103 protein-coding genes, 5 pseudogenes and 1 riboswitch (1 of these 109 running past the window's edge) are annotated in these 114,125 nt (G+C 60.2%); of the genes and pseudogenes, 74 read left to right on the top strand and 34 right to left on the bottom strand.

What is annotated here, in order from left to right; all coding sequences use genetic code 11:
- Window positions 1–1,000, top strand: the 3' portion of a protein-coding gene (locus CIW50_RS06820; RefSeq protein WP_149530541.1) for a histone deacetylase family protein. It extends 47 nt beyond the left edge of the window; 1,000 of the gene's 1,047 nt are visible here — the last part of the coding sequence; its start codon lies off the left edge, out of view; its stop codon occupies window positions 998–1,000.
- Window positions 1,001–1,059: 59 nt separating this feature from the next.
- On the opposite strand, the gene CIW50_RS06815 is transcribed toward CIW50_RS06820, so the two are convergent.
- Complete coding sequence (locus tag CIW50_RS06815; RefSeq protein WP_149530540.1) at window positions 1,060–3,768, bottom strand: CHAT domain-containing protein; 2,709 nt, start codon at window positions 3,766–3,768, stop codon at window positions 1,060–1,062.
- Between the two features lie 12 nt (window positions 3,769–3,780).
- Window positions 3,781–4,095, bottom strand: a complete 315-nt coding sequence (locus tag CIW50_RS06810) for a PAAR domain-containing protein (RefSeq protein WP_149530539.1) — start codon at window positions 4,093–4,095, stop codon at window positions 3,781–3,783.
- Window positions 4,096–4,226: 131 nt separating this feature from the next.
- Between CIW50_RS06810 and CIW50_RS06805 the strand changes: the two genes are divergently transcribed.
- From CIW50_RS06805 to CIW50_RS06795, 3 genes are all read left to right on the top strand, one after another.
- Window positions 4,227–4,553 carry an NIPSNAP family protein gene (locus CIW50_RS06805; protein ID WP_149530538.1) on the top strand — a complete coding sequence of 109 codons (327 nt, stop codon included), beginning with the start codon at window positions 4,227–4,229 and terminating at the stop codon, window positions 4,551–4,553.
- Window positions 4,554–4,694: 141 nt separating this feature from the next.
- Window positions 4,695–5,576 carry a 3-deoxy-8-phosphooctulonate synthase gene (kdsA, locus tag CIW50_RS06800; RefSeq protein WP_172980249.1) on the top strand — a complete coding sequence of 294 codons (882 nt, stop codon included), beginning with the start codon at window positions 4,695–4,697 and terminating at the stop codon, window positions 5,574–5,576.
- 31 nt (window positions 5,577–5,607) lie between these two features.
- Window positions 5,608–6,792, top strand: coding sequence for an MFS transporter (locus CIW50_RS06795; protein WP_149530536.1), 1,185 nt, complete (start codon window positions 5,608–5,610; stop codon window positions 6,790–6,792).
- Between the two features lie 16 nt (window positions 6,793–6,808).
- Here CIW50_RS06795 and CIW50_RS06790 read toward each other — a convergent pair whose 3' ends face one another.
- Entirely contained in the window at window positions 6,809–7,255 is a 447-nt protein-coding gene (locus CIW50_RS06790) for an NUDIX hydrolase (RefSeq protein ID WP_149530535.1), read from the bottom strand.
- 29 nt (window positions 7,256–7,284) lie between these two features.
- Window positions 7,285–7,764 carry a preQ(1) synthase gene (gene queF, locus CIW50_RS06785; protein ID WP_149530534.1) on the bottom strand — a complete coding sequence of 160 codons (480 nt, stop codon included), beginning with the start codon at window positions 7,762–7,764 and terminating at the stop codon, window positions 7,285–7,287.
- A gap of 129 nt (window positions 7,765–7,893) precedes the next feature.
- Between queF and eno the strand changes: the two genes are divergently transcribed.
- Complete coding sequence (eno, locus tag CIW50_RS06780; RefSeq protein ID WP_149530533.1) at window positions 7,894–9,177, top strand: phosphopyruvate hydratase; 1,284 nt, start codon at window positions 7,894–7,896, stop codon at window positions 9,175–9,177.
- Between the two features lie 212 nt (window positions 9,178–9,389).
- On the top strand, window positions 9,390–11,477 hold the full coding sequence (locus CIW50_RS06775; protein ID WP_149530532.1) for a glycoside hydrolase family 113: 2,088 nt from the start codon (window positions 9,390–9,392) through the stop codon (window positions 11,475–11,477).
- A gap of 80 nt (window positions 11,478–11,557) precedes the next feature.
- Here the strand turns inward: CIW50_RS06775 and CIW50_RS06770 are convergent, their stop codons facing one another.
- Window positions 11,558–12,238: a hypothetical protein gene (locus CIW50_RS06770; protein WP_149530531.1), complete on the bottom strand. Its 681-nt coding sequence runs from the start codon at window positions 12,236–12,238 to the stop codon at window positions 11,558–11,560.
- 215 nt (window positions 12,239–12,453) lie between these two features.
- On the opposite strand from CIW50_RS06770, the gene CIW50_RS06765 reads away from it, so the two are divergent.
- The 4 genes from CIW50_RS06765 to CIW50_RS06750 are packed head-to-tail and all read left to right on the top strand — an operon-like array spanning window position 12,454 to window position 16,755.
- The gene (locus CIW50_RS06765) at window positions 12,454–13,734 is read left to right on the top strand and encodes an alpha/beta fold hydrolase (protein WP_246664185.1); all 1,281 of its coding nucleotides are present in this window, start codon (window positions 12,454–12,456) and stop codon (window positions 13,732–13,734) included.
- Between the two features lie 18 nt (window positions 13,735–13,752).
- Complete coding sequence (locus CIW50_RS06760; protein WP_149530530.1) at window positions 13,753–14,340, top strand: protein-S-isoprenylcysteine O-methyltransferase; 588 nt, start codon at window positions 13,753–13,755, stop codon at window positions 14,338–14,340.
- Between the two features lie 40 nt (window positions 14,341–14,380).
- Window positions 14,381–15,517 carry a zinc-binding dehydrogenase gene (locus tag CIW50_RS06755; protein ID WP_149530529.1) on the top strand — a complete coding sequence of 379 codons (1,137 nt, stop codon included), beginning with the start codon at window positions 14,381–14,383 and terminating at the stop codon, window positions 15,515–15,517.
- A complete protein-coding gene (locus CIW50_RS06750) occupies window positions 15,514–16,755 on the top strand; it encodes an MFS transporter (RefSeq protein ID WP_149530528.1) in 1,242 nt (413 codons plus the stop codon). Before CIW50_RS06755 ends, CIW50_RS06750 begins: the two co-directional genes overlap by 4 nt.
- 5 nt (window positions 16,756–16,760) lie before the next feature.
- On the opposite strand, the gene CIW50_RS06745 is transcribed toward CIW50_RS06750, so the two are convergent.
- Both CIW50_RS06745 and CIW50_RS06740 read right to left on the bottom strand, forming a co-directional pair.
- The gene (locus CIW50_RS06745) at window positions 16,761–17,372 is read right to left on the bottom strand and encodes a LysE family translocator (RefSeq protein WP_172980301.1); all 612 of its coding nucleotides are present in this window, start codon (window positions 17,370–17,372) and stop codon (window positions 16,761–16,763) included.
- A 70-nt stretch (window positions 17,373–17,442) separates the two neighbouring features.
- Window positions 17,443–19,194 (bottom strand): caspase family protein, encoded by a 1,752-nt coding sequence (locus tag CIW50_RS06740; protein ID WP_149530526.1) that lies wholly within the window; start codon window positions 19,192–19,194, stop codon window positions 17,443–17,445.
- 325 nt (window positions 19,195–19,519) lie between these two features.
- Between CIW50_RS06740 and CIW50_RS06735 the strand changes: the two genes are divergently transcribed.
- The 9 genes from CIW50_RS06735 to CIW50_RS06695 all read left to right on the top strand — a co-directional run bounded on the left by CIW50_RS06735 (window position 19,520) and on the right by CIW50_RS06695 (window position 28,154).
- On the top strand, window positions 19,520–20,074 hold the full coding sequence (locus CIW50_RS06735) for an NADPH-dependent FMN reductase (protein ID WP_149530525.1): 555 nt from the start codon (window positions 19,520–19,522) through the stop codon (window positions 20,072–20,074).
- A 67-nt stretch (window positions 20,075–20,141) separates the two neighbouring features.
- Window positions 20,142–20,459, top strand: coding sequence for an FtsB family cell division protein (locus tag CIW50_RS06730; protein ID WP_149530524.1), 318 nt, complete (start codon window positions 20,142–20,144; stop codon window positions 20,457–20,459).
- Window positions 20,460–20,732: 273 nt separating this feature from the next.
- Window positions 20,733–21,764, top strand: coding sequence for a pyruvate dehydrogenase (acetyl-transferring) E1 component subunit alpha (gene pdhA, locus CIW50_RS06725; RefSeq protein ID WP_149530523.1), 1,032 nt, complete (start codon window positions 20,733–20,735; stop codon window positions 21,762–21,764).
- Window positions 21,765–21,795: 31 nt separating this feature from the next.
- Complete coding sequence (locus CIW50_RS06720; RefSeq protein WP_149530522.1) at window positions 21,796–23,196, top strand: pyruvate dehydrogenase complex E1 component subunit beta; 1,401 nt, start codon at window positions 21,796–21,798, stop codon at window positions 23,194–23,196.
- Between the two features lie 3 nt (window positions 23,197–23,199).
- Entirely contained in the window at window positions 23,200–23,505 is a 306-nt protein-coding gene (locus tag CIW50_RS06715; protein ID WP_149530521.1) for a DUF5076 domain-containing protein, read from the top strand.
- Window positions 23,506–23,507: 2 nt separating this feature from the next.
- Window positions 23,508–24,872 carry a pyruvate dehydrogenase complex dihydrolipoamide acetyltransferase gene (locus CIW50_RS06710; protein ID WP_149530520.1) on the top strand — a complete coding sequence of 455 codons (1,365 nt, stop codon included), beginning with the start codon at window positions 23,508–23,510 and terminating at the stop codon, window positions 24,870–24,872.
- 61 nt (window positions 24,873–24,933) lie between these two features.
- Window positions 24,934–26,352 carry a dihydrolipoyl dehydrogenase gene (gene lpdA, locus CIW50_RS06705; protein ID WP_149530519.1) on the top strand — a complete coding sequence of 473 codons (1,419 nt, stop codon included), beginning with the start codon at window positions 24,934–24,936 and terminating at the stop codon, window positions 26,350–26,352.
- A 358-nt stretch (window positions 26,353–26,710) separates the two neighbouring features.
- The gene (locus tag CIW50_RS06700; protein WP_172980248.1) at window positions 26,711–27,355 is read left to right on the top strand and encodes a dihydroxy-acid dehydratase; all 645 of its coding nucleotides are present in this window, start codon (window positions 26,711–26,713) and stop codon (window positions 27,353–27,355) included.
- Window positions 27,342–28,154, top strand: a complete 813-nt coding sequence (locus tag CIW50_RS06695; protein WP_149530517.1) for a tetratricopeptide repeat protein — start codon at window positions 27,342–27,344, stop codon at window positions 28,152–28,154. The genes CIW50_RS06700 and CIW50_RS06695 overlap by 14 nt, the downstream gene beginning before the upstream one ends.
- A gap of 44 nt (window positions 28,155–28,198) precedes the next feature.
- On the opposite strand, the gene xth is transcribed toward CIW50_RS06695, so the two are convergent.
- On the bottom strand, window positions 28,199–28,990 hold the full coding sequence (gene xth, locus CIW50_RS06690) for an exodeoxyribonuclease III (RefSeq protein ID WP_149530516.1): 792 nt from the start codon (window positions 28,988–28,990) through the stop codon (window positions 28,199–28,201).
- A gap of 168 nt (window positions 28,991–29,158) precedes the next feature.
- On the opposite strand from xth, the gene CIW50_RS06685 reads away from it, so the two are divergent.
- From CIW50_RS06685 to CIW50_RS06675, 3 genes are read left to right on the top strand one after another with little or no spacing between them, the layout of a single operon-like run.
- Complete coding sequence (locus CIW50_RS06685) at window positions 29,159–30,289, top strand: efflux RND transporter periplasmic adaptor subunit (protein WP_149530515.1); 1,131 nt, start codon at window positions 29,159–29,161, stop codon at window positions 30,287–30,289.
- A gap of 3 nt (window positions 30,290–30,292) precedes the next feature.
- Window positions 30,293–33,421, top strand: a complete 3,129-nt coding sequence (locus CIW50_RS06680) for an efflux RND transporter permease subunit (RefSeq protein WP_149530514.1) — start codon at window positions 30,293–30,295, stop codon at window positions 33,419–33,421.
- Between the two features lie 2 nt (window positions 33,422–33,423).
- On the top strand, window positions 33,424–34,275 hold the full coding sequence (locus CIW50_RS06675; RefSeq protein ID WP_149530513.1) for an amidohydrolase family protein: 852 nt from the start codon (window positions 33,424–33,426) through the stop codon (window positions 34,273–34,275).
- Between the two features lie 22 nt (window positions 34,276–34,297).
- Here CIW50_RS06675 and erpA read toward each other — a convergent pair whose 3' ends face one another.
- Window positions 34,298–34,645 (bottom strand): iron-sulfur cluster insertion protein ErpA, encoded by a 348-nt coding sequence (gene erpA / locus CIW50_RS06670; protein WP_149530512.1) that lies wholly within the window; start codon window positions 34,643–34,645, stop codon window positions 34,298–34,300.
- Between the two features lie 112 nt (window positions 34,646–34,757).
- On the opposite strand from erpA, the gene CIW50_RS06665 reads away from it, so the two are divergent.
- The 10 genes from CIW50_RS06665 to serS all read left to right on the top strand — a co-directional run bounded on the left by CIW50_RS06665 (window position 34,758) and on the right by serS (window position 45,807).
- Complete coding sequence (locus tag CIW50_RS06665; RefSeq protein WP_149531537.1) at window positions 34,758–35,960, top strand: deoxyguanosinetriphosphate triphosphohydrolase; 1,203 nt, start codon at window positions 34,758–34,760, stop codon at window positions 35,958–35,960.
- 166 nt (window positions 35,961–36,126) lie between these two features.
- Window positions 36,127–37,920: an arginine--tRNA ligase gene (gene argS / locus CIW50_RS06660; protein WP_149530511.1), complete on the top strand. Its 1,794-nt coding sequence runs from the start codon at window positions 36,127–36,129 to the stop codon at window positions 37,918–37,920.
- A gap of 105 nt (window positions 37,921–38,025) precedes the next feature.
- A complete protein-coding gene (locus CIW50_RS06655) occupies window positions 38,026–39,507 on the top strand; it encodes an SPOR domain-containing protein (RefSeq protein WP_149530510.1) in 1,482 nt (493 codons plus the stop codon).
- Between the two features lie 46 nt (window positions 39,508–39,553).
- Window positions 39,554–40,579 (top strand): beta-N-acetylhexosaminidase, encoded by a 1,026-nt coding sequence (gene nagZ / locus CIW50_RS06650; protein WP_149530509.1) that lies wholly within the window; start codon window positions 39,554–39,556, stop codon window positions 40,577–40,579.
- Window positions 40,576–41,403, top strand: a complete 828-nt coding sequence (locus tag CIW50_RS06645) for a segregation and condensation protein A (RefSeq protein ID WP_116663576.1) — start codon at window positions 40,576–40,578, stop codon at window positions 41,401–41,403. Before nagZ ends, CIW50_RS06645 begins: the two co-directional genes overlap by 4 nt.
- A gap of 21 nt (window positions 41,404–41,424) precedes the next feature.
- The gene (gene scpB, locus CIW50_RS06640; protein ID WP_149530508.1) at window positions 41,425–42,555 is read left to right on the top strand and encodes an SMC-Scp complex subunit ScpB; all 1,131 of its coding nucleotides are present in this window, start codon (window positions 41,425–41,427) and stop codon (window positions 42,553–42,555) included.
- Window positions 42,556–42,696: 141 nt separating this feature from the next.
- Window positions 42,697–42,936 carry a twin-arginine translocase TatA/TatE family subunit gene (locus CIW50_RS06635; protein WP_092142544.1) on the top strand — a complete coding sequence of 80 codons (240 nt, stop codon included), beginning with the start codon at window positions 42,697–42,699 and terminating at the stop codon, window positions 42,934–42,936.
- 84 nt (window positions 42,937–43,020) lie between these two features.
- Entirely contained in the window at window positions 43,021–43,560 is a 540-nt protein-coding gene (gene tatB, locus CIW50_RS06630) for a Sec-independent protein translocase protein TatB (protein WP_149530507.1), read from the top strand.
- Window positions 43,557–44,369: a twin-arginine translocase subunit TatC gene (tatC, locus tag CIW50_RS06625; RefSeq protein ID WP_149530506.1), complete on the top strand. Its 813-nt coding sequence runs from the start codon at window positions 43,557–43,559 to the stop codon at window positions 44,367–44,369. Before tatB ends, tatC begins: the two co-directional genes overlap by 4 nt.
- Before the next feature lie 133 nt (window positions 44,370–44,502).
- Window positions 44,503–45,807 carry a serine--tRNA ligase gene (gene serS / locus CIW50_RS06620; RefSeq protein ID WP_149530505.1) on the top strand — a complete coding sequence of 435 codons (1,305 nt, stop codon included), beginning with the start codon at window positions 44,503–44,505 and terminating at the stop codon, window positions 45,805–45,807.
- 20 nt (window positions 45,808–45,827) lie between these two features.
- On the opposite strand, the gene CIW50_RS06615 is transcribed toward serS, so the two are convergent.
- Entirely contained in the window at window positions 45,828–46,328 is a 501-nt protein-coding gene (locus CIW50_RS06615) for a hypothetical protein (RefSeq protein WP_149530504.1), read from the bottom strand.
- Between the two features lie 252 nt (window positions 46,329–46,580).
- Here CIW50_RS06615 and surE point away from each other — a divergent pair, with 252 nt between their 5' ends.
- Complete coding sequence (gene surE, locus CIW50_RS06610; RefSeq protein WP_149530503.1) at window positions 46,581–47,348, top strand: 5'/3'-nucleotidase SurE; 768 nt, start codon at window positions 46,581–46,583, stop codon at window positions 47,346–47,348.
- A gap of 26 nt (window positions 47,349–47,374) precedes the next feature.
- On the opposite strand, the gene CIW50_RS06605 is transcribed toward surE, so the two are convergent.
- Window positions 47,375–47,752, bottom strand: coding sequence for a response regulator (locus tag CIW50_RS06605; protein WP_149530502.1), 378 nt, complete (start codon window positions 47,750–47,752; stop codon window positions 47,375–47,377).
- A 293-nt stretch (window positions 47,753–48,045) separates the two neighbouring features.
- Between CIW50_RS06605 and CIW50_RS06600 the strand changes: the two genes are divergently transcribed.
- The 3 genes from CIW50_RS06600 (at window position 48,046) to metE (ending at window position 53,072) form a co-directional block, all read left to right on the top strand.
- On the top strand, window positions 48,046–48,696 hold the full coding sequence (locus CIW50_RS06600; protein WP_246664184.1) for a protein-L-isoaspartate(D-aspartate) O-methyltransferase: 651 nt from the start codon (window positions 48,046–48,048) through the stop codon (window positions 48,694–48,696).
- 107 nt (window positions 48,697–48,803) lie between these two features.
- Complete coding sequence (locus tag CIW50_RS06595; RefSeq protein ID WP_149530501.1) at window positions 48,804–50,210, top strand: M23 family metallopeptidase; 1,407 nt, start codon at window positions 48,804–48,806, stop codon at window positions 50,208–50,210.
- 170 nt (window positions 50,211–50,380) lie between these two features.
- A riboswitch (cobalamin riboswitch) is annotated at window positions 50,381–50,592 on the top strand.
- Window positions 50,593–50,696: 104 nt separating this feature from the next.
- The gene (metE, locus tag CIW50_RS06590; protein WP_149530500.1) at window positions 50,697–53,072 is read left to right on the top strand and encodes a 5-methyltetrahydropteroyltriglutamate--homocysteine S-methyltransferase; all 2,376 of its coding nucleotides are present in this window, start codon (window positions 50,697–50,699) and stop codon (window positions 53,070–53,072) included.
- A 47-nt stretch (window positions 53,073–53,119) separates the two neighbouring features.
- Here metE and CIW50_RS06585 read toward each other — a convergent pair whose 3' ends face one another.
- Window positions 53,120–54,103, bottom strand: coding sequence for an ATP-binding protein (locus tag CIW50_RS06585; RefSeq protein ID WP_149530499.1), 984 nt, complete (start codon window positions 54,101–54,103; stop codon window positions 53,120–53,122).
- A 192-nt stretch (window positions 54,104–54,295) separates the two neighbouring features.
- On the opposite strand from CIW50_RS06585, the gene yajC reads away from it, so the two are divergent.
- Genes yajC through CIW50_RS06560 form a run of 5 tightly spaced genes read left to right on the top strand, consistent with a single transcriptional unit; the run spans window position 54,296 to window position 58,584 of the window.
- Window positions 54,296–54,667, top strand: a complete 372-nt coding sequence (gene yajC / locus CIW50_RS06580) for a preprotein translocase subunit YajC (protein WP_149530498.1) — start codon at window positions 54,296–54,298, stop codon at window positions 54,665–54,667.
- A gap of 46 nt (window positions 54,668–54,713) precedes the next feature.
- Window positions 54,714–56,312: a protein translocase subunit SecD gene (secD, locus tag CIW50_RS06575; RefSeq protein ID WP_149530497.1), complete on the top strand. Its 1,599-nt coding sequence runs from the start codon at window positions 54,714–54,716 to the stop codon at window positions 56,310–56,312.
- A 16-nt stretch (window positions 56,313–56,328) separates the two neighbouring features.
- On the top strand, window positions 56,329–57,357 hold the full coding sequence (gene secF / locus CIW50_RS06570) for a protein translocase subunit SecF (protein WP_149530496.1): 1,029 nt from the start codon (window positions 56,329–56,331) through the stop codon (window positions 57,355–57,357).
- 1 nt (window position 57,358) lies between these two features.
- A complete protein-coding gene (locus tag CIW50_RS06565) occupies window positions 57,359–57,742 on the top strand; it encodes an Mth938-like domain-containing protein (RefSeq protein ID WP_149530495.1) in 384 nt (127 codons plus the stop codon).
- Entirely contained in the window at window positions 57,739–58,584 is an 846-nt protein-coding gene (locus CIW50_RS06560; protein ID WP_149530494.1) for a phytoene/squalene synthase family protein, read from the top strand. The genes CIW50_RS06565 and CIW50_RS06560 overlap by 4 nt, the downstream gene beginning before the upstream one ends.
- Here the strand turns inward: CIW50_RS06560 and CIW50_RS06555 are convergent.
- From CIW50_RS06555 to CIW50_RS06545, 3 genes are all read right to left on the bottom strand, one after another.
- The gene (locus tag CIW50_RS06555; protein ID WP_149530493.1) at window positions 58,576–59,679 is read right to left on the bottom strand and encodes a serine/threonine protein kinase; all 1,104 of its coding nucleotides are present in this window, start codon (window positions 59,677–59,679) and stop codon (window positions 58,576–58,578) included. The two genes, CIW50_RS06560 and CIW50_RS06555, sit on opposite strands and share 9 nt — an antisense overlap.
- A gap of 30 nt (window positions 59,680–59,709) precedes the next feature.
- Window positions 59,710–61,143 (bottom strand): methylenetetrahydrofolate--tRNA-(uracil(54)-C(5))-methyltransferase (FADH(2)-oxidizing) TrmFO, encoded by a 1,434-nt coding sequence (gene trmFO, locus CIW50_RS06550; RefSeq protein ID WP_149530492.1) that lies wholly within the window; start codon window positions 61,141–61,143, stop codon window positions 59,710–59,712.
- Window positions 61,144–61,329: 186 nt separating this feature from the next.
- Window positions 61,330–61,482: a DUF1127 domain-containing protein gene (locus CIW50_RS06545; protein ID WP_081421766.1), complete on the bottom strand. Its 153-nt coding sequence runs from the start codon at window positions 61,480–61,482 to the stop codon at window positions 61,330–61,332.
- Window positions 61,483–62,350: 868 nt separating this feature from the next.
- Here CIW50_RS06545 and CIW50_RS06540 point away from each other — a divergent pair.
- Window positions 62,351–62,581, top strand: coding sequence for a hypothetical protein (locus CIW50_RS06540; RefSeq protein WP_349636738.1), 231 nt, complete (start codon window positions 62,351–62,353; stop codon window positions 62,579–62,581).
- Between the two features lie 61 nt (window positions 62,582–62,642).
- Here the strand turns inward: CIW50_RS06540 and CIW50_RS06535 are convergent, their stop codons facing one another.
- On the bottom strand, window positions 62,643–63,455 hold the full coding sequence (locus CIW50_RS06535) for a lytic murein transglycosylase (protein ID WP_149530490.1): 813 nt from the start codon (window positions 63,453–63,455) through the stop codon (window positions 62,643–62,645).
- A 178-nt stretch (window positions 63,456–63,633) separates the two neighbouring features.
- Window positions 63,634–64,536 (bottom strand): DUF2189 domain-containing protein, encoded by a 903-nt coding sequence (locus CIW50_RS06530; RefSeq protein WP_149530489.1) that lies wholly within the window; start codon window positions 64,534–64,536, stop codon window positions 63,634–63,636.
- Between the two features lie 432 nt (window positions 64,537–64,968).
- Between CIW50_RS06530 and CIW50_RS06525 the strand changes: the two genes are divergently transcribed.
- A complete protein-coding gene (locus CIW50_RS06525) occupies window positions 64,969–65,346 on the top strand; it encodes a DUF3597 domain-containing protein (RefSeq protein ID WP_149530488.1) in 378 nt (125 codons plus the stop codon).
- Between the two features lie 120 nt (window positions 65,347–65,466).
- Complete coding sequence (locus tag CIW50_RS06520; RefSeq protein WP_149530487.1) at window positions 65,467–66,258, top strand: fumarylacetoacetate hydrolase family protein; 792 nt, start codon at window positions 65,467–65,469, stop codon at window positions 66,256–66,258.
- Between the two features lie 872 nt (window positions 66,259–67,130).
- Here the strand turns inward: CIW50_RS06520 and CIW50_RS06515 are convergent.
- Entirely contained in the window at window positions 67,131–67,790 is a 660-nt protein-coding gene (locus CIW50_RS06515; protein ID WP_149530486.1) for a hypothetical protein, read from the bottom strand.
- A 149-nt stretch (window positions 67,791–67,939) separates the two neighbouring features.
- Between CIW50_RS06515 and CIW50_RS06510 the strand changes: the two are divergent.
- Window positions 67,940–68,323: pseudogene (locus CIW50_RS06510) on the top strand (IS5 family transposase); the annotation flags it as partial.
- On the opposite strand, the gene CIW50_RS06505 reads toward CIW50_RS06510, so the two are convergent.
- On the bottom strand, window positions 68,320–68,592 hold the full coding sequence (locus CIW50_RS06505) for a GNAT family N-acetyltransferase (RefSeq protein WP_149530485.1): 273 nt from the start codon (window positions 68,590–68,592) through the stop codon (window positions 68,320–68,322). The pseudogene CIW50_RS06510 and the gene CIW50_RS06505 sit on opposite strands and share 4 nt — an antisense overlap.
- Window positions 68,589–68,873 carry a GNAT family N-acetyltransferase gene (locus tag CIW50_RS06500; RefSeq protein WP_149530484.1) on the bottom strand — a complete coding sequence of 95 codons (285 nt, stop codon included), beginning with the start codon at window positions 68,871–68,873 and terminating at the stop codon, window positions 68,589–68,591. The genes CIW50_RS06505 and CIW50_RS06500 overlap by 4 nt, the downstream gene beginning before the upstream one ends.
- Before the next feature lie 285 nt (window positions 68,874–69,158).
- Here CIW50_RS06500 and CIW50_RS06495 point away from each other — a divergent pair, with 285 nt between their 5' ends.
- Window positions 69,159–69,563: an SPW repeat protein gene (locus tag CIW50_RS06495; RefSeq protein ID WP_149530483.1), complete on the top strand. Its 405-nt coding sequence runs from the start codon at window positions 69,159–69,161 to the stop codon at window positions 69,561–69,563.
- Between the two features lie 85 nt (window positions 69,564–69,648).
- On the opposite strand, the gene CIW50_RS06490 is transcribed toward CIW50_RS06495, so the two are convergent.
- Window positions 69,649–70,284 carry an HAD-IA family hydrolase gene (locus tag CIW50_RS06490; RefSeq protein ID WP_149530482.1) on the bottom strand — a complete coding sequence of 212 codons (636 nt, stop codon included), beginning with the start codon at window positions 70,282–70,284 and terminating at the stop codon, window positions 69,649–69,651.
- A gap of 233 nt (window positions 70,285–70,517) precedes the next feature.
- On the opposite strand from CIW50_RS06490, the gene CIW50_RS28945 reads away from it, so the two are divergent.
- The gene (locus tag CIW50_RS28945) at window positions 70,518–70,658 is read left to right on the top strand and encodes a hypothetical protein (RefSeq protein ID WP_165826921.1); all 141 of its coding nucleotides are present in this window, start codon (window positions 70,518–70,520) and stop codon (window positions 70,656–70,658) included.
- A gap of 94 nt (window positions 70,659–70,752) precedes the next feature.
- Here the strand turns inward: CIW50_RS28945 and CIW50_RS06485 are convergent, their stop codons facing one another.
- From CIW50_RS06485 to CIW50_RS06475, 3 genes are all read right to left on the bottom strand, one after another.
- Entirely contained in the window at window positions 70,753–71,577 is an 825-nt protein-coding gene (locus CIW50_RS06485) for a S1 family peptidase (RefSeq protein ID WP_172980247.1), read from the bottom strand.
- 31 nt (window positions 71,578–71,608) lie between these two features.
- Window positions 71,609–74,596: an excinuclease ABC subunit UvrA gene (gene uvrA, locus CIW50_RS06480; protein ID WP_149530480.1), complete on the bottom strand. Its 2,988-nt coding sequence runs from the start codon at window positions 74,594–74,596 to the stop codon at window positions 71,609–71,611.
- Between the two features lie 242 nt (window positions 74,597–74,838).
- Entirely contained in the window at window positions 74,839–75,567 is a 729-nt protein-coding gene (locus CIW50_RS06475; protein ID WP_149530479.1) for an outer membrane protein, read from the bottom strand.
- Between the two features lie 462 nt (window positions 75,568–76,029).
- On the opposite strand from CIW50_RS06475, the gene CIW50_RS06470 reads away from it, so the two are divergent.
- The 5 genes from CIW50_RS06470 to CIW50_RS28940 all read left to right on the top strand — a co-directional run bounded on the left by CIW50_RS06470 (window position 76,030) and on the right by CIW50_RS28940 (window position 83,092).
- A complete protein-coding gene (locus CIW50_RS06470; RefSeq protein ID WP_149530478.1) occupies window positions 76,030–76,536 on the top strand; it encodes a single-stranded DNA-binding protein in 507 nt (168 codons plus the stop codon).
- A gap of 1,515 nt (window positions 76,537–78,051) precedes the next feature.
- The gene (locus CIW50_RS06465) at window positions 78,052–79,062 is read left to right on the top strand and encodes a tyrosine-type recombinase/integrase (RefSeq protein WP_172980246.1); all 1,011 of its coding nucleotides are present in this window, start codon (window positions 78,052–78,054) and stop codon (window positions 79,060–79,062) included.
- The gene (locus CIW50_RS06460; RefSeq protein WP_283808826.1) at window positions 79,059–80,585 is read left to right on the top strand and encodes a site-specific integrase; all 1,527 of its coding nucleotides are present in this window, start codon (window positions 79,059–79,061) and stop codon (window positions 80,583–80,585) included. The genes CIW50_RS06465 and CIW50_RS06460 overlap by 4 nt, the downstream gene beginning before the upstream one ends.
- Entirely contained in the window at window positions 80,582–82,597 is a 2,016-nt protein-coding gene (locus CIW50_RS06455) for a hypothetical protein (RefSeq protein WP_149530475.1), read from the top strand. The genes CIW50_RS06460 and CIW50_RS06455 overlap by 4 nt, the downstream gene beginning before the upstream one ends.
- 147 nt (window positions 82,598–82,744) lie before the next feature.
- Window positions 82,745–83,092, top strand: coding sequence for a hypothetical protein (locus tag CIW50_RS28940; RefSeq protein WP_172980245.1), 348 nt, complete (start codon window positions 82,745–82,747; stop codon window positions 83,090–83,092).
- 420 nt (window positions 83,093–83,512) lie between these two features.
- Here CIW50_RS28940 and CIW50_RS06445 read toward each other — a convergent pair.
- The 5 genes and pseudogenes from CIW50_RS06445 to CIW50_RS06425 form a co-directional block, all read right to left on the bottom strand.
- Window positions 83,513–83,668, bottom strand: a pseudogene (locus tag CIW50_RS06445) (integrase core domain-containing protein); the annotation flags it as partial.
- Between the two features lie 47 nt (window positions 83,669–83,715).
- A complete protein-coding gene (locus CIW50_RS06440; RefSeq protein ID WP_149530474.1) occupies window positions 83,716–84,708 on the bottom strand; it encodes a LysR family transcriptional regulator in 993 nt (330 codons plus the stop codon).
- The gene (locus tag CIW50_RS06435; RefSeq protein WP_149530473.1) at window positions 84,695–85,315 is read right to left on the bottom strand and encodes a helix-turn-helix domain-containing protein; all 621 of its coding nucleotides are present in this window, start codon (window positions 85,313–85,315) and stop codon (window positions 84,695–84,697) included. The genes CIW50_RS06440 and CIW50_RS06435 overlap by 14 nt, the downstream gene beginning before the upstream one ends.
- Before the next feature lie 148 nt (window positions 85,316–85,463).
- Window positions 85,464–88,247: an ATP-binding protein gene (locus CIW50_RS06430; protein WP_149530472.1), complete on the bottom strand. Its 2,784-nt coding sequence runs from the start codon at window positions 88,245–88,247 to the stop codon at window positions 85,464–85,466.
- 196 nt (window positions 88,248–88,443) lie between these two features.
- The gene (locus tag CIW50_RS06425) at window positions 88,444–89,649 is read right to left on the bottom strand and encodes an ABC transporter substrate-binding protein (RefSeq protein WP_149530471.1); all 1,206 of its coding nucleotides are present in this window, start codon (window positions 89,647–89,649) and stop codon (window positions 88,444–88,446) included.
- 351 nt (window positions 89,650–90,000) lie between these two features.
- Here CIW50_RS06425 and CIW50_RS06420 point away from each other — a divergent pair, with 351 nt between their 5' ends.
- The 3 genes and pseudogenes from CIW50_RS06420 (at window position 90,001) to CIW50_RS06410 (ending at window position 91,789) form a co-directional block, all read left to right on the top strand.
- The gene (locus tag CIW50_RS06420; RefSeq protein ID WP_172980244.1) at window positions 90,001–90,663 is read left to right on the top strand and encodes a sensor histidine kinase; all 663 of its coding nucleotides are present in this window, start codon (window positions 90,001–90,003) and stop codon (window positions 90,661–90,663) included.
- A 163-nt stretch (window positions 90,664–90,826) separates the two neighbouring features.
- Window positions 90,827–91,339, top strand: a pseudogene (locus CIW50_RS06415) (aldo/keto reductase).
- A gap of 60 nt (window positions 91,340–91,399) precedes the next feature.
- Entirely contained in the window at window positions 91,400–91,789 is a 390-nt protein-coding gene (locus tag CIW50_RS06410) for a tautomerase family protein (protein WP_149530469.1), read from the top strand.
- A 7-nt stretch (window positions 91,790–91,796) separates the two neighbouring features.
- Here the strand turns inward: CIW50_RS06410 and CIW50_RS06405 are convergent, their stop codons facing one another.
- Window positions 91,797–92,690, bottom strand: a complete 894-nt coding sequence (locus tag CIW50_RS06405) for a LysR family transcriptional regulator (protein WP_149530468.1) — start codon at window positions 92,688–92,690, stop codon at window positions 91,797–91,799.
- A 372-nt stretch (window positions 92,691–93,062) separates the two neighbouring features.
- Between CIW50_RS06405 and CIW50_RS06400 the strand changes: the two are divergent.
- A pseudogene (locus tag CIW50_RS06400) lies at window positions 93,063–93,233 on the top strand (SDR family oxidoreductase); the annotation flags it as partial.
- 42 nt (window positions 93,234–93,275) lie between these two features.
- Here CIW50_RS06400 and CIW50_RS06395 read toward each other — a convergent pair.
- Window positions 93,276–94,478, bottom strand: coding sequence for an MFS transporter (locus CIW50_RS06395; RefSeq protein WP_149530466.1), 1,203 nt, complete (start codon window positions 94,476–94,478; stop codon window positions 93,276–93,278).
- A gap of 208 nt (window positions 94,479–94,686) precedes the next feature.
- Between CIW50_RS06395 and CIW50_RS06390 the strand changes: the two genes are divergently transcribed.
- Complete coding sequence (locus CIW50_RS06390; protein WP_149530465.1) at window positions 94,687–95,178, top strand: DUF3237 domain-containing protein; 492 nt, start codon at window positions 94,687–94,689, stop codon at window positions 95,176–95,178.
- A gap of 310 nt (window positions 95,179–95,488) precedes the next feature.
- Window positions 95,489–96,382 carry a LysR family transcriptional regulator gene (locus CIW50_RS06385; protein WP_149530464.1) on the top strand — a complete coding sequence of 298 codons (894 nt, stop codon included), beginning with the start codon at window positions 95,489–95,491 and terminating at the stop codon, window positions 96,380–96,382.
- Window positions 96,383–96,430: 48 nt separating this feature from the next.
- On the opposite strand, the gene CIW50_RS06380 is transcribed toward CIW50_RS06385, so the two are convergent.
- The gene (locus CIW50_RS06380; protein WP_149530463.1) at window positions 96,431–97,537 is read right to left on the bottom strand and encodes an alkene reductase; all 1,107 of its coding nucleotides are present in this window, start codon (window positions 97,535–97,537) and stop codon (window positions 96,431–96,433) included.
- A 258-nt stretch (window positions 97,538–97,795) separates the two neighbouring features.
- On the opposite strand from CIW50_RS06380, the gene CIW50_RS06375 reads away from it, so the two are divergent.
- The 16 genes and pseudogenes from CIW50_RS06375 to CIW50_RS06295 all read left to right on the top strand — a co-directional run bounded on the left by CIW50_RS06375 (window position 97,796) and on the right by CIW50_RS06295 (window position 111,757).
- Window positions 97,796–98,947, top strand: coding sequence for an alkene reductase (locus CIW50_RS06375; protein ID WP_149530462.1), 1,152 nt, complete (start codon window positions 97,796–97,798; stop codon window positions 98,945–98,947).
- Window positions 98,948–98,971: 24 nt separating this feature from the next.
- Complete coding sequence (locus CIW50_RS06370) at window positions 98,972–99,370, top strand: nuclear transport factor 2 family protein (RefSeq protein WP_149530461.1); 399 nt, start codon at window positions 98,972–98,974, stop codon at window positions 99,368–99,370.
- A 319-nt stretch (window positions 99,371–99,689) separates the two neighbouring features.
- Window positions 99,690–100,118 (top strand): tautomerase family protein, encoded by a 429-nt coding sequence (locus CIW50_RS06365; RefSeq protein ID WP_149530460.1) that lies wholly within the window; start codon window positions 99,690–99,692, stop codon window positions 100,116–100,118.
- A gap of 583 nt (window positions 100,119–100,701) precedes the next feature.
- A complete protein-coding gene (locus CIW50_RS06355) occupies window positions 100,702–101,871 on the top strand; it encodes a Gfo/Idh/MocA family oxidoreductase (RefSeq protein WP_197738352.1) in 1,170 nt (389 codons plus the stop codon).
- Between the two features lie 394 nt (window positions 101,872–102,265).
- Window positions 102,266–103,012, top strand: a complete 747-nt coding sequence (locus tag CIW50_RS06350) for an SDR family NAD(P)-dependent oxidoreductase (RefSeq protein ID WP_149530459.1) — start codon at window positions 102,266–102,268, stop codon at window positions 103,010–103,012.
- A 163-nt stretch (window positions 103,013–103,175) separates the two neighbouring features.
- Window positions 103,176–104,087: a helix-turn-helix domain-containing protein gene (locus CIW50_RS06345; protein WP_149530458.1), complete on the top strand. Its 912-nt coding sequence runs from the start codon at window positions 103,176–103,178 to the stop codon at window positions 104,085–104,087.
- A gap of 354 nt (window positions 104,088–104,441) precedes the next feature.
- Window positions 104,442–105,164, top strand: coding sequence for a hypothetical protein (locus tag CIW50_RS06340; RefSeq protein ID WP_149530457.1), 723 nt, complete (start codon window positions 104,442–104,444; stop codon window positions 105,162–105,164).
- 106 nt (window positions 105,165–105,270) lie between these two features.
- A complete protein-coding gene (locus CIW50_RS06335; protein ID WP_149530456.1) occupies window positions 105,271–106,026 on the top strand; it encodes an alpha/beta fold hydrolase in 756 nt (251 codons plus the stop codon).
- Between the two features lie 83 nt (window positions 106,027–106,109).
- Window positions 106,110–106,598: an ester cyclase gene (locus CIW50_RS06330; RefSeq protein WP_149530455.1), complete on the top strand. Its 489-nt coding sequence runs from the start codon at window positions 106,110–106,112 to the stop codon at window positions 106,596–106,598.
- Between the two features lie 60 nt (window positions 106,599–106,658).
- Window positions 106,659–107,054 (top strand): nuclear transport factor 2 family protein, encoded by a 396-nt coding sequence (locus CIW50_RS06325; protein WP_149530454.1) that lies wholly within the window; start codon window positions 106,659–106,661, stop codon window positions 107,052–107,054.
- A 29-nt stretch (window positions 107,055–107,083) separates the two neighbouring features.
- On the top strand, window positions 107,084–107,971 hold the full coding sequence (locus CIW50_RS06320) for a hypothetical protein (RefSeq protein WP_149530453.1): 888 nt from the start codon (window positions 107,084–107,086) through the stop codon (window positions 107,969–107,971).
- Window positions 107,972–108,163: 192 nt separating this feature from the next.
- Window positions 108,164–108,844, top strand: coding sequence for an alpha/beta fold hydrolase (locus CIW50_RS06315; protein WP_149530452.1), 681 nt, complete (start codon window positions 108,164–108,166; stop codon window positions 108,842–108,844).
- Between the two features lie 155 nt (window positions 108,845–108,999).
- Window positions 109,000–109,236, top strand: a pseudogene (locus CIW50_RS06310) (thiamine pyrophosphate-dependent enzyme); the annotation flags it as partial.
- 431 nt (window positions 109,237–109,667) lie between these two features.
- The gene (locus CIW50_RS06305) at window positions 109,668–110,015 is read left to right on the top strand and encodes an H-NS family nucleoid-associated regulatory protein (protein WP_172980242.1); all 348 of its coding nucleotides are present in this window, start codon (window positions 109,668–109,670) and stop codon (window positions 110,013–110,015) included.
- Window positions 110,015–110,800: a protein kinase domain-containing protein gene (locus CIW50_RS06300; protein WP_149530449.1), complete on the top strand. Its 786-nt coding sequence runs from the start codon at window positions 110,015–110,017 to the stop codon at window positions 110,798–110,800. The genes CIW50_RS06305 and CIW50_RS06300 overlap by 1 nt, the downstream gene beginning before the upstream one ends.
- Before the next feature lie 405 nt (window positions 110,801–111,205).
- The gene (locus CIW50_RS06295; RefSeq protein ID WP_149530448.1) at window positions 111,206–111,757 is read left to right on the top strand and encodes a hypothetical protein; all 552 of its coding nucleotides are present in this window, start codon (window positions 111,206–111,208) and stop codon (window positions 111,755–111,757) included.
- 376 nt (window positions 111,758–112,133) lie between these two features.
- Here CIW50_RS06295 and CIW50_RS06290 read toward each other — a convergent pair whose 3' ends face one another.
- Together CIW50_RS06290 and CIW50_RS06285 are read right to left on the bottom strand one after the other, a co-directional pair.
- Window positions 112,134–113,126 carry an SIR2 family protein gene (locus CIW50_RS06290; RefSeq protein WP_149530447.1) on the bottom strand — a complete coding sequence of 331 codons (993 nt, stop codon included), beginning with the start codon at window positions 113,124–113,126 and terminating at the stop codon, window positions 112,134–112,136.
- A partial coding sequence (locus tag CIW50_RS06285) for a type II restriction endonuclease (RefSeq protein WP_207105014.1) occupies window positions 113,123–114,125 on the bottom strand: 1,003 nt, incomplete at its 5' end. The genes CIW50_RS06290 and CIW50_RS06285, both read right to left, overlap by 4 nt.

Genomic DNA, 114,125 nt, shown 5'->3' with positions numbered 1-114,125 from the left:
GTTCATGCGCTATGGCCGCTTTGTGCCCGTGAAGGACACGCCGCTTCGCACCGAACGATTGATCGGGGCTTTGGCTCGTCACGGGATCGCACCCGAAGAACCTGCTGCCTACGGCACAGGGCCTGCACTCACGGTTCATACTCCGGCTTTCGTCCGCTTTCTGGAAACCGCGTGGGAGAACTGGGCCAAGTTGCCTGACCACGGACCGGAAGTGTGGCCGCAATACTTCCCTTACTGGAGCGGTCGGCCGGAAGATGCCGCGCGGCCGGATTGCCCGGCCACCGGCTTCATCGGCCAGGTGGGATGGTATCTCGGCGATCTGTCGGTGCCGATGGGACCGGATAGCTGGCTTTCCATTCTGCGCGCTTCGGAAACGGCGACAGCGGGCGCCGACGCCATCCTTGCCGGTGATCGATCTGCCTATGCGCTATGCCGCCCGTCCGGCCATCATGCCCGTGCTGATCGTGGCACCGGCTTCTGTTATCTTAACAACAGCGCGATCGCGGCGCAGCGACTGCGCAGCCGCTTCAGCAAGGTCGCGATCATCGATGTCGATGTTCACCACGGTGATGGCACACAGCAGATTTTCTACACGCGCCCGGATGTGCTGACGATCTCGGTGCACGGCGATCCCACCGACTTCGGGCCGTATTATACTGGCTATGCGAACGAGACCGGATATGGCGCGGGCGAGGGTTGCAATCTCAACCTGCCGCTTCAACCCGGTGCCGGCGGCGCCGAAATGAATGCCGCGCTCGACACCGCGATCGCACGCGTTCGCGCATTCGGCGCCGATGCGCTTGTCGTGGCGCTCGGCTTCGATGCTCATCGCGACGATCCGATCGGCATCCTGAAGCTCGAGGCAAAGGACTTCGGGAGCGTCGGGACCAAGATGCAATCGCTGGGTCTGCCGACGCTCGTCGTCCAGGAAGGCGGCTATGGCATCGACGCGATCCAGGACTGTCTCGATGCGTTCCTGACCGGATTCAAGCAAACGTAGCCTGAGTGGCGCATAGGGCGGATTACGCTTCGCTCATCCACCCTATGCGCAGCATCAGCCTAGCTCTCGAAAAACACGAACGCCGCCCAGACCGATGGATCCTTGGCGGCCGTAATCCTGCCCTGGATCGCCTCGATGCGGACCTTGCGCAGGGCACTGGCGTAATCGAGCCCGTCGTCGGCTAGCACCTGATAGAATCGCGCCATGAAATTGGCGGTGCCTTCATCGGCGACTTCCCAGAGCGTCAGCAGCGAGCGCCGCGCGCCGGCGATGGCCAGCGCAGTCGGCATGCCGCGCACGCTGCCGATCCTTGAGGGATCGCCAAGCGCAGTCTGGCAGGCGGACAGCACGACAAGATCGGCCGCTGACAGGTTCCAGTCCATCAGTTCGCGGGCATAGATCACGCCGTCGTTGCCGTCGCGCTGTGGGGGGCGGCCGAAATTGGGGCGCGAGGCGACGAGGCCGCTGCGCCACATCGCATCGGTGCGGTCTGACGCTGCTCTGTAGAAGCCGTGAGTGGCGAGATGTATCACGGCGGCGCCTTGGGCCTTCTCCTTGATCTCGGCTTCGCCGCTCTGTGGGCCGGACATCGTTACGCTGTCGAGCCCACGCTTTTTGAGATCGGCATCGACGAGATCGATCTCGATCTTCGTTGAAGGCAACTGACTCGCCGCGCCAGCATAATCAAGCCCGCCAACCAACAGCGCCTTGCTGCCTTTGATCAGCCTGGTGTCCTGATCGGTAAAGAAGATGGCATCGGCGCGGGTCAGGATGCGGGTGTCGTAGATCTCGTCGAGATAGCGGCCGGATGCATCCTGCAGCATCGCGAAGGGCAGGCTGTAGAGCTCGGCATCCGGGACAAGAAACAGCCGCTTCACGTCTGCGATCTGCGGCTTCAGCGAGCCGATGAGCGTGTCATGGAGGCGACGGAAGAGTTTGGCACGGTCAGGTGTTGTCGCGTCGATCTCCAGGAAACTGTCGAGCGGGCCGAGATCGACCAGCGCCGGCGCGGTGTTGTGGCGGCGGATCACCGCCTGCAGCCGCATCTCCGGTTTTGGCGCGATCGGATTGACGCGGTTGCGGCGACCGCTGACGAAGAAGTCGACCAGCGCGTCCGATCGTTCGAGCCTGTCTTCTATCGACGGAAGCTTGAGGTCGTCCGGCGCCTTGTTTCCCATCTTCGCGGATAACGCTAGCCGTGCGTCTTGCAATTGCCTGAGCACGTCGCGTGCGTCGTCGTCGATCTTGCCCGATGACAGTAATTCCTGCTGCTGGCCGGATAGCCGCAATACGTTCTGCGCGAGTGCCTTGGTGGCGTCATCAGGCAGCCGGTCGGCCGTCAGGCGCAGGAGTGTACGTTCACCGTCTTCCATCGTCTTCCAGCGCGACACTGCATCCGCATAGGCCATGGCCGCGGTTGGTTCGACCAGCGCGTAGCGGCCGAATTCATACAGGATGTCGTCGGCCAGCTTGCGCATGGTCTCGGCGACGTAGCGGTTACCGGCGGTGCCGACCTCGCGCAGCATCCAGCGGAACGCCTGCTGCTCGACATCCTTGAAGGTGGCCAGCGTGTCCTTGTCGCCGCGCTTCATCCGCGTCATCGCGACGCCGAGCAGGGCGTCGAACGTGATCGGGTGCTGACGCGCGATGGTCGCCTGCGAGCGTTGATAGGCGTCGACCCGCAGCGCCAATGCGCGGTCGGTGTCGCCGCGCATCTCATACTGGTCGGCGGCGAGCTGTGCCGCCTTGATGCGCAAAAGATCTGGTGCGCCGTTCCAATCCTTGACCCGAGCCATCGCCTCCAGATCGGTGCGGCTCATTTGCTGATCGGGATGGAAATAGGCTTTTGTATAGGCGATCCAGACATTGGCTTGCTGGACATGTTCAGAGGAGGGATCGGCGAGTTCGGTGGCGCACCGCTTCTGCAGTTCGAGCGCGCGTAGCGTTTCGGCTTCGTTGCCCATGGCCAGATGGTTGAGCGCGAGATTGCTGGCGCTCACCAGCGCCTGGATGCTGCCATAGCCGTAATGCGCGATGCGCTTGCGCAGCAGCGGCTCATCGATTCCCGCGGCGACGTCGGGATGCCCGACCATGCGTAGCGCTTCGGCATAGTTGTTCTCGGTCCGCCAGAATAGCGGTTCACGGTCGCCGAGCGCCTTTCGAGCATTCAGATAGGTTTCTTCGGAGAGATTGAGGCCTGATGCCACGGCGCCGTTATTGGTCAACAGCGTCGCGAGGATGTCGCCGCCGGCGATATCCTGCGCCGAATTCGGCCCATAGGCCGCGCGCATGCGTTTGCGTGCTTCAGTCGCGACTGGGATGCCGAGATCGTATTGATTGCTGCGTTCCAGAAAGCGCGCATATTCGAACCAGAACGTGATTGCATCGTTGCCGCCATCGCGTGCGGCACGGGTTCGGGCTCCATCGGCGAACAGCTCGGATGCCGTGGCATTGTCTCGCCGTCGCTCGAACGAACTGGCGGCATTGAGATAGGCCGAGATTGTGAGGCGGTGATAGCTGCTCTGCGTGACCTCGCGGAGCGCGTTCTTCAGCCGGTCGCGGCCGCTGTCGGTGTTGCCAGCGCGCAGCGCATTGAAGGCATCCTGAATCTTCGCCGCAAGCTCGCGCTCGCTTGGTGCGGGGCGATTCTGCGCTTTAGCGGCAGGGGTGAAGGCCGGCAGCACCATGACGCCGCCGGCAATGGCAACGGCCAGCCGGCCGGCGAAGCTTACGCTTGCGGCCCATCGTACCCGGGATGACAACGACATGTCCGGCAGGTCTCACTTGCAGCCCGACGTACTGTCTCCGGCACGGGCCATCGGCTTGCCATTGATGAACACGCCGGTGCTGCCCGAAATGGTCTTGCCGCCGCATTCGGTGCTACCGCCGACAACGGCTGCAGGCTTGCCATTGATGTAAACGCCTTTTGCGCCTTCGATGATCTTGCCATCGGTGGTGGTGTCACCGACGCGTGCCGCCGGCTTGCCATCGACCATCACGCCGGTGGCGCCCGACGTGATCTTGCCGGGCTGTTGAGCGGTGGCAGACACGGTCAGTGTCATCAGGATGAGTAGCGACAGAAGGGGCTTTTGCATCGTCGATCCAAGTCGGTTGCATCACGGGCGCCATGATGTAAGCCTGACGCTTCGCAGGCAAGGGACGATGCCGCAACGAGCCATGCGTTAGAGCCTTTCAAGGCTGACAAAATGGGAAGGAACCAAAGCCGATGATCTATGAACTACGCGTCTATCGCTGTTTGCCGGGACGTTTGCCGGCGCTGATGAAGCGATTTGAATCTGTCACATTGAAGCTGTGGGAAAAGCACGGCATCCGGCAGTCCGGATTCTTCACCACGGTGATCGGCGAATCCAATCAGGAACTGACTTATATCCTGAAATGGGAATCGCTCGCGGAGCGCGAGAAGGTCTGGACCGCATTCATGTCCGATCCCGAGTGGATGTCGGCGCGCGCGAAGTCCGAAGAGGACGGCCAGATCGTCGGCAATATCGTCAGCCAGCTGCTGGCGCCGACGGCCTTCTCGGCGCTGAAGTAAGCCTGGTCCCGGGGCAGAGGCTGGTCCGGCCCGGTGCCGAGGCCGCCCTGGCCGGGTCGGAGGCGGCTTCCGCCGCAACCCTGATATTCCGACCGGCGGGATGGGCCTGATCCGGCTTGCATCCCGCCCTGTCCTGCGGTCATGGTCTCGCGCGAAAAGGAGACCGTTTTGACCGCATCGTCCGCAGCCGCGCCCGTCGTCGCACTTGGCAATGTCCGCTTCGGCAACAACTTGCCGATCTCGGTAATCGCCGGGCCATGCCAGCTGGAAAGCCGGGCGCATGCGCTCGAAGTGGCATCGGCGCTGAAGGAGATCGCGACCCGGCTCAAGATCGGTCTCGTCTTCAAGACCTCGTTCGACAAGGCCAACCGGACCAGCGCCTCCGCCGCGCGCGGCATCGGTCTCGACGACGCGCTCCCCATCTTCGCCGAGATCCGCGAGACGCTCGGCCTGCCTGTGCTGACAGACGTGCACGAGAACGATCAATGTGCCCGCGCTGCCGAGGCGGTCGATGTGCTGCAGATCCCGGCCTTCCTGTGCCGGCAAACCGATCTGCTGCTGGCTGCGGCGGCGACCGGGAAGGTGGTCAATGTGAAGAAGGGCCAGTTTCTCGCGCCCTGGGACATGGCCAATGTGGTCAGCAAGTTGACCTCGTCGGGCAACGACAAGGTACTGGTCACCGAGCGCGGCGCGTCGTTCGGCTACAACACGCTGGTCTCTGACATGCGGGCGCTGCCGATCCTTGCGCGTACCACCGGCGCGCCTGTGATCTTCGACGCTACCCATTCGGTGCAGCAGCCGGGCGGCAAAGGGACATCATCGGGCGGCGAGCGCGAATTCGTGTCGGTGCTGGCCCGCGCGGCCGTGGCGGTTGGCGTCGCCGGTGTCTTCATCGAGACCCATCCCGATCCGGACAATGCGCCGTCCGACGGTCCTAACATGGTGCCGCTGCGTGACTTCGAGGCGCTGGTGAAGAACCTGATGGCTTTCGACGTGCTCGCCAAGCAGACAGCCACGGCGTGATAATGTCGCATCGGTTTGCGGTGGCGCGCTGATGCTGCCGCCGGTTCTCAACGTCATCGCGCTGGCGTCCTTCGCTGCCGCACTATCGCAGCGTGCGCTCGATCCGGTGCTGCCACATGTGGCAGACGATCTGTTGGTCACGGTCGCTGTCGCGGCGGGTCTGTCATCGGCGCTCGCTTTCACCTTTGCCATCGTGCAACCGGTCCTCGGCGCTGCCGCCGACGTGTTCGGCAAGGCGCGCCTGATGATCGTGTGCCTAGTGTTGCTCGGCATCGCCAGCATTCTTGGTGCGCTCACCACATCCTATCCGCTACTGCTGGCGACACGCGTGCTGGCCGGCATTGGGGCAGGTGGAGTGTTTCCGGTGACGCTCAGCCTGACCAGCGATCTGGTCGGACCGAAGCTGCGCCAAGTCGCGCTCAGCCGCGTGATGGCAGGTGCCATGACCGGCAATTTGCTGGGCTCGACTGCCTCGGGCGTGATCGGCGATTTCTTCGGCTGGCGCGGCGTGCTGGTGATCCTCGGCAGCCTCGCCATTGCTGCTTCGGTTGCCGTGGCGCTCGGCTTCAAAGGCGCTGCGCTCGTCAAGCCAGCCGCAAAGGCCGATCTGCGCATGCTGGCGAAGGGCTACAAGGTGATTTTTCGCAACCCGAACACGCTGATCGTCTACAGCGCGGTGTTCATCGAGGGCTGCTGCATCCTCGGCCTGTTTCCCTATATCTCATCGTTCCTTTTCGACCGCGGCGTCACAAGCCTGTCAATTGCTGGTCTCGTGCTCGCCTGTTTTGCCGTCGGCGGCCTGTTCTATACGGCGACCGTGTCGCGCATGCTGGCGCGGCTCGGTATCAATGGCATGATGATCTATGGCGGCATCCTGATCGCGATTCAGCTTGCCGCCACCGCCTTCAGTCCGAACTGGCAGATCCAGGCGCTGAGCCTGCTGCTGATGGGCTGGGGCTTCTACATGCTGCATGGCTCGCTGCAGATATTCTCGACGGAGCTGTCACAGGAAGCCCGCGCCAGCGCCATGTCGCTGCACGCGTTCTGCTTCTTCATGGGCCAATCCGTCGGCCCGATCGCCTATGGCTTCGGTCTCGCGCATGCCGGTAAGATGCCGACGCTGTTGGTTAGCGCCGCAGTCGTATTTGCGCTCGGCTTCGCGGCTGCGAAGCTGCTGAAACCGACCAAGCCGGCGGATGCGACGGCAGTACGGTAGAGCCTATAGGCTCAGCCTATTTGGTTATGGCTGCGAGCATGTCCAGCAAATTTTCCGGCCAAACGACATCCGTCGTCTGCCTCAGTTCGTCTCTCGACCACCAGCGGTGATCGGCAATCACTTCGGCTTCCTGCGGAGTCCATTCGAGACGGGATAGTGCGACTCCGTCCGATGTCACGAGATAATATTGCTCGAACGAACTGACATATTCGCCATCGGGCAATTGCAAACTGAACTCTCGGTTTGCCAAGGGCTCGCCGAGCGCTTCGCGTATCAATCCCGTTTCTTCGCGAAGTTCGCGAATTGCCGCGTCGTGAAATGTCTCGTCGTCCTCGACGCCTCCGCCCGGCGTCGCCCAGTAATCCTGGCCGGCGAGTGCGCCTGCTTTGTGAATAAACCGAAAAAGCAGAACGCGTCGGTCTTTGTCGATGACAAGCAGGCGTGCGGATTTACGCTGTCTCACGACTGCGTTCTCCTTCGTGGCTGAGGCGTTCACCCCCGCCCGCGATACGGCGCTACGCCCTGCTCGGGGACCCAGACGCCCTTGGGCAGCGTTCCGGTCTGCCAGAACACGTCGATAGGGATGCCGCCGCGCGGATACCAGTAACCGCCGATGCGCAGCCATTTCGGCTTGATGGCGGAGGCAACGCGCTTGCCGATCTCAACGGTGCAATCCTCATGGAAGGCGCCGTGATTGCGGAACGAGGCGAGATAGAGCTTCAACGATTTCGACTCGACCAGCCACTGGCCCGGTACATAGTCGATCATCAGATGGGCGAAATCCGGCTGGCCGGTGATCGGGCACAGCGAGGTGAATTCCGGCGCGGTGAAGCGCACCACGTAATTGGTGTCCTTCTGCGGGTTCGGCACCCGGTCAAGCTTCGCCTGTTCGGGGGAAGTCGGCCATTCCACGGCGCGGCCGAGCTGCAGGTCATTGGGCAATTTCGGGGATTTGCGGGGTGTTTTTGACATAAATATCTCCGTTACGGCGGTTCATAGCCAATCCCGGGGCCGCCGTCACGCCAGGCGGGGTTTTCCCGCCGGGAGGCTTGCTGTAGAAGCGGCGCCAACCACCCACCCCCCAGCACAAAGAGGGCATTCATGACCGCCATCGTCGACATCATCGGCCGCGAAATTCTCGATAGCCGCGGCAATCCCACGGTTGAAGTCGACGTCGTCCTCGAAGACGGGTCCATGGGGCGCGCCGCGGTTCCGTCGGGAGCTTCCACCGGCGCCCATGAGGCGGTCGAGCTGCGCGACGGCGACAAGAGCCGTTATCTCGGGAAGGGCGTGCAGAAGGCGGTCGACGCCGTTAATGGCGAAATCTTTGACGCCATCGGCGGCATGGATGTCGAGAACCAGGTCCAGCTCGACGAGATCATGATCGAACTCGACGGCACCCCGAACAAGTCGCGCCTCGGCGCCAATGCGATCCTCGGTGTCTCGCTGGCCGCCGCCAAGGCTGCAGCGGAATCCTTCGACATGCCGCTGTATCGCTATGTCGGCGGTACTTCGGCCCGCACGCTGCCGGTGCCGATGATGAACATCATCAATGGCGGCATGCATGCCGATAATCCGATCGACTTCCAGGAATTCATGATCATGCCGGTCGGCGCGGCGACCTTCGCCGAAGGCCTGCGTTGCGGCGCCGAGATTTTCCACACGCTGAAGAGCGAGCTGAAGAAGGCCGGCCACAACACCAATGTCGGCGACGAAGGCGGTTTCGCGCCCAATATCGGCTCGGCCGAAGCGGCACTGGATTTCGTGATGGCTGCGATCGGCAAGGCTGGCTACTCCGCTGGCAAGGACGTGATGCTGGCGATGGATTGCGCCGCCACCGAGTTCTTCAAGGACGGCGCCTATGTCTATGGCGGCGAGAACAAGACCCGCAACATCTCCGAGCAGGCGAAGTATCTCGCGCAGCTGGTGGCGAACTATCCGATCGTCTCGATCGAGGACGGCATGTCGGAAGACGACATGGATGGCTGGAAGCAGCTCACCGATCTGATCGGTTCGAAGTGCCAGCTGGTTGGCGACGATCTGTTCGTCACCAACGTCAAGCGTCTGGAAGACGGCATCAAGAATGGCCGCGCCAATTCGATTCTGATCAAGGTCAACCAGATCGGTTCGCTGACTGAAACGCTGAGCGCCGTCGAAATGGCCTACAAGGCCGGCTACACCGCTGTCATGTCGCACCGTTCGGGTGAGACTGAAGATTCCACGATCGCCGATCTCGCCGTCGCCACCAATTGCGGGCAGATCAAGACCGGCTCGCTGGCACGCGCGGATCGCACCGCCAAGTACAATCAGTTGCTGCGCATCGAGCAGCAGCTCGGCACCCAGGCGAAATATGCCGGCAAAGCTGCACTGAAGGCTCTCGCGTAAAGCGCAGTCGCGGCCTTCAGGGCCGAGCAAGGAACTACGTGATCAACGCCGTTCGCTGAAATAGCGAGCGGCGTTTTTCATTGAATATTCTTGACCGCGCAAGCCGACAACGCGATTCAATTTGTAGACGTCATCATGATACCCCATTGCGGTCGCGAAGGTATCACGTTGCGGGTTCAGCCTTCTCCAGGCAATGCTGATGGAGAGCGCGAATGCCCAACATCTTTAAGGTCCAAGGTTTCGGTGCACTGTCGGAGTGGAATGGACAGTTCTCCAGTGCGTCGGCCGATCAAGCGTTTCAGGCCATGGCGTCCTTGGGATCGAACTCGATCGCGCTGACGACGCGGATATGGACCGACAGCCGTACGGGCAATGACGTGCTCGCCGTGCCGGCCAAGACCGAAAGCGATGAGAGCCTGTTGGCTGGTTTTCAGAAGGCGCATGCCGCAGGGCTGGATGTTGTCTTCAAGCCGGGCATCACGGGTCTCGACGGCACGATCTCGCACAGTCTGGCGCCTTCGGATGTCGATGCGTTCTTTGCGTCGTACAAGGCGGAGATTGTGCATCTGGCCGAAATCGCGGAGCAGGGTGATGTCGCCAGTTTCGCCATCGGCAATGAGATGAGCAGCCTTTCGGGCGACGCCTATCGCAACTACTGGACCGATATCATCGGAGCTGTGCGCGGCGTCTATCATGGCGAAGTCACTTACGCGGCGGCAACCGACGAAGCATCCAAGGTCAGCTTCTGGGACCAGGTCGATACGATCGGGATCAACGCCTATCCACCCTTGACGGCTAGCACGACGCCGACGGTGGACGATCTCGTGCACGCGTGGAACGAGGTGCCGTACAATCCGTATTACGCCAAAGCATTCGACTATCAGTCGCCCGTCGATTTCTTTCATTCGCTGGCGCTGGAGTACGGCAAGCCGGTGCTGATGACGGAGGTCGGCTATCGCAGCATCGACGGCACGGCGATCAATCCGGGCGGAGGCTCATCCAAGGCGCCTGCGGATCTCGCCGAACAGGCTGATGCCTATAATGCCTTCTTCCAGGTCTGGAGCGCACATGGCGGCAGCTGGCTGAAAGGCGTCGAGTTCTGGCAGTGGGATCTCAACAACTTCTACTCCGAGACCGGTTATTCGGTCATGGACAAGCCGGCGCAGGATGTCGTTGACCAATACTTCCACGGCAATGGCACGATCCCTGGGCTTACGGTGACGGGATCATCGATCGGAGATACCATCGATCTGGGTAACGGCAATAACGTTATTTACAGTGGGCTCGGCCATGACGAAATTCGAACCGGCGCCGGCAACGACATCATTGTTGCAGGGCAAGCGACGGCGGAGAAACTGGCCAGCACGACGATTACGTTGACTGGCTATGGCTCCGTGGTCGACGGCGTTGGTGCGCAAGCGCAGATCATGGTGAACGGCCAGCCACTCTCTGGCACGCATGAGTTCACCTCGGCAACGGATCCATCCGGCTATCAAACCTGGACGGTGACGTTCGACAATCCAGCGCAGATCACTAGCATCGACATCAATCTGGCGAATTCTGCGCCGGGAAGGGCGCTGCACCTCAAGGACATTGCCATCAACGGCGTAGAACTCAATCCGAGCGACGGCACCAATGCCAGTTCGCCCGGCTCATTTGATCTCTATGTGCGCAGTATCCATTTTGATACTGCCCAACATCAGGACTGGTTCTTCGGCGCATCGAGTGACAACGACGTCGTCCGCGCCGGCGCTGGCGACGACATCATTACGGGTGGTATCGGCAACGATATTATCAACGGCGAGGCCGGTATCGATACTGCGGTGTACTCCGGCAATTTCGCCGACTACACGATCAGTCACAGCGGAAACCAGATCGTCGTCGCAGATGGGGTCGCAAGCCGTGACGGCACCGACTATCTTATGAATGTCGAATTGATGAAATTTGCCGATGGCACATATGCCACCGACACGCTGGCGAAACTGATCGAGGCATCGACAACGACCGTCGCGACGCCAATCGCACCGGCGGCGACGGGCGCCGCGGGGGAAGTCATCAGTCAAGCGGCCAGCGACAACTTCGCGTTCAAATCATCAGTGATGTCCGCCTCCTCCGCAAGAGGGGAAGCGGTTGAAGGGCATGCGATCGAGACAGCTACGCCGCTTTCGGACGTCGGAGTCAATGCAGCGCTTCACGTAGACGTCGCGGCTGCGCCGGATCATCTTGTTGATCACACGGCTTCGGCTTCTCCGAGCGAGACGGCAGCGTCAACGGCCCATCACGACGTCTTTCTCATATAGGACGGCTCGCAGCGGGGCTGGAATCATTCAGCCGAGGTGACGATCACCTCGGCTGAATGCGTTTCGATATTTGCCGCGTATTATTGCGGGGCAGCCGAGACCTGTGCAGGCTTCGGCGCCGCTGGCTTGCGGCGGATGCCACCGCCGGTCACGGCCATGACACGGGCAATGGCCTGACGCTGCAGGCTGTTGTCCTTGTCGATCGAGAAGTGGTTGGTGGTGGCGTTCTCGTTCACATTGGCGAGTTTGCCCTTGAAGCGGGGATCCGCAGACACCGCGCGTCCCCAGCCGGCGGGTACGTAATAGTTCACGATCTGCTTTACATTGTTGGGGACGGCATCGGGCGCCACCGGATCGAAGTTCACGATCAGCGCCACCGGGATGTTGTACTGCGCGAGCTTGCGGGCAATCGAGATGGTCACGTCGGCACCGGCCGAGTGGCCCATCAGGATGATCGGTTCGCGGTTACCGGCCTTGTACCGGGCGATCATGTCGTCCGCCTGGCCGCTCCACAGCGTGTGATTGCTAACCGAGGAGGCGACGCCGGCGGCTTCGAGCTTGTAGGCGATCTGATCCATGCCGAGCGAGAACACGTTCATGAGGCCACGATAGAGATAGACATGGCCCGGGCGACGGCCGGGCGCAGCATCGGCATCCCCGGAACTCGCGAGCGAGGCCACAAAGAGCGACGACAGAATCAGCAAAACGGCCGCCGGAGAGGTCCACGACGGCCGTTTGAAGCCCTTGAGAGCAATCGACATAGTGCTTTCTTTCTTCGAAAAAACCCGTGACATGTTCAGACATAAGGCCCTGCCGTCAATCACAGTCCTGCCTCGATTCCCGGAATTGTGATGAAGGGGGTTGCGAAAGGGCGGCTGTGTGACCTGCGGGCGACAAAATCCTGCCGGACGCTTCTGTTTTGGGCATAGGCAGGTTTGTCGGCGCAGGCGAATTTGCTATGCACCGGATCAGAACGGTGCGTGATGCACTCGGGAGCGAACGGACGATGATCGCGCGGCGACATGTCTTCCATATTGGCGGCTACGACCCGATTCTGCCGGACACGCAACTCGAGCGGTTCCGCCGTTCGCTGTCGAGTTTCGAGAAGACGTGGAGCGTGTCTGCGCATGCGTCCGGCGTGCTTGATGCTACGGATGTGAGCGCCTCCTGGCGGGCCGAGGCCTCGGGGCCTAACTGGAAGACCGAAACCACCTACGAGATGCTGCGCTGGGATGATCTGATCCTGCAGGATCACACCCGAAGCATGCTGTCGCGATTGAGCGCCGCCTTTGTCACGCTGGGCGACTGGCTGGTGACGGGAACCCTGTTCCGCTTCTTCCATGCAAGCTGGAAATATGCCGGCTTCTTCCTGTTCTCCTATCTGTGGATCGCGGGCTTTGCTGCATCTGGCGCATTGGTGGGCTATGGGCTGACTTGGCTGCTCGGCATGTCAGACGCGGCCGCTTGGATCGCCGGCGCGATTATCGCTGCTGCCGTCTTCACGGCGCTGTTGCACCATTACGGCTGGCGCAAGCCGATCAATCATGTGTTCGACGACTGGATTTTCTCGCGGCAATATGTCCATGGCCAGCGACCGAAGATGAAGGCGCGCGTCGATGAATTCGCCAAGATCATCGTAGCCCGCGCACAGAAAGCCGATGTCGACGAGGTCGTGATCGTCGGCCATTGCCTCGGCGCGGCACTGGTAATGGAGGCGGCGGCCCGCGCACTCGCGCTCGACCCGGATCTCACCAAACACGGCCCGACCATCTGCGTGATGACGGTCAGCGCGACCATCCCGAAATTCGCATTGCATCCCGCCGGCAAGAGCGTACGCGAGGCAACGCGCCTCATCGCCGATACACCGGCGATCCGCTGGACAGAATATCACGCCCGCGACGACGTCATCAGTTTCTACCGTTTCGATCCGGTGACCTTGAAACGCCGTAGCCGCGATCGCGACGAGGGCAGACCGAACATCCGGCGTGTCCAGATGCATGCCATGATGGGTATGGAGCAATTCAAGCGCTATCGCTTCAGCTTCATGCGCATCCACTATCAGATGGTGATGGGCAATCAGTGCCGCGCGCCCTACGACTATTGCATGGTGATCTGCGGTCCTCTGCCGTTCGACGAGATCACCGCGGGCGAAGGCGGCCTCAAACGCTTTGGTGCGGATGGCGCGCTGCTCGATATTCCGGCTTCGAAAACCACTTCCTCTCAATCGCAAGTCGGGGCATCCGTGAATGCCGCATGATGGCCTGATCGGACGACAATGACCGCGTCACTTCTTGGAACCTATGTCTGGGCGATCGGTCTGATCGCCTGGTTCATCATTCGCTACCCCTATGCGCGCAAGGCCCGCCGCACGGCGACATTGCGCGCGGTCGGCTGGAGCCGCGAACGCATCCTGCTGGCAATCGCCACGATCGGACTGTTCGTGGTACCGTTGATCTGGCTGCTGACAGGCTGGCCGGCCGCACTGAACTACCAGCTGAATTATGCGGCGGTCGTGGTCGGCGGCGCGCTCTATGTGCTGTCGCTCTGGCTGTTTCGCCGGTCGCACAAGGATCTCGGCCGGCAATGGTCGGCTAGCCTGGAAATCCGCGAGGCTCACCAGATCGTGCGTGCTGGCGTCTATCGCAGCATCCGCCATCCGATGTATGCCTCGTTCTGGTTGTGGGCACTGGCGCAGGCGTTCCTGCTGCCGAATGCCATGGCCGCGCTGGGCGGACTGGTCGCGATCGCGATCCTCTTTTTTACCCGCATTGATTATGAAGAGCGGATGCTAATCGAGGCATTCGGCGACGACTACCGGGCCTATATGCGTGAAACCAAGCGTATCATTCCGGGTATCTACTGACGCGGCACCAGACCGCCGGACAGATTGAGGGGAAACGACCATGACTGACATCACATCCGGACTTGAACTGCGCTCGCTCATCAAGAGCAGCGGCGAACTGGAAATCTCACTGCAGCAGGTGGCGATTCCGGCGCCTGGTCCGGACGAGGTTGTGGTGCGCATCGAGGCCGCGCCGATCAATCCATCGGATCTCGGTCTGCTGCTCGGCGCGGCCGATCCGGCGAGTGCGAAAATTTCCGGCTCTGGCGTGTCCTCGGTCGTCTCCGCAACCGTGCCGCAAGCCAATATGAAAGCGATGGGCGGCCGTCTCGACGAGTCGATGGCGGTCGGCAACGAGGGCGCCGGCACCGTGGTGAAGGCCGGATCGTCCGAAGCCGCGCAGGCGCTGCTTGGCAAGACCGTCGCAATAATCGGTGGCGCGATGTATGCGCAGTATCGCGTCATCAAGGCCAAGGAATGCCTGCCGTTGCCTGAGGGCACCACGGCCACCGAGGGCGCATCCTGTTTCGTTAATCCGCTGACTTCGCTCGGCATGGTCGAGACCATGAAGCGGGAAGGCCACACGGCACTGGTGCATACTGCCGCCGCGTCCAACCTTGGCCAAATGCTCAACAAGATCTGCCAGAAGGACGGCATCGATCTCGTCAACATCGTCCGTAGCGAGGAGCAGGAGAAACTGCTGCGCGGCATCGGCGCGAAATATGTCTGCAACTCGACGTCGCCGAGTTTCATGGAAGACCTGACCGCCGCATTGATCGCTACCAATGCCACGCTGGCCTTCGACGCCACCGGCGGCGGCAAGCTGCAGGGCCAGATCCTGCAGGCGATGGAAGTCGCGGCCGTCAAAGCCATGAAGGTCTACAGCCGCTATGGCTCAACGACGCATAAGCAGGTCTACGTCTATGGCCGGCTGGATCTACGCCCGATCGAATTCGTCCCTGCCGGCATGGCCTGGGGCATGGGCGGCTGGCTGCTGTTTCCGTTTCTGCAGAAGATCGGCGCCGCCGATGCCGCGAGGCTCCGCGCCCGCGTGGTCGCCGAACTCAAGACCACCTTCGCCAGCCACTACACCAAGGTGATTTCGCTCGAAGGCGTGTTGCAGCTCGACAATCTGCGGGCCTATGCAAAGCGCGCCACCGGCGAGAAGTATCTGATCAATCCGAACATGCCGGGATGACACTCGCCGATCAGTCTGCTGGCATGGTCACGAATGGAGCGCGGCTTTTGCTGCGCCATCCGCCGTATCTTTACTACATGGTGTCGCGCAGCTTCTCGCGCTTTGCCTCGCAGATTGCCGCTGTCGCGGTCGGCTGGCAGATCTATGATCTGACCGGCAGCGCGTTTCAGCTCGGCATGGTCGGCCTCGCGCAATTCGTGCCGATGCTGGCGCTGGTCTTCGTCGCCGGCCATATCGCGGACCGCTACGACCGCCGCCGCGTGGTGCAGATCTGTCAGATGCTGCAGGGGCTGACGGCGATCCTGCTCGCCTGGGGCACCTATGCCGGCTGGATCACGGTGCCGCAGATATTCGTGGCGTTGGTGGTGATCGGCGCGGCCACGGCCTTCGAGGCGCCGGCAGGTTCGGCGCTGTTGCCGGGCGTCGTACCGGAAGGTCACCTGCAGAAGGCCACGGCGCTCTCGACGGGCGTGTTTCAGGTGGCAATGATTTGCGGCCCTGCGCTTGGCGGCATTGCCTATGCGCTATCGCCGGCAACGCCCTATGTGCTGATGGCCGCATTCTGGCTGATCGGCGGTCTGCTCAACAGCGCCATCACACTTGCGCGCGAGGTGGCGGTGAAGGATCCGCCGTCGCTGCGGACTTTGTTTGCCGGCGTAGGCTTCGTGCGCAGCAATCCGGCCATCCTCGGTACCATTTCGCTCGATCTGTTCGCAGTACTGCTTGGCGGTGCCACCGCGCTGCTACCGATCTATGCCCGCGACATCCTGCAGACCGGCCCGTGGGGGCTGGGCCTTATGCGCGCTGCGCCGGCAGTCGGCGCGCTGCTGACGACCGTCGTGCTGACGCGCTGGTCGATCAATCGCCGGGTGGGCATGCGGATGTTCCAGGCCGTCATCATCTTCGGCCTTGCGACAGCGGTGTTTGCGGTGTCGCAATGGCTGTGGTTGTCGGTGGCCGCGCTCGCCGTGCTCGGCGCCGCCGATACGGTCAGCGTGGTGATCCGGTTCTCGCTGGTGCAGCTCGCAACTCCGGATGACATGCGCGGCCGGGTCGGTGCGGTGAACTACCTGTTCATCAACACCTCGAACCAGCTCGGCCAGTTCGAGAGCGGCGTCACCGCGGCTTTGTTCGGCACCGTCCCGGCCGCACTGATCGGCGGCCTCGGCACCGTTGCCATAGCGCTGCTGTGGATGCGGCTGTTTCCGACGCTGCGCAATGTCGAGCGGCTGGAATAGGCACGTCAGCGATCCGCCAGAGCAAGCTTAGCGCCGAGAGCGGCGAAGGCGCCAGCAAAGCTGCGGCGCATCCAGGTCAGCACGCGCGGTCGCGTGATGACGTGGTTGCGGATCGATGCAGCGAACAGGCCGTAGAGCGCAAACACCACGAAGGTCATCAGCATGAATACCGCGCTCAGCAGCAGCATCTGCGACAGCGGATGCGCTTCGTCGGCGCTGATGAACTGCGGCAGGAAGGCGAGGAAGAAGATCGACAGTTTCGGATTGAGGATGTTGATCAGGATCGCCGTGGCCGTGACCTGCAGCGCGGACTGCGCGCTGTCGTTGGTCTCGACCTTCAGCGTGCCATGCTCCTGCAGCGTCTTCCAGGCCATATAGAGCAGGTAGGCGACGCCGACATATTTGAACACCTGAAACGCCACGGCGCTGGTGTGCAGCAGTGCTGCGAGACCAAGGATCGCAGCGGCCATATGCGGAACGATGCCGAGGGTGCAACCGAATGCGGCCACCACGCTGCTGCGACCTCCGCGTGAAAATCCGGTCGCCAGTGTGTAAAGGGCGCCAGTGCCCGGCGATGCCACCACGATCAGCGAGGTGATGAGAAATTCGATGGTCATCATGACGGCTCCGGCTCGCAAATTTGGATCGTCAGAATGTCGCTTGCGATCCTGTCAGGCAAGCGCGTCGTCAGTTGCAGACCTCGACATTGGTGAGCCCGATCCGCATGTCGCGCGACACCAGCCGGCAGCCGGGACGCACCGGGCGGCAGCCGCCATTGTCACAGACGATCTGGCCAGACGGTTGCACGCGAAAGGCGCGGGCCTGCGTCTGCGGGCGATCAGACTCATCGCGTTCGCGGCGCGGCACGTTTCGTTTGGCCTCGGTGCGGCTGCGCTTCTTCTCACATTCATTATCGTCGTTCAGAAAGGTGCCGGCGCGGCAGACGATCTTCACGCAGCGGTCGCCGTTGACCTCGGAACCATGCGTGCAAACCAGCGGGCAGACCCGTGCAGACTTGGCCCTGATCGCGTCGAGCGCATCGGTGCTGGCGGTCTTGGCATCGAATTTGGTCGAGGCGTAGCGATTGAAGCGCTCGAGCGACTTGCGCGAAGCCACGGTCCATGTGTCATCGACCGATCCTTGCAGGCAGCCCACGCGCTGAAGCTCGACCTGTACCTGACGGGGCAGATCGGCTGGCGCGGGTGTTCGTGACACATCGGCCGTGGGGGCAGGGAGTGTCGCCAACTGCGGTCCGGCGGACGGTGTGTCCGGCTTGCCGGCATCGACCCTGGCTTCGGCCGCCGCGCGGGCGCGCTCGCCAGCGGCAGCGCGCTCCTGCTCGGCGGTCTTGAGTTTCTCGGCGGCGATCCGGGCGTTCTCGGCGGCCCTGGCGTCTGCCGCAGCCTTGGTCTGTTCGGCCTTTCTGGCGCCTTCGGCGGCCAGACGGGTTTTCTCCTCAGTGGCGAGGCGGGCCTTCTCGCTAGCGGCGGAATGGGCGTCTTCGGCGGCCAGTTTGGCCAGTTGGGATTTTGCCAGCGAAGCGTAGAAGCCGTCGGGATGCTGGGTCAGGAACGCGTTCCAGCCGTCTTTGGTGGCGAGCTGCAGGGCCAGTTCGTAATCGCGGCGGGTTTCGGCCTGGACATTCACAGCGGGCGACGTGGCGACGACAGCCACGGGGACCAGCGGTACATCGTCGCCGCCGAGAGAACCGTAGACATAGGGTTCCTGGCGGTTGCTGGTGTTCTTCATGACGTCGTCGCGGACGAAGCCGAAGGCTTTGCGCAGGTCGAGGCCGGGCGTTGCGATATGGCGGACCAGCGCCGCGGTGAAGGGGCTGTTCTTGCTGTCGCCGTCCAGCGCCGTCGAGCCGGCCTTGGCAGAATAGGCGATCAGCGTGTTGGGGCTCGCCGGTTCCACCTTGGCGAGGCCGCGGGGGATCGCACGCGACGCGGTCGTGCGCTTCATGTTCTTGACGAACGGATTGTCGCGGCAGGCGTCGAGGATCACCAGCCGCAGCTTCCTGGCCGGCTCGATGGTCACGAGGATGCGCTCCAGCGAGAACGCCTCGTCATAGACGTCGGTATCGCGTTCCAGCAGTGCGTCGGTCGGAATCAGGTAATTGGTACCATCAACCTCGATGCCGTGGCCGGCGAAATAGATCAGGGCAACGTCGGCGTCGCGCGCCTTGTCCGCAAAATCGCGCAATGTCCGGCGCATCTCCGTCGCCTTCAAATCCTTGCGGGCCTCGACGATATCGAAATTGGCCGCCTTCAAGGTCTCCGTCATCGCCGCAGCGTCGTTGGCGGGATTGGCGAGCTTGATCACATTCTGGTAGGCCGAGTTGCCGATCACCAGCGCGATGCGTTTGTCGGCCAGAGCGGGCTGGCTGAGCAGGCTGAAGCCGAATAGGACGGAAGCCACAAGACCAAGGTTACGCATCGGAAGCCCCGCAAACTGTGACGGTCGCATTTGAGCAGCCTGGCCAGACGTCGCAGATCAGTCGGGACTGGCGTGCGTGGTTGGTCTCGCGTGGTTTGTCGCGCAGTGCGCTCTGCAGGTTCGATCGCAGCGGCGTTCCACGCGTCATCCATTTGAGCGATATCAGCATAACGAAGATGTGTTTGGGTGGGTGAGGCGGACGTGCCGGGTTGGCCCGATTGCGGCAGTCAAATGCAATCCATGCACTTGCATCTTTTGCCGGGATAGGTGACAGGTTCCAGATGCGCTCCGCGCTTTTTGGAAGCAGTTATTCAGGGGATATCTCATGGCCACCTACAGCGTTGCCGTCATTGTCGGCAGCCTCCGCAAACAGTCGTTCTCGCTCAAGGTTGCGAATGCATTCGCCAAACTGGCGCCGCCGTCGCTCAAGCTGAACGTCATCACGCTGCACGAGCTGTCATTCTTCAATCAGGACCTGGAAGCCACGCCGCCGGCCGACTGGGTCAAGTTCCGTGACACGATTCACGCCTCCGACGCTGTGATCTTTGTCACGCCGGAATACAACCGCGGTACCTCGGGTGTGCTCAAGAACGCCATCGACGTCGGCTCCCGTCCGTTCGGCAAGAGCTGCTTCCTCGGCAAGCCGACCGGTATCGTCGGCAACGCGCCGGGACCCGGCGGCGGCGTTTCCGCCGTCATGAACCTGCGCCAAGTCCTGCCGGGCATCGTCGGACCGATCATGGGCCAACCCGAGATTTACCTGAATGCCATCGGCGATGCGTTCGACGACAAGGGCGAGATCGTCAAGGAATCGATCCGTCCGGTGCTGCAAGCCTATATCGACGCCTTCGCCGTCTGGGTCGAAAAGCTGAAGAAATAATCGGCGCAAATTCAGGTTGCGGCCCGGTTGTTAGGTTCGCCTTAACCGGGCCGTCGCATTTTCGGGCATGGTCAAGCATACCCGTCTCAAATCGATCCTCACCGGGCTCGCGCTCTATGCACTGGCGGCGATGATGATCAGCTATTTCGGGGTCAATGCCTATACCGGCAAATACGGCCTCAACGCCCGCCAGGAGCTCGACCAGGAGATCGTCGCGCTGACTTCCGAACTTGTGCAGTTGAAGAAGGAACGCACCAAGGCCGAGCAGCGCGTGGCGCTGCTACGATCTGGTGGACTCGATCCCGACATGCTCGACGAGCGCGCGCGCTACCAGCTCGACTACGCGCATCCGCGCGACCTCGTGAAGGTCATCAAGCCAAACTGAGATTCTCTCGTCGGCGGCGGTCGTCCTCGCGTGGAGCAACACAGCTTTGCATCAAAGCTATGGATCGCTCGCGCTTGTGCATCGTGACGGTAACGTGACCAAGATACGTGCTTTCATTCCTCAAATTACAAAACCGATCCAATTCGATTTCGAATGTTTCGCACCTTCGCTGCAGTGCGAAACAACCGTGTGGCATTCCGCGCGCCGCAATCCCTTTCATGGCGCAAGCACTTGGAGTAGGAAGGGCTATTCACTCTCTCATCCGGAATTTTCATGGCCGCACCGAAGAAAAGCGTCGCTCCCGCAGGGCAGGCAACGAGCAATGGCGCAACCCCGTCATCGCCGCCAGATTTCACCCGCGATCAGGAGATGCACGCGCTTCGCGACATGCTGCTGATCCGACGTTTCGAGGAGAAGGCTGGCCAGCTCTACGGCATGGGCGCGATCGGCGGTTTCTGCCATCTCTATATCGGCCAGGAAGCCATCGTCGTCGGCATGCAGATGGCGTTGAAGGATGGCGATCAGGTCATCACGGGCTATCGCGACCACGGTCACATGCTGGCCTGCGGCATGGACGCCAAGGGCGTCATGGCCGAGCTGACCGGGCGCAAGGGCGGCTACTCCAAAGGCAAGGGTGGCTCCATGCACATGTTCAGCCGCGAGAAGAACTTCTACGGTGGCCATGGCATCGTCGGCGCGCAGGTGTCACTCGGAACGGGCCTCGCTTTTGCCAATCGCTACCGGGGCAATGATCTCGTCAGCCTCGCTTACTTCGGCGACGGTGCATCGAACCAGGGTCAGGTCTATGAGAGCTTCAACATGGCGGAGCTGTGGAAGCTCCCGGTAATCTACATCATCGAGAACAACCGCTACGCCATGGGTACCTCGGTGACGCGCTCCTCGGCGCAGACCGATTTCTCGAAGCGCGGTATCTCCTTCAACATTCCGGGTGAACAGGTCGACGGCATGGACGTCCGCGCCGTGAAGGCCGCCGGTGACCGTGCCGTCGCGTGGTGCCGCGCCGGCAAGGGTCCGTTCATTCTGGAAATGCAGACCTATCGCTATCGCGGCCACTCGATGTCCGACCCGGCCAAGTACCGCACTCGTGAGGAAGTGGACAAGGTTCGCCACGACCAGGACCCGATCGAGCAGGTGCGCAACCGTCTGCTGGCCGCTGGCGTGACCGAGCAGGACCTCAAGGCGATCGATGCCGAGGTGCGTGACATCGTCAACGCATCGGCGGATTTCGCGCAGCAGGATCCTGAGCCGGATGCGTCCGAGCTTTACACTGATGTCTATCGCTAAGCGCGCAGCTTAAGACTGATCCGGAGTTATAATGGCCATTCAAGTTCTGATGCCCGCGCTGTCCCCGACCATGGAGAAGGGCAACCTCTCCAAATGGCTCAAGAAGGAAGGCGACACCATCAAGTCCGGCGATGTGATCGCCGAAATCGAAACTGACAAGGCGACGATGGAAGTCGAAGCGACCGATGAAGGAACGCTAGGCAAGATACTGATCCCCGAAGGGACCAACGACGTCGCGGTCAATACGCCGATCGCGACCATCCTCGCCGACGGCGAAGATGCATCCGCTGCAGCGAGCGCACTGGCTCACGCGAAGCAGGAGAAGGCCGCAGAATCCGCGCCGCCTGCCACGGAAGCCAAATCCGCTCCTGCTCCGAAGGAAGAGGCTGCTGCGCCAGCGGCTCCGACGACTGCGATTCAGCCCGATCCCGAAATTCCTGAAGGCACCGAGATGGTGACCATGACCATCCGCGAAGCGCTACGCGACGCGATGGCCGAAGAAATGCGCCGGGATGAAGATGTCTTCATCATGGGCGAGGAAGTCGCCGAATATCAGGGCGCCTACAAGGTGACCCAGAACCTGCTGCAGGAATTCGGCGCACGCCGTGTCATCGACACGCCGATCACCGAGCACGGCTTCGCCGGCGTCGGCGTCGGCGCGGCGATGTCCGGCCTGAAGCCGATCGTCGAATTCATGACCTTCAACTTCGCTATGCAGGCGATCGACCAGATCATCAACTCGGCCGCCAAGACGCTCTACATGTCCGGCGGCCAGATGACATGTCAGATCGTGTTCCGCGGTCCGAACGGCGCCGCTGCCCGCGTTGGCGCCCAGCACAGCCAGGACTACTCGGCCTGGTACTCGCAGATCCCCGGTCTCAAGGTCGTCGCGCCCTATAGCGCCGCCGACTACAAGGGCCTGCTCAAATCCGCGATCCGCGATCCGAACCCGGTGATCTTCCTCGAAAACGAAATGCTCTACGGGCATTCCGGCGAGGTGCCGAAGCTCGACGACTATATCGTGCCGATCGGCAAGGCCAAGGTCGCGCGTGTCGGCAAGGACGTGACGCTGGTCTCGTGGTCGAACGGCATGACCTATGCCCTGAAGGCCGCCGAAGAACTCGCCAAGGAAGGTATCGAGGCGGAGGTCATCGACCTGCGCACGCTGCGTCCACTCGACACCGACACCATCATCGAGTCCGTGAAGAAGACGTCGCGCGCCGTGACGGTGGAAGAAGGCTGGCAACAGTCGGGTGTGGGCGCCGAAATCGCCGCACGCATTATGGAGCACGCCTTCGACTATCTCGATGCGCCGGTCGCGCGCGTGTCGGGCAAGGACGTGCCGATGCCCTACGCCGCCAATCTCGAAAAGCTCGCGCTGCCGTCCGTAGCCGATGTCGTCGCTGCGGCCAAAGCCGTTTGCTATCGGTGAACCATGGCAGGTCCGAAGGAACAGCCTCTGCCGCCGGATGTCATGGACCGCGAAGACGCCACCGAGGTGTTACGCGCGTTCGTGCTGGATGGAGGGCTGTCCATCGCCTTCATGCGCGCCTTCGAGGAGCCCGACATGTGGGGGCTCCTGCTGGTCGATATAGCGCGCCATGCCGCACGCGCCTATGCGCGTGAGGCTAACTATTCCGAGGACGAGGCGCTGAATCGCATCGTCGAAATGTTCGAAGCTGAAATCGCGCGTCCGACTGACATGGGCAACGCCACGCCGCGGTCGCAACAAGGTCACTGACAATGCCAATCAACATTCTGATGCCTGCGCTGTCGCCCACCATGGAAAAGGGCAACCTTGCCAAGTGGCTCAAGAAAGAGGGCGACAAGGTCAAGTCCGGCGACGTGATCGCCGAGATCGAGACCGACAAGGCGACGATGGAAGTCGAAGCCGTCGACGAAGGCACCATCGCCAAGATTCTGGTGGCGGAAGGTACGCAGGATGTTGCGGTGAACGCCATCATCGCGGTGCTCGCCGCCGACGGCGAGGACGTGAAGACCGCAGCTTCGGGGGCAGGGGCTGACAAGCCGAAGTCCGCGCCCGCTGCCGAGACTCCGGTGCCGAAGCCTGCTGCCGCAGCACCAGCGCCGGCTGCTGCTCCCGCAGCGAAAGCACCAGTGCCTGCCGTTGCGCCAGCTCCGCAGCCTACCACCTCACAGAGCAATGGCGCGCGTGTATTCTCATCACCGCTGGCGCGTCGTCTCGCCAAGGATGCCGGCATCGAACTCGGCCGCATCACTGGCTCGGGTCCGCATGGTCGCGTGGTCGCGGCGGATGTCGAGAAGGCGAAATCCGGTCAGGGCCTTAAGCCCGTAGCCGCTGCGGGCGCTCCTGCCGGCGTGACGGCGGCGATCGGTGCGCCTGCAATGTCCGATCAGCAGATTCTTGGGCTGTACGAGCAGGGCGCTTACGAGAGCGTGCCGCACGACTCGATGCGCCGTACGATTGCGCAGCGTCTCACCGCCGCGACCAACTCGATGCCGACCTTCTATCTCACCGTCGATTGCGATCTCGGTAAGCTCTCCTCCGCGCGCGAGGAGATCAACGCCGCCGCCGGCAAGGACAAGGACGGCAAGCCGCTCTACAAGCTCTCGGTCAACGATTTCGTTATCAAGGCAATGGCCATTGCGCTGCAGAAGATTCCGGAAGCGAACGTGTCGTGGACGGAAGCGGCGATGCTCCGCCACAAGCATTCGGACATCGGCGTCGCGGTGGCGCTGCCGTTCGGCTTGATCACGCCGATCATTCGCCAGGCCGAGATCAAGTCGATTTCGGCAATTTCCAACGAGATGAAAGAACTTGCCGCGCGCGCCAAGGCCAAAAAGCTCAAGCCCAACGAATACCAGGGCGGCGCGTCATCCGTGTCCAACCTCGGCATGTTCGGCATCAAGGACTTCACCGCGGTGATCAATCCACCGCAGTCGTCCATCCTCGCGGTTGGCACCGGCGAGGAACGGGCGGTGGTACGCAACGGCCAGATCGTGGCGGCAACCATGATGAGCGTGACGCTGTCCTGCGATCACCGCGCTATAGATGGCGCGCTCGGTGCGGAACTGATCACGGCCTTCAAGAAGCTGATCGAGAATCCCGTGATGATGGTGGTGTGAGTGCGCGAACTTCGCGCGCCTTCACATTTTCATCGGCTATAAACAGATTAAGCGAGTCAACATGGCTGATACATCCTTCGACGTCGTCGTGATCGGCTCCGGTCCCGGCGGTTACGTGACGGCCATTCGCGCCGCGCAGCTCGGCTTCAAGACGGCCATCGTCGAGAAGGCCTATCTCGGCGGCATCTGCAACAACTGGGGCTGTATCCCGACCAAGGCGCTGCTGCGTTCTGCGGAAATCTATCACTACATGCAGCATGCCAAAGACTACGGCCTGTCCGCGGACAACGTCTCGTTCGACATTAAGGCGGTGATCGCGCGCTCGCGCGGCGTGGTGAAGCGCCTCAGTGGCGGCGTCGAATACCTGATGAACAAGAACAAGATCTCAATCATCTGGGGCGACGCGACGCTCGATGCGCCGGGCAAGTTCACCGTGAAGAAGTCGGAAGCCGCGGCGCCGAAGGGCGCGCTGGGGGCGGGAAGCTACACGGCCAAGCATATCATTGTCGCCACCGGCGCGCGTCCGCGAGTGCTGCCGGGTCTCGAGCCCGACAAGAAGCTCGTCTGGACTTATTTCGAGGCGATGAATCCGGACAAGATGCCGAAGTCTCTGCTGGTCGTCGGCTCCGGCGCCATCGGTATCGAATTCGCGTCGTTCTATAAGACCATGGGCGCCGACGTGACCGTGGTCGAAGTGCTGCCGCAGATCATGCCGGTGGAGGACGCCGAGATCGCCGGGTTCGCGCGCAAGCAATTCGAGAAGCAGGGCCTCAAGATTCTCACCAATACCAAGGTGACCAAGCTCGACAAGAAAGCGGACAGTGTCGTCGCCACCATTGATGACGGCAAGAAGCCGGTGACGCAGGAATTCGACCGCGTCATCTCGGCGGTTGGCGTGGTCGGCAATATCGAGGGCTTCGGCCTGGAGAAGCTCGGCGTGAAAACCGAGCGCGGCTGCATCGTGATCGACAAATACGGCAAGACCAACGTGCCCGGCATCTATGCCATTGGCGACGTCGCCGGTCCGCCGATGCTCGCCCACAAGGCCGAGCATGAGGGTGTGATCTGCGTCGAGGCAATCAAGGGCATGAACCCGCATGGGATGGACAAGTCGCTGATCCCGGGCTGCACCTATTGCCATCCGCAGGTGGCGTCAGTGGGCCTCACCGAAGCCAAGGCCAAGGAAGCCGGGAAGGACATTCGCGTCGGCCGCTTCCCCTTCGTCGCCAATGGCAAGGCGATCGCCATGGGTGAGGACCAGGGTATGGCCAAGGTGATCTTCGACAAGAAGACCGGGCAACTGCTCGGTGCACATCTGGTCGGCGCCGAGGTCACTGAACTGATCCAGGGCTTCGTCGTCGCCATGAATCTGGAGACCACCGAAGAAGAGCTCTTCCACACCATCTTCCCACATCCGACCATCTCGGAGACGATGAAAGAAGCTGTGCTGGACGCCTATGGCCGGGTGCTGAACACCTAAGCCGTCTCGCACGATCCTGAGTGAACGCCACCTCGAAGGGTGGCGTTTTCGTTTTCGGCCACTACTCCGCCCTGGCATCGCTGAGTGGTGCCAGATGCCGGACAGAAAAGTGGCCTGCGCGTTTTCGACTTTGGTCTGACTCTAAAGGGTTGCTTAGGTGCAACGAATGTGTCGCCACGGCAACAGTCCCCAAGATTTAACCCTATCACGCCCCGGGTATCGCAACCGCCGCTATTTGGCCACACGCCTTCGTGAAATCATTTCTCATCGGCCAGAAGGCTGGAGCGCTTCGGAGATCGGCGGGATGTCAGTGGGACTGTCCCGGATTGCCGAAGCGACCTGAGAAACCAGGCTCGTGATGGACGCTGGGACGAACATCAAGTGGCGCTTGCCTATCCGTCATATGACGGAGGGCCGAGAGCAGGCGTCGCGGGGCGCGCGCTCATCGGCGATGGGTCCGGCTACGCGCGGCAATCCAGCCCGGACTTCTCAAATCTTCAAAAAGACACCGTATGGTACCGGTTTGCAGCGGGTGAGCCGTTATGTCGCCTCAGACATATTGGAAGTTGCCAGCATACCGATGCCGAACGAGACATTGCTCGATCACGGCCAGCTGCAGGGAGATCGCCTCGCTGCAGACGGGAAGGTGATCGCGGAGAGTATGAAGACCGTGAAGTGGAATTCCCACCAGGACGTCATGCGTTCTGCCAACAAGTCGATCACCTGTAACGGTGACCTTGTTGGATCGAAGGGGAATGTGGCTCCCGGCATCTTCGAAGCGGTGGACGTCTGCACCATCGGGCGTAAATCCAGTGAAAGCTACCTTAACGTAAAATTGACCGACAAAGAATTGGCCGCGCACCCGACCAAAGGGAAGCGTCGCGCGACTAACCATATATCAGGGACGCTGTGGACATATGCCCGGCAGATTGGGTCGCCCATTGATTGCGCCGTGACCCGGCCCGACCGGGCCCACGAGAAATATTGTTATGCGGATAGTTGAGCGTATCATTTTTGGTGTGTTTGCTTTGGGTGCCGCGTCAGTGGTAGCGCCAGCCCTTGCCTTTGACGGTGCGCCAGTTGGCAGCAGCGACGCAGCCCTGCCGGTTGTAACGACCATTCCCGGCGCCGCGCCGGTCTTGAAGAAGTCCGCCAAGCCCGACACATCGTTGACCGCGCTACAATACGCCGCTGAGGGCGGTCATCCGATCGCCCAGTGGAAGCTCGGCCGGATGTATGCCGACGGTAACGGCGTGGCGCAGGATGACCTGCGCGCCTTCGAATATTTCAGCCGCATTGCCAATGCCCATGCCGAAGACAGCCCGTCCGCGCCGCAGGCAACCATCGTCGCCAACGCCTTCGTGGCGCTCGGCCGCTACTACCTCGACGGTATTCCGAATTCGAAGATCAAGGCAGACACCGAACGTGCGCGTGAGATGTTCTCCTATGCCGCGTCCTATTTCGGCAATGCCGACGCGCAATATGATCTGGCCCGGCTGTACCTGAAGGGCATCGGTACCCCGCGCGACACCAAATATGGCGCCCGCTGGCTTGGTCTTGCTGCGCAGAAGGGCCAGCATCAGGCACAGGCGCTGCTCGGTCAGATGCTGTTCAACGGTGAATCGCTGCCGCGGCAGATGGCGCGTGGCCTGATGTGGCTGACTCTGGCCCGCGACAATGCCGGCCCGGACGACTCCTGGATCCGCGACAGCTACAACAAGGCCATTGCCAAAGCCTCCGAAGACGATCGTGCCATGGCGTTGCAGATGCTCGAGCACTGGGTGTCTGGCAAACGGGATTAAGAGATTTCGCGAAGTTGCTCGCAGCAATGGAGCGCGACTTCTGCCTACGCCGCTTCAAGGTCCAGATCGACCCATACCGGCACGTGATCCGACGGCTTCTCCCAGGCGCGCACATACTTGTCGATGCCGACGTCGACGAGCCTGTCGCTGGCCTGCGGCGACAGCAGCAGATGGTCGATGCGGATGCCCCAGTTCTTCTGCCAGGCGCCGGCCTGATAGTCCCAGAACGTGTACTGGCCGGGCTCATCGGTAACGGCGCGCAGGGCGTCGGTCATGCCCAATCCGAGCAGGGTCTGGAAGCTGGCGCGGGTTTCCGGCTTGAACAGCGCGTCGTTGATCCAGGCCGCCGGATTATAGGCGTCTGCTGCCGCCGGGATGACATTGAAGTCACCGGCGAGAATTAGAGGTTCCTCGGTCTTCAGTCGCAGCCGGGTGAACTCCTGCAGCCGGGACATCCATTTCAGCTTATAGGGATACTTCTCGGTATCGACCGGATTGCCGTTCGGCAGATACAGGCAGGCAACCCTGACCACCCCGGATTTCAGCGACACCACGCCCTCGATGAAGCGGGCGTGGAGATCCTCGTCATCGCCCGCCAGCCGGGGCGTGGCTTCCTCCAGCGGATATTTCGAGAGCAGGGCAACCCCGTTGAAGGTCTTCTGGCCGTGGGTGACGACATTGTAGCCGAGCGCCTCGATGGGCTCGCGCGGAAACGCCTCATCGAGGCATTTGATCTCCTGCAGGCAGACGATGTCCGGGGAGCAGTCGCGCAGCCAGGTCAGCAGATGGTCCAGCCGCTGGCGCACAGAGTTTACATTCCAGGTGGCAATTCTCATTTGCTGGGATTCCGGTAACAACAATGGCAAAAATACGTCAACGTGGCATACCATCATCCCCATCAACATGATAAGCTTTAAGCCTAAAGCGCATAGACGCTGTTTTAAAGCTGTCATGGGCGGGAAACGGGGGCGACCCGATCTTCTGTACCAGGTGACATGGACCATATGAAGAAACGCACATCGATCGCTCTACTCGTTCTCGTCGGCGCCGTGGCGGTTGCTGCCTATGCGACGCGCTCCTCCTGGACCGGTGGCAATACCAGTACACAGGCCCCGCAGCGCGCGCGGATCGTTTCGGTCGAGCTGGCCAAGGCCGAACGCAAACCGGTCCCGGTCGATGTCGATTCAATCGGCACGGTAACGCCGATTTCGAGTGTCGCGCTCAAGTCGCGGGTGGAAACCACCATCACCTCGGTTCATTTTGAAGACGGCGCCAAGGTCAAGGAAGGCGACCTGCTGTTTACCCTCGATTCGCGGCAGATCGATGCGCAGATCGAGCAGGCGGAAGGCACGCTGGCCCGCGATCAGGCCCAATTGGCCGGTGCTGAACGCGACGTGCGGCGTTTTACAGACTTGATCGGGAAGGGCGCGACCACGCAGGTCAGCGTCGACAATGCCAAGACGCAGTCCGACATCCTGGCTGGAACCATCCGGGCCGATCAGTCGGCGCTGGATAACCTCAAGGTCCAGAAGAGCTACACGATCATTAGCGCGCCGTTCTCCGGCCGGATCAGTGCGGCCAACGTAAAGGTCGGTAATTTCGTTCGCCCTGCGGACACGGCGCCGCTCGCAACCATCAACCAGATGGCTCCGGTCTATGTGTCGTTCGCCGTGCCGCAGCGCGTGCTTGGCGATCTGCGCGACGCGATGGCGGCGGGATCGACCTCGGTCATTGCGACCATCCCGAACAGCGGCCGTTCTGAAACAGGCAAGGTCGCGATGGTGGAAAACACCGTGGATTCCACCACCGGGATGGTCACCGTGCGTGGCATCATGAGCAATCCGAACGAGACCCTGTGGCCGGGCATTCTGGTACAGGCCAAGCTGATCGTGCGCACGGAAGACGGCGTTGTTGTGCCAACCGTGGCTGTTCAGCGCAGTCAGACCGGGAACTTCGTGTTCACGGTGAAGGACGGCGTCGCCCATGTTCAACCTGTCGAAGTCGATCGCACCTTCCAGGGGATTTCGGTGATCACGTCAGGTTTAAAAGGGGATGAGGACGTCGTCGTCGACGGCCAGCTCTTGCTGATGCAAGGCACACGGGTTGAGGCCCGGGCTCGCAAGGCCGGGGCATAAAACATGACCCTCTCGGAGCTCTGCATCCGTCGCCCGGTGATGACCACGCTCATCACGGCGACGATCATCGCGTTTGGCATTTTCGGTTTCAGGCTGCTGCCGGTGTCGGCGCTTCCCAAGGTGGATTTTCCGACCATCGCGGTGACGGCGACGCTGCCGGGCGCCAGTGCCGATACGATGGCGGCCTCGGTCGCCGGTATCATCGAGCGTCAGCTCTCGACCATCGCTGGTATCTCCTCGATGTCGTCGAGCTCGTCGCAGGGAACGACCCAGATCATCATTCAGTTCGATCTCAACCGCAATATCGATGCGGCTGCGCTGGACGTGCAGACCGCGCTGACGATCGCACAGCGCCGGTTGCCGATCGAAATGACGATCCCGCCGAGTTTCCGCAAGGTGAACCCCGGCGACTTCCCGGTGCTGTTCATTGCACTGAGTTCATCGACTCTGCCGCTCTCGGCCGTCAATGAATTTGGTGATATCACCATTGGACAGGCGCTGTCGCAGATCCCCGGCGTGGCGCAGGTGCTGATCTATGGCACGCAGAAATTCGCCATTCGCGTCCAGGCCGACCCTGAGGCTGCTGCGGCCCGCGGCCTGTCGCTCGAAGACATCCGCACGGCGGTGTCACGCGCCAATTCCTCGACGCCCGTCGGCACCCTGAATGGACCGAAGCAGGACATCTCGCTGCAGGCCTCCGGCCAGATGTCGAAGGCCGCCGACTATGGCCAGGTCGTTGTTGCCTGGCGCAACGGCTCGCCCGTCAAGCTGAACGAAGTCGCCAAGATCTATGACGCCGTCGAAAACGACAAGATCGCGACCTGGCTGAATGGCGAGCGCGCCATCGTGCTGGCGATCCAGAAACAGCCCGATGCCAACACGGTCGCCGTGGTCGACGGCGTTCGCGCCAAGCTGCCGTCGCTGCGCGCACAATTGCCGCCGTCCGTCGAAGTCAATGTGATGATGGACCGCTCGGTGTCGGTCCGCGAGGCCGTCGCCGACGTCGAGGAGACATTGTTGATTGCCGTCGTGCTGGTGATCATCGTCATCTTCCTGTTCCTGCGTTCGGCTTCTGCGACCTTCATCCCGGCGCTAGCCGTGCCGATCTCGATCTTCGGCACCTGCGCTGCGATGTATATGCTGGACTACTCCATCAACAACATGACGCTGCTAGCGTTGACACTGTCAGTCGGCTTCGTGGTCGACGACGCCATCGTCATGCTGGAGAACATCGTCCGGCACATCGAACTCGGCATGAAGCCGTTCGATGCGGCGCTGAAGGGCGCGCGCGAAATCGGCTTCACCATCATTTCGATCACTTTCTCGCTGATCGCGGTGTTTATTCCCGTGCTGCTGATGGGCGGCATCGTCGGCCGCGTGTTCCGTGAATTTGCGGTGACGATTGCGGTGGCGATCATCGTCTCGGGCTTCGTGTCGCTGACGCTGACGCCGATGCTGTGCGCGCGCGTGCTCAAGGCCCACGATCCCGAGCACAAGGAAAATTTCATCCTGCGTGGTTTCGAGCGCATGTTCGCGGCCTGGCTGCGCGGCTACGAATGGGCGCTGGACCATGTGCTGGCGCACAAGGCGCTGATGCTCGTGGTCACCCTCGCGACGCTCGGCGGTACCGTCTATCTCTACATGATCGTGCCGAAGGGGTTTTTCCCGCAGGAAGACACCGGCTTCCTCACAGGCATCACCGAAGCCGCCACCGATACGTCGTTTGAAGCGATGTCCGCGCGTCAGCAGGTGCTGGCGGCGTTGCTGAAAACGGACCCCGCGGTCGAGTACATCAACAGCACGGTGGGGTCAGGCGGCCCGAATGCGACGGCGAATTATGGGCGTCTGTTCGTGGCGCTGAAGCCGGCGAAGGAACGTGAACCGGCACAGGTGGTGATGGCGCGGCTGCGGCAGAAGTCGCTGGCCGTTCCCGGCCTGCAGGCCTTTTTCCAGAGCATCCAGAACCTGAACATCGGTGGTCGTCCGTCGAAGAGTCAGTATCAATACGTGCTTCAAGGCAGCGACACCGACACGCTGTATCGCGTATCGCCGGAGATGCGTGACCTCATCGCCAAGGTGCCGGGTCTGCTCGACGTGACCACCGACCTTTACATCAAGAACCCGCAAATGACGGTCGATATCGACCGCGAGAAGGCGGCAGTCTACGGCATCACGGTCGATCAGGTTCGCAACCAGCTCTATAATGCGTTCGGTTCGCGCCAGGTCGGCACCATCTATATGCCGACCAACGACTATCAGATCATTCTGGAAGCGCAGCCGCAGTTCCGGATCGACCCGAGCGATCTCTCCAAGCTTTATATGAAGACCTCGAATAACCAGACCATCCCGCTGAGTGCAGTGGCACGTCTGCTGCCGACGGTCGGGCCGCTGCAGATCAACCATCAGGGCCAGCAGCCCGCTGTGACGATCTCGTTCAACCTCGTGCCCGGCTATTCGCTAGGCTATGCGGTCGATCAGATCACGCAGATCGAGGCTGATGCGAAGTTGCCGGTGACTATCGCCACGGGCTTCTCGGGCACCGCGCAGGTATTCCAGGATTCCTTGCGCGGGCAGGGCGTGCTGATCCTCGCTGCCGTGTTTGCGGCCTTCGTCATTCTCGGCATTCTCTATGAGAGCTTCATCCATCCGATCACGATCATCTCCGGCCTGCCGTCGGCGGGTATCGGCGCGATCCTGACCTTGATGTTGTTCAAAATGGAGATGTCGGTCATCGCCATGATCGGCATCGTCATGCTGGTCGGCATCGTCAAGAAGAACGCAATCATGATGGTCGACTTCGCGCTGGAGCGTCGTCGCGTCGGCCTGTCGGCTGAACACGCGATCCGCGAGGCCGCGCTGTTGCGTTTCCGCCCGATCATGATGACCACCTTCGCGGCGATCTTCGGCACGCTGCCGATCGCGCTGGGCGCTGGCGCCGGCGCCGAGTTGCGCCAGCCGCTCGGCGTTGCGGTGGTCGGTGGTCTGTGTGTCTCGCAATTGCTGACGCTGTTCATCACGCCAGTGATTTACATCTATCTCGACCGGATCGACCGCAAGCTGAAGCGCAAGCTGCAGCCGCAGCTCGACGAAGAAGACCACGACGATCGTCCGCGCGTGGTTGCGGCGGAATAGGGATGTCTTCAGTGCTGGTGAGAACGCTTACTGCGACGGCTTTGCTGGCCGCACTCGTTGTCGCACAGGTGCGTGCCGACGATCGGATCGAAATCTTCGACGCCCACATGCATTACAACTGGGAGCCGAAGCCATATTACCAGCCCGACGAGGTGCTTGAGGTTTTCAGGAAGAACCGTGTCACCGGCATTCTCGCGACCAGTCGTCCGAACACCGGCACGCATGTGCTGATGGACGACAAAGCGAAGAGCAAGGCGGGTGATCTGCAGGTGGTGCCGTTCATCCGGCCGTATTGCGTGCGCGCCGATATCGGCAGCTGGTTCAACGATCCCGTGATCTTCGATCTGGTGCAGGAGGAATTCAAACGCGGCTATTATCGCGGCGTCGGCGAATTCCATCTCACCGGCAAGGCGGCCGATACCGAGATGGTCAAGAAGACCGTCGACTTCGCCGTCGTCAACAATCTCTATTTGCACGCCCATGCCGACGACGAAGCGGTCGAGATTCTGATGCGGCAAAATCCGCGTGCGCAGATTATCTGGGCACATACCGGCTTCAGCCTCGCGCCGGACCGTGTCGCAGCGATGCTGATAAAATACCCGAAGCTCTGGGGTGAATTGTCTTACCGCAGCGGCATCGTGGACGGATCAGGCAAACTGACGCCGCAATGGCGGGTGCTGTTCGAGCGTTATCCCGATCGCTTCCTGCTGGGCTCCGACACCTGGGTGCCGGAACGCTGGGCAAGCTACGGCGATATCATGGACGGCTATCGCGCCTGGCTAGCGCAACTATCGCCGTCAGTCGCTAAGCAGATCGCGCATGGCAATGCGCGGGCCCTGTTTGCGGAGAAGTAAGCCGAGAAGGAAACTGACAGGCTCAGATCGAGAAGCTGGTCCCACAGCCGCAGGACGCCGTCGCGTTCGGATTGACGACGCGGAACGAAGCGCCGATCAGGTCGTCGACGAAGTCAAGTTCGGAGCCGGCCAGAAACGGGGCCGAAGCGGGATCGACCAGCACGACGACACTGTCGCGTTCGATCAGGATGTCGTCGTCAGCCTTGGCGCGTTCGACGTCGAACTTGTACTGGAAGCCGGAGCAGCCGCCGCCTTCGACCGAAACGCGGAGCATAGCGCCGTTGCCTTCGGTCTTCAGGATTTCGCCAATCCGGCGCGCAGCACGTGCGCTGACGCTGAGAGGGGCCTCGGTGACTGCAGTGTCTGTCATATCTGGCTCTCCGGGCACGATTCGAACCATTTGAATCTGCCGCTCCCCATAGTTAAGTGCGGCAGGCTCAGGAATCAATTGGATCAAGGATAAACACCACGTGTCAGTCGGAATGGCTGCTCCCCGCGTCCCCTATGCCTGCGACCCCGATCGCAGCCGCGGACGGCTGTTTTCCGAGGCTCCGAGCCGGACCCGCAGCGCGTTTCGCAGGGATTGCGACCGGGTGATCCATTCGACCGCGTTTCGACGCCTCAAGCACAAGACCCAGGTCTTTGTGTTTCACGAGGGAGATCATTACCGCACCCGACTCACCCACACTTTGGAAGTGGCGCAGATTGCCCGCGCCGTGGCCCGGCAACTGGGCCTCGACGAAGACCTGACCGAGACATTGGCGCTGGCCCATGACATCGGCCATCCGCCGTTTGGTCATGCCGGTGAGCGGGCGCTCGATGCCTGTCTCGAGGCCCATGGCGGCTTCGATCACAATGCCCAAACCCTGCGCCTCGTGACGTCGCTGGAGCACCGCTATCCGGAATTCGACGGCCTCAACCTGACCTGGGAAACCCTCGAAGGCATCGTCAAACACAACGGGCCGCTCACCGGTCCGTCGGGCGCGCCGGTCGGGCGTTATGCCACCCACGGCGTGCCGTTTGGGATCACCGAATACGACCGGACCTTCGATCTGGAACTGTCGAGCTTCGCGTCACTGGAGGCTCAGGTAGCGGCGATTGCCGATGATATCGCCTATAACGCTCACGACATTGATGACGGACTGCGTGCAGGCCTGTTCACCGTCGATGACCTGAAGGCGATGCCGCTGACGCAAGGCATGATCGCCGAGATCGACAGGCGCTATCCCGACCTCGATGAGAGTCGGCGTGGCGCTGAACTGGTGCGCGAGCTGATTTCATATCTGATCGGCGCAGTCATCGGCGAGACGGAACAGCGACTTGGAGCGTTGCTGCCGAAGTCCGCCGAGGACATTCGTCGCTGCGGCCGGAAGCTCGTTGCGTTTCGCGCCGACGCGGCAGAGGCCGAGGCGGGGATCAAGGCCTTCCTCTGGCAACGCATGTACCGCCATGAGCGCGTCATGCGGGTGATGGTCGAGGCCGAATGTCTCGTCACCGATCTGTTCGCGCGCTATCAGCGCGCGCCCGAGGATCTACCGCCTGAATGGCTACCGCCAGAGGATGCCGAACCGGAATCGGATGGCGAGCAGGCGCGCCGGATCGGCAATTTCATTGCCGGGATGACCGACCGTTTTGCCATTACCGAGCATATTCGGCTCTTTGACTCGACCCCCGAATTGCGTTAGGCGATCCCCGTAAGTGCCTTTCGGGGCTGTGAAATCTGCGATTTTCGGACGCCTGTAGCTGTTTGAAATCAAACAAGTGCAGCGGAACGCATACGAAACCGCTATCCATCCTTGATGCAATCCAGCCGGGAACAGTCCCGGCGCAAGTTCCGGTTCCTGTACAGCCATGGCCACATCCGCTCCAACCCCGCATCTGTTCGCCAACGTGCTCACGCGTGTTCACGCGATCTGCAATGCCCTCATGGCCGAGGGCGTTCTGCCGGCTGGCATCGATCTGTCGCGCGTCGTGGTGGAGCCGACCAAGGACGCGTCGCATGGCGACATGGCAAGCAACGCTGCGATGGTACTGGCGAAGGAAGCCAAGGCCAAGCCGCGCGACCTCGCCGAAGCGATTGCCGCAAAGCTGCGCACGGACGAACTGGTGACCTCCGTCGATGTAGCTGGTCCCGGCTTCATCAACCTCACCCTGAAGACGACCGCTTGGGCAAATGCGCTGCGCGCGGTGCTGCGCGATGGCGATGCCTATGGCCGCAGCCTCGTCGGCGCCGGTGAGAAGGTGAATGTCGAATATGTCTCGGCCAATCCGACCGGTCCAATGCATGTCGGCCATTGCCGCGGCGCCGTGTTCGGCGATGCACTGGCGAGCCTGCTGTCAACGGCGGGCTACGACGTCACCCGCGAATACTACATCAACGACGCCGGCGCGCAGGTCGATGTGCTCGCGCGCTCGGCATTCCTGCGCTATCGCGAGGCGCTCGGCGAAACCGTCGGCGAAATCCCGGAGGGGCTTTATCCAGGGGACTATCTGGTTCCGGTCGGACAGACGCTGGCCACCGAACACGCCGGCGCGCTCAATCAGATGACCGAGGACAAGTGGCTGCCGATCGTGCGGCCCAAAGCCATTTCCATGATGATGGAGATGATCCGCGGCGACCTCGCCGCGCTCAACATCACCCATGAAGTGTTTTTCTCGGAGCGTTCGCTGATCGATGGCGGCACCGACATGGTCGGCGCAACCATTGAATTCCTGCGCGGCAAAGGCGACGTCTATATCGGCCGGCTGTCCCCGCCGAAGGGTAAGCCCATCGACGACTACGAGGACCGCGAGCAGACGCTGTTTCGCGCCACGGCCTACGGCGACGACGTCGATCGTCCGCTGCTGAAATCTGACGGCGGCTACACGTATTTTGCGTCCGATATCGCCTATCACAAGACTAAGTTCGACCGCGGCTTCCTCAACATGGTCGACGTCTGGGGCGCCGATCACGGCGGCTATATCAAGCGCGTGCAGGCCGCGATCAAGGCGGTCACCGCGGGAAAGGCCGAACTCGACGTCAAGATCGTGCAGCTCGTGAAACTGCTGCGCAACGGCGAGCCTGTGAAGATGTCGAAGCGCTCGGGTGATTTTGTCACCTTGCGCGAAGTGGTCGACGAGGTCGGTTCCGACGCCGTGCGCTTCATGATGCTGTTCCGCAAGAACGACGCGGTGCTGGATTTCGACCTCGCCAAGGTCATCGAGCAGTCCAAAGACAACCCGGTTTTCTACGTCCAGTACGGTCACGCCCGCGGCCATTCGATCTTCCGCAATGCGCGGGAGATGCTGACCGACCTGCCTCTGGAAACCGAGGCGCGGGTTGCCTATCTCAAGAATGCCGTGATGGAGCGGCTCGACGATCCCGCTGAGCTGAGCCTGATGCGGCAGCTAGCATTGTACCCACGAATGATTGAATCCGCGGCGACGGCGCACGAGCCGCACCGCATCGCCTTCTATCTGTATGATCTCGCCAGCGAATTTCACGCGCTCTGGACGCGGGGGCGTGATATGCCTCATTTACGCTTCATTATCACTAATGATGCAGAACTTACCAAAGCGCGATTGGCACTTGTCCAAAGCGTCGTCTCAGTCCTGGCTTCGGGCCTCGCCGTTCTCGGCGTCACCGCACCGGACGAGATGCGATAGACAGGGGACGACCGTTCACATGGGGATCTGTGGGCGGTTCTTGATAGCGGCTGTTTCGTTTGAAAAGCGGGTTGGCGGCTTTCCCGAAGGGGATGCGACATCACAATGGCTAATCGATACCAGAACCGACCTTTCCCAGCGGATGACGATTACGGACGCGATGCTCAATCGCGCACGAAGGGCGAGGGCGATCCACTCGCAGAACTCGCACGGCTGATCGGACAAACCGACCCGTTCGCCAGCAACAGCCACCCGGCGCCCGCGCCGCGTCAAGCTGAACCGGCCTATCAGGACGAGCCGGAATATGAAGAAGAACCCGTGCAGCCCGGTCCGCCGCCGTGGATGCAGCGTGCGGCAGCCCATGAGTCGCAGCAGCAGGAATTCGAGGATCGTCATCCGGTGCAGCGTTACGGCGCTCAGCATCAGGAGCCTCAGCGTTTGGAGCCGGAGGCCGATTATCATCAGGTGCCGGGCTTTGCCGCCCATGCGGACCATCAGGCGCACGACTATCATGGTCAGTACGATCAGGCTCACGAACAGCCCGATCCCAATCGCTACGACGATGCGCTGTATGGCCGCGCCGACGGTACGCGCGCGCAGCATCCGCAGGACGATCAATACCAGGACGATCCCTACGCCTATCAAGACGGCTATGCCGAGCAGGAAGAGGCGCCGAAACGTCGCGGCGGCATGGCGACTGTCGCGATCGTGCTGACGCTGGCCGTTGTCGGTACCGGCGCTGCCTTCGCCTATCGCTCATTCATGGGGTCGGCGCGCACCGGCGAACCGCCGGTCATCAAGGCCGAGCCTGGTCCGAACAAGATCGTTGCGCCGTCCGCAACGGCATCTGCTGACGGAAAGCCGATTCAGGATCGCCTCGGTGGCGCGCCCGAGCGGCTAGTGTCGCGCGAAGAGCAGCCCGTTAACGTACAGGACGCCACAAAGGCTGGTCCGCGTGTAGTGTTTCCGCCGCTGAACCAGAATGCCAACCCGCCATCCACAGCCAGCGTGTCGCCAGGCAACAAGCCCATGGTCGGCAACGGCGCGATGCAGGGCGATGAGCCCCGCAAGATCCGTACTTTTGCCGTCAAGGGCGATCAGTCTGACGCCGGGGCCACGCCCGCCGCGCGTCAGGCGCCAGCCCGCATTGCAGCTCCGGCAGCGGTTCCTGCAGCCGCGCCCGCTGCGGCACCGCGCGCGACCAATGCCAACGCATCGGTCAGCGCCCCGATGTCGCTATCACCGCAAGCCGCGCCTCAGGCTGTAGCTGCTCCTTCGGCGCCCTCACGTATGGCCTCGACCAACCCGACCCAGCAGGCGGCCCCGGCGGCCTCCGGCGGCGGCTATGTGGTTCAGGTGTCGTCCCAGCGCTCGGAGGGTGATGCGCAGGCGTCGTTCCGTGCCCTGCAGACCAAGTTCCCCTCGGTGCTCGGATCGCGGGCTCCGCTGATCAAGAAGGCCGACCTTGGCGACAAGGGGACTTATTATCGGGCCATGGTCGGACCGTTCGGCTCGCAGGACGAGGCCTCGCAAGTCTGCGGGAACCTGAAATCTGCCGGCGGACAGTGCGTCGTCCAAAGGAATTAACGGCCGTTTCCTTGACCGTGAGCGTTGATGGGGGCTAATCGGCCCCATGAGCACACGCGCATTCATAACCGGTGTATCTGGACTGGAGCTGACCGCTGAGGAGCGCGCATTTCTGCGCGCCGAGCGGCCGTGGGGTTTCATCCTCTTCAAGCGCAACATTGATAATCCTGCCCAAGTCGCTCGACTTGTGGAGGAAATGCGCGGGACGACGGGTGACCTCGATGCGCCGATCCTGATCGATCAGGAAGGCGGCCGGGTGCAGCGCCTTGGGCCGCCACACTGGTCGCTCTATCCGCCCGGCGCTGTGTTCAGCACGCTTTACGATATAGACCCGAAAGCGGGTCTCAGGGCGGCCTGGCTGAGCTCCCGGCTCATCGCGGCCGACCTTGTGGACCTTGGCATCACCGTGGATTGCCTGCCGCTGGCGGACGTCCCGGTGGAAGGCGCTGACGCCGTAATCGGTAATCGCGCTTATGGCACGGAGCCCGGCAAGGTCGCGATCATTGCCCGTGCCGTGACCGAAGGTCTGTCGCAAGGTGGCATTCTACCGGTCCTGAAACACATTCCTGGCCATGGTCGGGCCACGGCCGACACCCATTTCAAATTGCCGATCGTGGATAGCTCGAGGAGTGAGCTCGAAGCTTCTGATTTTGAAGCATTTCGTCCACTCGCCGACCTGCCGATGGCGATGACTGCACATGTTGTGTTTAGCGCTCTGGACGCCACCCAACCGGCCACGACTTCTGCGACAATCATTGAACAGGTGATTCGCGGCAGTATCGGGTTCCAAGGTTTGTTGATGAGTGATGACGTGTCCATGAATGCCCTGGCGGGATCCATCGCGGAGCGGACGCGCGCGATCGTCAGCGCCGGATGCGACATGGTCCTGCATTGCAACGGCAAACTGGACGAGATGCGCGACGTCGTCAGCGAGACCCCGGTTCTGGTCGGGAAGGCGCTTGAGCGCGCCAAGGCAGCCGTGGCTGCCCGCCGTCAGCCGCAGCCGTTCGACCGCGCTGCAGGGCGCGCGGAACTGGATGCCTTGATCGCTCGAGCAGGAGCAAGTGCATGAGCGCAGAGATTTTGTCGTTTGAAACCGGATTGCCGGCCGAGGTCGTTCCCGACGACGAGCCGTCGCTGGTCGTCGACGTCGAAGGTTACGAAGGACCGCTCGACTTGCTGCTCGCATTGGCGCGTCAGCAAAAGGTAGATCTGCACAAGATCTCGATTCTGGCGCTGGCCGACCAGTATCTGCTGTTCATCGAAGCCGCGCGGAAGATCCGTCTGGAACTCGCCGCCGACTATCTGGTGATGGCCGCCTGGCTGGCGTTTTTGAAGTCGCGCCTGCTGTTGCCGGACACGACCGTGCCGGGCGAGGGCCCGAGCGCCGAGGATATGGCAACTGCGCTGGCCAACCGCCTTCGCCGGCTTGAAGCCATTCGCGAAGCCTCGAACCGGCTGATGACCCGGCCGCAGCTCAACCGCGATATCTTCCCGCGCGGCCTTGCCGAGGGGATCGCCGAGATCAAGCATCCGCGTTTCACGGCAACGCTCTATGACCTGTTATCGGCCTATGCGACCCAGCGTCAGGCCCGCGTACTGACGCGCGTGCATCTCGCCAAGCGCACCGTCTGGTCTCTCAGCGAAGCGCGTGCGTCGCTGGAGCGGCTGGTCGGCATGGCCGAGGACTGGAGCCGTCTCGACGAATATCTGCTGGCTTACGTTGCCGACCCCGCGCAGCGCGCGACGGTGATGGCCTCAAGTTTTGCGGCTGCACTTGAGCTGGTCCGTGAGGGCACGCTCGACCTCAGTCAGAAAGAAGCATTCGCGCCTTTGTATTTCCGCAAGCACATCGCCCAGCCTGTGCAGGTGGAGCCGGAAGTTCCGGCCGAGTAAGTGGAAGAAGGAGATCCAGACATGGCAAGCCTCGCCGAGAAACGCATCGACGATGTCGAGGATCAGATCGTGCAACCCGAGGGACAATCCGAAGTCCAGTCGGAGGCGCGCCCCGAAGAATTGCGCCTGCTCGAAGCGCTGCTGTTTGCGTCCACCGAACCGCTCGACCAGTCGGCGCTGGCCAAGCGCATGCCTGATGGCGTCGATATCAAAGCGGCGCTGGCCCGGTTGCAGGCCGACTATGCCATGCGTGGCGTCAATCTGGTCCGTGTCGCCAACAAGTGGACGTTCCGTACCGCCGGCGACCTGTCGTGGCTGATGACTCGCGAGACCACCGAGACCCGCAAGCTGTCGCGTGCGGCCATCGAAGTGCTCGCCATCGTCGCCTATCATCAGCCGGTGACGCGCGCTGAAATCGAAGACATTCGCGGCGTCATCACCTCGAAGGGCACCCTCGACGTGCTGCTGGAAACTGGCTGGATCAAGCCGCGCGGCCGTCGCAAGACGCCGGGCCGGCCGCTGACCTTCGGCACCACCGAGAGCTTCCTGTCGCAGTTCAGCCTGGAGGCACTCGGCGATCTGCCCGGTCTCGAAGAGCTCAAGGGCACGGGTCTGCTGGATTCGCGTCTGCCCTCCGGCTTCAGCGTGCCCAACCCGTCCGACGATCCGACGCTCCGCGAGGACGAGGATCCCTTGGAGGGCGGCGATCTGGAACTGGCGCTGTCGGCGCCCGATCCGGAATTCCCGGAACTGCAGCTCAAGGAACCGGAAACCGGCGCCGTCGAATTCGCGGGTGAGGCCCAGGCATTTGCGGAGGCCAAGGTTGAATTCACCGAGGTGGCTGAATTTACCGAAACAGTGGATGTCGTGGAGCCGGCGAGTGAAGTGGCCGAAGTCGCGGAACTCGAAGCCGGTGATCTTGATGTGATCGCGCCCGAGCAGGCCGAGACTGAAGCCGAAACGGCCGAGGTCGCAGAGGACAAGTCGGACGAAGACGAGACCGCAGAGCCCGAAACTGCTGAACTCGACGACGATGAAGACGATTCTGACGACGAGGAAGACGGCGACTTCGACGAGGACGAGCGGGACGAAGATGAGCCGGATGACGCAGAGCCGGACGCAAGCGGCCGGGACGACGACCACAAGAGCTGATCGCGGCATTAACGCTCGCGGCATAGCGCCGCGACATCCGCGATTCCACGGGGGGTAAGTCCTTGTTTTTGACACCCCCGCAGCCTACGTTCCGATCAGATCAGGCTGGGCGACTGGCCGCGTGTTTGGAGGGTTAGCAGGATGGGTTCACTCAGCATTTGGCACTGGATCGTTGTGATCGGAGTGGTCCTGCTGTTGTTCGGGCGCGGCAAGATTTCCGACCTGATGGGCGACGTTGCGCAGGGCATCAAGGCGTTCAAGAAGGGCATGGCGGACGACGACAAGCCGGCTGACAAGCCGACCGAGCCGGTCCGTACCATCGACCAGACTCCGCCGGCGCCGACCGCCAACCGTACAGACGTCGGCAGCAAGGCTGTCTGAGGTCCCAAGGGATTGTCCTTGGCGATCGCGGCGGCCATTGAAGGAGACGCGGGCGCATCCAGCCCCGCGTGAGCGGAATTTTTCATGTTCGACATCGGGTGGAGTGAACTGGTCGTCATCGCGGTCGTCGCGCTGATTGCCATCGGCCCGAAAGAACTGCCGGGCGTGCTGCGCATGGTCGGGCAGTGGATGGGCAAGGCCCGCAAGATGGCCTCGGAATTCCAGGGCCAGTTCAATGAAGCGATGCGCGAAGCCGAAATGGCCGACGTCAAAAAGGCCTTCGACGACGTGAAGGATGTTGCCTCCGGTTTCAGCACCAACAACATCATGACCTCGCTGACCAAAGACGTCAGCGATGCCAATTCTTCAGTCGATATGGCCATCGATAAGGCCGACAACCTCGATACGCCGCCGGCGGTGCCCACCACGCCCGAAGCGCCGACACCCGAGACCTTCGTTGAAGCCGAAACGCATGCGCAGGAAATGGCTGCCGTGAACGAGCCGTTGGCCATTACCCGGGAAGTGCAACCGGCGCCGGTTGAAACCCACACTGCCGCCAATGATGGGGTAGCAGCGTCCGATATGACCAATCCTGACGTTCTGAAGGACGCCAAAGCGTCATGAGCGCGGAAGATATCGAAGCCTCCAAGGCTCCCTTGATGGATCACCTGATCGAGTTGCGGTCACGGCTGATCAAGGCCCTGCTGGCGTTCGCCGTGGCCTTTGTCTTCTGCTTCTTTTTCGCCAAGCAGATCTATAATGTTCTGGTCTGGCCGTTCGTCTGGGTCGCCGGGCCCGAGAACTCAAAATTCATCTACACGGCGCTGCTGGAATACTTCCTGACCCAGCTGAAGCTTGCGATGTTCGGCGCCGGGTTCATCTCGTTTCCGGTGATTGCCGCGCAGATCTACATGTTCGTGGCGCCCGGCCTCTACAAGCACGAGAAGGGCGCGTTCCTGCCATATCTGATCGCGACGCCGATCTTCTTCGCGCTGGGCTCGCTGCTGGTTTATTTCCTCGTGCTACCGATGCTGATCCGGTTCTCGCTGGGCATGCAGCAGACCGGAAGCTCCGATACCGCGCAGATCGCGCTGCTGCCCAAGGTCGGCGAATATCTGTCGCTGATGATGTCGCTGATCTTCGCCTTCGGCATCGCCTTCCAGCTGCCCGTGATCCTGACGCTGCTCGGCCGCATCGGCATCTTGACCTCGAAGCAGCTACGCGAAAAGCGCCGCTACTTCATCGTCATCGCTTTCGTTATCGCGGCCGTGTTGACGCCGCCCGATGTGATCAGCCAGGCCTCCCTCGCGATCCCGCTGCTAATCCTCTACGAAGGTTCGATCATTGCGGTCAGCATGGTCGAGAAGAATGCCGCCAAGGCCGCTGCTGCCAAGGCTGCTGAGACCGGCACGGACGTGACGCCAGCGCAGTAGGGGCGTTCTCAAGCGACACTGCCGATCCATTTGATGTTCCAAATCAGCGGGTTTCGGGGTAGTCAGGGCCGCGTTGACCTCCGCCATCGACGGTGTAGGTCAACATTCCAGCGCCATCGCCAGGACTTTCTCCATGCACGACATCAAATCGATCCGCGACAATCCCGAAGCTTTCGACGCTGCGCTGAAGCGGCGGGGATTGGCGCCCCTATCGGCGTCGTTGCTGGCGATCGACGAGACCCGCCGTACGGCGATCCTGGCATCCGAACAGGCGCAAGCGCGGCGCAATGCGGCGTCGAAGGAAATCGGCGAGGCCAAGAAGACCAAGGACGAGGCGCGCGCTAATGCGCTGATGGCCGAGGTCACCGAACTCAAGACGACGATGCCGGCGATGGAAGCCGCGGTGAAGGACGCCGAGGATAAGCTCAAGGTCGCGCTTGCCGAAATCCCGAACCTGCCGCTCGACGAGGTGCCGGAAGGCGTCGACGAGCATGGCAATGTGGAGCACCATCACTTCGGCGCCAAGCGCAACTATGCCTTCGCGCCGAGAGCGCATTATGACCTCGGCGAGGCCATGGGCTTCATGGATTTCGAGGCTGCGGCCAAACTCTCGGGCGCACGTTTTGTCGTGCTCAAGAAAGGCCTCGCGCGTCTGGAACGTGCCATCGGGCAGTTCATGCTTGATCTGCATACGAACGAGCACGGCTATACGGAAGTGAATCCACCGCTCCTGGTGCGCGATGATGCGATGTTTGGTACCGCGCAGCTGCCGAAGTTTCGCGACGATCAGTTCGCCGCTGGTGCGATCGGTAGTGAAGGGCAGGGTTACTGGCTGATTCCGACCGCCGAAGTCCCGCTGACGAATCTCGTCCGAGAATCCATTCTCGACGAAAAAGAACTGCCGCTGCGCATGACGGCGCTGACACCGTGCTTCCGTGCCGAGGCTGGCGCTGCCGGCCGCGATACGCGGGGCATGATCCGCCAGCATCAGTTTACCAAGGTCGAACTGGTCTCGATCACCACGCCCGAGGAGAGCAAGAACGAGCACGAGCGTATGCTGTCCTGCGCCGAGGAAGTGCTGCGCCGGCTTGGCCTGCATTACCGCGTGATGACGCTGTGCACCGGCGATATGGGCTTCGCTGCGCAGAAGACCTACGATATTGAGGTCTGGATGCCGGGCCAAGGCGAAGGCGGTGCCTATCGCGAGATTTCGTCCTGCTCGGTTTGCGGCGACTTCCAGGCACGTCGCATGGATGCGCGCTCGCGTGGACCGGACGGCAAGCCGCGCTTCGTGCACACGCTGAATGGCTCGGGCACGGCCGTTGGCCGCGCGCTGATCGCCGTGATGGAAAATTATCAGCAGGAAGACGGCTCGATTGCCGTGCCGGATGTGCTGCAGCCCTATATGGGCGGACTCAAAGTCGTGCAGGCTGACTAGGCGACGTCACGGCTAGCCGCTCACGCGCGGCTGGCCGTTACCAGCGCGCATCTGGCTTTCTCGGCCTTGATGTTGACGAAGCCCATCAGTGTCATCGGAAACGCCTTGCGGCTTTTCGTGCTGACGGTCTCCGCGATGACGCGGCGGCGCTCCGTGACGTAGCGCCCATCCCGACTGCGGAAGGCGCAGGCGATTTCGAGGTCCTTGACCGGATAGTCATTGGCGTTGCGCACGGTGAAGGTCATGAGTGCCCGCGAGCCGAGGCCGCCACGGCGGAACGACTGGCGGGAGAGGCTGAGACGGTTGAGCTCTGCGGCATCAGGAACGCCGACGAGTTGCGAAGGCGCGGGGGTGGCGATGTCTTGTTCTTCTGGGTCATCAGGTGCTGCGATGACCGCCGTATTGAGAGTGAGTTCTGGCTTGGTCTCGGCCAGCCGGAGAGGCAGTAGCCACCCCATCAGAGCGACAACCGCGATCGCCGGCAATCCGATGATCAACACCCGTTTGAGCTGTTTCGCCATCTCCGTCGCCCTGTGGGGCGCTGCGACCAAGGCCATCCGGGTCGAGCGCACATGCTTCAGACGCAACTGGCACTCACCTACCTAAACAAGAAATCGCGGCGACGCCGAAATGTTCCGGCCTGCGGGAAAATCACTTTTCCGGGCGCTGGCTGCGCACAAACAGCGCCCAAAATGGGGGTGGCAAAAGCGGGCACATGCTGGCAAAAACCGGTGCCGGCCAGCGGCCCTCCCGATCGAAAAGGCACCTCACGAATGCGCATTCTCTGCACCAATGACGACGGCATTCACGCCCCCGGCCTGAAGATCATCGAGCAGATCGCCAAGGAATTGTCCGACGACGTCTGGGTGGTGGCGCCCGAGCTCGATCAGTCTGGTGTGTCGCACTCATTGTCGCTAAACGATCCGCTGCGGCTGCGCGAAGTCGGCCCCCGGCATTATGCCGTGCGCGGCACGCCGACCGACTGCGTCATCATGGGTGCGCGTCATATCCTAAAAGACAAGCAGCCCGATCTCGTCTTGTCCGGCGTCAACAAGGGCCGCAACGTCGCCGAGGACGTGGTCTATTCCGGTACCATCGCCGGCGCGCTCGAAGGCACCATTCTCGGTTTCCCGTCGGTGGCGCTGAGTCAGGAATTCTCGATGGAAACGCGTCACAATCCGCAATGGGAGACCGCGCTGAAATTCGGTCCGGACGTGCTGCGCAAGGTCATCAAGGCGGGCGTGCCGAAGAACACGGTGATCAACGTTAACTTCCCGGCCTGCGCGGCCGACGAGGTGAAAGGTGTTGTCGTCACCCGGCAGGGCAAGCGCAATCAGGGCTTTCTGCGCGTCGATGAGCGGCGGGATGGCCGTAACAATCCGTATTTCTGGATCGGTTTCGAGCGCATCGTCGCCGCGGAAGCCCCACTGGAGGGCACCGATCTCGCAGCCCTTGCTGCGCGCTACGTCTCGGTCACGCCGCTGCGTCTCGATCGTACGGACGATGTATTCTCCGAAGCGCTGACCAAGGCGCTTGCCTGAGATTTCGAGATAAGCGAGGGGCTCGCCTAAACCGCGACGCCCTTAAGCGTCGTGGACAGCACCTGCGCCAGCGTTTCCATCTGGAAAGGCTTCTGCAGCGTCGGGCGGTCACGAAATTCTTCCGGCAGGCCTTGCGCACCGTAACCAGTCGCGAAGATGAACGGGCGGTTGCGCGATGCGATTACTTCGGCGACCGGCGAAATCACCTTGCCATTGACGTTGACGTCGAGGATCGCAATCTCGAATTTGGCAGACCCGGCTAGCCTGATTGCTTCGTTGATGTCACCGGCTTCGGCGGCCACGCTGTAGCCGAGTTCCTCAAGCATATCGGCAACCATCATGCGGATCATGACCTCGTCTTCGACAAGGAAGACGGAGCCGCCCGGCGGGTTCGTTGCAGTCATGGCCGGTTTCCTAGCCCCAATCTTCTGAACAAAATCGCAAATTCCCGGGTTGAACGCAATCTCGACGCATTGCCATTTTCGTGACCCAAAGACGCATGTAGCGTGTTCGGTATCAGATAAAGCAAGAACTGGATTTCAGCACCCCGCCCATAACAGGCTGGTATGTTGCCGGTTCCGCGCGTGGAACAATAAAAGTTTTCGTTAGGCTATCCCGGTTCCGATCGCAGAAATACATCAATCTATCTTTGCTAGATCGAGAGTGTTTCTAACCCGGTGCTGCGTGAGGCATTTCCATGATTACCGTCGGACAGCCGCCTGAACAGATGACGTTTCAGCTTGGTCTGCGGCGCCGTGGGATCAGCGATCGGCTGGTGCTGCGCGCAATGGAGGATATTCCGCGTGATCGCTTCGTCGAGCCGAACGATCGTGCCCATGCCTGGCGGGATACGGCCTTGGCTATTGCCTGCGGCCAGACCATCAGCCAGCCCTTCGTGGTGGCCTATATGACCGAACAACTGCAGTTGAATGCTGGTCACCGTGTACTCGAGGTCGGCACGGGATCGGGCTACCAGGCCGCGATCCTGTCAAAGCTCGTCCGCAATGTGCTCAGCATCGAGCGTTATCGCACCCTGGCCGATGCCGCCCGAACCCGGTTGGAGGCACTCGGCCTCCATAATATCGAGGTCATGCTCGGGGATGGCCTCAATCCGGCTGCCAATTTGGGATCGTTCGACCGGATCGTCGTGACCGCCGCCGTGGAGGAGGTGCCCGTGGCGCTGACCGACCGGCTTGAGGACGGCGGTATTCTGATTGCGCCGGTTGGTCCTCACAATGGCGTCCAGACCCTGGTCCGGATCCGCAAAACCGGGGATGGATTGGAGCGAAAGGAGCTGGTGGACGTGCGTTTTGTGCCAGCGCTTCCGGGCATCGCGCGCGAACTCTGAAAAAAGTTCGTGAACGGCTGTCACGTGTTGGTCGCAAGGTTAAAGGCTTGGTAACGGAGACGGTGTTTACTCAATTCAGTTGTTTGTTGCGTATGAGTGAGTAACCAATGTCCAGCGTTGTCGAGTTGCTTTACTCGCGCCGCGCTCCGCAGGTCGCGGTGCTGGCGCTGATGTCTATCGGTTTTGCGGGCTGCAGCGCCGATATGCAGACACGCCTATCTCAGAATCCAAGTTTTGACTCGGGTCAGTCCCGTGGCTTTGGCTGGCAAGGCGAAACCACCGGCTCGGTGCCGCAGCGAGCGCCACGCGCGCCGGTCGAGCGCCAGGAGCTGCCGCAGTATCAGCGTCCGGCCTATAATCCGCAGCCGCAGTATCAATCCCAGGCTTTGCCGCCGCCGATCTCGGCGCCGCAGTCCTATCCGACAGCTCGTCCAGTTGCGTCGGCTGCTCCCGTCAGCGGGGGCGGCAACGGTATGTATACGCCGCCGCCCGCACGCGCGCCGATCGAAACCACCGGCTCCACGGCGCCGCGCTCGGTTGCGGCGACCAACGGCCTTGCCCGTGATGGTGGCACCTCGATCATCGTCGGCACCAGTGATACGCTCGATGGTCTGGCAAAGCGCTACAACGTCTCGTCGGCTGCGATCCTGCAGGCCAATGGCTACAAGGGTCCGCGCGCGCTGTCGCCCGGTCAGTCACTGATCATTCCGCGCCAGGGCGCCGCGGCAATTCCGGCCGTTGCCGCTGCTCCGAGCAAACCTGCCGTTGGCGCATCGACCACTCATTTCGTCAATCGCGGCGATACGCTGATGAGCATCTCGCGCCGGAACAACGTGCCGGTGGCCGAACTCGCGCGCGCTAATGGTTTGTCACCGACTGCCCAATTGAAGCTCGGCTCCAGGATCACGGTACCCGGTGCGCGTACGGCCACCGCTGCTCCCGTAGCCGCACCGCTTGCTGCGCCGGCTCCGGCAGCTGTTGCCGCGGCGCCTGCCGGCGCTGTCACGACCGCGCCGGTAACTCGTGTCGCTGCTACCGAACCCGCACAAAAGGCGCGTCTCGCAAGTGCGACGACGATGCCCGAAGAAACCACAACGGAATCGCCGACTAAAGCCGCAGACGCAACCGGCGCTTTGCCGACGTTCCGTTGGCCGGTACGCGGCCGCGTGGTCACAGGCTACGGCGCCAAGACCAATGGCAAGTCCAATGACGGCATCAACGTCGCCGTGCCGGAAGGCACGCCGATCAAGGCTGCCGAAGATGGCGTCGTTGCCTATTCCGGCAATGAGCTCAAGGGCTACGGCAATCTGGTTCTCGTTCGTCACTCCAACGGGTACGTCACCGCATATGCCCATGCGAGTGAGTTGATGGTGAAGCGTGGCGAGACCATCAAGCGCGGTCAGGTGATCGGCAAGTCCGGCCAGTCCGGTGAAGTCACTTCGCCGCAGCTTCACTTCGAAATCCGCAAGGGCTCGTCGCCGGTTGATCCGCTGCAGTTCCTCAACGGCGCGTAAGCGCAATCCACGAAGTGTAGTTCGCATTTGATCAAGCCCGGCCTCGTGCCGGGCTTGATGCGTTTGATCTCGGGGCTACGGCCCACTCCGGCTCCGGAATCTTCAACGCGCTGCTGCGTGTGGGCAGAGTTCGTCCGCGCACGCTCTGTTGACTGCCGTGCGATGTTGCCCATATGTGAAGCTGTCGTGGTTCTTCGGGAAGGTTTGCCCGAAGCTAAGAGGGAAGCCGGTGAGGCGTTAAGCCAAGGCCGGAGCTGCCCCCGCAACTGTAAGCGGTGAGCCGCTGTCCATTAAAGTCACTGAGACCTGCAAAGGTTTTGGGAAGACCGGACAGCAGCATTGACCCGCGAGCCAGGAGACCTGCCCCGACAACATAAACGTCCTCGGGCGGGGTGTCCCGGTGGTGCGGTTGCGATTCCGCGACTGCCGTCGTGGAATCCAGACGTGTCACTTTGGCCTTTTGCCCCCAATCATTGGGGTTAAGCCATGTCTACTGTGTCAAAGTCTACTTCTTCAAAATCAACTACCTCACTTCCTGTTGCTACATTGGGGACGCCACGGATCGGTCCGCGGCGTGAGCTCAAGATGGCGCTGGAAAGCTATTGGTCCGGTACAATCGACGAGAATGCACTGATCGATGTCGGCATCGGACTGCGTGCCGCAAACTGGGCGCGTCAAAAGTCGCTCGGGATCACGGTCATGCCGTCGAACGACTTCTCCTTCTACGATCAAGTGCTCGATACCAGCGTCATGGTAGGCGCTATTCCCAAAGTCTATGGCTGGACCGGCGGAGATGTTTCCTTCGCGACCTATTTTGCCATGGCGCGTGGATCACAAGGCGATGCGCATGACGAGGCCTGCACGCACGGCTCTCATGCGCATGGCGCGTCGCAAGGCGTACCGGCACAGGAGATGACCAAGTGGTTTGATACCAACTATCATTTCATGGTGCCTGAGCTGACGCAGGATCAGACCTTCAGTCTCGCATCGCGCAAGCCGATCAAGGAGTATGAGGAGGCGAGATCGCTGGGTTATCAGACACGACCTGTGCTGGTCGGGCCTGTGACCTATCTCAAACTGGCCAAGAGTATGGGTGCGTCATTCGACCCGGTAACGCTGCTCGATCGATTGCTGCCCGTCTATGTTGAGGTGCTCGGGGAATTAGCCGACGGCGGCGCCGAGTGGGTGCAACTGGATGAGCCGTGTCTGGTGCTCGATCTCGACGCGTCCGCTCGGCAGGCGCTGCAGAAGACTTATGCGGCTTTTGCCGAAGCGGTTCCGCAACTCAGGATCATGCTGAACACTTATTTTGGCGAGCTGGGTGACAACCTCGATCTGGCTTTGTCGCTTCCCGTGGCCGGCCTTCATCTCGATCTGGTTCGTGCACCCGATCAGTTCGATGAAGTCGCTGCGAAAGTGCCGAAGGACATGGTTCTCTCGCTCGGCGTGATCGATGGACGCAATATCTGGCGATCCGACCTGTCCAGTCTTCTCGATGGGTTGGAGCCCATGGTCGATCTGCTGGGACGGGATCGCGTGGAGCTCGCGCCATCTTGCTCGCTGCTGCATGTGCCGATCGATCTGAGCCTTGAGACCGAGCTCGATCCGGACGTCAATAGCTGGCTGGCCTTTTCGATCCAGAAGATGGAAGAACTGGCCACCCTCGGTGCTGCACTGGCTAGCAGCCGCGCTGATGTCGCCGCGACGCTTGCAACGTCGGATGCCGCAGCCGCCGCGCGAAAGGCATCGCCGAAGATCCACGACGTTACTGTCGCCAAGCGCGTCGCCTCTGTTGATGCAACCATGCGTCAGCGTGGCAGTGACTTTGTCTCACGGGCGGCCGAACAGCATCGACGCTTCAGGCTGCCGACATTTCCGACAACGACCATCGGCTCGTTTCCACAAACTGCGGAAGTGAGAAATGCGCGCGGGGCCCATGTCAGAGGCACACTCAGCGATGCCGCCTACAAGACGTTCCTGCAGAACCAGACGGCAAGGGCGGTGCGCTGGCAGGAGAATATCGGTCTCGACGTGCTGGTACATGGGGAGTTCGAGCGCAACGACATGGTGCAGTATTTTGGCGAGCAGCTCTCCGGCTTTGCCTTCACAAAACACGGCTGGGTGCAGTCCTATGGCTCCCGCTGCGTGCGGCCACCCGTGCTGTTCGGCGACGTGTCCCGGCCGCATCCGATGACCGTCGAATGGTGGCAGTACTCACAGTCGCTCACCGAACGTCCGATGAAGGCCATGCTGACAGGGCCTGTCACGATCCTGAACTGGTCGTTCGTGCGTGACGACGTTCCCCGCGAAGTCGCCTGTCGCCAGATCGCGCTCGCGATACGCGATGAGGTGGCCGATCTGGAAAAGGCTGGCGCCGGTATGATTCAGATCGACGAAGCGGCACTCCGCGAAGGGCTTCCGCTGCGCAAATCGGAATGGAAGTCCTATCTCGATTGGGCCGTGGAGAGCTTCCGCATTTGTTCGTCCGGCGTGCGTGACGACACGCAGATCCATACGCATATGTGTTACTCGGAGTTCAACGACATCATCGACGCGATTGGTGCCATGGACGCCGACGTGATCTCCATCGAAACGTCACGGTCGAAGATGGAACTGCTCGATGCATTCAGGACCTACAAGTACCCGAACGAGATAGGTCCGGGCGTTTACGACATCCACTCGCCGCGGGTGCCTGAAATGCGCGACATGGTTGATCTGCTCAAGCTTGCACGGCACCGGCTGGCGGACGCTCAGCTCTGGATCAATCCCGATTGCGGGCTGAAGACTCGAAAATGGGAGGAGGTGCGGCCTGCGCTCGTAAATATGGTCGCGGCAGCACGCGAGTTGCGAAGCCTGGTATAAAAGAAGACTGGCGCCGCCCCGTTGTCATGACGGGGCGGCATTTGTTTTTACTTCGTTGCTAGCTTCACGCCAAGGCGGCCGGCGAGTTCCTGCACGAACTGCCAAGCGACACGGCCCGATCGCGAGCCGCGGGTGGTCGACCATTCCAGCGCGTCGCGTTCCAGCTCGGCGGCGTCGATCTTGATGTCGTAATGGCTGCAATAGCCGCGCACCATGTCGAGATATTCGTCCTGGCTGCATTTGTGAAAGCCGAGCCAGAGGCCGAAACGATCCGACAGCGACACTTTCTCCTCGACGGCTTCGCCGGGATTGATCGCGGTCGAGCGTTCGTTCTCGATCATCTCGCGGGCCAGAAGATGGCGGCGGTTCGAGGTCGCATAGAGGATCACGTTGTCCGGCCGGCCTTCGATGCCGCCTTCGAGCACAGCCTTGAGCGACTTGTAGGAGGCATCGTTGCCGTCGAAGGAGAGGTCGTCGCAGAACACGATGAAATAGAAATCCGAAGCGCGGATCTGTTCCATCAGTGCCGGTAGGCTCTCGATGTCCTCGCGATGGATCTCGACCAGCTTGAGGCGACCGGCGACGGATTTGCTGGCATTGACCGAGGCATGCGCAGCCTTGACCAGCGACGACTTGCCCATGCCGCGCGCGCCCCAAAGCAGCGCGTTGTTGGCTGGCAGGCCGTTGGCGAAGCGCCGGGTGTTCTCGATCAGGGTGTCGACCTGCTGGTTGATGCCCTGCAGCAGGCCAATATCGACCCGGCTGACTTTGGGGACTGGGGCCAGACGGCCGTCGGGATGCCAGATGAAGGCGTCGGCCTGGGCCAGAGAATCGGCATTGGAGCGCTTCGGCGCCGCGGCGGCCATGCCGGCGGCAATGGCCTCAAGCGCGAGTGCGATCCGTTCGTCGATCCGGGGGGCGGCGGCTGGTCGCGGACGTTTTGCCGCGGTCGTGCGGACGGTCTTTGATGTGCGGGTCGCGGGAGCCTTTTTGGCAGGGCGGCGGCTTGTTTTATTGGGCTTTTTTGACATTTTTGACTTTCCTCGGCGCGCACCCATATCGAGCCCGGAACACATCCGCAAGCGGTACAAATCGCAGGCAAATCAGTGGGTTTACCGGCGTTGCAATTGGGACGCCGGCCGCTATAGTCCGCGCGAATTTGCCCAAACCGGCCGAACGCCGACGCGTCGCCGGTTATTCCCCAGCGTTCACGAGGACTTCCGATGTTCATTACCCCTGCGTTTGCCCAGGCTGCAGCCGGCGGCGACACCAACAGCATGCTGATGTCACTGCTGCCGTTCGCGCTGATCTTTGTGATCATGTATTTCCTGATCCTGCGTCCGCAGCAGAAGAAGGTGAAGGATCACGCCGAGATGGTGAAGAACATCCGCCGCGGCGACACCATCGTCACCTCGGGCGGTCTTGTCGGCAAGGTCACCAAGGTGGTGGACGACGAGCAGGTCGAGTTCGAACTCGCCGAGGGCGTTCGTGTGCGCCAGCTCCGTACGATGATCTCGGGTGTGCGCACCAAGGGTGAGCCCGCAAAGGAGAAGGCGGACAAGTCCGAGGCCAAGGACGACTCGACCGCGAGCTGACGCGTTTACGCGTCGCCATTATTTAAGAATCTGACGGGTCATCTCGATGTTGTATTTCACGCGGTGGAAGGCGCTGGCGGTCATTCTGACGGCGCTCGTGGTCTGCCTGTGCGCGGTTCCTAACTTCTTTCCCGAAGCCACCGTGAAAACCTGGCCAAAATGGGCGCAGCGCCATCTGGTGCTGGGTCTCGACTTGCAGGGTGGCTCGCACATCCTGCTCGAAGTCGACGCCAATTCGGTCAAGAAGGACAAGCTCGATCAGGTGCGCGACGACGTTCGTCGCACGCTGCGTGACGCCAAGATCGTGTACACCGGCCTTGGCGTTCGCGGCGACAATGTCGAAGTCCGCATCACCAAGGACACCGACTATCAGACCGCACTCACCAAGCTGCGCGAGCTGTCACAGCCGCTCGGCGGCCTGATGGGGCAGAGCGGCCAGCGCAGTCTCGAAGTTTCGGATGCAGGCAACGGCCTGATCCGCCTCTCGGTGCCGCCGGCCGCGATCAATGACCGGATTCGCCAGTCGGTCGAACAGTCGATCCAGATCGTCGAGCGCCGCGTCAATGAACTCGGCACCGTCGAACCGCTGATCCAGCGTCAGGGTCTCGACCGCATCCTGGTGCAGGTCCCGGGTCTGCAGGATCCGACCCGCCTCAAGGAATTGCTCGGCAAGACGGCGAAGCTCGACTTCCGCATGGTCGATACCTCGATCCCGGCCGAGCAAGCACAGGGCAGGGTGCCGCCCGACTCTGAACTCCTGATGAGCTCGCAGTCGCCGAAGACGCCTTATCTCGTGAAGAAGGAAGTGCTGGTCTCCGGCGCTGACCTGACCGACGCGCAGCCGGGCTTCGATCAGCGCACTAACGAGCCGATCGTCTCGTTCCGCTTCAACACGTCGGGCGCACGCAAGTTTTCCGACGCCACGGTGAAGAACGTCAATCTGCCTTTCGCCATCGTGCTCGACAATGAAGTGGTCTCGGCCCCCGTCATTCGTGAACCGATCACCGGCGGCTCCGGCCAGATCTCGGGCAGTTTCACGGTGCAGGGCGCCAATGATCTCGCGATCCTGCTGCGTGCCGGAGCGCTGCCTGCGCCGCTCAGCATCATCGAGGAGCGTACCGTTGGTCCCGGCCTCGGCGCCGATTCGATCGCCAAGGGCGAGCTTGCGGCCTATGTCGGGTCGATCCTCGTCATCGTTTTCATGCTGCTGACCTACCGCCTGTTCGGGCTGTTCGCCAACATCGCGGTGACCATCAACGTCCTCATGATCTTCGGCATCCTGTCGCTGCTCAACGCCACGCTGACGCTGCCCGGCATCGCCGGCATCGTGCTGACGGTCGGCATCGCCGTGGACTCCAACGTGCTGATCTATGAGCGCATCCGCGAGGAACTGCGCGCTGGCCGCACCGCCATCTCGGCGATCGATGCCGGCTTCAAGCGCGCGCTGGCGACCATTCTGGATTCCAACATCACGACTTTTATTGCGGCTGCGGTGCTGTTTTATATCGGCACCGGACCGGTCCGCGGCTTCGCCGTGACCTTCGGCATCGGCATCATCACGACGGTTTTCACGGCCTTCACCGTGACCCGCCTGATCGTTGCTGCCTGGGTCAGGTGGAAGCGGCCGACCAGCGTGCCGATCTGAGTTTACGGAGCAGACTTTGACAACGACACAAATGGTTCTCGCAGGTCTGGGCGCGCTGATCGTCGTTCTGTCGATCGTGGCGATCTTCGACCTGTTGCCGTCGCTCCGCATCGTCCCCGACGATACGAAGTTCGATTTCACACGCTTCCGCCGCATCTCGTTCCCGATATCGGCGCTGCTGTCGATCCTCGCCATCACGCTGTTCTTCACGCACGGGTTGAATTTCGGTATCGACTTCAAGGGCGGCACGCTGCTGGAAGTTCAGGCCAAGTCCGGAACCGCCGACATCAGCGCGATGCGCACGACGCTCGCAGCCCTGCAGCTCGGTGACGTACAGCTGCAGCAGTTCGGCGGCCCGGCTGAAGTTCTGATCCGCCTTGCCGAACAGCCCGGCGGCGACGCCGCGCAGCAGACGGCGGTGCAGAAGGTGCGTGCCGCGCTCGGCGACAGCGTCGAATATCGCCGCGTCGAAGTGGTGGGTCCGCGCGTCTCCGGCGAATTGCTGGCTTACGGTATGCTCGGTCTGATCCTCGCGATCATCGGCATCCTGATCTATCTCTGGTTCCGCTTCGAATGGCAGTTCGCTCTGGGCGCGATGATCGCCAACGTCCACGATATCGTGCTGACGATCGGCTTCATGTCGATCACGCAGGTCGACTTCGATCTCACCAGTATTGCGGCGCTATTGACCATTCTCGGCTATTCGCTCAACGACACTGTGGTCATCTATGATCGTATTCGCGAGATCCTGCGCCGCTACAAGAAGATGCCGATGCCGGAACTGCTGAATGAGTCGATCAATTCCACGCTGTCGCGTTCGATTATCACCCACGTCACCGTGACGCTGGCGCTGCTCGCGCTGTATGCGTTCGGCGGCCAGGCGATCCACTCCTTCACCGCCGTCATGATCTTCGGCGTCGTGCTGGTCGGCACCTACACCTCGATCTTTATCGCCGCGCCGCTGCTGATCTATCTCGGCGTCGGTGAGCACCGCGAAGACGCCGACAAGCCGGCCAAACCTGCAGCGAAATCAGCGAAGCCCTGAGATGCCTGTCGACCCCGACGCGCCGCACCTTCCGCGCTCGGCCGCCATCGAAGCCTACGGCAAAGGTGGCTTCCACTTCGACACCATGTCGCATCAGGGCTCGCTTTTGTGCCTGCCCGATGCGGTCTGGGCATGGTCGGTGACAAAGGCCAGTGATATCGACCGCCATTCGCTGCGGCGCGTGTTCGAGGGCGCTGCAGGCATCGATACGCTGATCATTGGCACCGGCAATGACGTCTGGATCGTGCCGAATGATCTCCGTAATGCCTTGCGCAATCTGCATGTGGTGATCGATGCGATGCAGACCGGCCCTGCGATCCGCACCTATAACGTGATGATGGGCGAGCGTCGGCGCGTTGCTGCCGCGCTGATTGCGGTGCCATGAGTGGTGCTGATCAAAGCTCCGCGGCGTTCTGCGCGGAGTTGGTGCGCAGCCACGACTTTGACCGCTACGCATCGACCTTGTTCGTGCCTGCGGACAAGCGCCGTTCGCTGCTGGCGCTCTATGCGTTCAATACGGAAATTACCCGCGTCCGCGAGCTGGTGAAGCAGCCATTGCCCGGCGAGATCCGGTTGCAATGGTGGACCGACATGCTGGCCGGTCTCGGCCATGGCGAGGTTGATCAGAACCCGGTTGCTGCCGAATTACTGCTGGCGATCCGCACGCATGATCTTCCCGTCGACCGGCTATCGAAGCTGATCGATGTGCATATCTTCGATCTCTACAACGATCCGATGCCGGATCTGGCACTGCTCGAGAGTCACTTTCGCGATACGCTCGGGACTTTGCTGTTCTCGTCGGCCAGGATCCTTGGCGACGGCTCGGAGGCCAGCGCGCATGTCGCCGAGCATGCCGGATTGGCCCAGGGTGTCGCGCGGATCGTCGCGCGTTTGCCTTATGACACGATGCGGCGACAACTGTTCATTCCGCAGGACATGCTCCTGCAGAACGGCAGCAGCGCCGATCAGGTATTTGCCGGGAAGTTGACGCCGGGCATCCGCGAAACGCTGGATCGGCTGATATCAGGTGCGCAGGAGCAACTCGCGACAGCGCATGGAATGCTTGCGGATGTAGCACCGGCTGCGCGCGCAGCGTTCCTGCCCATGGCACTGGTGAAATACGATCTGGCGCAGATGGCGCGACCGGATCACGATCCGTTCGAACTTCACATAAGATCGCGGTTGCGAACCCTCTGGACATTGTGGTGCGCCTCGCGGTCAGTGTGACGTCAGATTCTGGTCCGTCGTCTCGAAATTGAAACGGTCGCGCAGGTTCTTCCGCGACTCCAGAATGCCCTTCAGGAACGCGCGGTCGGCGTCGCTGGTCATCAGAGGTTCCAAGAGATCGACCTGGTTCATCGCAACCAGTTGCAGCACCTCGGTGCGAATGCGGCCTGAGGCGTCGCGGGGCAGGGCTGCGACGACCTGCAGATGCTCAGGCGGCTTTGCAGCCTTTGCGGCAGCCAATTCGCCCTGCAGCTTGGTTTCTAGCGCGACGTCATCGGCTTCGACAAAGGCATAGAGGCCCACGCCGGTGCGGCGATCGGCGAAGGCGACGATGGACGCGTCGCGCACGGCCGCATTCTTCTTGATGATTTCCAGCAGTGGCGGCGCGTCGTTGACCAGCCGCTTGCCGCCGCCTTCGCGGTCGGTGAAGTTGAAGATACCGCGGGTAATGGCGCGGTAGACTTTCTTGCCGGTCATCAGCCAGATCCGTGCCGGCAGCGACTTCTTCGCCAGGATCGCCTTTTCCTTCGGCGTTAGCAGTTCCGGCGCGTAAGTCCGCTTGTGCTTCAGGAGATGGCGCAGGTCTTCATAGGCGGCGATGCGAAACAACTGACTGCGGGACTTGAAGCAGACTGCGAGCTGGAAGTCGGTGACGTAGGCCAGACCATCGCTGCCGCGCAGCCAGTTCTGCTCCTTGGCGAGATCGTTATGGCAGACGCCCATGCGATGCAGCTTGCGCAGCGCCAGCTTCGCGGATTTGAAGTAGCGAGCATCGTGATGGGGCTTGGCAAGATGCAGTGCGACGCCGTCGATGAAGCCGCGCACCAGCGCGCGATCGCCGGCCCAGAGCAATTCAGGTCCGACGCGCAGATCGCGCGCCAGCGTCAGTGCACGGCGTTCCCGCGTGAACAGATGCAGCGCCAGCAGATATGACCACCATGGCACCTGGTCGAGCCGGCGCAGCACCGCATCGACTTCGCCCGATGACGTGCGATAGCGACCGCGCTCGACGGTCGAGAACACGTCGCGTTTCAGCAACACGCCTTCGGTCCAGGTCTTGGACAGCGCAGCGGCGTCCTGTGGCGGCAAACTCATCGAACAATCCTGAAATTCAAATTGCCAGCGTCATGCTGCGGCTGCGACGGGCAGGCTGGCGGCGATCCAGCTATCCATGTCGGCCAGCGCCCGCGCGCTCATCGCCTGCTTCTTGGCCACGGTCTTCTCATTGCCGCGCAGCCGCGAGCCGTCGGGCTTCTTGGTCGGCGCCTGAGCCAGCGGCGGGAACAGGCCGAAATTGATGTTCATCGGCTGGAACGAGCGCGGGCCCGCATCGATGGTTTCGATATGACCGCCGGTGATATGGCCGAGCAGCGAGCCCAGCGCCGTTGTCACGGGCGGGGGCGCCAGCGACTGGCGCTTGGCATCGGCCGCGGCATAGAGGCCGGCGATCAGGCCAACGCTCGCGGACTCCACATAGCCTTCGCAGCCGGTCATCTGGCCGGCGAAGCGCAGGCGTGGCTGCGCCTTCAGGCGGAGTTGTTCGTCGAGCAGTTTTGGCGAGTTGAGGAAGGTGTTGCGATGCAGGCCGCCAAGGCGTGCGAATTCGGCATTTTGCAGGCCGGGGATCATCCGCAATGCCTGCTGCTGCGGGCCGTATTTCAGCTTCGTCTGGAAACCGACGATGTTGTAGAGCGTGCCCAGCTTGTTGTCCTGGCGCAGCTGCACGATGGCGTAAGGTTTCACGAGAGGATCGCGCGGGTTGGTGAGACCGACCGGCTTCATCGGGCCGTGACGCAACGTCTCGCGGCCGCGCTCCGCCATCACCTCGATCGGCAGACAGCCGTCGAAATAAGGCGTGTTGGTTTCCCATTCTTTGAAGTCGGTCTTTTCGCCGGCCAGCAGCGCGTCGATGAAGGCCTCGTACTGCTCACGGGTCATCGGGCAGTTGATGTAGTCGGCACCGGTGCCGCCGGGCCCGACCTTGTCGTAGCGCGACTGGAACCAGGCGATCTCCATATCGATCGATTCTTTATGGACGATCGGCGCGATGGCATCGAAGAAGGCGAGTGCGTTTTCGTCGGTCAGCCCACGAATGCCGTCCGCGAGCGCTGCCGAGGTCAGAGGTCCCGTTGCAATGATGACATTGCGCCAGTCGGCCGGCGGCAGGCCTGCCACTTCGGCGCGGTCGATGGTGATAAGCGGGTGGTCGTTCAGCGCCTTGGTTACGGCATCGGAGAAGCCGTCGCGATCCACCGCCAGCGCGCCACCGGCGGGCACCTGGTTGGCATCGGCGCAGCGCATGATCAGCGAGCCCAGCTTGCGCATCTCGGCGTGCAGCAGGCCGACAGCGTTGTTGAGCGCGTCGTCAGAGCGGAAGGAATTGGAGCAGACCAGTTCGGCGAGGCCATCGGTGCGATGGGCGTCGGTCATCTGGTGCGGCCGCATCTCGTGCAAGATCACGGGAATGCCGGCATTGGCGACCTGCCAAGCGGCTTCCGAGCCGGCGAGGCCCGCGCCGATCACATGGACGCAGTCGTCTTGGTTTGGGGCTGTTGTCATGGCCCCGCATGTAGCGCGTTTCGGCGCGAAGTGGAATTCGCTTCGCGGAAATTCGGCCGGTTAGCCAGAGGTTTGAAGAGTTCTAGCTCGGAACATAGTCGTCTTGTCGGGAACCACGATCGCGCCCGCGCGAGGCGGGCGCAATCCGTGAAACGTCAAACTGGACGGGTAAACCGTCCTGACGGATCAACCGTTATAGGCGCCAGAAGCAACGCGCGGAATGTCCGAACGGTCGAGACCGATGTCGGAAAGCTCGCGATCGCTGAGCTGGGAGAGTTCGGCAACGTTGCGCTGATAGTCGCGGAACGCCTGGATCATGCGGATGAATGAAAGCAGCATCTTGGTTCTCCTTCGTTAGGCGATTCATCTCTTGCGAGGTGCTTCGCTGTTGAAGTGAATATAGATGACGATATCGCAGTGCAGCAGTGGAGATGTTGCGATGCAGCTAGTCAAGGATCGCATAGCTCACGCAAGGAATGATTAACCTCTCGGCGCTGGCAGGTGATTTTACAGGCATGGTGCGTATTAGGGCACCTCCAGTAGCCATTCTTGGGTTTAATTAGTCAGTTAAATCATGCGTTTGGAATGGTTCCTGTGGCTGAACGCGTGGACCCGCGATGCGACGCCGGATCAAGCCATTCTCTCTCCAAACTGGATGGCTGGACCGGACGCTTCACAGCTGATCATTGCCCTCGTCGCTATGCGCGAATCGCATACGCGGAGTAAATGTGAATATAAAATCATCCTTACGTGTGCCTGATCAGAAGCTTGTTCCAGGATGCTGCCGCGTGAGGATATTTATATCTGCAACTGGAAATTTCCAGACGGCAGCTATCGTGTGTTCGCGCCGCGTCGCGTCGTGTTCGGCGAGACAGATGCGCGCTCACGTGATCGCGTTTCATTGTGGGATCGGTTGCTGGCCTGCGATGGGATCATCCTTCGATGCACAAGGAAGAGCCGATACCGTGACATGCGCGATCCCCGCGCGAATTACATTTGTGTAAGTTTGTTGCTTGTGATGTCTGAAGCACCAAAAAGTTGAGTGTTCTTCGTGACGATCACAACCGCCTCACATTCAATTCACTGCGGCTGTTATTTCCTGGATCGCAGCCGGACGTATCAATTCCTTCTACAGAATCCGGCAATGGCGTCGGTTCTGTTGCGAAGGATAAACAAGATGATCACAAGATTACTGGGAGCGGCCGCCATGGCTGCTATTGCGTTCGCTGCGGCGCCGGCCTCGGCTGCGCGTATGGAAGGCTGCAGCGGCAGCAACCTGATGAAAACCGAGACCGCCGTCGAGGCGATGCCGGACGGCGATGCGAAGTGGGTTGCGTTCAAGGAAATGACGGACGCGCAGACCGCGTTGCTCGATAACAAGATGGGCGTGTGCGCTGTCCATCTGACCAGGGCGATGCATGTCGGCATGACGAAGTAGGAGATCACGGGAGGGGCCGCTTGCTGAGGAGCGGACGGCCCTTCCATCATCGCGGTGGGCGTTACGGCTCCTTGGCGAGCTGGCTGGCGAAGTAAGCGATGGTCTTCGAATAAACCTCGCTCTTGTTCCACTGCTGGATGACCGCGAAGTTCGCTGTTCCCGGAGCAAAGTCCTGATCGCGCTTCCAGCCAAAGCTGGCGAGATAGTTCGCCGTTGAAGCCAGCACATCCGGTGCGCTACGCAGCAGGTCGCGATGACCATTGCCGTCGAAGTCGACCGCGAATTTCAGGTAGGACGATGGCATGAATTGCGTCTGGCCGATTTCGCCGGCCCAGGCGCCATGCATCTCGGCAGGCGCCAGATCCCCGCGGTCGACGATGCGCAGCGCATCGAGCAATTCAGCACGAAACAACTCCGCGCGTCGGCAATCATATGCGAGCGACGCGATGGCACGGATCGTAGGAAATTTGCCGATGTTCACGCCATAATCGGTCTCCAGTCCCCAGATCGCCACCAGCACTGGACCGGGCACGCCATATTGCTGTTCGATGCGTCCCAGCACCGAGCCGTAACGCTTCAGCATGTCGCTGCCCCGACGCAGCCGTGGTGGCACCATGCGTCCGGAGAACTCCTCGAAGCTTTGCTTGAACACCTGCTGGCCGCGATCACGCGACAGCACGCTGTTGTCCAGGGTGACGCCGGTCAGGGCTGCATCGGCTGTCTTTTGCGAGATGCCTTTGCCAACCGCTTCCGTCTTGAAGGCTGCGAGCCAGCCATCGAAACTGCCGGTGCCGCAGGTAGGCGCAGCAAGGGCCGGCGCTAGCGGCGAGATCAGGACAGTACCAAGCAGGAACGTACGAAGCAGGGGGCGCATGGTCTCAAGGCTCTCATTCGCTATTGAAATGATGTCGCGACAATAGTGCGCGATGAGCCTTCCGGTGAACCACGGCCAAAACAAGGCTTGCGGGGGTGATATCAAAGTCGCCCGCCGACCTCTCGCGCAATTCTGCGAGAGGCCGGCGGTTCGGCAGGATCAGGCGACCTTGCCTGTATTACTTGTCACTGCGCCATTGAAACAGCGAGACGGGGAAATCCGCAGCCGAGCGCTTGATCTTGTTGCGCGGCGGCAGCACCGGTGGATTGGGGTTGCGCTCCACGACCTTGCGATAGAGATGCCATGTGGCGTGGCCGAGCAGGGGGATCACCACCGCAAGTCCGAGAAACAGCGGCAACGATCCCAGCACCAGCAACGCGGCGACGATCAGGCCCCATAGGGCCATCGGCACCGGATTGCGCGCGACCACACGCAGTGATGTGATCACGGCATCCATAACGCCGGCATGACGATCGAGCATCAAGGGAAATGACACGACGCTGATGCAGAGAGCGACCACGGCGAAGAGGAAACCGACGCCGCAGCCGACCATGATGAGCTGCCAGCCTTGCGGCGTGGTCAGAACCTTGGAAACGAAATCAGGGATCTCCGCAGCGGGCTCATGGCCGAAGGCCGCGACGTAGATTGATTGTGCTGTAGCGATCCAGGTCAGGAACAGCACCAGTAATGCGAGGCCGAGGCCCAGCATGGCGCCAAATGACGGTGAGCGGGTGACGTCCATCGCGTGCCAGGCGGAGGCGTCCTCGCCGCTCTCGCGTCTGCGGCTGAGTTCATAGAGGCCGAGCGCGGCAAACGGGCCGAGCAAGGCGAAGCCCGCAGCGAGCGGAAACAAGAGCGGCAGGATCGAATAGCCGAGCACGGTGCGCGCCAGCACAATGCCGACGACGGGATAGATAAGGCACAGCATGATTGCGTGGCTGGGCACCGCCTTGAAGTCTTGCCAGCCGAGCCGCAATGCATCGGTCAGGTCGGCAGAGGTGATGGTGTGAATGGCGGGGGTCGTGGCGTCAGCCGTGCTATGAGCGAAGTCGGTGACATGAACAGGGTATTGGGTCGCCATAGTCGTGAACTCCCTTTGCGCAGCCTTTGTCGCGCTCGATGGAGCGTGCAGGCCGCATTGGTAGCGATCACGAACAAACCAGACGCGCGTGTAACAAGGTGCCGAAAGAGCTGGTCTTGCCGCGACCTGTGGAGCGACCCTACGCTGATCCGATCGCGCCGTCGCTCACGCTTCGGTGAAAATGTCGTCCGATATTCACGGCGCTGCAATGCAGCGGCCGGGCTTTTGCCTCAATTCAGTCGGACTTTGCTCCTGACGCCCAGCGATCTTCCGATGACTTTGGCAGTTGGCTTGGAGTGACTATCCCCGCAGTCCGCTGTGCCGCATTGGCAAGCGGGAGGCGGGCGGCTACAAATACGGACCGGCTGGTGCAGCCGGAACCAACGCTGCACGAATTCTTCAATCCGTCACGAAAGCTATTGGGAGCGACATATGAGCATTTTCGGAAAGATCATGGGCGCGATTTTCGGCACCAGCGCCAGTGCAGCAAGCCCTGATGCCGCTCCGGCAGCCGGCGGTTCGGCCCCCGCCGCAGGCGCCGCGCCGATGGACTCGGTCGACGTCGCAGCGATCCTCGACAAGGCCGTGGCGGCCAAGGGCGAGAAGCTGGAATGGAAGACCTCGATTGTCGACCTGATGAAGGCGCTCGACATCGACTCCAGCCTGACGGCCCGCAAGGATCTTGCCAAGGAGCTCGGCTACACCGGCGACACCAGCGATTCCGCCAGCATGAATATCTGGCTGCACAAGCAGATGATGACCAAACTCGCTGCCAATGGCGGCAAGCTGCCGGCCGACATCAAGCACTAAGCTCTTCATTTCGAATGAAGCTGAAGGCCCGCGCTCGCGCGGGCCTTTTTGCTGTGGTATACCAGCGCGCATCAAAAACAAGACCAGAAAAACAAGACGAAACATACGAGGAGAAACGCCATGGACCCCATCAATCGCAGAACGATTCTGACCACCGGCGCCGTTGCCCTGGCCGGCAGCGCATTGGCCGGTGAGGCCGCGCAGGCGCAGGCCGGGCCGAAGGGCATTTTCACGGTCGCGACGGTGACGATCCCCATCGTCGGCGAGACCGACGTGTTTCCGGTGCGCCGCATCTATTGCATCGGCCGCAATTACGCGGCGCATTCCCGCGAGATGGGATCGGACCCGACGCGCGAGCCGCCGTTCTTCTTCCAGAAGCCCACCGATGCGATCCAGAACGTCAAGACCGGCGAGGTGGCCGATCACCCGTATCCGTCACTGACCAAGAACTATCATTACGAGGTCGAACTGGTCGCCGCGCTGAAATCCGGCGGTACCAATATCCCCGTCGATAAGGCGCTCGACCACGTCTATGGCTACGCTGTTGGACTCGACATGACCCGCCGTGACCTGCAGCGCGCCATGGGCGACGAGAAGAAGCCATGGGAGATCGGCAAGAGCTTCGACCACGGCGCGGTGATCGGTCCGATCCATCCGGTCAGCAAAACCGGGCACATGACCAAGGGTCCGATCTCGCTGGCGGTGAATGGCACGGTGAAGCAGACGTCCGATCTCGACAAGATGATCTGGAGCGTCGCCGAGCAGATATCGAAACTCTCGGACGCCTTCGAACTGAAGGCCGGCGACATCATCTATTCCGGCACGCCGGAGAATGTCGGGCCGGTCGTGAAGGGCGACGTGCTGCTCTGCAAGCTCCAGGGCTTGCCGGACATGTCGATCAAGATTGTTTGACGGCGTAGCTTCCCGTCGCAGCAGGCGCGTCGGATGTGAATGTCAAACAGCCACTGCGCGCGACAACACATCCCCTCTAGACATGCGTCATCGACCCTGTTGTTTGCGGCGCGGGGGCGCCGTCCTCTGTTTGCATTCCTGCCCCCTGTGAGAGGGCGTGCGGAACGCCGGGTGCCCGTTGCACCCTTGGGCCTGATGCGATGCGGTCGTCCGCAATAGTGAATGCATCAGGACTTTCGGACGCGCCGAGCAAGTGCCCAGCGTTCCGCACGCGGTGTTGTTTCGGTTGCCTGCACTTTGCCATGGTGCCGAGTCCATCACACCAATTTACAGGCCCAAGGCGAGGGGCCAGGGAGCCTCAAACAACCGGAACGGATTTCTCGGATGAGGTCGTCCGTCCCGTGATCTGCAGGTGGCCCCCAAGACAAACCGCGCCGCCTGTCCCGCGGACAGACGATCTGGCCTGCCCGAAGACAGCCGTCCCCACATATCCCGTGACGCCGCATCTCCGGCGTCCACCGCATCCCACCCCGCGAACCTGACGATCGCGATCGCCCCTCTCGGTGGGGCAGGACGAGGGGAAGATAAACCTGATGGGGATGTTGTCAACGGGAGATAGGAAAATATGTTTTAGCACTATCTTCTCGCCCCCACACTGTCATTCCCCGGCAAACCAATTGGTTTGCCGGGGAATGACGAGCCGGACGCCCGGAGTGACGGTGGCGGGATAACCGCCTAGAGCGTGTACTCATAAATTGAGGTTCGCAAGCAAGCTCAACCCGTTTCCGCTATTCGGCACATTGCAGACTCAAGCTCTACATCGCCTCAGGTCCCTTTTGTGCCAACAGGCGACGTTAATCCGCGCGGCCCACTTATCCTGGTCGCCTATGGCTTCCGCGCACTCGGAGGGCGTCGCCGAGCCACCTGCCAAAGGCGGCGATCGCGAGAACAGGCACCAGCAACAGCGGCACGGTGAAGATCGCGATATAGGCTTGGCCGGCATCGCGGACACCACTGGCGATTGCGGCGCCCCAGATGCCATGCACCATGGCGACCATCACCAACGCCATCGTGGCGACGACACCGCCGAAGCTGCCGGTTGCAGCCACGGCCCCGAACGACCACGCGAGCATTAAGAGATAGAGCCCGATCCCGACCTTGTCTGAGCCATGCGTCACAAAGAGCAGAACAAATGCTGTCGCTGCGAAGGCGATGCCGACGGCGTGCACGATTGCCGTCCGCTCCGTGCCGAGGCGTCGCGCCTCCGCTTCGATCAGGCGCACGTAGCCGCTGCCCGCCAACGCCACTAACCCGCTGGTGACGCCGTCGACTTCCAATCCGTAGAGTGCGCCCGACAAAGGGCCGTTGAGTGACAAGCGCGAGAAGTGCAACGCCCCCCAAGCGCCGAAGCCGAGAGCGGAAAGGCCTGCCGCGATCAAGTGGGAACGGGTCAGCATGAACAGGCCGGCGCCGGCGAGCAGTGGCAATAGCGGCTCGACGACAACGAGGTAGAGCAAGTCGAGGAGGGGCATTGACGATTCCAATCCGCCAAGGTGACGTCCGAACCGTCCCACAGCCGAAGGCGATGGCAATGACAACCGGCCAAACTGCTATGCATGAGTAGCCCGGTCCTGCGGTTTGGTTCATGCGGGCGAGTATCGGGGGTGGCAAGCCTGTCGGCGTCGATAGCAACGGAATGCCGGTTCGCCTTGAACTGACGACCGGTGAGGCCCACGACAACCGGCTCGTCACCGAGCTGCTGTCTGATCTAAAATCAGGCGCGATGTTGTTGGCTGATCGAGGGTACGATGCAGACTGGATTGGGGCATTCGCCGGTGACCGAGGTGCGTGGGCTAACATTCCTCCGAAGCGAAATCGCAGAGACCCAATCTGTTTTAGCCCATATCTGTATCGGGCACGCAATTTGGTGGAGCGTTTCTTCAATAGGATAAAGCAATGCCGGCGCGTCGCCACCCGATATGACAAACTCGCTGCAAATTACCTCGCCTTCATAAAGCGCGCAGCCATTCGGATTTGGCTGCGCGCTTATGAGTCCACGCCCTAGTTCACCAGGTCCGCATAGTCCGGATGCTGGCGAAGATAGTCCACCACGAACGAACAGCCCGCCACGACTTTCAATCCATCCGAACGGATCAGCGCTAACGCGCCCTTGACCAGCTCCGACGCGATACCGCGGCCACGCAGCGCGGGCGGCGTTTCGGTGTGCGTGATGATGACGCGATCGCCGGCACGGCGATAATTCGCAAAGGCGACGGATTCGCCGACATCCAGCTCGAAGCGATTGAGCGCCTTGTTGTCGCGAACGGCGGTCATGCCGCGTCTTTCAGCAGATCCTGATAGTCCGCATGTTTCGCGATATAAGCTGCGATGAAGGGGCACTGCGCCACGACCTTCAATCCCTCTGCCCGGACCGCATCGAGCGCGCCGCGGGCAAGCTGTGAGCCGATACCTCTGCCACCCAATTCCGGCGGCACGACAGTGTGGACGAAAGTGATGGTATCGGACGTCCGGGTATATTCGGTGAAAGCAATATGGCCGTCGACGGCAAGTTCGAAACGGTGAAGCGAAGTATTGTTATAAACCGCGTTGCTCATTCTCAGTCCATCCACAGGTGTCCGGGAGAAGGTAGCAGCGATTTCCAAACGAGTGCAATGCGGCCGCTGCATGCTTCATCCGATAGGGGAAATCCGTGTCGTCGCGCTGGGCCTTTTGAAGTTCTGCGCGCTGTGAAAAATGGCTTTGGCGTGGCCTTGCAAAGGCAAAGCGGGTTCCTACGTCAATTGTAGACATACGCCCCGAAGCGGCCGGATCGGTCGTTTGACAGTTGGAGTGTCATGCCAACGGCCGCTGACGTATGCCTCTTTTTGGAGGAGGTCACGATGTCAGACTCTCGGTTTCTCGGTACGCATCGCACGTGGGAAGACTGGTTTGGCATGGCGCTTGGTGTCCTGATTGCGCTGTCGCCCTGGTTTCCTACGCAGAACGGTCATCAATATACCGGGGGGACCCCCAGCACCATAATCATTAACACGGTGACGGTTGGCGTCCTGGTATTTGGCGTTGCCCAGCTTGAGTATGTCGCGCTGCAACGCTGGGAGGAGGTGGCCGCGATCGTCCTCGGCCTGTGGCTGATTGCCTCGCCACTTTTCCTTGGTTATTCCGGCGACGGCATGCTCAGATTCATCCATACCTGCCTTGGCGGCCTCGTGGTGCTGCTGGCAACACTGCAGCTGTGGCAGGACTGGGATTTGAGCGACGGGGAAATGGCCCGGCACGGGCAGTGAACAACAGGCGATCAGGCCCGCCGGTCTTGCATGAGGCCGGCGGGTCTCGTTTATCTGTCACCGGCCGTTAGCGTCCTGGCACAGGTTAGCGTCCTGGCACAGCCAGCGCCGCGATCACCTCATCGATCCGGGAAAACAGATAGTTCGGCGCGCGCGCTTCCAGCGCCGCCCCGCTGGTATAGCCCCACGTCACCGCGCCGAAATCGATTCCGGCCTCGCGCGCGGCATCGATGTCGCGGATTTCGTCACCGATGCTGATCGTGTCATCCACCGAGATGCCGGTGAGGTCGAGGATGCGCCGGAACTTGGCCGTCTTGCCGAACAGGCTGGCGCCGCAGGCGAAATAGGCGACGTGCCGGTCGAGATCGCCGAGCACGTGACGCACATTGTCCTCGCTGTCGGAGCTGACGATCGCAAGCGTCATGCCGCGCGCCTTCAATTCACAGAACATGCGGTCGACGCCGGGAAACAGATTGATGCGATCGATTTGCTGCGCCTTGCGCTTGCGCATGTCGCGCGCGATCAGCGGGATCCGCCATTTGGCGACACCGAGCAGCCGGATCAGTTCGCCGGCGCCAACGCTCCGCAACTCGTCGATGCGGTCGCGTTCGACGCGCTGAAACTTGTGTTTGTCGGCGACCGAATTGATGACGCTGAGAAACCACGGAAAGCTGTCGGACAGCGTGCCGTCCATGTCAAAGATGGCGAGCTTGTAGGGCATGGCTAGCGGGCGGAGGAGATGGCTGGGGTCTTGATCGGATGTCTGGCCGGGGGTCTGGCAGTGTGGGTCACGGGCTGGTTCTCGTCTGAGTCGTGGCCGATATGCGACCCGTCGCAAGGATGACCCTATCGGACGGGCATTTCAACCTGCATCCGCGCGGCGAAACGATGCACGACGGGCCCGGCCCGTGCTAGACGGGTCACAACAGTTTCACATCATCCGCAGGAGCCATCATGGCAGACGACAGGCCGAACCAGAAAGGCCCCAACACCAAGAAGAAGCAGAAGTGCAAAAATTGCGAAGGCAAGGGCCTGCTGAAGAAGGGCGAGAAGGTGGTGAAGTGCCAGCGGTGCCACGGGACGGGACTGAGGTGAGTGAGGCTGGTAGCCCGCATTAGAGCCGCAATACGCGGAAGACTGCCGCGCTTAAGAGTCCCAGATATTGCTTCGCTCATTTGGGCTACGCTTGCTAATGAGGCGATTTCCCCGGTTGGCCGCCTCCTACAATTTCATCAAGCACGCTTGCCTTCCAGACAATACCCAATTGCAGGCCGAACTCATCGTCTCCGATACGGCCGGAGTAAATACCAAGAAACTTGTCCGCCTGACCGATAATCTCGCTACCCGAAAGCGCACCCTCGGTCATTCGGGGTGTACCTTTAGGAACGATTATTCCAGTTTGTCTAGCGATGACAGGAGAACCCGACATGCCCTTTCGGATAGCAGTATCGATCAGCAACTTGGGTAGTTGATCAATATTGAAAAGCGGTTGGCTTGCTATCGATCCTCGCTTCCATATTGCAAGTTCATTTCCACCATCTAAGCCTCCGGGATAACCGAGGACGAAAACGTCATCTCCTACTCGTGGGTCAAAATCCACGAAATCATCGAGAGAGTTTATTGGGCGACTTACTAGGGAATCGTCTAGTTGAGCAATCTTGAGCGCGACTACATCAACTTGGCTTCCGAATACCGGATGTTCAAGCCACGCAGGCATTCCATCAATATTGTAAAGCGAAATATCGTATCGCTTGCGCGCTGCCATCGACTTACCTTCAAAGGTAATATCCGATTTCAGCAGTAATGGCATCTGTATATGTGTTGGCTGAACCGCCGACGGACTCATACTGCGGTTATTCAGTTGATCCCAGCCTGTGACGTTGTGCCAGTTGGTTATGAGATAAAAATTATCGCCATGCTTCCAGAAAAAGCCCGTCGCGATGGCGACCAAGATTTCATTAGCGACGTCAATCTTCCTCTTTATGCTTAGCTTCACAGGAGCGTAAATAAGCATTTTTGGGTCCATTACAGTTTGGCGCCGTGTGTCACTCCGCCGCTTCGCTCGTCGCCTTCCGCTTCTTCGGCTTCCCCGCCTTTTCCAGCACCGGCTTCAGGAACTTGCCCGTATAGCTGCGCGGTGCCTTGACGATATCTTCCGGTGGGCCCCAGGCAACGATTTCGCCGCCGCCGTCGCCGCCTTCGGGCCCGAGATCGATGACCCAGTCGGCGGTCTTGATGACTTCGAGATTGTGCTCGATCACCACCACCGTATTGCCCTGTTCGACCAGCTCATGCAGCACTTCGAGCAGCTTTGCGACGTCGTGGAAGTGGAGTCCGGTCGTTGGCTCGTCTAGAATGTAGAGCGTGCGGCCGGTGGCGCGCTTCGACAATTCCTTGGCCAGTTTCACGCGCTGCGCTTCGCCGCCGGATAGCGTTGTCGCCTGCTGGCCGACATGGATGTAGTCGAGACCGACGCGATGCAGCGTCTTGAAGGTCTCGCGCACGCGCGGCACCGCCTTGAAGAATTCGGCGGCTTCTTCCACGGTCATGTCGAGCACGTCGGCGATCGACTTGCCCTTGAACAGGACTTCCAGCGTTTCGCGGTTGTAGCGCTTGCCCTTGCAGGTGTCACAGGTGACATAGACGTCGGGCAGGAAGTGCATCTCGATCTTGATGACGCCATCGCCCTGGCAGGCCTCGCAGCGACCGCCCTTGACGTTGAACGAAAAGCGCCCGGGCTCGTAGCCGCGCGCCTTGGATTCCGGCAGGCCGGCGAACCATTCGCGGATCGGCGTGAACGCGCCGGTATAGGTCGCGGGATTGGAGCGCGGGGTGCGACCGATCGGCGACTGGTCGATGTCGATGATCTTGTCGATATGCTCGAGACCCTCGATGCGGTCATGCGGTGCCGCGCCTTCGCTGGCGCCGTTGAGTTTTCGCGCGATGGCCTTGTAGAGCGTGTCGATCAGCAGCGTCGACTTGCCGCCACCGGACACGCCGGTGATGGCGGTGAACAGGCCGAGCGGCACTTCCGCCGAGACGTTCTTGAGATTGTTGCCGCGCGCATTGATGACCTTGATGGTGCGGCGATGGTTCGGCGGACGTCGTTCCCGCACCGGCACCGACATTTCGCCGGTGAGATATTTGCCGGTCAGCGACTTCGGATTCTTCATCACCTCGGCGGGAGTGCCCTGGGCGACGATATTGCCGCCATGGGTGCCGGCGCCGGGGCCGACATCGACCACGTAGTCGGCGGCGATCACCGCGTCCTCGTCATGCTCGACCACGATCACGGTATTGCCGAGATCGCGCAGCCGCCGCAGCGTATCAAGTAATCTGGCATTGTCGCGCTGATGCAGGCCGATCGATGGCTCGTCGAGCACATAGAGCACGCCCGTGAGACCTGAGCCGATCTGCGACGCCAGGCGAATGCGCTGGCTCTCGCCGCCGGACAGCGTGCCGGATGAGCGCGCCAGCGTGAGATAGTTCAGGCCGACATCGAGCAGGAAGGAGAGGCGCTCGCGAATCTCCTTGAGGATGCGAACGGCAATCTCGTTCTGCTGCTTGTTGAGGAGGTCCGGCACGGTCTCGAACCAGTCGCCGGCCTTGCGTACCGACATTTCCGAGATGTTGCCGATATGCTTGCCGCCGATCTTTACCGACAGCGCTTCCGGCTTCAGCCGATAGCCCTCGCAGGCATCGCAGGGCACGTCCGAGAAATACTTGCCAAGCTCCTCGCGCGCCCATTCGCTCTCGGTCTCGCGGAAGCGGCGGTCAATATTGGTGACGACGCCCTCGAACGGCTTCTTGGTGTCGTAGGAGCGGACGCCGTCTTCATAGGAGAACTTGATCTCGTCATCGCCGGAGCCATGCAGGATGGCGTTCTGCGTCTTCTTCGGCAGGTCCTTCCACTTGGTGTCCAGCGTGAACTTGTAGAACTTGCCGAGCGCGGTCAGCGTCTGGATGTAATAAGGCGATGACGACTTCGCCCAAGGCGCGATGGCGCCCTTGCGTAGCGTCAGCTCCTTGTCGGGAATGACCAGATCGGCATCGATGGTCTGCTCGACGCCGAGGCCACCGCATTTCGGGCAGGCGCCATAGGGGTTGTTGAACGAAAAGAGCCGGGGTTCGATCTCGGGGATCGTGAAGCCGGACACCGGACAGGCGAACTTCTCGGAAAACAGGATTCGTTCGGCACCGGTCTTGTCGTGAATCTTCGCGACCTTCTTGTCGGTCTTCTTCGCGGTGTTGTCTTCGGCGGGAGCGCCAGGCGCATCGGCATATTCGATCACCGCGAGGCCTTCGGCGAGCTTCAACGCGGTCTCGAAACTTTCCGCGAGGCGCTGTCCGATATCCGGGCGCACGACGATACGATCGACGACGACGTCGATGTCATGCGGGAATTTCTTGTCGAGCACCGGCGCTTCCGCGAGTTCGTGGAATTTGCCGTCGACCTTGATGCGCTGAAAGCCCTTCTTGAGATATTCGGCGAATTCCTTGCGGTACTCGCCCTTGCGGCCGCGCACCACGGGCGCCAGCAGATAGAGGCGGGTGCCCTCCGGCAGCGCCAGCACGCGGTCGACCATCATCGTCACGGTCTGGCTTTCGATCGGAAGACCCGTCGCCGGCGAATAGGGAATGCCGACGCGCGCCCACAGCAGGCGCATGTAGTCGTAGATCTCGGTGACGGTGCCGACGGTCGAGCGAGGGTTCTTCGACGTCGTTTTCTGCTCGATGGAGATGGCGGGCGACAGGCCGTCGATCTGGTCAACGTCCGGCTTCTGCATCATCTCGAGGAATTGCCGGGCGTAAGCCGACAGCGACTCGACATAACGGCGCTGGCCTTCGGCATAGATCGTGTCGAAGGCGAGTGACGATTTGCCGGAGCCGGACAGGCCGGTGAACACCACCAGCTTGTCGCGCGGGATGGTCAGGTCGACATTCTTGAGATTGTGCTCGCGCGCGCCGCGGATGGTGATGCTGCGCATGTTCGCGGCGGCCTGCTGCCGCTTCGCCTTGATGATCTCGTCCATAACAGGCAATTCCCCAGCGCGCGAGGCGCGCACATCCGGGCGCGCACCGCCGGCCGGGCCGGGATCAACGCCGATTGATTGTCATCGGAACATAGGAAGAACGAGAACGGATTTCCAGTGCTCCGCACCAGCCTTCAACGGTTTGTTGGCGGAGGGGTTGCAGAGAGGGGGCTGGTCAGTCTTCCAAAAGCAAAAAGCCCGGCGCGAGGCCGGGCTTTTCGGTTCAGAGGTAAATCTGAAGCTCAGTACTTGGCGACGACCGGGCCACCCCAGTTGAAGCGGTAGTTCAGGCCGGCCTTGACGGTGTGCTCGTCGTTGCGGGACGACACGCCAGCCAGCGCGACCGGGGTCGTGAAGGTGGTCTTGCCGAAGTCGTAGTACTGGTACTCAACCTTGCCCGACCAGTTCTGGGTGAACATGTATTCGAGGCCGGCGCCGACGGTGTAACCGTCATGCTTGGTGCCAGCTGCGAAGGCAACCGGAACAGCGCCAACGGTCGTGACCAGCGATTCGCTGTAGTCGGAGTAAGCGTAGCCGCCCTTCACGTAGAGCAGTGCCGGACCCCAAGTGTAACCGATGCGACCGGTGACCGAGGCGAGGCCCTTCTGGTTCAGGTTGTAGGTGACGCCTGGCGTGGTGAGGAAAGCGACGTTGGTGTTGTTCGAACCAACCCAGCTGTACTGACCTTCGATGCCGAACACCCAGTTCGGAGCGAACTGGTAGTCATAGCCGATCTGCAGACCGCCGAGGAAACGGCCATCCGAATTGTCGGAGGTGCCGCCGAAGCCGTTCGAACCGTTGAACGCGCCGCCGACGTGACCGCCGATGTAGAAGCCGGTCCAGTTGTAGATCGGGGCCGGAACATAGGCCGGAGCCTTGGTGTAGGGACGGGCGGCCAGGTCAGCGGCCATTGCCGGAACCGAAGCGCCCAGAGCGATCAGGGCAACGGTGCCCAACAGAAACTTCTTCATGTGAATTCTCCCCTTGTCGCTTCGCGTTGGCGAAGCCTCATGTCCCGGCGCAGGCGCCAAATGCAATTCAGTGATCGAAATATACGCAACTCTGCGAAAAAGTCCGTCACCCAAATAACACACTCGTTCGCGATGTTTGGTCGTTTCTAAGTTAATGAAAGGTATATGGATTTTGGCGGAGCATGGGTTCCCTTCGGGTTCCGCTATTGCTCCACTCAGGCGCGAGAGCGACGACTCGGCACTTCGTCGTCGCCCAACAATTCACCAAGGGGTGTTCTTGAGAACAAAAATGGAACATGCTATATCGGACGCTGATCAATAAGAGATCGTGGATAACCCGGTCGCGGGGGCCTGCGCGGAGCGCGGACCGTATAGGGTCCCATTATCAGCGGCTTTGCGCGCGGGCCGGGGCCTGCGCCGGCGGCCGATCAGCAAATTCAGATTCGAGAGTAGGAGAGTGGCATGGCGGGTAGCGTCAACAAGGTGATTTTGGTCGGTAATCTCGGCAAGGATCCCGAGGTTCGCCGGATGCAGAACGGCAATCCGGTCGTCAACCTGACTGTCGCGACGTCGGATACCTGGCGCGACAAGGGCACCGGCGAGCGCAAGGAAAAGACCGAGTGGCATCGCGTCGTGATCTTCAGCGAAGGTCTCGCCAAGGTCGCCGAACAATATCTGAAGAAGGGCGCCAAGGTTTACATCGAAGGCGCGCTGCAGACCCGCAAATGGACCGATCCGCAGGGTGTCGAGAAATACTCCACCGAGATCGTGCTGCAGGGCTTCAATTCGACGCTGACCATGCTCGACGGCAAGGGCGGCGGCGCGGGTGGTGGCGGCGGTTACGGCGGCGACGACATGGGCGAAAGCTTCGGCGGCGGCCAGTCGAGCGCTCCGCCGCAGCGCCGCGTGGCCGCACCGGCCGGCGGTGGCGGTCGCGGCAGCGATATGGATGACGATATCCCGTTCTAGGGCACCGTGAACGACGGAGCGTCAACTATCCTGAGGGAAGTTGTTGGAAGGTCAATGAAATCGGGTTGACGAGCGGCATTATGAGCCGTCGTCAATATTTGCGCTGGGGCGGAGCCGGTATCTAATATGTAAACTAAGGTCCGCGACAAAGTACGGACGGTAGTGGAGAGCGGGCCTGCGCAGCGGCTCCCCAAATAGCAAGCAAGCAGGCCCGATCTTTGCGCTGTACTGTTATTCAATCGGGATGGACGTTGTTCGCTGCGATTGAAGAAAGTCGAGTGTTGCTCCAAGGCAACCTGAAACTTATTCCGATAAGCGTCGGCCCGATCGCGGGCTGGATCAGCGGCGCTACCTTTGCAAGTGTATTACGCAGGAAGCATGATTGTAGTTGGCTCGCCTAACACCACGGTCCACTTCGATTGCGCGTTGGATTGCCGCAAGATTCCTAAAAGCTGATCTCAAATCATTATCACATGCGATTTGGTCGATGTGTGCCCGCCCTGAACGTCGCCCGTCAAAAAGAAGCGAGAGCGGGCGGTGAGTCGGTCTCATAAGCTCCGATTCCATTTGTATGTGCGGCCCTCAATGAGGCCAAGCAAACTGCACCAGGTGCATTCGGATATCCGCCTCCGTGGATGGAGTCATCCGAAACGGTGGATTCAAATTCCGCAAATGTGACTTGCCGGTTTGCTTGCGCTCGAAACTGTTACCGGCGCTTTCGAACTCCTGTTCGGCGAATTCTGCAACCCTTCACATCATCAATCAGTAGCGCCATTGGTAATGCCTCTTGGATCGTTAGAGCCCGCAATCACCCGCGCAATATTGTTTTCTTCGTTCCGATAGTGGCTTTCCTTGAGAGGGCTATCTGCTGTTCGCTTTCTTGATTGGATGCGACTCTGACATGTGGCCAGAGAAACTATACCAGAGTGGCTGGTCCTGCGTCAGATCGTAGCAGATGAGGCCATTGCTCAACGGCGTGCGTAAGTCAGCCGGTTTGATCTGGTGGTGTAGAGGAGTGACTACTCGAAGGATCGAGTCCTTCGTAGATTGGTTGCCGAGAGTGCCGTCCATGACACGAGTCCTTTCAGAACTGCTTTCGCGTAAGAACTCGAGCGCGAGTCAGTGAATGATAGCGTTTCGCTGTTTTGTTAGTTGACCGTACGGTTGACTCCTGCGGTCGGCCATCGAGGAACAAACTCAGTTGACGAACCTCCAAGGCATCGACATTCTCGCGCGAATGGGAGGCGTTCAACGATGGACGTTGGGAGTAGGAACCCTTACGCAGTGAGATGGGCGACGTTCGCATCCGGCGAAAGAATGCCGTTTCTCATTCGCGTGCAGGACGGGCTTCCGTTGGAGGAAGTAACCTATTGGGTCACAGCATCTCGTCGACCAAAAGGGGTGCAACCGAATACACTTGCCAATGAACTACGCGTTTTGGCGCATCTATACGTATGGGCGGACGCAAGGGGCATCGATATAGGTCGGCGTATACGAGAGGGGAAATTTCTTCAGATGCCGGAGCTTATCGATCTGGTGCAGTCGTGCGGTCGCCCGATCTCTGCGTTGATCAACGAAATCCCATCTTCCGTAGTGGTGGACACCAGCATGCGTTACAAAGGCACATTTGAGCCCTCTCAGTTAGAAGAGAAGGGCAAGCGTCTCGCAACGATTCTGTCGTTCGTCGAGTTTGAGAGTTCTGAGGTTCTTTTGGGATTGGCGGCGTGGCCGGAACGGCGCGATCAATACAGCGCTGTTCGTGAACATTTCATCGGGATCGTGCGAGGCTATACCCGAGGAGCCGCTCGCCGATACGTTAGAAATCATCACGATCTTCCGGAAGGGCTTTCAAAGGAGGCCGTTGAGCGTCTTCGACAAGTGATCGATCCAAATCACCCCGAGAACCCGTTCACGTCAGCCGTACGGTTTCGGAACTACGTGATTGTACGCTTGCTTCTGGAGTTGGGGATGCGGCGTGGCGAACTCCTGGGAATAAAACTCGGCGATTGTGCTATTAATTCTGCATCGACGATAACGTTGCATCGTCGGCCCGACGATCCTGAGGATCCTCGACCATACAAACCTGCTACGAAAACCTTGCCAAGAAAATTGCGGCTCAGTGGAGAATTGGCTGAGCTTTTGTACGATCTCATTATGCGTGATCGGCGGGAGATACCTGGAGTTCATCGGCATCCATTCCTCATTGTGAGTAATCAAGATGGAGCGGCGATGTCGCTATCCAACATCAATAAGATATTGACGGACATCCGAACTCGGGTGCCTGGGCTACCCGTCGAGCTCTCGCCGCATCTTCTTCGTCACACGTGGAATGACGAATTCTCCGAGGAGATGGATCGAAAGAAGGTCACACCGGAGATGGAGTTGAAGTACCGCATGTATTTGATGGGGTGGAGGAGCGAGGATACGGCAGCAATATATCTCCGTCGAACGGTGCGCCGCCGAGCGAACGAAGTGCTCGCTGAAATGCACGGAAAATTGCTTTTGGCTCCAAGGAGCAAGGAATGAAGCGGCTACCACGGGCTTTCCGATCGAAGGTTGAACGGCGGAGTTTGCCCAAGTCGGCACGATCGAGGGACGGAATCATATTTAACCCGCGTTCAGACGTGTGGGTACTGTGGTCACTGGTGAAAAGTCCGCGCGCGCTCCGTTTCGATTGCTTTCCGAATCTGTGTGGTGAGCTGATCGACAGCCTCAAATGTGGCATGCTCCAATATGTCCAGAACCGCTCGTTTAGTTACGCGAGGAACATGCTTTACAATTTTCGTGCGTTCTACCTCGCGCAATTGCACGGAAAGCCGGAAGAGTGCCTGCAAGTCGAATTGGAGGATGTCCTCAACTATCGTTCTGGACTAAGTCTGGAGACGGAGTGGCAGCTTGGCTACGTGCGAACGCTGCTTGACTCGATGGATAACTCTGGTTTCGGCGTCGCAAGTCTAGAGGCTTTGCAGTACCTGCGCGGTGCGCGATTCCGCCGGAATGTTCGGGGGACTGCTATTCGCACGAGGGATCCGGAGACTGGAGCCTTCGAGGACACGGAGCTGTTATATATCCAGTCGTGCTTGAATGATTGTTACGCGGATGGGCGCATAACGCTCTATCAATTTGCCGTAGCATGGTTGCTGATCGCGTACGGCTCTAGGCCGTGTCAGATCGCAGCGCTCAAGGAATGTGATCTGGTCGTCTCCAATGGAAGCGACGGTAAGGCGTATAGCCTGAGAATTCCTCGAGCTAAGCAGATTGGCCAATCTGAACGAGGGGAGTTTAAACTGCGCCACTGCAGTAAGCCGATCGGTCAATTAATTGAGGAGGTAATCGACTGGAATAGCCGAGAGTTCCAAGGGATCAATCTCGAGAAGGAAAAATGGCCTCTGTTCTTTGCAGATAGGCGAGAGCGGTTCAGTGTCGATCACCATATTTCCGCCGAGAGGGTGTACTATATATTCAACGACGTGATCAGCCGAATCTCGAACTTGAAGACGAACGCAAAGCGATTTCGGTCAACTATTGCACAGCGTGCCGTCGATGACGGAAAGGACAAATACACCGTCGCCGAACTCCTCGATCACTCAAGTACGCAGAGCGTATATCCTTATTTCGATGCAAGTCCGAAAATTGTTGCGCGGCTCGATCGCGCACTCGCTATGGAGCTGGCGCCTTTAGCGCAGGCGTTCTCTGGAGCAGTCGTGCATAATGAGAATGATGCAGTTCGAGGAGGCGACCGTTCGAGTCGGATCTATGATCGAACCCTGCAGGACAATGTTTCAGCTGCACTTGGAAATTGCGGTCAAACGGGGCTGTGTGAGCTGTCTGCTCCTTATGCTTGTTATACATGCCGCAGGTTTCAGCCTTGGATCGACGGGCCGCATGACGAGTTTATGGAAAAGCTGATCGCAGATCGCCAGCGGATGGTAGATAACGGGTACTCTCCAAGGATCTTTGAAATCCGCGACAGGACTATTTTGGCGGTCGCACAAGTAATTCAGTATTGCGACGGTAAGCTTGACGTACCGCTGGAGAGTTTAAAGTGAGCGCGCACATCACCTTCATATCGAAGGCAAAGCGGCCAGATCAACGGTTGTCTGACTTTATCGATCTTTCTCGCAACAAAATTCATGCGCTTATCGATGATAATGAATGGGACAGGGATCTGTGGCAAGTCGGCGATCAATTCGTCCTTAAGGGACAAAACCCGTCGGAGAAGGTGCTATCATTCTACAATAGAGAAGCAGTTTTGGGAAATCGGCACTCCATAGCTGGGGAGCCGCTGGACGACGCATTCAAAGATTTCGCAAAGGCCTATATCCGCTACAGGCACTCCGCAGAGCCCGTTGGGTTCGGGAGTACTAAGCACCGATTGGTCGGCCTAGCTATAATCGAGGCAGGTTTCCGTCGTCTGGGTCTGGAACCAAAGATTGAGAATTTAACCGCGCATGTTCTTCATGCGGGCTTATCTCAAGCGCGAGATGAGGTGAGCTCGTCGCGCTTCTATAAGTTCGCGGTGTACGTGCAGCAAGTGCTCGAATTCTGCAAAGAGCGACAATTTCTTAACGCACCATTCAATTGGAAGCATGGGGTCAGGAAGCCCGAAGAAGCGAGAGAGACACTCGGGCGTGAAGCAAAGGACCGACGCGATAAGATCCTGCCGAGCCCAGAGGCGTTTCGTGCATTGGGGCACGTCTTCTGTAACGCCGAAACTTTCGCGGATCGCTTCTACTCGGCGATCGCAGCGATTTGTGTTTGTATTCCGGTTCGTGCGCATGAGGTGTTGGAATTAAAGATCGATTGCGAGGTGCTTGGAGAGACTCAAGAGGCGGACGTGTATGGGATACGCATCCGGCCCGGAAAGGGTAAGGCACCACAGGTGAAGTGGGTGCCCACCCCAATGGTGTCTGTAGCACGTGAAGCGGTGGAGCGTCTTAAGGAGCTGTCAGCAGAAGCGCGTAATGTCGCGAAGTGGTACGAAGAGTCGCCTGACGAACTATGGCTACCACGAGAGCTTCGGCGTTTCCGGAAAGAGGGGTTTATCTCGCTAACGGACGTGCAGCGTCTGATTGTTGGCGCGGAACTGTCGCAGCTCCCCGTTGTTTTGCGTCGTCGAGGTATTGAGTTGCGCGATAGTGACCGAAAGGTTTCGTTGTCTTCTTTGGCTTCGAATCTCCTCTCTTACATGCCCCAGGGGTACCCTTATCTCAACGGCAAGCGAGGGCAGCGTTACAGCGAGACACTCGCGATCCTTCTTCGCAATCAAGCGGGCCTGCAAAAGCCGACGTTCTCGTGTCTCGTTGCGAAGGCGACCGTTCAGTCATTTGAGCGGTGGCTATCCGGTATCACGGGGCGCGATGATAGCGTCTTTCAACGTTGGAAATTTCGCGAGCGAGATGGTGCAGAGATCAAAGTCACGACAAAGTCGTTTCGGCATTGGATTAATACTATTGCGCAATTGAAAGGCTTGAGCGAACTCGACATTGCGACGTGGAGTGGGCGAGATGTTGCGCAAAACCAAGCGTACGATCATGTTACTGCGGATGAAAGATTGTCTCAGATCTGGCAAGCGATTGATGACGGGAAGACCATTGGTCCTATGTTTGAGGTGCCGGCGGAGGTCGGAGTTAACCCACCAGTTTCACTTCAAGATTTCTTGAATGCGCAAATCGGTTCGGCGCATATTACGGACTATGGCATTTGCGTGCATGACTACACCCTCCAGCCGTGCGGGGTGCATGGCAATTGTTTCGATTGCTCGGAAAGCGTCTTTGTGAAGGGCGATGTCGCGCATGCGGAGAAAATTCAACAGCAACTCGATATTGCGAGCCGCCAGGTGACGGAAGCAATGGATAACATCGATAGCGCGTTCTCCCAGGCCGACCGGTGGCTCGCTGCGCATCATAAGAAGGTTGATCGTCTTCAGTTAATCATTGGAATTCATCAGAACGATTCAGTTGAAGATGGCACGATCGTCAGCCTTCCGAATGCGACGCGTGATAGCGAAGTTGCGGTCGCGTTACGCGAGAGATCAAAGCAGGGCCTTATGGTGACATGATCGAGTCAAGTAAGGCATCGGCAAACAGGTCCACGGATTGAAAGAGAGAGATTCGTCTTGGCTAAGGCTAGGCTCAAGGGTGGCGAAATAGAGGGAATCCTGTCAACGCTCATTTCCTGGGACGGGGAACTGAGTTGGGAGCTCTTATTGCGTCATACCGAAATCCTCCTTGGTCGGCGCTTCTCGCGGCAAGGACTTCACAAGCAGGCGTCGATTGCTGCCGCCTTTAGGCAAGCCAAGGCTCGTCTAAAGTCGAAGCCTGCAGAACCGGTTAAAGCTAGCGGGGGTTCGCGAGAGTTGGTGGTGATGCAGGAGCGCATCGATAGTCTGCTTGAGGAGGTCAGATTTTTTAAAGCGCAGCGCGACGGATTCTTCGAAAAATTCGCTACGTGGCAAAACAACGCTCGTACGTACGGCCGACTATCGGTGGATCAGCTCAATATGCCTCTTGATCGCGTTGATCGCGGCAGCAGTGATCGTGCCCGAGCGAAGTAAGCTGAGTTCAGTTGCGCGGTCCGATGCTTACGGCCGGGTGTCTCGTATTTTCTCGGCGGTGTCGGAGGCCCGAGCCAATCCTCCCTATGGGCTGCGATTTCAGTTTGCCGCGCCGGTTTCAAGACTTCATCCCGAACCGCGCCGTCGGCCAGCATCTCTGCTTCGTGGTGCAGATTTTGGGCCTCTTCTTGCAACCGATCTTTCAAAGACATCGATTGTCTAAAACGACGCCGAGGGACATGGCGCGCAGAGGAAGGCGGGAGCGCAACTGGCATTCTCATCACCGATAAAAGCCACCTACAGGGCGGTGAATGGTGACCTGAGCCCCAAGCTTCATCCAGCGACGGGAAGAATCCTTTGATTATTTGAAGTGCACCCCGAAACTAGGCCAGCCAGCGCTGGAATTTTCCCGGGTTAGGCTCATGCCGGCGGGGGCGCCGATGAGCCATTCAACAGCGATATCGGCGTCTTGTTACCGATTGCGCTATGTGGCCGGACTTCGTTGTAGTCTCTACGCCAATCCTCCATTTTCTGGCGTGCGTCGTCAAGGCTCAGGAACCAGTGCGTGTTCAGGCAAACTTGGTGGTATGCGACTTATGAGCATCGCACGTTCGTGGCGCGCTTCAATGGCTTACCGAAAAAAGGGGCGTTAGCATTCTCGGGTGACTGGAATTTTCAATATACGATTCCGCGTCTTTTTCGACTGATGCTTGCTCGTGGGCACCCACTGTAGGTGGCAGGATTGGAAAATGCTTTTTCGCCAAGAAGTCGAGAAATACGCGGAGGCGTGGCGAAAGGTACTGGCTCGTCGGCCACACGGCGCAAAAGGCTTGGTCAATCGGCAAATGGTTCGCCATGACTGAGACGAGTGTCCCGGCGGCGATCTGTTCTCTGACGGCAAACTCGGGCACGCAGGCAAGTCCGTGTCCGCCCACGGCCAGAGCGATGAGGGCTTCGAAGGATGTCGTCGTGATCGTCTCGGGCAGTTCCAAGTCGTCATCGCAGCACACTGGCCATGGATTGATCCGCCCCAAGCGAGCGCATTTTCTTCGCAGGCAAGCATGTTGAAGAAGCTCATGCGGAATCGACGGTGTGCCGTTCCGTTCGAAGTAGCCGGGCGATCCGACCATAGCCCAGTGATAGCGGCCCATTTGCCGGGTCATGAGTCTGGAGTCGTTTGCGGCCCCAGCGCGCACCACCAGGTCGTAGCCGCCTTCGATGACGTCGACGTGCTCGTCCGTAAACTCGATATTGAGCCCGATGTCGGGATATTTCGTCATGAAATCGCTAATCGAACTCACGAGCAGATTCGACACCGCTGGCAGGCTCACCCGCAGCGGCCCCCTGGGCACGCATTTCGTCTGTTTGAACTCCGCTTCCACTCGCTTGAATTCTGCGAGAATCCTTCGGCAGCTATCGAGGAAGAACCTGCCTTCCTGGGTGAGGGTCACGGTGCGCGTGCTCCGGTGGAAGAGCCTGACACCGTGGCGCTCCTCCAAACGGGAGATCGCTTTTCCGATGGCCGAAGACGACAGATTCAGCTGGCGTGCGACATCGGTGAAATTCCGGAGCTCGGCCGCCCTGACGAAGACCGTGAGTGCGCTAATGCTGTCCATGCTGATCCATTCGGCTTTGAGGCGACGGCAGAGCGGCGGTCGCCGTTCCCGGACCCGGTGTAAGGTCTCTGTGTTCGCGCCGCCACGCAGCAGGGGTCGTCCCCGTCAGATCGCGGAAATTGCGGCAAAGGTGGGCTTGGTCCGAAAAGCCGCTTGCAAGCGCGATCTCGCTGAACGACATGGGTGTCGTCAGCATCAGATCGCCGGCGTAGCGGACGCGACAGCGCGCGACGTAAGCGCGGGGAGACTCTCCGAACGTGGCTCGGAATGCCCGAGAGAAGTAGCAAGCACTGCGGCCGGCTATTTGGCTCAATTCCTCGATCCTGATCTGGCGGTGCAGATGGCCGTCGACGTATTTTGTAACACGCCGTACCTGCCACTCAACGAGACTGGCGGTCTGCCGGCTGTGCAGTTTCACCGCAGCGCGAGGCCCGACCTGGTTTTGTAAGAGTTGTGAAACGTGGGCGATGGCTGCCTTCGCCGATGACCTGTCGGTATCGATGGCGCGTGCGGCGTCGGTGAGAATATCGATCAGGCTCTCGGCGAGGTCGCCAAGACGTCCAGCCTTCGGGTCGGACCGCCGCAATGCCGTTGCTTGGGAATTCATGGTTCCGATCCTCCGGGGGAGAAGGAATGCAGGATCGGCGAAGCAAGCGGGGATGACCAATCAATCGGCGTAAAATGGCGTTAATTCCCGGCGAACCGGGAACTTGAAAGGCTGGACGGCTTCCTGTCCATTCGTATGGGTGGCATATCTAGCCCGCCGCCGGGTGGCTTGCCCTCATGACCTTCCTTGCGCTGCGGAGGTCCCGGCTTTCGAAGCCTTGCGTGAAGCGGTCGTAGACGGGCGCGAGGGTGTCGAGCGCTTCCGAATGACGACTTTGGCGATTCAGAAGGCGAGCAAGACTGGTGGCGCTGCGCAACTCCCAGCCGAGGGCGCCTTGATTCGCTGCCAGGCGGGCGGATCTGACGAACATTTCCTCGGCTTTCGCCATTCCTTGTTCACATCCGGGCGCCGCAAGCTGTTCGCCTATTGCGCGCAACATCTCCGGCGCGCTCCACCGTTCCTCGCTGACCTCTATGGGGACCAGAGCTTCCGGGAGGACCAGAGAAGGGTGAAGGGAGCCGACCAGTTCGAGCACGTGCAGCGAACTCGGAGTCCAAGTCTTGGCGGCGACCGGCACGTCGTCGGCCTCGTCCGCCGCGAACGAGAGCACCCACTCGAAGATCTTTCCGTAGGACTGCCAGCGGGGAAAATCGTGGGCGACGGCGTGGGCGTAGAACGTAGCGACCCTGTCCTTCGCCGTATTCCAGTCGCCGGACCAGAATGCGACTGGAATGGCGCCGATCGCCATCACGAACATGGCACTCGCGGGCTGTCCGGAGGCCAAGACTTCGGTTACCGCGCGATCTGCTTCGGAGAGCGCCGAGTCGGGATAGCCTAGGAGCCAAAGAACGCGGGACGACGTCGCCCGCGCAACCGGCATGTGGTCGTACACGAAGGTGTTGCGCTGACCCGTAAGGTCGTTTGCGCCGACATCGAGCGCCGTCTCACAGAAGCGGCGGGCATCTAGGTGCCGACCGGCAAGGGTCGATTGAAGTCCCATCATGCGGTAGGACGCGTGGATGGCGTTGATGTCGGACGTCTGCGCAGCGGCGTGCTTGAATTTCATGGCGTAGGAAAGCGCCTCGACGTAATCTGCGTTCAAGGTCGAAGAGCCGGTGAGCGCCCAGAGCGCGCGCAGTTGATGCCTGATCTCTCCCAGCTCCTCCGCCAACAGTAGGCCACGTTCACCCGCGGCGCTCATCTCCGGCAGGAGACGGCCGCTCGTGAACAGCGAGACCGCCAAGGCGCATTGCAGCTGCATCTCGTGCAACGGATTTGGCACGCCTCGGATTTCCAAACGCTGCAGAGCGAACCGCAGATGCTCCTGATATTCATAGAGCAGGCTCAGATGAAACCACATCGGAGCCGAAGCGGCGGTCAGGCGGATGCCCGTTTCGTCGTCGACCCGCTGGAATGCCCAGTGAATCGCCGTCCGGACGTCGTCGACGGCTATCCGGTAGAACCGCAGCACGTCGGACGGCGGTGCCTTGTCCCATTCCACGTCTTGGGTCTGAAAGACTTTCAGAAAATGCGCCGCGTGCCGTGATCGCACGTCGTCGGCCTCACCCGCTTCACCCAGCTTTTCCAACGCGTAGGCGCGGATCGATTCCAATAGGCGGTAGGTGACTTCGTCCTCACCGAGATCGACGGCGATCATGGATTTTGCCGCCAACTCGGCGATGGCATCGATGACCAAAGCGGAGGCCGATCCACATGCCACCACGCCTTCCGCGTCTGCTAGATTGAACCTGCCGGAGAAAACGGCCAACTGCCGAAGGGCCGACTGCTGGTCGGGAGTGAGGAGGCGGTAGCTCCAGTCCAGCGTCGCCTTCAGGCTCATTTGCCGGCTCGGCGCGGTTCGACGACCCTGCGTCAGTAGAGAAAACCGCCTGTCGAGCGCGAAAGCCAAGCCCTTTGGGTCAAAGCTCTCGACGCGGGCGGCCGCGAACTCGAGCGCCAGGGGATTCCCGTCGAGCCGCCTGCAGATCTCGGCGACGTCGCGCGCCATGGTATCAGTGATCTCGAAAGTCTGGAGCACCGATCGCGCGCGCTGGGCGAAAAGCTCGACGGCGGGAAAGGCCATGGCGCCCGCCGCCGACAGGTCAGATCCTGCTTCCGGGAAAGGTAGAGGATCCAGCCGGTGGACCGCTTCGTTCTTGATACGCAGAGGCTCGCGGGAGGTGGTGAGCAACCTGACCTCTGTCGCCTCGACCAGCACTTCGGCAAGGTTCGCGATGGGATCGATGAGATGTTCGCAGTTGTCCAGGACGAGGAGCACATTGCGGGTCTGGAGGCTGCCGATGATGGCGCCGAGCACGTCCTCGGAGGCCGAACGTATCGACAGAGGCGTGGCGACGGCCGCGTATACGCGGCTCGGGTCCGAAACGGCTCCTAGATCGATGAAGGCGACTTCCGCCCTCTCATCGAGCTCCCACTCCTGCGCCACTGCTAGGGCCACGCTGGTCTTGCCGATGCCTCCCGTCCCGGAAATCGTGATCACTGAGTGAGGGGCAAGCGCCGACGAGATGCGCGCGACGACCTCCCTCCGGCCGACTAAACGCGCCGGCGCGAAAGGCATGTTCGATCGGAATCTGGCTGCGGTCGCTGGAAGCCTCGCGGTCGTCTCTAAGATCTTTACGGGCGCAATGAACTGATAGCCGCGACCGATCGTGTTCGAGACGAACCGCCCGTGGTCGCCGAGCACCTTGCGGAGCGCCGCAACGTGGACCCGGATGTTTGCCTCTTCGACCTGGACGTTTGGCCACCCCGCTGCGAGCAGTTGCGCGTTGCTCACGCACTCGTCGCGCCGCTCGATGAGCGTCCGGAGGACGCTGACCGCTCTGCTGCCAAGGACAATCGGCCTGCCGTCCCGCGTCAGGGTGCCGGTCCCGCCGTCGAATTCGAAATCTCCAAAGCTGAAAATGGTGGGCATCTTTGTCCGTTCAGCTTCCGCGGAGTGCGATCACCAGCCGCGACGGCAAAGCACCGAGGCGCCAAAAGTATCGTCATCTTCGCAGTAAAGTCGACTTTGACTTTAATCCCGTCCATCACTGGGCAATGTCGTGTAGGTAACAAAGTAACCGGGCTCTGCCAACGTGACAGCTCCCATGCCAGCCCTGCGTCGGGCACTACCCCTTGCGGACGATATCGCCGACAAGGTGGCCGAAGGTCTCCCATCGCTTGCCGTCGAAGCGTTTGAGCAGAAATTGCTTGATCGGAAAATAATCGGCGGACGTCGTGTTCGCGGTGATTCCGGGAAGCACCATGTCGAGCTCGACATGCCTGAGGTTGGCGGCCTGGCGCATGACGTTCTCCCGCGTGAGGTCGTCGCCGCATTGCTTCAGCACCTGGACGAGCGCTTGCGCCATGCAATGAGCAGCGACGTTCAGATTGCTGTTCAGGTCTCCCGCGGGGTTGTACTTGGCCATGTATTCCGACCACTCTCGGACTTTTGGATCGCCCGCCCACGCCGGATCGGTCGGATCCTTGACGAACTCGCTGGAAATGATGCCGACGGCGTTTTCCAGACCTGCGGGTGCGATTACCGCTCCGATGGAGCTCGATGGCCTGATGATGATCTGTACCGGCTTCCAGCCGATCTCTGCGGTCCTGCGGATCGCCTGCGCCGTGAATTTCGGTGTCCCAACGTTGAAGAATATGTCCGCGCCCGACGACTTCAGTGTCACGATCTGGGAATCCACGGTTGGCGAGGTCGCATCGTAGACTGCTTCCGCAACGACAGGGATCTTGCCGTCCAAGCCTTCCTTCATGCCTGCAACGTAGTCGCGCCCGAAGTCGTCGTTCTCCGAAAGGATCGCGATCCTGCCGCCCGGATGGTTCCGCAGAAGAAATTTCGCATAGCCGCGCGCTTCGTCGCGCGAGGTCGGCTGGAAGCCCATCGTCCAAGGATAGTTCTCGGGATCGCTGAAACGGGTAAGGCCCGTCAGCACGAACAGCTGTGGCGTCTTCTTCGAGTTCATGTACTTCTGGATCGCGGCGTTCGACGCCGTGCCGAGCGTAGCGAACAGCAGCAGGACTTCGTCGCCCTCGACCAGTCTGCGCGCCTGTTCGACCGTCTTCGACGGGACGTATCCGTCGTCGTACGAGATGAACTTGATTTTGCGTCCGTTGACGCCGCCCTCGTCATTCACTTTCCGGAAATAAGCGTCGATCGCGGTACCGATCGCGCTGAATGCGGATGCGGGCCCGCTGTAAGGCATGATGTTGCCGATTCGAATTTCTTGCCCGCCGGCGACGCCCGCCGGCTGAGTTTGAGCGATCGCCGGCCAGAACGCCGTGCCACCGAGCAGCGCGAGCAGGTCGCGTCGTCTCATGTCGCTCCTTGTTTCAGTTCGACGTGTTCAGGATTGTCGGGCCAAACGCGTCTTTGCGTTCCACATCTCGTCTGCCCAACCGTGTATAGACGGTTTCTTCGGAGCCAACTAGCGTTGAGTGTCGCAAAGCCGAAAGATGCATCCTAAAGTGGCCAATATTATTCAGATCATCAAAGTGCGTTTTGTGAGGCGACTATTTGCGCGATATCGTTCAAAGCGCCTGTGAAAGCTTCAATATCGTGGCGAATTCGATTGCAATCATCCTCGCACCGCCATGCACAAATTCGATGGTGGCCGAAGAAGACGGAAACTCGGGGCCCGGAAATGTTGCATCATGCCAAACGAGCCCCGATGGGCGAAGACGTCGAAACGTCCGGAGATGATCTGGAGACGTCCAGAGAGCGCTACGAACAATTGCTGGTCCGCGAAATTCTGCATCGCGTGAACAGCGAGTTCGCGTCCGCCGTCAGCCTGATCTCGCGGACTACCTCCCGTGCCGTGAGTGTCGAGGCAAAGGTCGCGCTGGGTGTGGTCGCCGATTGCATCCATGCGCAAGCGCGTCTGAACCGTGCTCTCCAAATGCGTGACAGCGGGTTGGTCATCGACGCGACCGAGTATTTCCGGGAACTGTGCGAGGCGCTCGTCGATGCGCGGCTGGCGTCCACCCAGGTGAATCTGACGCTGTCAGCAGGACCTGTCCTTCTCGTCAGCGATGTCTGCTGGAAGGTCGGCATGATCGTCGCCGAGCTCGTGACCAATGCCTCACGGCATGCCTTCGGAGCCTCGGGCGGCAACATCCTCGTCGAACTGACGATATCCGGAGGCACCGTCGAATGCCGAGTCAGCGACGACGGCAGTCCGCATAAGCCGCTCAGATCGGGACAGGGATTGAAGCTGATCGAAGGTCTGACGGACAGCTTGAAAGGATCGTTCGTCCAGCGCTTTGAACCGTGCGGGTCGACCTCGGTGCTCTTCGTCGGCGCGAATGCGGAAGCTCGCACCGCGACGTGCTGAAAACAGATCATTCGCCGGGATTGTAGACAACGGTGTCTGCATTGTTCGTACACGCAGCCACCTTCCGAACAGCTGGCACGTCGTGCTTTCATCCAAGCCGCACGGGGGCGAGCGGGCATTTCGTGCAGGCTCAGACAGAGAATAGCATGGCAGTTCCGGACGCATCAAAGGTGGGCAGTTCAAGATCGGCGGCGAGGTGCCGATCAATCGCCTCGGGTTCGGCGCGATGAGGATAACGGGCAGGGGGATCTGGGGTTCTCCGTCGGGCCGCGCTGAGGCTTTACGCGCCCTCGCGAGACTATCCGAGATCGGCGTAGATTTCATCGACACCGCCGACTCCTACGGCCCAGATGTCTCGGAAGAGCTCATCGGAGAGGCGTTTCCGGCGGGCAAAGGCATGTTCATCGCGACGACTACTGTGAGGCCCACGACATCGGCTTCATTCCGTGGCATCCGCTCGCGGCGGGGCACTGATGCGGCTGGGGTCTTCGCTCGACCGAATGGCGAAGAAGCGTGGCGCGACGTCGGGCCAGATAGCGCTCGCATCGTTGCTCAAGCGGAGTCGGGCCATGCTGCCGATCCGGGCACCTCGAAGGTCGCGCATCTCGACGAAAGGGTTGGCGCGGCGTCCATCGAACTGAGCCAGGACGATTTCGCGAGCTTGAGTGGCGCTTAATACTCGCTGAACGCATGAACCGGGTCGGTCCACACGAAATTAAACGACAGGAATTGACGGATGCCGCTTTTGCGCTTCGATCTCGCCGAAGGATGGTCAGATACCGACTTGAAGAGCATGCTCGACGTGACCCATGAGGTGATGGTGGCTGCGTTCAAGGTGTCCCCCCGGGACCGCTATCAGATCGTCCACGAGCATCGGCCGACCCGCATGATCATCGAAGACACCGGTCTTGGCATGAAGCGGACGAACAAGGTCGTGATGTTGCAGATCACGACGCGCCCACGGACCAAGGAGGCAAAGCAGCAATTCTATGCTTCGCTCGCCGGGGAGCTTGCTTCCCGCTGCGGCATCCCCTCCAGCGATCTCGCCGTGAACTTTGTGACGAACGCGGACGAGGACTGGTCATTCGGTCTGGGACGGGCACAATTCCTGACCGGCGAGCTCTAGAAACTGCCTAGTGTTCCGGATCGACGAAAAGGTGTTCGGCGAGGAAGTCGACGAATACCCGGACCCTAGGAGCCAGGTGCCTGCTTGTCGGCCATAACGCCCGGAAAACCCCCTCATGCTCCGTGGAGTCCTTCAGCACCGTCACGAGGGCGCCGGCCTTGATCTGGCTGCGTACGGCGAAGTCGGGCACGCATGCCAGCCCGACGTCGTTCTCGGCCATGGAGACGAGGGCCTCGATGGTCGTCGCCATAGCGGAATACGGAAGGACGAGGTCCTTCGCGGCGTCCGCCTTGAACGGCCAGGCCTGCAGCTTGCCCGAAGTCGGATATCTGTGGTGAAGGCAGGAATGGGACAGCAAGTCCTGCGGGACGCGGGGCGTTCCCGCGTTCTTGAGGTATGCCGGCGATCCCACGATCTGCAACTCGTAGCGTCCGAGATGGCGCGACATCAGCCTGGAATCCGTGGACTGGCCGGACCGGACGACGACGTCGTAGCCGCCGTCGATGACGTCGACGAGATGGTCGGTGAATTCCATGTCGAGCTCAACGCCCGGATACGCTTTCAGGAACCTGGCCACCGTGGGCATCATGAGCATGCCCACCAGCGGAAGGCTGACGCGCATCCGCCCCTTGGGGACCCCGGTCGATTGCGCGAACTCCTTTTCGACGTTCTCGATCTCGGCGAAGATCCGGCGGCAGGCCTCCAGGAACGTGGTGCCTTCCTGGGTCAGGGAGATCGTCCGAGTGCTGCGGTGGAAGAGCCGCACGCCCAGACGATCCTCAAGGCGCGAAATCGTCTTTCCGATCGCGGAGGATGACAGACCCAACTGCCGACCGGCGATCGTGAAGCTGCGGGCTTCAGCTGCCCGGACGAATGCACTTAGCGCGCTCAGACTGTCCAAATTCTCGAATCCCATTCCGGACAGCAGCGTCCACTCTCTCCGACGATAACCCAAAGATAGCCGAGAGCAATCGACCCTAAACGACCCCGAGGTGGCCCGGAGACACAACCACGTCCTCCCAGCTCCAGAGCACCGGTTGTACGGCCACCATCACAGATTCGATCGGAAGCGGTATGACATGTCATATCTCAACTTGGCGCCGTGCTTCCTCACTCAGCAATTGCTGCCCTGTTCGCGGAAGAATCGAGCGTTATCCTGGTGTCGTCGCTTGCCGCCCCGCAGTCGGGGCGACATCTCGACGTACTCTGCGACCATGGGCGCCATTCCATACGATGGTGAAGCAACTGGCGCTGCTGCTGGGCGCGAAAGGCATCCGGGATCAATCCCATCGTGCCGGGCGTCATCGACACCGACGTGTCCAGCTTCGTGCGGTCCGACGATGGTCGGAACGAAGTGCTCAGCTTTCAGACGTTGAAGCGGGACGGCCGACCGCACGACGTCGCGGACGTGATCGCCTTCTTGGCCTCGGATGCATCGCGGTGAGGTGTCGGACGTCCATCGGCGTAGCGGCGGCTCGAAGCCCAGCTAGGCGTCAGGCGCGGGCTCCCGATAGGTGAACGCAAGCGCGGCAGCCAACGCGCTGATGGCGGCGACAAAGGCTGCTCCGAGGTCGATGGCGGCTTCCAGACCCCAGGCGGTCGCCGCCAACCCGAGCAGGAAGGCGACCGTGCCCTGCAGCAGATAGACGATGAGGTAGAGCGCTGAAAACGCGCCAGCGCGATGATCCGCCGCCGCGTTGGCGTTGATGAGAGACAGCGCGCCGAACAGAAGATAGCTATAGCCGATCCCAGCTAAGCTCGCCGAGGCAAGGAAAAGCCACAGTGAATGTTGAGCGGTCGAAAGCCCGAGCGCGCCCATGCTCACGATCGACGACCCCGCTCCGATGACGACGGCCCATCTGGCAGCCACGCGTCTTGCAAATATGCTGCAGACGCCCCACACGACCGCGAACAGTGCTATGGCCGCTCCATTTACGAGGATGTTGCTGGAGCCGACGAGATCGCGCGATATCCTAGCCCCCAACGACAGCATCAGTCCGCCGATGACCCAGCCGACGATCCCTGCGGCGGACGAGGTCGCCAAGGTCATCCGGAGCCTTCTCGGAATGCATGGCGCCTTCAGCTTCCACGGAGTCGCAGCGTCCGCCTTCGTATGTCTTGGTAGAAACCAGGCGAATGCGATCGTGGTCGCGATGACGAGGGACAGGACCCAGAAGTTCAGCCGGGTAGGATTTGGAGCGTACTGAATGAGTGCGCCGCCGATGAGTGTCGCCAACGCGAAGCCGACGGCCTGTGACGCGGTGGTCGCAGAACTGGCTCGATCTGCTTGGCCGGGACCACTGAATTCGATTATGGCGGCCGTGCTCGGACTTGCGGCGAGACCCACTCCGATGCCCATCAGTACGCGGCCGACGAAGATCCAGGCGATGTCTGGAGCGAGGGCGAACAGCAGGGCGCCGAGCAGCGCGGCGCTTAGCCCCATCAGCATCGTTGCGCGGCGGCCGATGTGATCCGACAGATCGCCAAACAGTATCAGGACCGCAACTACAACGATCGGAAACACCGCATAGATCATGTTTGTGACCGTAAGCGTGAGGTGCCATTCGGCCGCGTACAGCGGGTATGTCATCGTGGGCGCGGCACTGGTCCAAAGCGTCTGGACCACGACCGCGGCCGAGACCCAGAACGATGCGCGCTGCCCGAGCGTCGGGACCGATTTCTGTTGCATAGGGTCTATCTATTCCGGATAGGCCTAAGCAAGGATGAGCCCTTTGTCCGAACATTGCGGACACCTGCGTCGGGTGTTGGACTATCATTCTCTTTGCCGATTTGAGACCTTCCGTCCTGAGTGAGAGGACAGTAACCCGCATTGCCGGCTTCCGCGCCTGCGCTATTCCATCACTGTCGCCGACTTGAACGCATAAACGGAGTGGAACATGGCAACCAGGCTCAACGATGGACTTCCGGATACGCTTCGTGCGGTGAAGAGCCGGCCGCTCTTCGTCATGCGCCTCGACGTCCGACCTTACCAGATAATAGGGGGACCGGATGGAGCCCTGAGAAGGATTGGCGTCGTCCCTGGCGGCGTCTTCGAGGGCGAGCGTCTAAACGGAAAGGTCAGGGAAGGCGGCAACGATTGGCAGATCGTCAAGGCCGACGGGAAAGTCGAACTGGATGTCAGGCTAGTCCTTGAGACCGACGATGGCGCAATGATCGGAATGACCTATAGGGGCATCCGCCGAGGACCAGCCGATGTATTGAAGCGCCTCGATCAAGGCGAGATTGTCGATCCCGCCGCATACTATTTTCGCACCAATCCGATCTTCGAGACAGCGTCGTCGTACGACTGGCTGAACGGCGTTCTGGCGATCGGCATCGGTAACCGCACGGCCGAAGGCGTGGTTTACAGCGTGTTCGAGATTCTCTGACGCGGTCGCTTTCCACACAAAATTCTACGATGAACAGATCCGAGCAATCGGGCTGCGGCCGGACACGCGGCTGCCGCTACAGGCAAAAACAAAGGAAAACGCAGGCACTTCATCAATTTGAAGATGATAGGATAGGCTCTGACGAGCGACCAAGTGGCTCGTATTCTGCAAGACGGGACGCGCTTCTCGCGGACATTCAACGCAAAGATATCGACCGGATCGGAATGCTTATCGAGCAGTATCCGAATGATGGCGCTACCGCCATCGCATTGAGGCGGTTCGACGCTAAATAGAAGCCAAGGACAAACACATGGATCGGCTTGCGCCGCTGAACGCCTTCATCCAGGCGGCAGAGCATAGAAGCTTCACTACGGCGGGGCGCGAATTGGGCATCTCCGCTTCGGCCGTCGGCAAAGCGGTATCGCGCCTGGAAGACCGGTTAGGCGTGCAACTCTTCCACCGCAGCACACGCAAGATCACGCTCACGTCGGAAGGCGCATCCTTTCTCAAGCGATGCCAGTTGATCTTCAGCGAGATCGAAGCGGCCGAAGCGGAGATCGCGCAATCGACCCTCTCGCCCCGTGGAAAGCTGAAAGTGAGCATGCCCGCGATCGGGATGCTCTTGATGCCCTCGTTATCGGCGTTCGCCGAGGCGCATCCGAACATCGAGCTCGAGCTCGATTTCTCGGACCGTCTCGTCGACGTTATCGAAGAGGGTTTCGATGCAGTGATGAGAACCGGGAAGGTGAGCGACTCGCGCCTCAAGATCAGGTCTCTCGGTACGTACTCTTATGTGATCGTCGGTTCTCCCGCCTATCTCAAGAAGCGTGCTGCGCCGAAGACACCGGAGGAGCTGGCCCAACACGCCTGTCTTTTTCATCGCTGGGCGGCGACCGGAAAGCTCGAACGCTGGCAATTGAGCCGGGGCGGAGCGGATATTGAAGTCGAGCCTGCGCCGACCATCGTGGCGAACACGATGGAACCGCTCATAGATATGGCGGAGAGGGGGCTCGGGCTAATGTATACGCCCGTCTTTACAGTTCGCCGCCAGCTCGCCTCCGGGATGCTTGTCTCGGTCCTCGACGAGTATCTGCGCGCGACGGGTACGCTCCAGATCATCTGGCCGTCGAACCGCCATCCCGCGCCGAAGGTGAAGGCATTCGTCGACTTCATGGCCAAGAACCTCTTCGTCGTCACCGCCTGACGAAATAGATCAAGCATGGCCGCAGCTCGCGCTGCGGCCATGCTTGATTCAGGCCAGTTCTGCCTGCTCTTCGAAGGCGGGGAAGTCCGTGTATCCGCGGTGATCGCCGCCCCAAAACGTATCCCGGTCGTAGGGCGCGAGGGGTAGATCCCGGCGAAGCCGCTCCGGAAGATCCGGATTGGACGAGAAGTGCCTGCCGAACGCCACGAGATCTGCGTCGCCACTGTCGACGATCCGCTGCGCGCCGTCGCGGTCGAAGCCGCCGGCCGCGATGATCGGGCCGTTGAAGATCGCGCGTATCTGGGCGGCGGCAACTGGCGGCTTCCCCTCGACGGGAGCCTCGGCGCCGACGATGCGGGGCTCGACGATATGAAGGTATGCCAGACCGAACCGGTTCAATTGTTCGGCTACATAGCCGAACGTCGCGTCCGGATCGCTGTCGGACATCGATGCCCAAGTGCCGCTCGGCCCGAGGCGCACGCCGACGCGGTCGCCGCCCCACACGGACGCCGCAGCCTCAACAACTTCGAGCAACAGCCTCGCCCTGTTTTCGATGGGGCCGCCGTAGATGTCGGTGCGGGTGTTGCTGCCGTCCTGGAGGAATTGGTCGATCAGGTAGCCGTTAGCGCCGTGAATCTCGACTCCGTCGAAGCCGGCATCCTTGGCTCGCTGGGCGCCGCTGCGGAATTCTTCGACGATGGCCGGAATTTCGCTGAGCGCGAGTGCACGGTGGGGCGATACTGGCACCCAGCCGTCACTGGTGACCACGACCTGTTCGAAGGGCATCACGGACGGAGCGACGGGCGGCACTCCGCCGGTCATTTCGACGTGGCTTTGGCGCCCGACGTGCCACAATTGCAGGAAGATCTTGCCGCCCTTCGCGTGGACCGCCTTCGTGACCTTGCGCCAGCCGGTGACCTGATCGGCCGAATAGATGCCGGGAGCGCCGAGATAGCCGCGACCGTGAATGGAGACGGTCGTCGCCTCCGCGATCTGCAGGCCGCCCTTGGAGGCACGCTGGCCGTAATGCGTGGCCATGAGGTTGCCGGGGATGTCGCCTGGCTGTTCCGAGCGCAGCCGCGTGAGCGGTGCCTGGACGACGCGATGGGTGAGGGCGATGGGGCCGATGGTGACCGGAGTGTAGAGCTTCGTCATGATGTACTCCTGTTGCAGGATCAAGCTGATGGAATCCTTGCAATCGAAAATACGGACCGACGCTCACAATAAAATCCCTCTGCAGGTTGGGATCGGCTGGACTCAAATTCCGCAATCGTCGCCGTGACGCGACGAGTAAGTCGCCAATTGCGGAACTCCGCGTCCAGAGTGTCTGGACAGGCCTGCGCCTACCGGTGTCCAGACGGCTTTCGTATCTATGTCGGGCAACGCCGAGATAGATACGGAAGGATGACTTCGATGTGCGACGATTTGAAGACTGCAGAACGAGCGACGAACAGTGGCAACGACGTCCCGCGCCTCTTTTCTCCGATCCAGATGGGTCCGGCTTCGCTCCTTCACCGCGTCGTGCATGCTCCGACGACGCGCCTGCGGGCGGAGGCGGACGAGACGCCAAGCAAGATGATGGCTGAATACTACAGCCAGCGTGCGTCGAAGGGCGGACTGATCATCACCGAGAGCGCGCATCCTTCGCATGACAGCCGAGGATACGAAGGCGCGCCAGGCATCTACACGGATTCACACGTGAAAGGATGGCGGGCGCTAACGGACAGCGTCCACGCCAAGGGCGGCGTCATCTTCATGCAGATCGCGCACGACGGCAGACAATCCCACGTCGATCTGAGCGACGGTGCGTCGCCGATCGCCCCGTCGGTGGTCCCCTTCGAGGGCGAGGCGCTGACCAAGAACGGCTGGGTGCCGGTTTCGCCACATCGTGCGTTGTCAATCGAGGAGATTCCAGGACTGGTCGAGTCCTTCCGGAAGGGCGCAGAAAGGGCGAAGACCGCGGGCTTCGACGGCATTGAACTCCACAACGCCAACGGCTATCTGGCCGATACCTTCCTGCAGGACGGTACGAACAAGCGGACGGACGCATACGGCGGCAGCATCGAGAACCGCGCGCGCTTCTCGCTCGAACTTCTTGAAGCACTCGTCTCGGTATGGGGACCTGGCCGCGTCGGCATCCGGATATCGCCGAGCGGGCAGTGGGGCGCCATTTCGGACAGTGATCCGGAAGCCACCTTTGGTCATTTCGCCAACCGGTTGAACGGGTATCCGCTGGCGTATCTCCATATCATCGAGCCGCGCGTGAAGGGCGTCGAGACGATCGATCAGACGCAGGCGCCCGTGGCTTCGGCGACGCTTCGAAAGATCTATAAAGGCACGATCATCTCCGCCGGCGGCTTCGACCGAAAGGGCGCAGAGGCCATACTTGAGCGGGGCGATACGGACCTTGTCGCGTTCGGCCGTTTCTTCACGTCGAACCCGGATCTTCCCGAACGCCTGCGCGGCAACCTGCCGCTCACGCAATATGAGCGCGAAGCCTTTTGGGGTGGAGACCAACACTGGTACACCGACTTCAAGTCCTACCAAGCGGCGGCAACCGTCTGAAGCACGTTCAATTCAGGTGAACACATGAGCGAAACGACAGAAAAGAACAAGGCGCTGGTGCTTGAGGCGTTCGAGACTCTCTTCAACAAGAGGGACTATGCGACCGCCGAGACCTTCTGGTCGCCGAACTACATTCAGCACAGCGCGCATATCGGGCCGGGCAGGGAAGGCCTTTTCGACCTGATCAAATCGGCGCCCGCCGAGCTCAAATACGAACGTGGCGCAATCGCTGCGGAAGGCGACTTGGTGTTTCTGCACGGACGCTTTTCGGGAAACGGTCGTCCCGCTCCTTGGATCGCGGTCGACATCGTTCGCGTCGCCGGCGGTAAACTGGCCGAGCACTGGGATGTCCTCCAGGACGAAGCGACCAAGGTCGATTCGGTAAGCGGGCTTCCCATGTTCGGAAGCGAATTTCCCGGGTGAGGACATCATCGCGCCGGGCGACGGGGGCGTTTGCGTCGTCGAAGCGTACAGCATGATGACGCTCGAACGGAGAACGAGAATTGTTAAAGAACTTACGCGCGATTTCAGCAGGATGAAACGCCGAACGCGCAGCAACGATAACGATAGAGCTCAACCCCAGGCGAGTGACCGTGATCGTCGGCGGAAACACCGTCGAAGACACACGTGATGTGCTGATCCTGCGGCAGGCGTCTATCTCTATCTAAGGCGCTCGTCGGCTGTTTCCTGGATTCGAATACGCCCGACCAATCACCGTCACATCAAAAGAAGGATTCCACCCATGCCGATGATCGACATCTACGCCACGGCCGGCACGTTTTCCGACCCCCACAAGCTTGCTATCGATGCGGCATCCACCGTGAAGGCAGTAGAGCAGGTTCCTGACATTTCGATGTTCCGGAAGAACACCGCCGCATTCGTGCACACTCTTCCCGTCGGATCGTCGTCGAACGTGGATGGCGACGGCAACTACGTTCGCGTTCAGGTACTCACCAACGCCGGCGCGCTCGATCGGGACAAGCAGATCGCGGTGGTGCGCCAACTTACGGATCTCGTTGCGGCGGCGGCAGGCGATCCGACGCTGACCGACCGCACGTGGGTACTACTAACGGAAGCGATGCCTGGCGGATGGGGGCTCTGGGGCCATGCGCACACTAACGACGAGATCGTGGGAGCGGCCCGCGCCGAGATTAGTAAGCTGCGCGACTGAGCCAAAACATGCGGGTACGCCACGAATTTCCCGCTCGCCTCCGCGCCTCGACTGACGGCGATTATGCGCCGTCAGGTGTTCTGAGCGAACACTTCATCCGAAGCATTTAAAGGGACAGAAATTATCCAATACGTCCCGTGCCCAAGTTGCGATGTTTTACCGTCGCCCGACTCGGCGAGCCTGCCCTGGGGCTGGCGAAACGTGCGAGATCCGAAAGCCGTTGCAACGGAATGCAGATGTCCGACGGAAAGCTCCTTCGCTTCACTATGCAACGGCAAGGCCAGTCGTTGACGACCTCAACATCAAGACGCCAGATCATCGGGGCCGGCGCTGCCGCAGGAGATCTGGCCGTGCGAGAAGCTGGCGCATTTTGACGTGAGGTCATTCCGGATCGTCGGATGCATTCCAAGGGAGGGGCGGCCTACGGCGGCCTCGCGGTCGAAGCGTCAGTAGTGCGGTGCGGATTCCGGACGATGACGTCCTCATAATCCAGATTCCTGCACCAATTATCGGCGGCGCAGATTTGCGTTTAACTGATGTACGGAACGAGACGACGCCAATTTTTAGTGTAAAGGAAACCGTGATGACAATGACTGAGCCTGACCGAAAGAGCGGTTCGAACATCCGGGTTGGGATCATCGGCGCGGGCAATTGGGCGAACCACGGTCACCTCCGTGTTCTGAGTCTTTTGCCGGACTATGAGGTGGTCGCCGTCCAGGCACGGCGCCGACATGCTGCGGAGAAGGCTGCGGTCGCCCACGGAATTTCGCGCGTGATGGACAATGAAGCCGAACTGATTGCTCTTCCGGAGGTGGACATGGTCTGCGTGCTCAATACCGCTCCGCAGCATGCGGACACAGTGCGGGCCGTCATCGCTGCAGGAAAGGATGTGTATTGCGAGTGGCCGCTGACGACGAGCGCATTAGTTGCTCGGGAGCTTCTGCATCTGGCTCGCGAAGCAGGCGTTCGGGCGGTGGTCGGCCTCCAGCGAAGGTTAGCACCCCATAACAGATTCGTCCGGGACCTTATCGCCGATGGATATATCGGGGAATTGCGGTCGGTCCGCATGCACGTCAGCATGAATTACTTTCAGGCGCTCCGGTCTCAGTCGCTTCGCTGGACAGCGGCGCCTGAGAATTTCTCAAGTGTGATCGCGATCTATGCGGGTCACTTTCTCGACATGTTGTTCTTTTCCGTTGGTCGGCCGAAACAACTGGACGCTCTTATGGTGAACCAGTTCGAAATCGTGACGATCATTGAAACAGGCGAGACGATCGCGACCACGACGCCCGACCAGTTGGTGCTTTCGGCGCGAATCGGTCGGTCGGCGGTGTTGGTCGTCCACATTGAGGGCGGCAAACGCAATGGTTCCGGTGTCCAGATCGACATCACGGGAGATCAGGGCGATCTGAAGATCGTGAACAATTCGGCCTTTGGGGATGTCGGCGACGATTACGTCGTATCCGGCGCCCATGGTGACGCCCTGCCGCTGCAAGTCTTGCAGGTCCCCGGCAAATACAACTGGCTCCCCCAGTCCGACCTCCCTTCGGCGGTCCTCGAACTTGCCAACCTCTATGCAGCCCACGCGATCGACGTGGCCCAAGGCACCCACGTTGCCCCGTCCTTCGACGACGCGGTTTGGCTCCATGGTCTGTTCGATCTCTTCGAGACATCGAATACATCAGGCTCGCGCGTCGATGCACGGAAACTTTCCGCCGCGTCCCGGCGCGCCTTCGACGCGGCTTCATTTTGAGCAATGATGGAGAGGGAGTGGCAATGACAAATTCGTAACGGATATCCTCAAAAGCGTTCCACATGTGCACATCCTCGCGACTAACCGAGAGCTGGTGTTCATCGGTGGAGGAAGCGCGGCGGCTCACGGCACCCGAGTTCCCGAAACGGTTTGGGGTATCGCGTAGTCGATTCTGACGGATCCGGCGGCGACGTAGGCCCTGGCTTGTGGAACGATGAGCCAGCGATCGTGATCCACAGCATACGTATACCCGGACGCCCATAAACTCCGGCGATTGCGGACGAGGCTGTCCGAACTCATTGGAATATCGGCCCGTTAATCCGGCTGGTTACCGAGAGTATCTCGTGGATATACCGACGCCGAGATGTGGCCTCGGTAATCACGGGATATAATCATGAAGAACAAGATCGTTCTGATAACTGGCGCGCTGACCGGAATCGGACGGGCCGCGGCGCTCGAGTTCGGACGTCTCGGCGCGAAGGTAGTCGTGTCTGGCCGACGCAAACCCGAGGGAGACGAGCTCGCCGGAGCGTTGCGCTTGATTGGCGCGCAGGCAGAATTCATCCAAGCCGACGTCCGCTTCGAAGAGGACGTCAAGAATCTGATTGACGCGACCGTAGCGCGGTTCGGGCGTCTGGACGTCGCGGTCAACAACGCAGGCACCGAAGGCAAGTTCAGTCCACTGGTCGAGCAGACCAAGGAGACGTACGCGGCGACATTCGACACCAACGTTCTCGGCGTCCTGCTCAGCATGAAGCACGAGATGCGGGTGATGCTGGCGCAGAAGAGCGGGAGCATCGTCAACTTGTCCTCCACCATGGGCCAGCGGGGTGCCCCGAACGCTTCCCTGTATACGGCGAGCAAACACGCGGTGGAGGGGCTGACCAAAGTGGGGGCCCTTGAGGCCGCGGCTGTGGGAGTCCGCATCAACGCAGTCGCGCCGGGTCCGGTCGAGACCGAGATGCTTCAGCGCATCACGGGGTCAGAAGAACGTCTGGCCGGAATGATCGCTGGCGTCCCACTTAAGCGGGTCGGCAAGGTCGGCGAAATCGCCGACGCAATCGTTTTCTTGGCATCCGACAACGCGAGCTTCATCACTGGCCAGATTATCAACGTCAACGGCGGCAAGACGGCATCGTAGGTGCCTCGGCGCGCGGCGGCCGCGCGTCACCGGTTTTATCCGAAAGGTACTTCATAGTGACTACACATACCCATGACTGGTCCAATGCAATTTTCATAGCCCGATCTAGAATTGCGCGCTGTGCCATTGTGAGCACGCTACCGCTGCTATTGAAGACTTCGCGATGAGAGCTTTCAAGCAATCGATAATCAGCGAGCGGTGGGGCGTAGAAGCGGCGCCAACGATACTGGCAGACAATAAGTCAGGATCGCCGATTTCCATGAGTCACCTGTTGGGAGCATCGCCACGTAGCGAAGTCGTAGTCGTTCCAGAACCTGCCTTTGTCTTCTTGGTTCCTCTCGACATCCTGGCGACAAGCTCGAAGACCGGTGGACAGCATGGCATCGTAGACGTGAAGGCGAAGCCAGGCGACGTTTACCTTTTGGACCTCTCCAAAAGTTCAAAAAACGCGATAAATACACCGTTCAACATCATGCGTTTATACATTTCCACACGGCGGTTGACGGAGGCAGCCTATGAAAAGGAATTGCCGCTGGTGCAAGGCTTGTCGCTATCCTCGCTGTCCGGCCATGATCCCATCCTGTATCAGCTCGCTCAGACCATGGCATCGGTAATCTCTCGCGGACAGTACGCACCAACTCTGCTCACGGATTACCTTGCGCTTGCATTCCACGCGCATGTCGCAGGGACGTACGGGGGAGCTACGAGTGATCGACTCACCGTCAAAGGCGGTCTGAGTCCATGGCAACTCCGCAGGATTTACGAGTTCGTCGAGCAACAGTCAGGCATGAATCCGTCAATTTCGGAGCTCGCGAGCGAATGCGGGATCTCAGCGAGCCACTTCGCTCGAGCCTTTCGCCGTACCGTAGGGACGGCACCGCATGAATGGTTGATCAAACGCCGAGTTCAGAAAGCCAAGGAACTGCTGATGATTGCCAAGGGACTGTCATTGGCCGAAATCGGTTTAGCATGCGGATTCGTGGATCAGAGTCATTTCACACGTGTGTTTTCAAAGCACGAGGGAAAAAGCCCGGGAACCTGGCGAAGGCACTCCGCCTTTCACTACGCCCACTAGGCGCCGGCGCCCATCTTTACCGACCGAACTTCCTCCGCTGGTGGGGTCAAAAGAACTACGGGATTCGTAGGCTAACGGCGCGATTGGCCTCGACACAGTTCGCACGAACATCTCCGGATACTGATGCTGACAGCAGTCGGCTTCAAAATACAAGATCACTGAGCGCTCGTATTATTCTGCTGGAGGACGAGCGAGTTTATCCCGATATTTAGCTGCTTTACGCATGAGAGCGTATTGGGCGGATTTATGCAAAGTGCACTGGCTTTGTTCAAGCTTATCACCGCAATCCGGTCTCTACTGCTCTCCGAGACGACAGAAGCCGTTGTCGAGCACATCATTCGGAAAGTTCCCCCAATGAGCGACCTGTTGGACTTTGCATTGGAGGCGCACGGAGGACTGAAGCGCTGGAATGAATTCCAGACGCTTCGCGTTGACCTCTCAATTGCCGGCGCCATCTGGGAGATTAAGCATTGTCCAGGGCTGCTGACTGATAAGAAGTTTGAGCTGCAGACTCACTATGAGAAGCTCTCCATCACTCCTTACTTCAAGCCAAACTTGCGGTCCGTGTTTGTCCCGGACCGCCAGACTCTCGAGACGCTGACGGGCAAAATCGTGGAAGCCCGCGAGCATCCAGAAGCCGCTTTTGCGAACCAAGAACGCGAGATGCCGTGGGATAAGTTTCACGCAGCGTTTTTTGCCAGCGAAGCTCTATGGACCTATCTCACATCGCCGTTTCTCTACACTTATCCAGGATTTGAGAGCGAAGAGATCGAGCCCTGGTACGAGAACGGCGAGCAGTGGCGGCGTCTGCGTGTGACATTTCCTGATCACATCGTCAGCCACACCAAGACGCAGATCACCCATTTTGGGCCAGACGGCCTTATGCGCCGACACGACTACACGGTCGATATCCTGGGCGGCGCCACGGGTGCGAACTACACGACGGATTACCAAGATTACCAGGGCCTAATGATGCCGATGACTCGGCGCATCTATGCCTATGACGAGGCGATGAAGAAGGTGCTGGAGCCGCTACTGGTCTCCATCGACTTCCGCGATTTCATGTTCATTTCGTAGCCGCAACGAGTTTGCGGCGGCGTTGGAACGTGAAGACGGATCATCATGAGATAACCAGCAGCACCATGTCGCCGCTTACACAATTTCAACAGTCAAGGAGACTACAATGACCAAGACCTCGCAACGCCTTGCCGCGATCGCACTTTCTCTGATGTCGGGCGCCGCTTTCCCCGCCAGTGCGGCACCCGCCGACATCACCAAGAATATCGTGCTCGTTCATGGCGCTTTTGCTGATGGATCGGGATGGGCCGCGGTGAAAGCCATCCTTGAAAAGGATGGCTACAAGACATTCATCGTGCAGCCGCCGGAAACCTCGCTGGAAGACGACGTTGCCGCCGCCAACCGCGTCCTAAATACTCTCGACGGGCCGGCCGTTTTGGTGGGGCACAGTTACGGTGGCGTCATCATCACGGAAGCCGGCAACAATACGCATGTGAAAAGTCTCGTCTATATCGCGGCCTTCCAGCCGGACGCCGGCGAGAGCCTAGGTTCGCTGGGTGCAAAGATGCCGCCTGCGTCCAAGGCGATACAGCAGACGTCCGATGGCTTCCTATATCTGAATCAGGCACTGTTTCATGCCGATTTCGCAGCCGATGTTCCGGCCGCGCAGGCCGATCTCATGAGCAAGTCGCAGGTATTCCTAGCAGGCAAGGCGGCTGGCACACCGGTGACGTCGCCGGCTTGGAAGTCCAAACCCAGCTTCGCAATGGTCGCTACAAAAGACCGTTCAATCAATCCCGAACTTCAGCGCTTCATGTACAAGCGGTCGAACGCGCATGTGGTCGAAGTCGCGTCGAGCCATGTTGCATACATCTCGCACCCGGCGGATGTCGCAGCGCTGATCGAAAAGGCTGCCCGCTAAATCCCCTCCGGGCAACCCGGCGGCGGACAACGCCCGCGTCCGCCGTCACGTTTTCGCTCCCCATACGAACGAAAGATCACGCTATGACGATGCTCGCCCTTGGCGCCGCGACACTGCTCCTTGCCTCTGCGTTTGGTGCTTCGGCCCATGCCCAATCGCTAACGCCGCAGCAAGCCCGAGCGATCGTGGCGCCGCTTTACGACGCGCTTAATGAGCCACTGAAGAAAGACGTCTCCGCGTTGTTGGCAAGCGCCGCCAACGCTGATTATCGGTCCTGCTCGACAAACCAGGACTGCCTTGGGCGAGAAGAGTTAGCCGGTCAGTTCAAGGTGTTCGGCACGATCATCCCCGATCTGCACTGGACCATCAAAGATATCTGGACATCAGGCAACCGCATCGTGGTGCGGGGGGAGGCGTCGGGCACGCCCGTGCAACCCCTCTTCGGCGTGAGGCCGACCGGAAAGAGCTTCCGGACAATCTCGATCGACATGTTCACCGTCCGCAACGGCAAGCTTGCCAGTGCCTACCATGTGGAGAACTGGGCCGCGGCCATGCAGCAGATAGGCCAGTAGCCCTTGAAGTTCACATCCGCGATTTAAGCTCCATCTCATCGTTCAACTCAAAGGCTCGCCATGACGGATCCCAATTCAACCGAGCGTGCACGTGCATTAGTCAAAACGTTTTACGACGGCGGCGCCCGTGGCGAGATCACGGGCTTCGCAGGCAGCCTGTCCGAAGACTTCGAACTGTTCGTCCCTCCGCAGCTCCCTTGGGGCGGCACCTTTGATAAGCAGCAATATATCGATCTGCTCCCGCGGGTCGCGGAGGCCCTGGATTTCGCCAACATGACGTATCTCAGCCTCACAGCCGAAGACGAGCATGTCGTCGCCCTGATCGAGATCGGTGTGCAGGGCACGGATACCGCAATCATCATTTCCGAGCATTGGGATGTGCGGGATGGCAAAGCCGTCCGTCTACGCGTGGCCTATTTCGATCCGACTCCGCTATTGCGTCAGGCCGCCGCCTGAATCCCCTCACTTCGTCGAAGGAGACAATCATGTCGACTGATTATTCGGATCGCGACAAAACGGTGCGCCACAATGTCTACGCCTCGGTCCGCCGCCGGGATGGCCTGCCGGCAGCGCTTTTCGCCAATTACTGGCGCGACGTCCATTCGACACTTTGCTCACGGCTTCCAGGCCTTGGCTTCTATGTCCAGCAGCATTTCGACCGCGACCACACCGCCAATCTCTGGCCCATAGCCGATGGTGTCCACCGGATTGAGGCCGTCCTTGACGGGTCGGCAGAGTTGGGATTTGCCAACCAGGATGATCAAGCCGCCTTCGCCAAGGCAGGGACGATACTTTATGGCGACGAATTCAACCTGTTCAGCGAGGCCGTAGCTTACTACCTGCCCAATGGATCGACCACCTTTGTCGATAGGGAAGAAGACGGAGTGCGCAACGGACCGGATCGACTGCACCGCGTGCACGTCTATATGAACCGCAAGCCTGGACCAGGCGCCGATGCGTGGCTGACGGACATCAGCGCCGAGCTGGTCGGAGATGATGCGGTCCGCAAATGGAAGCTGCACCTGCCGCAAGCTTACGACAATGCCAACCCTGCGCCGCCATCGCCCGATGTGGGGCATTTCGTCGGCGCCGACCGGCTCAATCTGGCCGTCGTTGAAGCCGCTTTCGATAGTGCGCGGTCGGCGCGGCATTTCTTCGCTGCCAAGCGGTTTCAAAAAATGTTGAGCGCCCAAGAAAAGCACATCGACGCGCTTGGCGCCTACCTGGTCAAAGGCTTTTACACCTTTGTGCGGGACGGCAAGCCGACCATCGCCGGCATCAGAGGCAGCAGGGCGGCAGAATTGATCGAGCAGGTCGGTGCGGCCAACCAAACCGCCATTGAAATCAGCGAGCGGTTCTTCGCAAAGGCCTAATCCGCCATTCCGTATGGCTTCAGCATCGCTCTAGAGATTGTTGTCCATGTCCAACAAGAAAATGATCGAGCGGACTCGGAAGGGCAATCTCCTTCGACGTGATCTGGGAAGCATTCCATTGCTACGTCACGTGGTGCGCGCATCTACTATCTGGTCGTTCATTCCGACGGGCAGAAACCGGAGGAAAATCTGATGAGTAACATCTCGAATATCGTTCTGGTTCATGGTGCTTGGGCTGATGCCTCAAGCTGGTCGAAAGTCATTCCTCTGCTTGCGGCTGAAGGGTTGAATGTGACCGCCGTGCAGTTACCACTCAATTCCTATGAGGCAGACGTCGCCGCGGTGTGCCGAGCCATCGAGTTGGAAGACGGCCCGGTTGTGTTGGTTGGCCACAGCTACGGTGGTTCGGTAGTGACACAGGCCGGTAACCACGCGAAGGTCGCGGCGCTTGTTTACATCGATGGCTTTGCGCCGGATGCAGGAGAGTCGGCCGGCTCGTTGTTTGCACAATTTGAATCAGCGCCGTTGAATCCCGAAATTCGCCCTGATGCTGCAGGCTTTCTGAAGCTGTCCGAGGCTGGGATATTCGATGTCTTTGCACAGGACCTGACAACGGCGGAAAAATCACTGCTATTCGCGACCCAAGGTCCAATCAGCGGTGCTGCGCTCGGCGGGGTCGTGGCCGAAGCGGCTTGGAGGACTAAGTCGTCCTGGTATCTCGTCGGCGATCAGGACAGGGCTATACCCCGCGGTGACCAAGAAAAAATGGCAACGCGGATGAACGCCACTGTCGCACACGCCGATGCCAGTCATGTCGCAATGCTGGCCAAACCCAACGCGGTCGCCGACCTGATTTGCAAAGCAGCGGGCTAAACCGCCGTTCACAGCCTCAACCGTCGGCGAGGGATCGATTGGTTCGCGGTCGGCCCGCGTCTGCTCGTTCCAGCTTTCGCACGACATCTTGTCGGTCTTCTGGATGAGGGCTTCTCCCTTCGCTCGGTATTCTTCGGCTTGGCGCCCGAAAACCGTGGAAGCAGGCCGTCGACGGCTTCGCCGATGCGGGGATGACTTTCGGCAATCCGGATTTCGTCGCCTACGCGCAGTCCTACGGTGCCCAGGGTCATCGCGTGACCGAGGCAGGCGGTCTGGCGCCGACACTGGAGAAGGCCTTTGCGGCCGGTGGCCTCCACCTCGTGGTGGTGCCGGTGGACTACAGCGAGAATGTTCGTGTTTTGGTGGACGAACTAGCCGACATGCAGCACTAGGCCGCCTGTCGTCCTCTGCTGGCCGCCTATCGCCAGCGGGAATTCTGTCTGGCATGCAGGGTCCTCAATTAGTCGGGACATCGGTCATTGGCAATGGCGGCGATGACAGAGACTGTCCTATCGGCGCCCCCGCCGGTATGAGCCTAACCCCGGAAATTTCCAGCGCTGGCTGGCCTAGTTTCGGGGGGCACTTCAAGAGTAGGACGGTCAGTTTTCATATGTGGATTCTCCGTTGATTGCAGGAGAATCATGCGCCAACCATCTGTGGCGTCAAGCAAAAATAGGATTATAAGCAACAACAACGAGCAGCCCGACAAAGTGCAAACAACGGCGGGACTGCTCAAATGCCTAGCAGGCGAAGCCAAGCTCTCACAGCTCTTGAATTCTGGCACCCCCCCCCTTTAAGCTTATTGGGTCGCTTAAAGGGCCACATGAATAAACGTCCGCACGGTACGCCGCCGAAAGAAGCCGAAGCCGGTCAGAAGGTCATCCAGGCCTTCATGGGCCTCGGCGTGAACAATATGAAATACTGCCTCGACGCGATGCAGAAAGGGTATCTCAAAGCCCTTAAGCAACACCTTGCCATGCTTGAGCGCGAATATCGCAGCGTAATTGCGGCCGAGAAAAAGACGCGAGCGAAGCCGGCGCCCACTCATCGAAGCAAGAAAAACAAAAGTCTTACCTGGTCTGGCAGGGGATCGACGCCAACTTGGATGCGTCAGGAAATGAAAGAGCTGAAGCTGAAGCCGAACGCCTTTCTCATCGATCGGCGTGCATAATGGCATTTAAGGTAAAGATCACGAAGGACGTTTTCGTGGAGAACGGTACTCTCCATCTAGGAAAGCAGACTGTTGATCGCTTCGTAATCCGGGGCATCCTCGGTAAAGGAGCGAATGGCGTCGTCTTTGACGCTCACCATCTGGTCTTAAATCAGCCTCGCGCGATCAAGGTTTGGTTGAAACTCGGGGGTACGGACACCAGAGACAAAGTGACTCAGGGTATAGCGGAGGCACAAAAGCTAGCAGCTTCTGATCCACGTCACGTAGTAATGATATACGACGCCGAGACGGCGGGCCAATACCTCTATTCTTCGATGGAGAAAATAACCGGTAGGACACTTGCAGAGACGCTTAAGGATTCAGATGACTTGCATACCCGATGGATGTTAGCCCGGGGATACATTCATGCAATTCAAAGCACCACGACCTCGTCGCTTTATCATGGAGATGCGCATCCCGGTAACGTGATGGTTTACGACGAGGATGGGGATTACGGCACAATGATGAGGATGAAACTTCTCGACTTCGGCACTTCGTTGTTTTCAGGGAAAGAAAATTCGAGAGCTCGGCATTGGCGGATCGTCTACGAAACTTTTGTTAGAATTATTGCACCGTTTAATTCGAAGGACTGGGCTCTGGAGCAGAGTATCCCATACGAAGGCAGAGAGGATGCGCTGCGTTGTGCATATTTTGATGATGTCATCGATGGTCTGGGAATGGAGCTCGGGCACTTAGACGGCCTCGTAGGTTTCTCATTGGGAGCGAAGCTGCGTGGTGAACCGTAGTGCCTACCAAAATCTATTGAATAACAAGTCACAACACCTAGTCTGCCTCCAATGAAGGGCATGCATAAGTAAAGTCGTTTCAGATTTCAAAGCACTTCCGCTGAACGCTCAAACTGAGGCGTACCCACAGATAATGGCGGTCTTCAACGCCGCAAAGGATAGCCGGCGCCAGCTGCTTGAGGCAGAAATTCGCGCGCTTGCGTAATCCGCCACCGGGAAGACCTGCACGTCCGTGACTATCATTACTCAGACGAGTTTCTATCACGATGAGGATCGTCGGCTCGCGAAGGGAATAAGCTGGCCACCGGGTTTGCTGACCGCCGTCCTAGATGATATTGCATCGCGAGAAATCAAGCCATGCTATAGTGTCATCGCCTGCGCGAAATTTTATTTCGGAGACATTGGATGCGTGCGATGGTCCCAATTTTTGAACAGAACGAAGGACGTAGCATCGGTTATGAACTTCCGGATTTTCTCAACAGATTTGATCAGATCTTAAAGTCCCATCTCGACGAAGGACGGGCGCGCGCCTTCGCGTTCCTATTTTATAATTTCGAGCAGAAGGAATTTAAGAATCTCGTCTTAGATCCAGAAGTGATGATCTCATTGGACAGACTGACAGGTAAAGAACTGAGTGTTTTCTTCTTCGATGAGGGGAAGAAGCGCTCCCTGGCAACCTTCAATAATAAATTCACAAAAAAACTTGGTTTTGAGGGGACGTCGAAAACGCCCTGTATCGTTTTTTTCAAATTCGAAAAAGGCGTCGTGACGGGAACCTCGATGGCAGTTCTGTCTAGCCATCAGCATTTGGGGTTCAACACTATAAAAGAAGCGATCGATGCCTATCTCGGCAAGACACCAAAGAAAACGACTGCGTCTTGGAAGTGGCTTGCACCGACATCATTATCGATCGGTGTTGTTGCTATCAAGGAAGCCATCAAGTGGATTTTTTCCTGACCTGAAGCGACGATCGTTGACGCTTGGTGCGAACTGCCTCACGATTTCGCAATGCAAAACGAAACTGTCAAACGTGGTGCGCGCTGTCGGGGTGTTGGTCGACCACGCCGCTATGACGAGCCGACGGTCCCTTTGCGAATACCCGTGAGCCTTCTTACATCGGTGAGCCGTCTCCTGGAGCACGGCACGCGCAAGCTTCCCCTTTGCTCTGTCGGAAAACCAAGTGAAGCCGCCGTGAGTGCCAACGCCTGAAGGGCAGGTGCTCAAGGCTGTCTGCGCCTATCTCGATATCCAGGAACGCCTTGGTTGCTGGTACTGGCGCCAAAACAACGGCGGTGTCTGGCACCCAACTCGTCAAATATCCGGCGGACCCAATCTATTTCGGTTGGTTCGCCATAATATAGGGAAGGGAAGGCCGGAAGAATTTCTGGATCTTGTCGAACTCGGTTTTGTCATTTCCACTGAATGTCGTGAGAAGAGGCCTTCGTGATGCTCCGATAAGGCTGTTCCGAAGCTCGTCGTACAGCATATAGGTGCTGCCGTTATCCGTTCCGCGCTGGTCTATGACATTCACGCCTTGAAAATCGATGATGTAGATCTGCAAACCTGTCTTGGCGGCGGCGAGAATGATCTTGTTGATGTGGTCGTCCAGGAAGCTGTAGCCGATAACCATCAATCGCGTGAACGGTGTAAGGAGCTGTTGCTCAAACTGTTCCATCGACCATTTCAGAAGCGGCGTTTTCTGAATAGCATCCGATTTGCCCGTGCCCATGATCATTGTAATCAACCTCTCCTGGATGAGGTCGGAAGATCCGTGCAATTTGAAATACGGCTGCAGGTTTGGCACCAACGAGTAAGGCGGTTGAGCTGGTCGAAAAAGTGGTCTGATCAGACCTCCGATCGATACTCCTTCATCGTGAGCCTCATATCCCGGTCGATAGCACGACGTAAACTTGCCGCCGATTGCATCGCCAAGGTAATGCGCCTCCAGCAGAGTGTCCTGGTTCAGCGTGAAGATCGCGTCGAACTTCGACAGAAGAGTAGTGACAGATATTGAGAGATCAAAGCTGTTTGGGTTGAATTGTTGCCGGTCGAGGGCATCGTTCATCTCCGCAAACATACGCTGCAGACATCCGGTGAGATTTCGTAGATCTTCTTCGGCATCGTAGGAGTGAGGTCGTTCCGCTTCCCACTGAAGGGAGGCCAAGACATCTTCGAACCCTTCGCGCCGGTCGCGGTGAGCCCAAAGCCTGCCCTTTAGGCGCGGTCCGACTTCTTCTTGCCCTATCAGATATTCGAAGACTTCCTCGGCCAGCCATCCGCCCCAATTTCGGCTAAAGCCGGCACCAGTGAGGAGGACATACTTCATAGCGTCTGGCGTTCTTCGATCAATTTTATGAACTGGCCCACGTCCATGAGCCACTTCTGCTGCGCTTCTTTGAAGGTACCGTGAATCGACTTCGGCACGATGAGCTGCAGGTTGCGATGTTTCATGGCGTCGGTCTGGCTCTCCGAAATGCCGGGCTCCAGTGTGAGCAGGTGTTTGTGAGTGATGCGGTCTGCTTCGTCCAGAACCTGGCGCCACCTGTCCTTGAGCGTGGACTTCGACCCAAGCATTGTGAGCTTCTCGATCTTGAACTTGGCATCGTGGTATTCGGCCTGCCCGGGAAACAGGAAGTCGGGCTTGCTTTTACCCTCGGTGACAACCTGCCGCTCAAACTTGATGCCGCGGGCTGTCAGCAGAGCGTTGACGTGGTGCTCAAGCGAGTGACCGGCGCGTGACTTTCGACGGTTCTGCACACTCAGGGAGAACGAGATAAAGCCGTCAACATCCGCGATCTCCTCATTCATGAAACCCGTCTTCAAACGGTCGGATACGATGTGTCGCTCAAGCCTGCGGAAAAGCAGTTCTTCCCGTTCCAGCCAAGCCATCAGAACGAGGTCGGCATCATCCTTCGCGTTGATATCTTTCAGACTGTCACGGGCCAGCTTGGCGAACTCAAGGGTGGTGGGAAATTTTTTCTTGTGCTTGTCGAGGATGGCATCGAGCTTGTCAGCATCGGGCTCTTCAGCCTCGATGCCTAGCTCGTCGAGAATATAACGCGCGGCAAAATCAAGCTCAGAGTCGTCAACTTCGTCTTTCGCGAAAAAGTCACCTTCGGAATCTGTCCCGATTCCAAACAGCCATGTGAGCTGGCTTTCAACGGTACTCCCCTTCGGCACCACGATGACCATGACGGTTGTCATTCGGCCTGCAATATTGACCCCGTAAGCCGGGGGATCGGCGTCCAAAATTGACCCCCTACCATTGGCCTGTTGCGCTGCCTGCTTCGTAACAGAGCAGGTGGTCGGAGATGCTGATCGTGGA

The sequence above is a fragment of the Tardiphaga sp. P9-11 genome (assembly GCF_008329525.1).
Taxonomy (GTDB): Bacteria; Pseudomonadota; Alphaproteobacteria; order Rhizobiales; family Xanthobacteraceae; genus Tardiphaga.
This window is presented reverse-complemented; position numbering and strand designations above follow the sequence as displayed.

Bases quoted from the DNA above. Each gene is read 5' to 3' on its own strand.
- CIW50_RS06815 (WP_149530540.1), bottom strand. From the start codon at position 3,768: ATGTCGTTGTCATCCCGGGTACGATGGGCCGCAAGCGTAAGCTTCGCC.
- CIW50_RS06810 (WP_149530539.1), bottom strand. From the start codon at position 4,095: ATGCAAAAGCCCCTTCTGTCGCTACTCATCCTGATGACACTGACCGTG.
- CIW50_RS06805 (WP_149530538.1), top strand. From the start codon at position 4,227: ATGATCTATGAACTACGCGTCTATCGCTGTTTGCCGGGACGTTTGCCG.
- kdsA (WP_172980249.1), top strand. From the start codon at position 4,695: ATGGTCTCGCGCGAAAAGGAGACCGTTTTGACCGCATCGTCCGCAGCC.
- CIW50_RS06795 (WP_149530536.1), top strand. From the start codon at position 5,608: ATGCTGCCGCCGGTTCTCAACGTCATCGCGCTGGCGTCCTTCGCTGCC.
- queF (WP_149530534.1), bottom strand. From the start codon at position 7,764: ATGTCAAAAACACCCCGCAAATCCCCGAAATTGCCCAATGACCTGCAG.
- eno (WP_149530533.1), top strand. From the start codon at position 7,894: ATGACCGCCATCGTCGACATCATCGGCCGCGAAATTCTCGATAGCCGC.
- CIW50_RS06775 (WP_149530532.1), top strand. From the start codon at position 9,390: ATGCCCAACATCTTTAAGGTCCAAGGTTTCGGTGCACTGTCGGAGTGG.
- CIW50_RS06770 (WP_149530531.1), bottom strand. From the start codon at position 12,238: ATGTCGATTGCTCTCAAGGGCTTCAAACGGCCGTCGTGGACCTCTCCG.
- CIW50_RS06760 (WP_149530530.1), top strand. From the start codon at position 13,753: ATGACCGCGTCACTTCTTGGAACCTATGTCTGGGCGATCGGTCTGATC.
- CIW50_RS06755 (WP_149530529.1), top strand. From the start codon at position 14,381: ATGACTGACATCACATCCGGACTTGAACTGCGCTCGCTCATCAAGAGC.
- CIW50_RS06750 (WP_149530528.1), top strand. From the start codon at position 15,514: ATGACACTCGCCGATCAGTCTGCTGGCATGGTCACGAATGGAGCGCGG.
- CIW50_RS06745 (WP_172980301.1), bottom strand. From the start codon at position 17,372: ATGACCATCGAATTTCTCATCACCTCGCTGATCGTGGTGGCATCGCCG.
- CIW50_RS06740 (WP_149530526.1), bottom strand. From the start codon at position 19,194: ATGCGTAACCTTGGTCTTGTGGCTTCCGTCCTATTCGGCTTCAGCCTG.
- CIW50_RS06735 (WP_149530525.1), top strand. From the start codon at position 19,520: ATGGCCACCTACAGCGTTGCCGTCATTGTCGGCAGCCTCCGCAAACAG.
- CIW50_RS06730 (WP_149530524.1), top strand. From the start codon at position 20,142: ATGGTCAAGCATACCCGTCTCAAATCGATCCTCACCGGGCTCGCGCTC.
- pdhA (WP_149530523.1), top strand. From the start codon at position 20,733: ATGGCCGCACCGAAGAAAAGCGTCGCTCCCGCAGGGCAGGCAACGAGC.
- CIW50_RS06720 (WP_149530522.1), top strand. From the start codon at position 21,796: ATGGCCATTCAAGTTCTGATGCCCGCGCTGTCCCCGACCATGGAGAAG.
- CIW50_RS06715 (WP_149530521.1), top strand. From the start codon at position 23,200: ATGGCAGGTCCGAAGGAACAGCCTCTGCCGCCGGATGTCATGGACCGC.
- CIW50_RS06710 (WP_149530520.1), top strand. From the start codon at position 23,508: ATGCCAATCAACATTCTGATGCCTGCGCTGTCGCCCACCATGGAAAAG.
- lpdA (WP_149530519.1), top strand. From the start codon at position 24,934: ATGGCTGATACATCCTTCGACGTCGTCGTGATCGGCTCCGGTCCCGGC.
- CIW50_RS06700 (WP_172980248.1), top strand. From the start codon at position 26,711: ATGGACGCTGGGACGAACATCAAGTGGCGCTTGCCTATCCGTCATATG.
- CIW50_RS06695 (WP_149530517.1), top strand. From the start codon at position 27,342: ATGCGGATAGTTGAGCGTATCATTTTTGGTGTGTTTGCTTTGGGTGCC.
- xth (WP_149530516.1), bottom strand. From the start codon at position 28,990: ATGAGAATTGCCACCTGGAATGTAAACTCTGTGCGCCAGCGGCTGGAC.
- CIW50_RS06685 (WP_149530515.1), top strand. From the start codon at position 29,159: ATGAAGAAACGCACATCGATCGCTCTACTCGTTCTCGTCGGCGCCGTG.
- CIW50_RS06680 (WP_149530514.1), top strand. From the start codon at position 30,293: ATGACCCTCTCGGAGCTCTGCATCCGTCGCCCGGTGATGACCACGCTC.
- CIW50_RS06675 (WP_149530513.1), top strand. From the start codon at position 33,424: ATGTCTTCAGTGCTGGTGAGAACGCTTACTGCGACGGCTTTGCTGGCC.
- erpA (WP_149530512.1), bottom strand. From the start codon at position 34,645: ATGACAGACACTGCAGTCACCGAGGCCCCTCTCAGCGTCAGCGCACGT.
- CIW50_RS06665 (WP_149531537.1), top strand. From the start codon at position 34,758: ATGGCTGCTCCCCGCGTCCCCTATGCCTGCGACCCCGATCGCAGCCGC.
- argS (WP_149530511.1), top strand. From the start codon at position 36,127: ATGGCCACATCCGCTCCAACCCCGCATCTGTTCGCCAACGTGCTCACG.
- CIW50_RS06655 (WP_149530510.1), top strand. From the start codon at position 38,026: ATGGCTAATCGATACCAGAACCGACCTTTCCCAGCGGATGACGATTAC.
- nagZ (WP_149530509.1), top strand. From the start codon at position 39,554: ATGAGCACACGCGCATTCATAACCGGTGTATCTGGACTGGAGCTGACC.
- CIW50_RS06645 (WP_116663576.1), top strand. From the start codon at position 40,576: ATGAGCGCAGAGATTTTGTCGTTTGAAACCGGATTGCCGGCCGAGGTC.
- scpB (WP_149530508.1), top strand. From the start codon at position 41,425: ATGGCAAGCCTCGCCGAGAAACGCATCGACGATGTCGAGGATCAGATC.
- CIW50_RS06635 (WP_092142544.1), top strand. From the start codon at position 42,697: ATGGGTTCACTCAGCATTTGGCACTGGATCGTTGTGATCGGAGTGGTC.
- tatB (WP_149530507.1), top strand. From the start codon at position 43,021: ATGTTCGACATCGGGTGGAGTGAACTGGTCGTCATCGCGGTCGTCGCG.
- tatC (WP_149530506.1), top strand. From the start codon at position 43,557: ATGAGCGCGGAAGATATCGAAGCCTCCAAGGCTCCCTTGATGGATCAC.
- serS (WP_149530505.1), top strand. From the start codon at position 44,503: ATGCACGACATCAAATCGATCCGCGACAATCCCGAAGCTTTCGACGCT.
- CIW50_RS06615 (WP_149530504.1), bottom strand. From the start codon at position 46,328: ATGGCGAAACAGCTCAAACGGGTGTTGATCATCGGATTGCCGGCGATC.
- surE (WP_149530503.1), top strand. From the start codon at position 46,581: ATGCGCATTCTCTGCACCAATGACGACGGCATTCACGCCCCCGGCCTG.
- CIW50_RS06605 (WP_149530502.1), bottom strand. From the start codon at position 47,752: ATGACTGCAACGAACCCGCCGGGCGGCTCCGTCTTCCTTGTCGAAGAC.
- CIW50_RS06600 (WP_246664184.1), top strand. From the start codon at position 48,046: ATGATTACCGTCGGACAGCCGCCTGAACAGATGACGTTTCAGCTTGGT.
- CIW50_RS06595 (WP_149530501.1), top strand. From the start codon at position 48,804: ATGTCCAGCGTTGTCGAGTTGCTTTACTCGCGCCGCGCTCCGCAGGTC.
- metE (WP_149530500.1), top strand. From the start codon at position 50,697: ATGTCTACTGTGTCAAAGTCTACTTCTTCAAAATCAACTACCTCACTT.
- CIW50_RS06585 (WP_149530499.1), bottom strand. From the start codon at position 54,103: ATGTCAAAAAAGCCCAATAAAACAAGCCGCCGCCCTGCCAAAAAGGCT.
- yajC (WP_149530498.1), top strand. From the start codon at position 54,296: ATGTTCATTACCCCTGCGTTTGCCCAGGCTGCAGCCGGCGGCGACACC.
- secD (WP_149530497.1), top strand. From the start codon at position 54,714: ATGTTGTATTTCACGCGGTGGAAGGCGCTGGCGGTCATTCTGACGGCG.
- CIW50_RS06565 (WP_149530495.1), top strand. From the start codon at position 57,359: ATGCCTGTCGACCCCGACGCGCCGCACCTTCCGCGCTCGGCCGCCATC.
- CIW50_RS06560 (WP_149530494.1), top strand. From the start codon at position 57,739: ATGAGTGGTGCTGATCAAAGCTCCGCGGCGTTCTGCGCGGAGTTGGTG.
- CIW50_RS06555 (WP_149530493.1), bottom strand. From the start codon at position 59,679: ATGAGTTTGCCGCCACAGGACGCCGCTGCGCTGTCCAAGACCTGGACC.
- trmFO (WP_149530492.1), bottom strand. From the start codon at position 61,143: ATGACAACAGCCCCAAACCAAGACGACTGCGTCCATGTGATCGGCGCG.
- CIW50_RS06545 (WP_081421766.1), bottom strand. From the start codon at position 61,482: ATGCTGCTTTCATTCATCCGCATGATCCAGGCGTTCCGCGACTATCAG.
- CIW50_RS06540 (WP_349636738.1), top strand. From the start codon at position 62,351: ATGGCTGCTATTGCGTTCGCTGCGGCGCCGGCCTCGGCTGCGCGTATG.
- CIW50_RS06535 (WP_149530490.1), bottom strand. From the start codon at position 63,455: ATGCGCCCCCTGCTTCGTACGTTCCTGCTTGGTACTGTCCTGATCTCG.
- CIW50_RS06530 (WP_149530489.1), bottom strand. From the start codon at position 64,536: ATGGCGACCCAATACCCTGTTCATGTCACCGACTTCGCTCATAGCACG.
- CIW50_RS06525 (WP_149530488.1), top strand. From the start codon at position 64,969: ATGAGCATTTTCGGAAAGATCATGGGCGCGATTTTCGGCACCAGCGCC.
- CIW50_RS06520 (WP_149530487.1), top strand. From the start codon at position 65,467: ATGGACCCCATCAATCGCAGAACGATTCTGACCACCGGCGCCGTTGCC.
- CIW50_RS06515 (WP_149530486.1), bottom strand. From the start codon at position 67,790: ATGCCCCTCCTCGACTTGCTCTACCTCGTTGTCGTCGAGCCGCTATTG.
- CIW50_RS06505 (WP_149530485.1), bottom strand. From the start codon at position 68,592: ATGACCGCCGTTCGCGACAACAAGGCGCTCAATCGCTTCGAGCTGGAT.
- CIW50_RS06500 (WP_149530484.1), bottom strand. From the start codon at position 68,873: ATGAGCAACGCGGTTTATAACAATACTTCGCTTCACCGTTTCGAACTT.
- CIW50_RS06495 (WP_149530483.1), top strand. From the start codon at position 69,159: ATGTCAGACTCTCGGTTTCTCGGTACGCATCGCACGTGGGAAGACTGG.
- CIW50_RS06490 (WP_149530482.1), bottom strand. From the start codon at position 70,284: ATGCCCTACAAGCTCGCCATCTTTGACATGGACGGCACGCTGTCCGAC.
- CIW50_RS28945 (WP_165826921.1), top strand. From the start codon at position 70,518: ATGGCAGACGACAGGCCGAACCAGAAAGGCCCCAACACCAAGAAGAAG.
- CIW50_RS06485 (WP_172980247.1), bottom strand. From the start codon at position 71,577: ATGCTTATTTACGCTCCTGTGAAGCTAAGCATAAAGAGGAAGATTGAC.
- uvrA (WP_149530480.1), bottom strand. From the start codon at position 74,596: ATGGACGAGATCATCAAGGCGAAGCGGCAGCAGGCCGCCGCGAACATG.
- CIW50_RS06475 (WP_149530479.1), bottom strand. From the start codon at position 75,567: ATGAAGAAGTTTCTGTTGGGCACCGTTGCCCTGATCGCTCTGGGCGCT.
- CIW50_RS06470 (WP_149530478.1), top strand. From the start codon at position 76,030: ATGGCGGGTAGCGTCAACAAGGTGATTTTGGTCGGTAATCTCGGCAAG.
- CIW50_RS06465 (WP_172980246.1), top strand. From the start codon at position 78,052: ATGCCGGAGCTTATCGATCTGGTGCAGTCGTGCGGTCGCCCGATCTCT.
- CIW50_RS06460 (WP_283808826.1), top strand. From the start codon at position 79,059: ATGAAGCGGCTACCACGGGCTTTCCGATCGAAGGTTGAACGGCGGAGT.
- CIW50_RS06440 (WP_149530474.1), bottom strand. From the start codon at position 84,708: ATGGACAGCATTAGCGCACTCACGGTCTTCGTCAGGGCGGCCGAGCTC.
- CIW50_RS06435 (WP_149530473.1), bottom strand. From the start codon at position 85,315: ATGAATTCCCAAGCAACGGCATTGCGGCGGTCCGACCCGAAGGCTGGA.
- CIW50_RS06430 (WP_149530472.1), bottom strand. From the start codon at position 88,247: ATGCCCACCATTTTCAGCTTTGGAGATTTCGAATTCGACGGCGGGACC.
- CIW50_RS06425 (WP_149530471.1), bottom strand. From the start codon at position 89,649: ATGAGACGACGCGACCTGCTCGCGCTGCTCGGTGGCACGGCGTTCTGG.
- CIW50_RS06420 (WP_172980244.1), top strand. From the start codon at position 90,001: ATGGGCGAAGACGTCGAAACGTCCGGAGATGATCTGGAGACGTCCAGA.
- CIW50_RS06410 (WP_149530469.1), top strand. From the start codon at position 91,400: ATGCCGCTTTTGCGCTTCGATCTCGCCGAAGGATGGTCAGATACCGAC.
- CIW50_RS06395 (WP_149530466.1), bottom strand. From the start codon at position 94,478: ATGCAACAGAAATCGGTCCCGACGCTCGGGCAGCGCGCATCGTTCTGG.
- CIW50_RS06390 (WP_149530465.1), top strand. From the start codon at position 94,687: ATGGCAACCAGGCTCAACGATGGACTTCCGGATACGCTTCGTGCGGTG.
- CIW50_RS06385 (WP_149530464.1), top strand. From the start codon at position 95,489: ATGGATCGGCTTGCGCCGCTGAACGCCTTCATCCAGGCGGCAGAGCAT.
- CIW50_RS06380 (WP_149530463.1), bottom strand. From the start codon at position 97,537: ATGACGAAGCTCTACACTCCGGTCACCATCGGCCCCATCGCCCTCACC.
- CIW50_RS06375 (WP_149530462.1), top strand. From the start codon at position 97,796: ATGTGCGACGATTTGAAGACTGCAGAACGAGCGACGAACAGTGGCAAC.
- CIW50_RS06370 (WP_149530461.1), top strand. From the start codon at position 98,972: ATGAGCGAAACGACAGAAAAGAACAAGGCGCTGGTGCTTGAGGCGTTC.
- CIW50_RS06365 (WP_149530460.1), top strand. From the start codon at position 99,690: ATGCCGATGATCGACATCTACGCCACGGCCGGCACGTTTTCCGACCCC.
- CIW50_RS06355 (WP_197738352.1), top strand. From the start codon at position 100,702: ATGACAATGACTGAGCCTGACCGAAAGAGCGGTTCGAACATCCGGGTT.
- CIW50_RS06350 (WP_149530459.1), top strand. From the start codon at position 102,266: ATGAAGAACAAGATCGTTCTGATAACTGGCGCGCTGACCGGAATCGGA.
- CIW50_RS06345 (WP_149530458.1), top strand. From the start codon at position 103,176: ATGAGAGCTTTCAAGCAATCGATAATCAGCGAGCGGTGGGGCGTAGAA.
- CIW50_RS06340 (WP_149530457.1), top strand. From the start codon at position 104,442: ATGAGCGACCTGTTGGACTTTGCATTGGAGGCGCACGGAGGACTGAAG.
- CIW50_RS06335 (WP_149530456.1), top strand. From the start codon at position 105,271: ATGACCAAGACCTCGCAACGCCTTGCCGCGATCGCACTTTCTCTGATG.
- CIW50_RS06330 (WP_149530455.1), top strand. From the start codon at position 106,110: ATGACGATGCTCGCCCTTGGCGCCGCGACACTGCTCCTTGCCTCTGCG.
- CIW50_RS06325 (WP_149530454.1), top strand. From the start codon at position 106,659: ATGACGGATCCCAATTCAACCGAGCGTGCACGTGCATTAGTCAAAACG.
- CIW50_RS06320 (WP_149530453.1), top strand. From the start codon at position 107,084: ATGTCGACTGATTATTCGGATCGCGACAAAACGGTGCGCCACAATGTC.
- CIW50_RS06315 (WP_149530452.1), top strand. From the start codon at position 108,164: ATGAGTAACATCTCGAATATCGTTCTGGTTCATGGTGCTTGGGCTGAT.
- CIW50_RS06305 (WP_172980242.1), top strand. From the start codon at position 109,668: ATGAATAAACGTCCGCACGGTACGCCGCCGAAAGAAGCCGAAGCCGGT.
- CIW50_RS06300 (WP_149530449.1), top strand. From the start codon at position 110,015: ATGGCATTTAAGGTAAAGATCACGAAGGACGTTTTCGTGGAGAACGGT.
- CIW50_RS06295 (WP_149530448.1), top strand. From the start codon at position 111,206: ATGCGTGCGATGGTCCCAATTTTTGAACAGAACGAAGGACGTAGCATC.
- CIW50_RS06290 (WP_149530447.1), bottom strand. From the start codon at position 113,126: ATGAAGTATGTCCTCCTCACTGGTGCCGGCTTTAGCCGAAATTGGGGC.